This window comes from Arthrobacter sp. FW306-07-I (genome assembly GCF_021800405.1).
Classification (GTDB): Bacteria; Actinomycetota; Actinomycetes; order Actinomycetales; family Micrococcaceae; genus Arthrobacter.
This window is the reverse complement of the sequence record NZ_CP084550.1, coordinates 1302635-1416918: the sequence shown is the minus strand read 5'-3', so window position 1 is coordinate 1416918 and position 114284 is coordinate 1302635. Positions and strand designations below refer to the sequence as shown.

The window sequence follows — 114284 nt, the reverse complement described above, 5'->3', positions numbered from 1 at the left end:
TCTCGATGACTTCGCGGGTTCGGGGGGTTTCCCGTGACCAGCGGGACCGGACGATGTCGTCCAGGCTGGCAGCGCCGTCGAGCACCACTTTGTCCCGGAGGGTCCAAACTGAGTCCGACAGGACCAGGTTTCCGGAGAGCTGCTGCTCGGTGACCAGCGCCTTCAGCAGCAGGGGGTTGCCGCCCACCATTTGGTGGTAGGTGCTGACCAGGGAGGAAGCGACGCGGTGTCCCAGCAGTGACAGCAGGACTTGCCGGGTCTGCAGTTCGTTGAGGTTGCTGAGCCTCACCTCGGTCAGCTTCCGGTCCGTCAGCAGCCAGTGGAAGTCTGCGGGCAGGTCGCTGGAGTTGGCGGCCACCGCAATGATCTTGGCGGTACCGGTAAGCAGGACGTTCAGCAGTACCCCGGCACTCATGTCGTCAATGCTGGCGGAGGTGTCCAGGGTAATGATGCACGGCCTGCCGGCGGCATCGCTGCGGATCAGGGATGTGATGCCGCGCAGGATGGCGGTGGGCGAGCCCATGTAGGCCTGCGGCAGCCGGGCCAGCAGGAAGGAGAGGCAGCCGTACGGGGTGGTGGAGCCCGACGGACCGTTCCGCAGTTGCAGCGACCAGATATCCGGCCCGAGGTCTGCCACTGCCGCGCGGGCCAAGGAGGACTTCCCCACACCCCTGGCACCGGTGATGACAACGCCGAGGGAATTCTCGCTGGTGAGGGCCGTGCGGACGGCGTCGAGGTTGGCGCTGCGTGCAGGCACCGACCATTGCTGGCTCTCCGGCGGCGCGGAGGGTGGCGTGGGCAGCCTGTCACCTTGAGGTGTTGACCCACGTCCCCAGCTGAGTGGCTCGATTGACATGAACTTATCCCCTACATCCTGCAATAGCGGGATGTAGCCCCTTTGCTCCCCCGCATAGGAAGAAGAGTACCCTCTGCCACAGACAAGGAAATAGGGTCGAAGGGAACTTTTACGATTCCGGCTGGCGTGACCCGGACTTTGCGGGGTGGAACTTTTGCTGTGCGGCGGTGAGCCCGTCACGGAGCAGGGACTCCACGGCGTCGGCGGCGTCATCCAGCAGGAACGGCAGTTCCTTCTGTTCCGTGGTGCCGAAATCCCGCAAAACGTAGTCGGCTGTGTCCATCCTGCCGGGCGGCCTTCCCACTCCCACGCGGACCCGCAGGTAGTCCTTGGTGCTCAGCGCCTTGGAGATGTCCCGGAGGCCGTTATGGCCCCCTTCCCCGCCGCCGAGCTTGAGTTTGACGGTGTTAAAGGGGATGTCGATCTCGTCATGGACGGCCACAACGTGGTCGGCTGGAATGCCGTAGAAGTTGGCCAGGGCGGAGACAGGGCCGCCGGAGACATTCATGTAGCTCATCGGCTTCGCCAGGACCACGCGGGGACCGCCGATGCCCAGCCGGCCTTCCAGAACCTGGGCGCGGGCCTTGTGCGTCTTGAAGCCGGCACCAATGCGGCCGGCAAGTTCGTCGAGCACCATCTGGCCCACATTGTGCCGGTTGCCTTGGTATTGCGCGCCGGGGTTGCCGAGGCCAACGATCAGCCAGGTATCTGTCATGGGGTCAATCCTATGGGGGCGGCTTGGGCGGGAAGGAAAGCGTGCGGACAGGGCATGCTGATACGGCGGTGGCCTGACATGGCAGTGGCCGGGCCCCTGGGGGTCCGGCCACTGCTGGAAACTGCGGAGTGGTTACTCGGCTGCGGCTTCTTCGGCTGCAGGAGCTTCCCCTGCTTCGCCCTCGGGGGCAGCTTCGGTTTCTTCTTCCTCGGCGATGACGACTGCCTCGGAGATGTTCACCACGAGCGCTTCGGCGTCGGTCAGGAGGGTGGTGCCCTTCGGGAGGACCAGGTCGGAGGCGTGGATGTGCTCGCCGGCGGCGCGGCCTTCGACGCTGACCTCGATGGCGGTGGGCAGGTGGGTTGCCTCGGCCTCGAGGGACACAACCGTCAGTTCCAGGTTGTGAACGGTGCCGGGAGCGGTCTCGCCCTCAACGTGCACCGGGACGTCAACGGTAACCTTCTCGCCCTGGCGGACGGTCAGGAGGTCGATGTGCTCGATGATCTGCTTTACCGGATCGCGCTGGACGTCCTTGACCAGGGCCAGGTGGCCCTCGCCGTTGATGTCCAGGGACAGCAGGGCGTTAGGGGTGCGTACGGCCAGGGTGGTGGCCTTTGCCGGCAGGGTGACGTGGATGGGCTCTGCGCCGTGGCCGTAGATGACGGCCGGGATCTGGTGGTTCATGCGGGCGCGGCGGGCGTAGCCCTTGCCGAATTCGGTGCGCAGTTCTGCTGCAAGCTTCTGCTCAGACATGGAATCTCCTTGAAGACTAAACGGTGTTCAGCAAGGGCGGAGGTCTGGTGTGACCTTCAACGCCGGGCGGCCGGAAGGCGGCCCTTCAAGAAGGCAGTCCCCATGAAGGGACCAGCAGACCCAGTCGATAACGGAGGCTATGCCCTCCCTCGCCAAGGTATCGGAAAGAGCCTACCAGTGCCGGGCGCGTTAACTTAAATCCAACAGGCCCGGCACTGCTATGGAATCTCTTAGGCCTTGCCGTCGAAGAGGCTGGTGACCGAGCCGTCGTCGAACACTTCGCGGATGGCCCGGGCGATCAGCGGTGCGATGGAGAGCACCGTCAGCTGCGGGAACTGCTGGGACGAGTTAAGCGGGAGGGTGTTGGTGACCACCACTTCCCGTGCGCCGGACTCCGAAAGCCGGCGTGCGGCCGGATCCGAGAACACGGCGTGGGTGGCCGCGATGATGACGTCCTTGGCGCCCGCGTTCTTCAATACATTGACAGCGCCGGAGATGGTTCCGCCGGTGTCGATCATGTCATCGATCAGGACGCAGGTGCGCCCCTCGATCTGGCCCACCACGGTCTTGGAGACGGCCTGGTTGGGGACGGTAAGGTCGCGGCTCTTGTGCACGAAGGCCAGCGGCGCCCCGCCCAGGCGTTCTGCCCACTGTTCGGCCACGCGCACGCGTCCGGTGTCCGGGGAGACAACGGTGATGTTGTCCGCCTCAACGCGGGTGCGGATGTAGTCGGCCAGCAGCGGGATGGCCATCAGGTGGTCGACGGGGCCGTCGAAGAAACCCTGGATCTGCGAGGTGTGCAGGTCCACACTCATGATGCGGTCCGCGCCTGCGGTCTTGTAGAGGTCTGCCACCAGGCGGGCGGAGATGGGCTCGCGGCCCCGGCCCTTCTTGTCCTGGCGGGCGTAGGGGTAGAACGGCGACACCACGGTGATGCGCTTGGCGGAGGCCCGCTTCAGCGAATCGATCATGATCAGCTGTTCCATGAGGTGGTTGTTCAGCGGCGCGGGGTGCGCCTGGATCACGAAGGCGTCGGTGCCGCGCACGCTCTCCCCCGCACGGACGTAGATCTCGCCGTTGGCGAAGTCGTAGGCGTCAACGGGAAGGAGCTCAGTGCCCAGTTCCTTTGCGATTTCCCGGGCCAGCTCCGGATGGGCCCGCCCTGTTGCGAGCACCAGCTTCTTTTCGCCGTGCGCCGTAATTTCGCTCATTGTTACTTGCCCTCTTCTGTAGATGCCGGGGTACTTGAGGAATCATTGGTGGCCGCTTGGGCCAGTTCGGCGGAGCGGGTTCCCGGACGGTGCGCGGGAACCCAGCCTTCGGCGTTGCGCTGGGCAGCGACGCTCAGCGCAAGCGCTCCGGCCGGAACGTCTTTGCGGATCACCGCGCCGGCGCCGCTGTAGGCGCCGTCCCCCACGGTGACCGGGGCAACAAAGACGGTGTTGGAGCCTGTACGGACGCCGGAGCCGATCACCGTGCGGTGCTTCTTCTCGCCGTCGTAATTGGCTGTGATGTTGCCGCAGCCAATGTTGGTGTCCTCGCCGATTTCGGCGTCGCCCGCGTAGCCCAGGTGGGACAGCTTGGAGCCGCGCCCGATGGTGACGTTCTTGGTTTCGTAGAACGCGCCGATCTTGCCCTTCTCGCCCAGCACCGTGCCGGGGCGGAGGTAGGTGAAGGGGCCGACGGCGGCGCGCGGGCCGATCACAGAGCCGGAACCGTGGGTGCGGGCTACGGTGGCGCCCTCGCCTACGGTGACGTCGGTCAGGGTGGTATCGGGGCCCACGACGGCGTCCCTCGCCACGGTAGTGGCGCCGTGCAGCTGGGTGTTGGGCAGGAGGCGGACGTCCTCGTCGAGGGTGACGGAGGAGTCGATCCAGGTGGTGGCCGGGTCGACCACGGTGACGCCGGCCCGCATCCAGGCTTCCACGGTGCGGCGGTTCAGTTCGGCACCGAGGGCGGCGAGCTGGACGCGGTCATTCGCGCCCTCCACCTGCCAGCGGTCGGCCGTGACGACGGCGGCGACGCGGCCGCCTGCCTCCCGGGCCAGTCCCAGCACGTCGGTGAGGTATTTCTCGCCCTGTGCGTTGTCGGTGGTGACCTTGCCCAGCGCGTCGCGGAGCACAGCGGCATCGAAGGCGTAGATGCCGGAGTTGACTTCGCGGATCAGTTTTTCGGCCTCGGAGGAATCCTTGTGTTCGCGGATGCCGGTGACGGAACCATCCTCGCCGCGGAGGATGCGGCCGTAGCCGGTGGCGTCGTCGAGGACTGCCGTGAGAACCGTGACGGCATTGCCCTCGAACTCGTGGGTGGCGACGAGCTCGGTCAGCAGTTCCCCAGAAAGCAGGGGCACGTCGCCATACGTGACCACGACGGTTCCCGCCAGGGCCTGCCCGGCGTCCAGCGCCTCGAGTGCGGCTTCAACGGCACGGCCGGTGCCCGGGACGTCGTCCTGGTCCACGATGAGGGCCTGCGGGTCGAGCGCGGCCACGTGGCCCTCCACCAGGTCGCGTTCGTGGCGCACCACGATGGCAAGCCGCTGTGGATTGATGCTGCGGGCAGCACGGAGGGCGTGGCCCACCATGGAGAGGCCGCCGATCTCGTGCAGGATCTTCGGAGTACGCGATTTCATCCGGGTGCCGGCACCTGCTGCCAGAACGATTACAGCGGCCGGACCGGCATTCTCGGGGATCACGTTCGGGCTCTCCTTGCTTGGTTGTGCTGGCGCTTTGCGTGCTCCAGCGGCCCTGGCCGCCGGACACCGGGTGCCATCCTCATGATCGCTCCTTGCGCAGCAGTTCCGCCCATAGGATTCGAACCTATACTCCACGGCTCCAAAGGCCGGGGTGCTGCCGTTACACCAGAGCGGACCGTGCCAAAAGACTCAAGGCCCGGGCACAAGTCCCTATTTTGCCATGGGTTCAGGGCGCCGCGCGACACGGCGCCTTCCACCCTGCCGGTCCGGCCAAATTCGCCCGGCGGCGGTGGGGCATGATGGGACGGTGAGCAACAACCTTCCGCGGACGCGGATGACTGGCCTGCAGCGCCGGACCCAGCTGATCGACGTCGGCCGCGGCCTTTTCGCCGTCCGCGGGCTGGACGGCACCACCATCGAGGAAATCGCCGCCTGCGCAGGCGTGTCCAAACCAGTCATCTACGAGCACTTCGGTTCCAAGGAAGGGCTGTACACCGAGGTGGTGGACCGCGAGTTCCATATCCTCCTGGACGCGATCAACGCGGCCCTCACCGAGGAAGCCAAGCCCCGCGTTCTCGTCGAACGCGCCGCGCTCGCGCTGCTCACCTACATCGAGGAACGCACCGAAGGCTTCCGGATCCTCATGCGCGACGCTCCCCCGTCCCAGCCCGAAGGTGCCTTCTCCACCCTGCTCTCCCACGTCACCGCCCGCGTGGAACACATCCTCTCCGACGAATTCTCGCGCCGCGGGCTTAGCGGCGAGGACGGCGCCATGTACGCGCAAATGCTCGTCGGTATGGTGGCAATGACCGGCCAATGGTGGCAGGACAGCCGCCAGCCGGACAAGAACACCGTCGCAGCGCATCTGGTCAACCTCGCCTGGAACGGCCTGACCGGCCTCAAGAAAGACCCTGAGCTGCAGTCTGAACCTTAGCCGTGGTCGCCTTCGGGCGCGGGGCACCTGTCCTCTGCGTGCTGCTCCTTCGTCGCTTTGACGCACGCTGCCGGACAGCCGCCCCACTCCCATGTGCCGGCGTCGCCTTTGTCAGTCGCCCAGGAGTTCTGAGGACTCCAGCCACTCCATTTCCAGGGCGTCCTTTTCCTCGGCCAGGTCTTTCAGGTCGCTGTTCTGTTTGGCGAGGGCGTCGAAGTCGGACTTCTCCGTGCTCTTGACCATGTCGTCGTGGAGTTTCTTTTCCTGCTGGTCGAGCTTTTTGAGCTGGCGCTCGATCCTGTTGAGGGCCTTGCGGGCCTCGCGCTTTTCGGCTTCCGAAGGGCCGGAGGCCGTGCCAGCCTGCTGGGCCTGGCCGGCGCTGGTGACGGGGTTTCCGCCACCGGTCACGGTGGAGCCGGCCAGGGCAGCTTCACGCAACTCAAGGTACTGGTCCACGCCGCCGGGCAGGCCGCGGAGCTTGCCGTCGCCCAGCAGTGCCATCTGGTGGTCGGTGACGCGTTCGAGCAGATAGCGGTCATGGCTGACCACCACCAGGGTTCCGGGCCAGCCGTCCAGCACATCCTCGACGGCGGCAAGGGTGTCGGTGTCGAGGTCGTTGGTGGGCTCATCGAGCATCAGCACGTTGGGTTCGCCCACCAGCAGCCGGAGCAGCTGCAGGCGGCGCCGCTCACCGCCGGACAAGTCCCTGACTGGCGTCCACTGCTTCTCGTTGGTGAAGCCGAGCTGCTCCACGAGCTGGCCTGCGCTGAATTCCTTGCCGCCGACGTTGAAAGAACGCTTTTCCCGCTCGATGACTTCGATGACGCGCAGGTCCGCGACGTCGTCGAGCTCCTTGACTTCCTGGGTGAGGACCGCGGTGACTACCGTCTTTCCCCTCTTCACCTTGCCGGCGTCAGGCGTGATCTCGCCGTTGAGCAGCTTCAGGAGGGTGGTCTTGCCGGCACCGTTGACGCCCACCAGGCCCAACCGCTCCCCCGGGGCCAAGCGGAGGGTGATGTTGTCGAAAAGCTTCCGGCCGGCATCGCCGCCCCGGAAGTTCAGCGAGACATTTTCCAGGTCCAGGACATCCTTGCCCTGGCGCGCAGTGGCCATCTTGTTCAGCGCCATGGAATCGCGCGGCGCGGGAACGTCGGCGATCAGGGCGTTGGCCGCCTCGATCCGGAACTTGGGTTTGGCGGTGCGGGCCGGGGCACCGCGGCGGAGCCAGGCAAGCTCCTTCTTGACCAGCTGCTGGCGCTTGCCTTCCACCACGGACGCCATCCGGTCACGCTCCGCGCGGGCCAGGACATACGCGGCGTAGCCGCCCTCGAACGGGTCCACGATCCCGTCATGGACTTCCCACGTCTTGGTGCAGACTTCGTCGAGGAACCAGCGGTCGTGCGTGACCACCAGGAAGGCGCCCTGGTTGGCCCTCCACCGTGTCTTCAGGTGCCGGGCCAGCCAGGCAACCCCCTCGACGTCGAGGTGGTTGGTGGGCTCGTCCAGCATGATGACGTCGTGGTCCTCGATGAGCAGTTTGGCCAGCGCCACCCGCCGCTTCTGCCCACCCGAGAGGGCGTGGACGTTCGCATGCCAGTCGACGTCGGACACCAGGCCACCCATGATCTCCCGGATCCGGGGGTTGCGTGCCCATTCGTAGTCCGCTTGGTCCCCCACAATGGCGGCACCCACCGTCAGGTCGCCGTCGAGCACGTCGCTTTGGTCCAGGTAGCCCACGTTGACGTCGCCGCGCTTGGTGACCCGGCCGGAGTCAGGGGTGGAGCGCAGGGCCAGGAGCCGCATCAGGGTGGACTTGCCGTCGCCGTTGCGGCCCACCATGCCGATCCGGTCGCCTTCCTCCAGCCCCAGGGTGATGCCGTCCAGGACGGTACGGGTTGCGTAGGAAACCGTGAGGTTTTCGCCGCCAAGAAGGTGTGCCAAGGGGAACTGCTTTCTGCTGCCGGACTGGAAGTGTTAAAGGTGGGTGTCGGAGATGATGCGCGCGCCCGGGACCGGACCGTGGACGGGGATTGCAGTCAGGCCGCGGCGCCGCAGGTCCTCAGCCAGTGCCTCGGCGGCAACGGAGTCGTCTGCCAGGAGCGCCACGGTGGGGCCGGATCCGGAGACCATGCCCGCGATGGCGCCATGGGATTCACCCATCCCCAGCGTATCGCGCAGCGCAGGCGCCAGTTCAATGGACGCCCTTTGCAGGTCGTTGACCAGCACGCGGCTCAGGGATTCGGCGTCGCCGCCCCGAAGCGCCGCCAGGATCTGCGGGTCCACGCTGGTGGGTTCGCCGGCGTCGATCCCTTCGGCATCGCGCAGCCGGTCCAGCGTGCGGTACACCTCGGGGGTGGAGAGGCCGTAGTCGGCCACCACCAGCACCCAGTGGGTCTGCGCTTTGGCCAGGGCCGGGGACAGTTCGTCGCCCAGGCCGAGGCCGACGGCGGTTCCACCCAGGAGCGAGAAGGGAACGTCGGCGCCCAGTTCCGCTGCAAGGTGTGCCAGTTCCTCGCGCGACAGGCCGCTGTTCCAGAGCGCATCGCAGGCCAGGAGCGTGGCGGCGGCGTCGGCGGATCCGCCCCCCATGCCGCCGGCAACGGGCACCCGCTTGGTGATCTCCAGGTGCACGCCGGTGGCGTGTTCGGACACGTCGGCCATGATGGCGGCGGCCTTGTAGGCCAGGTTGTTGCTGTCCAGGGGGATGTCGACGGCGTCGAGGTCCAGGGTGCTTTCGGGGCTGAGGCTGATGGTGATCCCGGGCGCGGCGGTGCTGGTGGCCGCCACTTCCTCATAAAGGGACACTGCGAGGTAGACGCTGGCCACCGAGTGGTACCCGTCCGCCCGGAGCGGACCTACCGCCAGGGAAACGTTGACCTTGCCGGGCGCCTTGACCCGCACGGTCCTGGCGGCGAACCGCCCCCTGCCTGCCCTCTCAAGTCCCGCGCTCACGGCCGGTTTTCCCTGGCTTCGGCAATCCTGGCGAACGCGGCAATGTCAATGACCTCGCCGCGTGCCGTGGGATCCACGCCGGCGGCGAGCAGGCAGCGCTCCGCTTCCGGCGCTCCCCCGGCCCAGCCGGCGAGGGCGGCCCGGAGGGTCTTGCGGCGCTGCGCGAATGCGGCATCCACCACGGCAAACACCTGTTCGCGCGTGGCGGTGGTGACCGGCGGCTCGCGGCGTGTGAAGGCCACCAGCCCGGAATGGATCTTCGGTGCCGGCCAGAACACGTTCATGCCGATCACGCCCGCTTTGCGCATCTGGCTGTACCAGGCGGCCTTGACCGAGGGAACTCCGTAGGTCTTGGAGCCGGGGCCGGCTGCCAGCCGGTCGGCCACCTCGTCCTGCACCATCACCAGGCCGTGCCGCAGGCTGGGGAAATGCTGCAGGAGGTGCAGCACCACGGGAACGGCAACGTTGTACGGCAGGTTGGCCACGAGTGCTGTTGGTTCCACCGGCAGTTCGGTGACCTTCATGGCGTCGGCCTGCACCAGATGGAAGGCATTGGCGGCTTGGGGCCGCCATTCCTTCACGGTTTCGGGGAGCTTTGCGGCAAGGACAGGATCTATTTCGACGGCGACAACGGCCGCTGCCGCGTCCAGCAGTCCAAGCGTGAGCGACCCCAGCCCCGGTCCCACCTCAAGGACCGTTTCATCCGGCCCAACGCCTGCTGCGGCGACTATCCGGCGGATGGTGTTGCCGTCGATCACAAAGTTCTGGCCCAGCGTCTTGGTGGGCCTGACCCCGATCTCCTCTGCCAGCCGGCGGATGTCGGAGGCCCCGAACAATGGTGCGGGCACGGCGGGAGTCGGTTCAGTCACCTAGGTATCCTATCCCGCGCGGCATCTTGGCTTTGCCCGGTTAACGGCAGTGGCCGGCCCCGGAGTACCCGGGCCCGGCCGCTGCTTCTGCTTACCTGTTGATCAGTGGATCAGCGGCTGGCCGCCCAGCCACAGCCCCATGGCGACAGGCCGCGCTGCGCGTAAACGCGGTTGGCGATGTCGATCTGCTGTGCCTTGGTGGCCAGGCTGGCGTTGGGAGCGTAGGCACCGCCGCCGGCGCCGATCCAGGTCTGGATATCGAACTGCAGGCCACCGTAGTAGCCGTTGCCGCTATTGATGCTCCAGTTCCCGGTGGACTCGCACTGGGCGATCTTGTCCCACATGGCCTCGTTCATCATCGCCGGTGCCGCGGCGCCGGAGTTGGCGCCTGCAGCGGCGGGGGCCGGAGCGGCCTGGGGTGCGGGTTTGGCCTTGGTGCCAACGGTGACCTTCTCGGTGACCGGCTGGACCGCCACGTTCTCGGATACCAGCGTGCGGGAAGCTTCGCGTCCGTCCACGAGCACCAGCTTGAAGGTGCGCTCAAGCTTTCCGGCGGCGCCGGCCTGCGTCACTTCCTTTTCACCCTTGAGCATGTCTGCGCTTTCGGCGGTAACCGTTTCGAAGGGCACGTCTTCGCTGGTGACGGCGGTCCGGCTGGTGTCTACACGGGAGACCTTGATGACCATGTTGTTCACCACGTTGGCGTTGGCCGGCTGGGAGGTCCGGTCATTGGCGCCGAGGCTAACGCCCGAGTCCTCCAGGACCTTGCCGACGGTGGGCGCGGTGGTGGTGGCGGTGTTCACCTTGCCGTCGGCCACGATGCTGACGGTCTTGGGTGTGGAGATGGAGACGTAGGAGCCGGCCAGCGAGAGGGTGGCATCCTTGGGCGCCGAGACGGACGAGGCACTGGCCACGCCGAGCTCAGTCACCAGGTCTTCAACGTCCTGGGCCGTGGTGTTCACGGTCTTCTCGGCCCCGTCAAGGCTGACCTTGACCTCTTTGGCCTGGTTGATGTTGATGACGGTTCCGTTCTGGACGGTCGCGTCGAGGGAAGGCGACACCCGGTCGCCGGGCTTCAGGTCCAGGTTGGCGCTCTTGACCACCTGTGCCACTGTTCCGCCAAAGGACTGCACGGACGACGCTTTGCCGTCCACGTTGAGCGTAACTGTTTTGTTATTGCCCACGAAGGCTACGAGGCCTGCGACCAGGCCGCAAAGCACCAGCAGCTGGGCGCCAACCTTGATATAGCTGAACTTGCCGTCCGATGTGAAGAACTTGATCACGATTGCCCGTAACTCTAGGTCCATCCGGGCACGGGGAAACGCGCAGAAAAATGCCCGGAACAAGCCTGCGAAGGACAGTCCGGGCACCGATGCGCGGCCACACTCCAGGCAGCGGTGTGGCCGGTTTTTGGACAGGCCCGTCCGGCTGCGAAAGGAGTGAAATTACCCGTTGGCCTTCCCCGACCCCGGCTAATAGTTACCCACTGTAACCGTAGCGTTATAAAGGGGCCAACATTTGTGCATACCAGGTATGCGGCCGGAAGACGGATCCGGCGCGCCCGTCAGGCCCAGGATCCGTATGCGCTCACGGTATTTTCGCTGATTGCGGTGCAGAGGCCAGCCAGATCGGAGCCTGTCAATTCTGCCATGGCGCGTACCGTGTACGGGACCATGTAGCTGGCGTTAGGGCGCCCCCTGTGCGGGTGCGGGGTCAGGAACGGGGCGTCGGTTTCCACCATGATGAGTTGCCGGTCTGCCACGGCAAGCGCGGCACGGAGATTCGCCGCGTTCTTGAATGTCAGCGTGCCCGCAAAGGACATCCACCACCCCTGCTCGTTGCAGGTCCTGGCCAGTTCCTCGTCACCGGAGAAGCAGTGGAACACTACCCGTTCCGGGGCTCCCTCTTCCTGCAGCACCCGCACCACGTCGCTGTGCGCGTCACGGTCATGGATCTGCAGGGTGAGGTCGAGACGTTTGGCGATGTCTATGTGGCGCCGGAACGAGTATTCCTGGTGCCGAAGCCCCTCCCCCTCGGTGCGGTAGAAGTCCAGTCCCGTTTCGCCGATGGCACGGATCCGCGGATGCGCGGCCAGGCGTTCGATTTCGGCGAGGGCGTCTTCCAGCCCCACGTCGGCGGCGTAACGCGGAGCGTCGTTGGGATGCAGGGCTACAGCCCCCAGGAGCCGGACGTCCTGGTCCACTGCTTCCACGGTGAACCGCGAGGACTCCAGGTCGCAGCCCACCTGCACGGCACCCTGGACCCCCACAGCCGCTGCCGCATCGAGCGCAGCCTTGATCCCCACAGGCGCCTTTCCTTCCGGAAAGTCCAGGTGGGTGTGGTTGTCCATGACCGGCACGGGCAGTGGCTCCGGCGCCGGCGGGAAGTCCTTGCGGCGCCCAGCTTCCGTGGCCGGAGTTCCGTCCGTGGCGGGCAGCCGGTAGGCGGCAGGAATCGACGAATTGCACATCCATCCAGCCTAGCCGCGGCGGACACCCCCATATTTGCCGGAACTCTCTGTCAGCCGCGGCAGTTGTGTTAGTAGTCTGGAACGAACACACGCGTACGCCCACCGAGGGGCGAAGGCAGGCTTGCTGTCCCGTCCAGGTGAAACCCGGGCTGAAAGGTTGCCGATGGAACCGCACCGACGCACCGCCACCAGTGGAAGCGCAGCGAACCTCAACCTGGCCGGCGTGCCTGATTCCGTCAGCCACCTGAACGGGCACCGGCCGCCGGCCACGGACCCGGAGTCCTTCCACGAGGCGGCGCAGCGCATCCTGACCACCGTCAACACGGTCATTGACGGCAAGTCCGAGGCCGCCAAGCTGGCGCTTACCGTGCTCCTCGCGCAGGGCCACCTGCTGGTGGAGGATGTGCCCGGCGTCGGCAAAACGCTGCTGGCAAAGACCCTCGCCCGGACCATCGACTGCACCGTCAGCCGCATCCAGTTCACGCCCGACCTGCTGCCCTCGGACGTCACCGGGGTGTCCATCTACAACCAAGCCTCGAGGCTCTTTGAATTCCGGCCGGGCGCGGTGTTCGCAAACATCGTCATCGGCGACGAAATCAACCGCGCCTCCGCCAAGACACAGTCGGCCCTCCTTGAGTGCATGGAGGAGCACCAGGTCACGGTGGACGGCAACACCTACAAGCTCGATGAGCCGTTCATGGTGGTTGCCACCCAGAACCCCATCGAGATGGAGGGGACATATCCCCTGCCGGAAGCCCAGCGGGACCGGTTCATGGCCCGCATTTCCATGGGGTATCCGGACAAGGACGCGGAGATCGAGATGCTGGAAACCCACCAGGCAGTCTCGCCGCTGGCCCACGTCTCCCCCGTGGTCACCGCGTCGGATGTTGCAGGCATGACCGCTGCCGTCCAGCAGGTCTTCGTTTCCGAATCGCTGAAGGAATACACGGTGTCATTGGGCAGGGCCACCAGGGAAAGCCCGCTGCTGCGGCTGGGCGCCAGCCCCCGTTCCCTGCTGCAACTGCTGCGTGCCGCCAAGGCCACGGCCGCGCTGGACGGACGCGACTTCGTTCTGCCGGACGACGTGAGGGACGTGGCCGAAGCCGTCCTGGCACACCGCATCATCCTTGACCGGAAGGCCGCGGGCGCAGGCGAGACGCCGCACAGTGTCCTGCGGGGCATCCTGTCCCGGCTGCCCGTTCCGCAAGAGCAGCCCGGCCAACCGGGCAGGGATGCTGCCGCCGGCAGCAGGAACCGCTAGGAAACCAGCATGGCCCTGCTGGACAAGCTTCCGCGGCACCTGTTCACCAGGCGCGGGTGGGGCATGCTCGCCGCCGGAGCCTTCACGCTCGCCGCGGCTCAGGTCATGGGGCGCCGGGACCTCCTGACGCTGGCGTTACTCCTGCTGGTGCTTCCACTCGTCTGCCTTGCCGGCGTCCGGCTGGTCAAACCCCGGTTCCGGGTCTACCGCGAGTTCAATCCTTCCCCGGTGGAGACCTCGGCCCCGGCGGCAGTCCACCTTGCCGTCGCCCGGTCCGGCCCGGGCAGCGGCCGAGTCGCCATGGAGGAGCGGCTGCCGGCACAGTTCGGCCACGCACCGGCTTTCCGGTTCCCGTCCCGTTCCGCCACCGGCGGCACCAGCCGCTATGAGTACCACCTCACCTCACGGCACCGCGGCCAGTTTCGAATCGGGCCGGTCACCGCCGAGTTCACCGATCCCTTCGGACTCGCGCTGCACCGCCAGGCGATCGACGACGGCGACGTCCTCACCGTGACGCCTGCCGCCGTCGCCCTTCCTGCCACGCTGCTGGCCGGTGCGCGCGGCAACGATGGAGTCACCGCCACCCGTGTCCGGGCAAACCCCAGCGATGACGATGTCATGACCCGTGAGTACCGGCACGGCGACCCGATGCGGAGGGTCCATTGGGCCGCTACCGCCAGGCACGGGGCCCTGATGGTCCGGCAGGAGGAATCGGTCACCACTCCGGAGGCCACCATCATCCTTGACCACCGTTCCGGCGCGTTTGCCGGGGGTCCCGGAACGGCAATGCCTGGCCTTCCCGGCCAGGACGGGCATGCGCTGGCCACCAGCGGGACGTTCGAGTGGGCAGTCGTTGCCGCCATGTCCATCAGTGCACACCTCGCGGAGCGAAACTACAGCCTGCGGCTGCTGGACACCGGCGGAAACCCGGCATTCCTCCACTCGCCGTCTTCCCCTGACCCGGGAGCGGAAGAATTCAGCGGGACCTCAGGTCTGCAGTCCATTGCCGAAAGCCTGGCCGCAATCCACCTGTCCGGAACAACCCGCCCGCGGCGGGACGGCGTCCTTCGGGACATGACGGGCCGGAACCCGCAGGCGGAGGTGGCAACAGGGACCCGGACATCGGCAGGCAATGAGCAGGAGCCCCCGGCATTCGATGACCACCTGATGGACAAGATCTCCGCACACCGGATGCGGGGACCCCTGATCGCAGTGCTGGGACGCATCACTGCACAGGAGGCCGCAGCGCTGGCGCCTGCTGCCGCCTCCGCCACCAACGCCATGGCTTTGGTGGCAGTGGAACGGCCCGCGGAATACCAGGAAGTCCTCGAGGTGCTTCGGCAGGCCGGGTGGCGGGCAGTGGCCGTGGCGCCAAAGGCGCAGCTGGCTGCTGTGTGGGGCGGGTTCGACCAGGACCTTGCCCTGCCGACGCGTCCGGCACCGGAGGCAGGGCGCGGAGCGGGGGTGGCACGATGACCATGGCACCGGCGCGGGCAAGAGGCGCCGGGCAGCAGGCGCAGCCCGATCCACCCGCCGGCCGGACACGGCCGGGCGTTTATCCCTGGGCCATGGCGGCGGCCATCGCAGTGGCTGTCTGCGGCGCGGCCCTGTCCCTGAACGGCGTACTCCGCGGCTGGAACTGGTTCTGGCCGGCGATGACCACCGTGCTGGCGGTGGCGCTCACCCTGGCCGCGCTGCGTTCCCTCCGCGCCCAGCCCCTGCTGGTCACCGCGGGTGGATTCGTGGTACTGGCCGCTGTCCTGACGCTGACGTTCTTCCGCAGTTCCAGTTTCCTCTGGGTGGTCCCCACCGGCGCCACCCTTCCCGAGCTGGACCGGCTGGTCCGGCGGGCCAGCGAGACGGTGCTGTCGGAGACCGCGCCGGTGGCGCCCAACGCCGGGATCGTCATGGTGGTCTGTGCCGTGCTGGGCCTGGCAGTCATCCTGGTCGACGCGCTTGCGGTCCCACTGGGCATGCCGGCCGCCTCAGGCACCGGGTTGTTGGCCTTACTGGTGGTGCCGGCGATGATCAAACCCCAAAGCATAGGGGTATGGAGTTTTGCTGCCACGGCAGCGGGATACCTGCTCATCCTGGGCTGCAGCCAGTGGTTCGCCCCGGACGGACGGTTGCAGGGCGGTTCCGCGCGCAGCCCCGGCCTGGTGCGGCGCGCCGTACTGACCGGCGCCGTGGCACTGGCGGCCGCACTGGTGCTGCCCGTGGCCATTCCCGGCTTCGACAGCGGCACTTTCCCCCAGGGGTCGAGGCTCAACCCGTGGAGTTCTGCCACCGGCCTCAATCCGATGATCACGCTGGGCAACAGCCTCCGCGCCCCCGATGGCAGCGGCAGGATCACCTATGCCACGAACTCGCCTAATCCCCTCTACCTGAGGTCCGTCACAGTGGACAACTTCGACGGCGATTCGTGGGGACCGGACGACCGCACCGCATCCCGGGTACCCCTTGATGGCAGGATCGACCCCGGTTACGCAGTCCTGGCCGACGAGCAGGTACGGCTGGTCACTGCCGTCGACGCCGGGTCCTTCACCAGCCCCTACCTGCCGGTCCCCTACGCGCCCGAAACCGTGCGCGGCCTGGGCGGCCAATGGACCTGGGATCCCGCCACCCTGAGCATCAAGGGCACCGACACCACCACCCGGCGGCAGGAATACCTGGTGACCTCGGCAGTGCCCAGGCTCTCGTCGGCGCTCCTGGCGCAGTCCACAGGGCCGGCCCGCGGCATCCCGGATATCTTCTCCCGGATCCCGGGCAACGTCCCGGACATCGTCAAAACCACGGCACAAGCGGTCGCCGGCACGGCGGGAACACCCTTCCAAAAGGCCATGTCCATCCAGAAGTACCTCCGCTCGTCCGAGTTCACCTACTCTCTGCAGGCGCCGGTGCAGGGCGGGTACGACGGCAACGGCCTCTCCGTCCTGGCGGACTTCCTGCAGCAAAAGAGCGGCTACTGCATCCACTACGCCTCGGCGATGGCGGTGATGGCCAGGCTTGAAGGAATTCCCAGCCGGATCGCGGTGGGGTATGCCCCCGGAAGGTTGACCGGGGCCACGGTAACGGTGGCCGGCCAGGGTGCCCTCCCGGAATACGAGGCAGACGCCCGCGACGCCCACGCCTGGCCGGAACTGTACTTCCAGGGCCTGGGATGGGTGCCCTTCGAACCGACGCCATCCCGGGGAGTGGTCCCGGATTACGCCACTGAAGCGTCAGCACCATCGGTCCCGGACTCCCTGGGCAACAACGACGGGCTCGTCCCCGATAGCGCCCCGGTGCCAACGCCAACGCCCAGCGCCACAGCCCAGGCTGCTCCGGGCGCCGGCAACAGCACCGGTGGCGGCCCCGAATTGATGCCCTGGCTCATTGGCGCGGCCGGAGTTGCGGCACTGGTGCTTCTGGCGGCCGCCCCGCACCTGGTTCGCGCGGGCACCCGGTCCCGCAGGCTGCGGCCAAAGCGCCCCGAACAGGCTGTCCCACAGGCGTGGGATGAGTTCAGGGACCTTGGCACCGATTACGGCCTACCCGCCGCCGACAGCGAAACGCCCAGGGCCTATTCCGCACGATTCAGGGAAAAGCTGCTGGGCGAGCCGGGCGGCATGGACAAGGACGCGCACGACGCAGTTGCCTCACTCACCTCCGCGTTCGAGCACTACCGGTACGGCCGACCCGGCGGCGGCGCCCAGAGCGCCGGCAGTTCCCAAGGGACCAGCCTCCGCGTCCGTACGGCAGGTGCGGACATCGCCGGCGGGGTTGCCGCTGTGGAAGCATCACTGCGGGCCAATGCCACACTGCCCAGGCGCCTGGCCGCGACGTGGCTTCCCGCGTCGGTCACCCGGCGGCTGGGCCTGCTGCTCCGTTGGCCGTTCCGCGCGGCCGGCAGGGCCCTGCGCGCTGCCGGGCACGCGGCGGGGCGTTTCCGGTCCGGGCGCGGCACTTCTGCCGCCACCGGCGCTTCGGTCCGGCCCGTGGCCACGGGAGGGCCGGCGAACCTGGACAGGCACGACGGCGGCCGCGGGGCAGGCGGACGGTGACACGAAAGTGCCGCCCGGGAAAACTCCGGGCGGCACTTTGCGGTTTGCCTGCGGTTGCCGGCGGGCCGGGTGCTAGCCGGCGTAGGGGTCGGCGATGCCGATGTACTGGGTGTAGAGGTATTCCTCGATGCCTTCGAGGCCGCCTTCACGTCCCAGGCCCGACTGCTTGACGCCGCCGAAGGGTGCGGCCGCGTTGGAGATGACACCGGCGTTCAGGCCGAGCATGCCCGTTTCAAGCTTTTCACCCATCCGGATGCCGCGGTTGATGTCCTTGGTGAACACGTAGGCCACCAGGCCGTATTCGGTGTTGTTCGCCAGCCGCACTGCCTCGTCTTCGCTGCTGAAGGTGATGATCGGGGCAACAGGGCCAAAGATTTCCTCGGAAAGGATACGGCTCCCCTCGGCGACGCCGGACAGGATGGTGGGCTGGTAGAAGTAGCCCGGCCCCTCCACCGGTGCACCGCCCAGGACTGCCTTGGCGCCGGAGGACAGGGCATCGGACACCAGTTCGTGGACCTTGTCACGGCTCTTGGCGTCGATCAGCGGGCCTACCTTGGATTCGGGTTCGGTTCCGCGGGCGGTGGTCATTTCCTTCATCTTCGCGGCGAACTTCCCGGCGAATTCGCCGGCCACGGACTCGTGGACGATGAAGCGGTTGGCCGCCGTGCAGGCCTCGCCCATGTTCCGCAGCTTGGCTGCCATGGCACCGGTGACAGCGGCGTCCAGGTCGGCGTCCTCGAACACCAGGAACGGGGCGTTGCCGCCGAGCTCCATGGAAGTCCGCAGCACGTTTTCGGACGCATCGGCCAGCAGTCGCCGTCCCACTTCGGTGGAGCCGGTGAAGGAGAGCTTGCGCAGCCGGGAGTCCTTAATCAGGGGCCCGGTGGTGGCCCCTGCCGTGGACGTGGGGATGACGTTAAGGACACCGGCCGGGAGGCCGGCTTCCTGCATGACGGCCGCGAACAGCTGGGACGTCAGGGGCGTCAGGTTCGCAGACTTCAACACCATCGTGCAGCCCGCGGCGACGGCCGGGGCGATCTTGCGGGTGGCCATGGCCAGCGGGAAGTTCCACGGTGTGATCAGCAGGCAGGGACCCACCGGCTTCTTGGCCACCAGGAGCCGGGACTTGCCATCGGGTGAGACGGAATAGCGGCCAAAGGCGCGGACTGCTTCTTCGGAGAACCAGCGCAGGAACTCGGCGCCGTAGGTCACTTCACCGCGGGCCTCGGCCAGCGGCTTGCCCATTTCCAAAGTCATCAGGAGGGCGAAGTCTTCTGCCCGTTCGGTCACCATGTCGAAGGCACGGCGCAGGATTTCGCCGCGTTCCCGGGGCGGCACCTTCGCCCAGGATTCCTGGGCAGCGGCGGCGGCGTCCAGGGCGGCCGCACCGTCCTCGGGGCCGGCGTCGGCAATGCTCAGCAGCACCTTCCCGGTAGCGGGATCCTCGACGTCGAACGTCTTGCCCGAGGCGGCGTCGCGCCACTCACCGTTGATGAGCAGCCCGGTGGGAACGGAGGCCAAAAGCCGGGTTTCGCGCTCGGCGGTAACGGCCGGCTGTGCAGTGACAGTCACGATGACTCCCTCGTCAGTAGGGTTGTGGCAGCCCGCCCCCGCGGTACGGAGTGACCGGGATCATGGGGCTGATTAACAGCCAGACTACTGCGGGGCACCGCTAGGGTCTACGCCGTTGCGCACTGCAGAATCGCAGCTTTGCTGTGCAGCTGCACAGGAATCGGAAGGCCCCTGCGGAGGTTACCGGGCGGCGAGCACAGCCGAATACAGTTCCCGCTTGCTCACGCGCGCGTCATCGGCAACGGCGGCTACAGCCTCCTTCAACCGGACGCCCTGGTTCACCAGCTCGTTGACTGCCGCGACGTGGTCTTCCGGGGTTCCGGCTGCCTGTTCCGGCGCACCGCCGAGCACGACGGCGATCTCGCCGCGCACCTCATTCTCCTCAGCCCAAGTGAGGAGTTCGCCTACACTGCCGCGGATGACTTCCTCGTACGTCTTGGTCAGCTCCCGGCAGACGGCGATGGGACGGTCAGGGCCGAAGCGCTCCCGCAGGGCCCGCAGCATGGCTTCCAACCGGTGCGGAGCTTCGAAGAAGACCATGGTGCGCCGCTCCCCCGCGAGATCGGCGAGGCGGGAGGCCCTTTCGCCGGCTTTGCGGGGAAGGAACCCTTCGAAGCAGAACCGGTCCGTTGGGAGGCCGGACAGCGCCAGTGCCGTGAGCACGGCTGAGGGGCCGGGGACGGCGGTGACGGTAAGCCCCGCCGCAATGGCGCCCTCAACCAGCCGGAAACCGGGGTCCGAAACCGCAGGCATCCCGGCGTCGGTCACCATGAGGAGCGTGCTGCCGGCACGCACGTGGTCAAGGAGTTCGGCCGTCCGGGTGGCCTCGTTGTGTTCGTGGTAGCTGATGACGCGGCCGGCCACGGTAACGCCCAGGCTCTGGACCAGGCGGTGGAGCCGCCGGGTGTCCTCGGCGGCGACGATGTCTGCCGTGCCCAGCAGTTCCACGAGCCGGGCGGAGGCGTCGCCGGTGTTCCCGATCGGTGTGGCGGCAAGGACGATCCGCCCCGCAGTCGAAGGGGCGGGCTCGGGGAGGGGGCTGGGGTTCGGGTCCACCCACCAAGCCTACTGCTGCCGGGTCTTCCAGCCGCAAAAGGTAGCATGGGGCTCGTGACGCAGACCTCGACGCGGCCCGCCGGGGCCTGGAAACGCAGCCTGGCGGCATCCCCTTCAGCAGGCGCCACAGCGGTGGAGCCTCACGGGAAGGCTGCCCAGTCCTGGATTAGCCGGCCGGATGAGGCGTTCACCGTCGAGGCGCTGCGGGCAAGGCTGATTGGTACCGGTACCTCGTGGCGTGACTACCCGCCGTCGCTCCGTCTTTGGTTCCTCCTGGTTCCGGTCCTGACGGCAGTCATTGGCGGCCTCCTCCGGTTCATCCGCCTCGAGGTTCCGCACAAGCTGGTGTTCGACGAGACGTACTACGTCAAGGATGCCTACTCCTACCTCATCAGCGGCTACGAACGCAGCTGGCCGGACAAAGCGAATGATGCCTTCAACACCGGCAATCCCGACGTCCTGCTGGGCACCCCCGAGTATGTGGTCCACCCGCCGGTAGGCAAATGGATGATCGCCGCGGGCATGTGGCTGTTCGGGCCGGAGAACCCGTTCGGCTGGCGCTTCGCCGCAGCCCTCACCGGCACCCTCACCGTCCTGCTGGTCTCCCTGGTCGCACTGAAACTGTTCCGCTCGCTTCCGCTGGCCGGCGCCGCCGGGCTGCTCCTCGCCGTCGACGGCCATCACCTGGTGATGTCCCGGACCTCGCTGCTGGACATCTTCCTCACGTTCTGGATCCTTGCCGCCTTCGGCGCCCTGCTGATGGACCGCGACGACGGACGCCGCCGGCTTGCCGCACGGCTGGCCCGGGCCGCTGCCGCCAACGGCGGGCAGCCGCCGGAAGGTGTGCTGCTGTCCGGGCCGTGGCTGGGCGTGCGCTGGTGGCGGGTCGCCGCGGGCGTCTGCATGGGCCTGGCCGTGGGAACCAAGTGGTCCGGCCTGTTCTTCCTCGCCGGATTCGGCATCCTCACCGTGCTGTGGGACCTCAACGCGCGCCGGGTCGCCGGCATCCGCGGCTGGATCAGCGGCGGCGTGATCCGGGACGGGATCCCCGCGTTCCTCGGCATGGTTCCCGTGGCAGGGCTCATCTACGCCGCCACCTGGACGGGCTGGTTCCTGTCCGACAACGCCTACTTCCGCCATTGGGCGGAAAGCAATCCGTCAGCCGAATGGGGCTGGCTCCCCAACTCCGTCCGCTCCCTGGTCCACTATCACCTGGAAGCGTACAAGTTCCACCAGGGCCTCAGTGCCGAGCACCCTTACCAGGCCAGCGCCTGGAGCTGGCTGGTGATGGGACGGCCCACGTCGTTTTTCTATGAATCCCCGCCCCAGGGCACTCCGGGCTGTGACGTGGAGAAGTGCACATCGGCCATTCTGTCCGTCGGAAATCCGCTGATCTGGTGGTCGGCGGCCATCTCGCTGGTGGTCCTGCTCTTTTGGTGGGCCGGACGGCGGGACTGGCGCGCGGGTGCCGTGCTGGCTGGGGTCGCCGCCGGCTACCTTCCGTGGTTCATGTACCCGGAGCGGACCATGTTCTACTTCTACGCGGTGTCCTTCGAGCCGTTCCTGGTCCTGGCGCTGGTGTACTGCCTCGGGTTGGTCCTGGGCAGGGCCACGGACCCGCCCTGGCGCCGCCGCTCCGGCCTGTACCTGGTGGTCCTGTTCCTTGTGGCGGCGGTCCTGCTGTCGGCCTTTTTCTACCCGATCTGGACTGCCGAAGTCATCCCCTACGTCGACTGGAAGGTCCGGATGTGGATGCCGTCCTGGATCTAGGGCAGGATGTCAACAGAGACCTGAAGGAGCCGCTGCCGCGGCGTGGCAGCGGAAACGGAGACCTGCTGTGAGAGAAGCAAGCACCGAACTGCTGGTTGAGATGGACGCCAACAGCAACGTGACCGACCTGCTGCTGGAGCAGCACGCCGCCAACCCGGCCCGTGCCCTGTACCGCCGGAAGGGCCCCAACGGCTGGGTGGATGTTCCCGTGCAGAAATTCCTCCAGGACGTCAGCGCGCTGGCCAAGGGGCTCATTGCCGGCGGCCTGGAACCGGGTGACACCGTGGCCGTGATGTCCCGTACCTCCTATGAGTGGACCTTGGTGGACTTTGCCATCTGGTTCGCCGGCGGCGTTACGGTGCCGATCTATGAGACGTCCTCCGCGAGCCAGGTGGAGTGGATCATCCGCGACGCCGGGGTCCGGCGGGTCTTCGCCGGCGAACGCGCCATGGTGCAGCTGGTCACCGGCGTGGTGGCGGCCTCTGCCGAGCTCAGCGACCGCCTGGTCAACGTGGTGCGGATGGATTACGACGGCGAGGCCCCCGACCTTGCCAGCCTCGCCGCTGCAGGCGCCGGAGTCAGCGACGCTGAACTGGAGCGGCAGCGCACCCGTGCAGGCCTGGCGGACCTCGCCTCGCTGGTATATACGTCGGGCACCACGGGCAAACCCAAAGGGTGCGAGATCACGCACGGGAACTTCGCCCTGGTGGCCAAGAACATCGTGGCGTTCCTGCCGGAGATCCTGCAGAAGGATATGGCGCGCACTTTGATGTTCCTGCCGCTGGCCCACGTCCTGGCCCGGGCGGTCCAGGTGGTCTGTGTAGCCGCCGGCGCAACCGTGGGCCACAGCCCGGGGGCGGCGCAGCTCCTCGAAGACCTTGGCACCTTCCGGCCCACGTTCCTGCTGGTGGTGCCGCGCATCTTCGAGAAAGTCCGGGCAACGGCCGCTCACAAGGCGGCGGTGGCAGGCAAGGGACGGGTGTTCGATGCCGCGTCCGCTGCAGCCATTGCCTACTCGCGCGAACAGGACCGGCTAAACCGTGGCGAGGGTCCCGGCCCGGGACTGCTGAGCCGGGCCCGGCACGCGGTGTTTGACCGGCTGGTCTACCCGAGGCTGCGACAGGCGTTCGGCGGCGAGGTGGAGTACACCGTCTCCGGGGCCAGCCCCCTTGCTTCGGAAGACGCACACTTCTTCCGGGGGGTGGGCATTCCCGTCCTCGAAGGCTACGGGTTGACCGAAACCACGGCGCCGTGCACCGTGAACACACCCTCCCGCAACAGGGTGGGAACGGTGGGCATCCCCCTCCCCGGGACCACCATCCGCGTGGCCGAAGACGGCGAAATCCTGGTCAAGGGAATCGGTGTTTTCCGGGGGTACCACGACAACCCGGCCGCGGACGCCGAAGCGTTCGTGGACGGCTTCTTTCGCACCGGCGATCTTGGCGAGCTGGACAAGGAGGGCTTCCTCGCGGTCACGGGCCGGAAGAAGGACCTCCTGGTAACGGCCGGCGGCAAGAACGTTGCCCCCGGGCCGCTGGAAGAGATGATCCGGAGCCACCAGCTCGTGGCCCATGCAGTGGTGGTGGGTGACGGCAAGCCCTACGTATCAGCCCTCCTGACCCTGGACCCGGAAGGCGTTGCCGACTGGCGCGCCGAGCGGGGCCTGCCCCCGCTCCCCCTCAGTGAAGCGGCCAGTGACCCCCAGGTCCTGGCTGCCCTTCAGGAAGCCGTGGACCTGGCAAACAAGATGGTGTCGAAGGCGGAGTCCGTGCGCACCTTCCGGCTGCTGGACGCTGAGTTCAGCGTGGAGTCCGGGCACCTGACGCCGTCGCTGAAACTGAAGCGGTCCGCCGTCGTCAGGGAGTTCCAGGCGGAGATCGCCAAGATCTACGGCTGAGAGGCCTTTTCCTGCTCCGCCGTTTCCTGGTCAGGCTTTCCCTGCCCAGCCCTTGCCGGCTCTTCCCCGCGTCCTACGCCACGGCGGCGGCGCGTGGGCCAGGTAAGCACCAGCGTCACGATGGAGGCCAGGAGCACCATCGCCGCGATGGCGATGCCGGCATCCATCCAGAACTGGCTGGGGAACAGCCGGATCAGGGTATCGTCCAGGCTGAAGGTCCAGGACCCGTCGGCGAAGAAAATCCGGTGGAACTCGGTAAAGAACTGCTGCCAGCCCAGGGCCGCCAGCGTACCGAGGCCCAGGATCAGGACCAGCGTGATGATGGAGCCGGCGAAAAGGCCGCGCCTGATCCCGCCGGTGCTGCGCTTGCGCAGGTACAGGATGGCGATCAGGGCAAGGAGGAGCAGCAAAACGCCGGCGCCGAAGGTCGACAGGATGACAACTTTGACGTCCGCCATGTGGCTGACTTCGCCGTCCTTGAAGAGTTTTTCGCCGCTGCGGCTCACCAGGTCACCCAGGTAGCGCGGGCCCGCCCAGTTGCTGAGGTAGTCCACGGCGTAGGAACCATAAGTCATCCGGTCGTCGGTGTTGAAGCCGTAGCCGTCGCCCGGGAAGCCGGGCCGGTTGTATTCCACCCAGAGGAAGAGCGGGCTGGTCACGGCCCGGACGGCCAGGATCAGGAGGATAACCGGATAGATGACCGCGAGCAGGACCTGCATGACGCGCGGCGCCACCGGCTTGGCATTGGCCGCGCTTTCACGCTGCGCGTTGCGGCGCTCCACTTCCTCCTCCGGGGGACGCACGTGCAGTGCCGACGTCGGAAGGGGTTCCTTGAACACAGGAGAATCGGTGCCGTCCCGCTGGTCCGCAGCGGATCCGGTCGTGGAGGACCCGGTTGCGGACGAGCCGGCCGTCGACGCACCGGCTGCCGAGAGCCCCGCACCGGGACGCGCGGAGGCAGGATTCCCAAGGGCGGAAGATCCGACGGCGGCTTCCGCAGCCTTCCGGTCGGCCCGGCTTTCAGGCTGTGCGGAATTGCGCGTGTCCCGGCGTGCCTCGCGGTTGCTTTCACTGCCGGTCACTCCCGTGCCTGGTCCTCCCCCGCCGGGCATGTTTCCGTCAGACAGGTCAGCGGCGGTCCTGCCCCCAGGGGTTTTGTCCCCACTGGTCTTATCAGCACTGGTACCGTCTGCATCCGACTTGTCAGCATTCGGCTTGTCTGCATTCGGCTTGTTCCCGTCGGACGTGTCTCCGTCCGTAGGCGCCAGCCAGGAGAACGCGGGCTCGTCGGAATCCCCGGACGTATCCAGGAAAGGTTCCGGCTGCGGCGCAGCGCTTTTGGCGCGGGCCGGTGTTTCGTCATTCACAGCAGCGTCACTTCCGTTGGGTTCCGCACCGGTCCCAGTTCGCGGCGCGATTGATTCTGCAGACGAGCCTACCGTCCGGAACTTCCGCTGGGCGAGGAACCACCCCGGCAGGATTACAACGATTCAGGCAGCGATTTCCGTGTAGCCGGCGTCTTCCCGGCGGATGTCCCCGCGTTCCCCCGACAGGAACGCCCGCCTGCCCCACACCAGGACATACACCCAGTACGCGGCGAGTACGGCCGCGCCAATGCCGATCCTGGCCCAGGTGGGCAGTGGACTGGGGGTGACGAACCCTTCAACCAGCCCCGAGACGAAAAGAACGAGTACCAGCCCCAGGGCCACCGTGACCAGTGACCGGCCTTCCTCGGCCACCGCCCGGCCACGGGTGCGGGGGCCGGGTGCGACCATGGCCCAAAAGATCCGCAGGCCCGCGGCGCAGGCAATGAAGACGGCGGTGAGCTCCATCAATCCGTGGGGCAGGATGTAGCTGTAAAACACATCGGACTTGCCCGCTGAGGCGAAGATTCCGGCAGCGACGCCCACCCCCTGCGCATTGCTGAACAGGATCATCGGAACCCACACCCCGGTAATGCCCAAAGCCACTGCCTGGGCACAGATCCACGCGTTGTTTGTCCATACAGCGCCGGCGAAGGACGCTGCAGGGTTTTCCGAGTAGTAGTTGATGAAGTCCTGGTCCACGTACTGGGCCGCGGCGGTTTCGGACGCCACGGCCCGAAGGGCTTCAGGGGATGTTCCGATCCATATGGCGTAAGCAGCCGCGATGAGGACGAATGCTGCGCCGCAGGCCAGGGTAAGCCAGGCCAGCCGGTACAGCGCGGCCGGAAGGGCCACCACGAAGAACCGCGCCAGGTCGGCCACAACGTTGGACCTGGCGCCGGTGAAGCGGGTCCTTGCCAGGGCCAGCGTTGCGGACAGGGACGCCGAAAGCCCGCTTTCAGGGGCCACGGAACGGACCAGGGATAGGTGCCCGGACGTGGACTGGTAAAGCGCCAGCAATTCGTCGGCTTCGGCGCCTGTCAGCCTGCCTTTGCCCGCAAGCTCCTGCAACCGCGCCCATTTGTCCGCATTGACGGCGGCAAAGGCATCCATGTCCACGGCTACAGCCTAACGCCCGGCATTAGACTTTGAGCGTCCGCACCAACCAACATCAGCTGCGAAGGGCAGGGCCGCAGGGTGGGTCCAATCATCACCGGAGAGGCCGTAGTACTCGAGCTTCGGCCCGCCAGTTTCGCCGCGCGCGCCCTGGGCCTGGCCATCGACGTCGTGGTCCATGTTGTCCTGCTCGTGCTGGTCATGATTGGCTTGTCGGCCGCCGGCCGGGATCTTGACCCGGCGGCCGCACGCGCCCTTGGCCTTGCCGCCGTCGTGTTCTGCCTGGTGGTGGTGCCGGTGGCTGTGGAGACGCTGAGCAGGGGCCGGTCGCTGGGCAAGCTGGCCACGGGCCTGCGGGTGGTCCGGGAGGATGGCGGCGCCATCCGGTTCCGGCACGCCGTGATCCGCGGACTGACCGGTTTTTTGGAAATCTACCTGACGTTCGGCGGCCTTGCCCTTGCCGTGGCGCTCTTCAACGATAAGTCGCGGCGGCTGGGCGACCTGCTGGCCGGAACCTATGCCGTCCGAAGCCGGGTGCCGGCTGAGCAGGCCATCCGGGTCTTCGTGCCGCCGTACCTGCAGTCCTGGGCTGCCGCCGCGGACATTGGCCGCATTCCGGACGCCACGGCGCGCAGGGCAGCACAGTTCATCCGCCAGGCTGGCCGGATGGCCCCGCTGTCCAGGGCAGGCATGGCCGCCTCGATCGCCGCCGAACTGTCAGCCCACGTAGCCCCTGCCCCGCCGCCCGGAACGGGCCCCGATGACTTTCTGGCCGCCGTCGTTGCCGAACGGCGGAACCGGGAATTCACCAGGCTGTCGCAATCACGCCGCCGGTACACCGAGACGGGGCAGCGCCTGCAGCGGCTGCCGTTCGGCAACTGACCCTAGTTGTCGTATTCGCTCCACGGGATGTTCCAGTCGCCGAAGCCGTCGGTGTGCGCCGCGTAGTCACCTTCGGTATTGATGATCTGGACCACGTCCCCGGTTCCCATGTTGTCGAAAACCCAGGCCGCTCCATCCGGGAGGAAACCAATGCAGCCGTGGGACACGTTGGTGTTGCCGATGTACGGATACGCGGACTCAAGCGCCTGGTGGATATAGGCCCCGCTGAGCGTGAGGCGGATGGTATACTCGACGTCCGCCTCACCGTAATAGGCGGGGTCGTCGGGCTTGAGCCCGATGCTCGCCGCCCGGAAGTGGTCAAAGCGGTTCTTCTCCATCAGCACCGCGAATCCCTTGGCCGAGGGGAACCGCTTGTCCCCCATGCTGACGGGCAGGGTCTTCACAGGCTGGTCATTGATGCTCAGCGTAAATGTATGCGCTGTGGCGTCGGCGATGGCTACCTTCTTGTCGCCGATGGAGACATTCACCTTTTTGTTGAAGTTGGCAATCTGGCCGTTCCCGAGGTCGACGCCGAAGAGCTGCATGTCCATGGTGATGGTGGAGTTCGCAGCCCAGAAGTTCTCGGGACGATACCGGACCATGGTGTCGCTGTACCAGTGGAAAGCCCCGGCCTGCCCAGCCGTAGTGGTGATCTTGATGGCCTTTTCAACGGCGGCCCGGTTGGTCACGGGCTCGCTGAAAATGATCTGCAGTGGCTGGCCCACACCCACCTTCATGCCGTTCAGCGGGTAAATGGCAGCGTCGGCCTCGTGGGAGCTGGACACGGTATTGAAGGACTGGGTGGTGCTGGTTTCGCGTCCTGCTGAATCCTTGACCACGTAGGTGTAGCTGTACTCGGTATTGAACTCGAGGGTGCCGGTGGCGGACCACGCCGTCCCGCTGGGGTCGATGCTGCCGTCGACGGTCTTCCCCGCCGTACTGGCGAGGGTGACGCGCTGGATGATCCCATTGCCCACCTTCAGGGAAACCGGTGCAGCCGGGTTCACCTGCTTGGCGCCATTGGCGGGGACAGCGTCCAGTGCCACCGGTGGGACAACGGGGGACGCGATGCCGGGCGATGTCCGCAGTGCGGAGCCTGCTTCCGATTCCAGGGGTCCGCCGGCAAGGCCCGGGGCGACGGCGGCGAAAACCCCGCCCACAGCAGCCAGGACACACACGGCAACCACGGCAAGGATTTTCTTGGTTTTCCCCCGGCGACGGGGCTTTACATCAGGCTCCATGTTTTTGATCCTACGTGCAAAAAATAACGGCCCGGGCGCTTGTCCAGCGCCCGGGCCCTTACGTCTCAGTAACGATAGTGTTCGGGCTTGTACGGGCCCCCGACGTCGATGTCCAGGTATTCTGCCTGGTCCTTGGTCAGCTCAGTGAGCTCGACGCCCAGTGCGGCCAGGTGCAGCCGGGCCACCTTCTCATCCAGGACCTTCGGCAGGACGTAGACCTTGTTTTCGTACTCGTACTGGTCCCGCTTGGTCCACAGCTCGATCTGCGCGATGGTCTGGTTCGCGAACGAGTTGCTCATGACGAAGGACGGGTGGCCCGTGGCGTTGCCGAGGTTAAGCAGCCGGCCCTCGGACAGGACGATGATGGAGCGCTCCGCGTCGGCGCCTTCGTCGAAGACCCACTCGTGGACCTGCGGCTTGATTTCAACCTTCTTGATCCCGGGGATGCGGGCCAGACCGGCGATGTCGATCTCGTTGTCGAAGTGGCCGATGTTGCCCACGATGGCCTTGTTCTTCATGCCGGCCATGTGCTCGGCGAGGATGACGTCCTTGTTGCCGGTGGTGGTGATGAAGATGTCGCCCTGGGCCAGGACCGATTCCAGCTTGGCCACCTGGTAGCCGTCCATGGCCGCCTGGAGCGCGCAGATGGGATCGATCTCGGTGACGATGACGCGCGAGCCCTGGCCGCGCAGGGCTTCCGCCGCGCCCTTGCCGACGTCGCCGTAGCCGCAGACCACGGCCACCTTGCCGCCCATGAGCACATCCGTGGCCCGGTTGATGCCGTCCGGCAGGGAGTGGCGGATGCCGTACTTGTTGTCGAACTTGCTCTTGGTCACCGAATCGTTGACGTTGATGGCCGGGAAGAGCAGCTTGCCCTGGTCGGCCAGCTGGTACAGGCGGTGCACACCGGTGGTGGTTTCCTCGCTGACGCCCTTGATCGTGGCTGCAGTCCTGGTCCACTTCCGGGGGTCGGCGGCAAGGGAGCGGCGGAGCACGTCGAGGAAGATGCCGTATTCTTCGGAGTCCTCGGGATCGGCGGAGGGAACATTGCCCACGGCCTCGAACTCCACGCCCTTGTGGACCAGCATGGTGGCGTCACCGCCGTCGTCAAGGATCATGTTGGGTCCCAGTTCGGGGTTGGACTCAGCGCCGGGCCAGGTCAGGATCTGCTCGGCGGTCCACCAGTATTCCTCGAGGGTCTCGCCCTTCCAAGCGAACACCGGTACGCCCTGCGGGTCTTCGACGGTGCCCTTGCCTACCACCACGGCCGCCGCGGCTTCGTCCTGGGTGGAGAAGATGTTGCAGGACGCCCAGCGGACCTCGGCGCCCAGCGCAGTGAGGGTCTCGATCAGCACAGCGGTCTGCACGGTCATGTGCAGGGAACCGGCGATCCGGGCGCCCTTGAGCGGCTGGGAGGGGCCGAACTCCTCACGGAGGGACATCAGGCCGGGCATCTCGTGCTCCGCGAGGCGGATCTGGTGGCGGCCGGCTTCCGCCAGGGAGATATCGGCAACCTTGTACTCAAAAGTCATGGGTGGTCCTTTGCTTGGTCCGGGTACTGGTCCAGTCCCCGTTCTGCTGTTTCTGTGAGAGCCAGTGCAGGTGAAGCGGATGCAGGTGGATTACTGCCCTGCTGCAGCGGGATCGTGCTGGTCTGAACCTGCCGAGGCTGCTGCGGCCAGCAGTTCCGGAGGCAGCAGCAAAGGGATCCCGTCCTCGATGGCATACCGGTTCTTCACGCCGGAGTCCCCGGCGGCAGTGGCCACCAGTTCCTCCCCCTCCTGGACCAGGGGCGATCCGGTCACGGGGCAACGCAGGACGGACAACAGCTCGGGGCTGATCTTTGGCATTTGTTCATGCTCCCTGGCGGGCGCGCTCGCGCCGGTAGCGGAAAGGATGTGCAGTCTTTAGAGTACCGCCAGATACGGGTCAGGAAGGTTCGCGAAGGATCCGCAGGTGGCCCCGGCGTACCCCTTCAGTGCCTGCCGGGGCTTCCAATGCCGAATGGTGGCCCCGTTGGGCGGGCGGCTGCGCCTCCGGCGGCAGGGCCGCGGCGTCGCGGACGGCATTTGCCAGGGCCAGCAGGTCATCCGGCCCAGGCTGCTGCGGAGTGGACGGCATTGCCAGGCGGAGTACTTCCCAGCCACGGGGAACCGTCAACGAATCGGCGTGCTGCTCACAGAGGTCGTAGCAGTGTGGTTCGGCGTAGGTGGCCAACGGCCCCAGGACTGCCGTGGAGTCTGCATATACGTACGTCAGGGTGGCTACCGCCGACTGGCGGCAGGCAGACCTTGAACACTGACGGATAGCTCCCACGACATCACAGACTACCCCTTCGCCGGACAAAAACTGCGCATTGCGGGGCCTGCGCAGACCCGCGCGGCGCCGCCGGGCGGATGTATCGCGTAAATCCCCGCCCGGGTTTAGAGTCGATGTATGCAGTCATCGAACCATGAATCAGGTTTTTCGGTCCGGTTGGCTGACCCGGATGCCCCCGCAGCAACGGGTGTGGAGACCGCCGGCAGGAGTTTCTTCAGGCGCCGCCGGAACCGGCACGGGCGCGGCCTTCGCGGCGAGGTGATGTTGCCCACGCATCCGGGCTACCGGACCCGCGGCGACCGCTTTGACGACATGGTGCTGGACTCCGCCCAACGGTTGCACGACATCTGGGGCAAGACCCTCGACGGCGTCAGGTTTGGCGTGGATGAAATCCCGCCGGACCTTGAACAGCTGGCCGCCAACGCGGCCCCTGCACCCATGGGCGCCTATACCCCCGGTGCGGGAGAGGAAGGACCCACGATCACGGTGTACCGGCGGGTGGTGGAGCAGGCCTGTTCCAGCGTGGAAGAGCTCCAGGACCTGGTCCACGACGTGGTGGTGGAGCACACGGCGGAGATGCTGGGTGTCGCGCCGGAGACGCTTGACCCCGTGTACCGCCGCCGCTACTGAACACCGGGCCTAGTAGCCCAAGGTGACCGGGACTGTTTCCCGGCCGGCCGCAGCAGCGAGGAACGCCAGGGACGAGACGTCGTTGCGTCCGTCCTGCCCCACCAGAACCGCCCCGTAGGCGGCGTCGCCGGATGCGGAGACCACATAGCCCACGACGTCGGCCCCCTCGGCCTGGTCCGGGACGGTGATGGTCGCGGTGGTGCCACCAGCGATGTCGGCGGTGGCGGCTGCCCGCACCTTTCCATCGGCAGTGATGGGTGCATACGTGATGGTGGCCCTGGTGTCCAACGCCCCGAACACCAGCTGGCGGAGGCCGCCCTTGGGGATGGGAACCACGTGCTGGCTGCCAAGCCGCACGGCCGAAGGAGCCCAGGCCAGATCGGATGGCTGCCCTGCCCGGAGCCCGCGGCCCATGCGCGCCGCGGCGACAAAGGAGACGTCGGATGAGGCCGCTACGGTGTATTGGCCGGCGGGTACACCGGCCAGGGAGATCTCGGTGGTGGATCCGGCCTTCGCGGTGATGACGCCGCCGGACGGAAGGGCGCGCTGGCCGTCCCGTCCATACAGCTTGACTTCCACCACGGCATCGGAGGCGCCGGGAACCGTGAGCTCGAGGGCCGGGCCGGCATCCTTATAAGCGGCCTGGGCCGTCAGGGCAGCAATGCCTGCGGGGTCCTGGATGTCCACGCCCGTCATGATCTGGCGGACAGCAGGGGCAGTCCCGGGGCTAATGAAATCCACGCCGCCCGGAGTGAGGCCACGCAGCACGCTCTGCTGGATGGATGCGGCCACCGGGCCGCCGGCGCTGCGAACGTGCACGCTGAGGCTCGGCTCGTTGGGCGCAAGGCCGGCCAGGACCACGCTGCGGGTGGTGCCCGGGGCAACCAGCAGGCCGCGACTGCCCGGCGCCTGCACCTGCCCGCCCGAACCAAAGAGTTCAAGGCTCACCGTGGCGGGGGTGCTGGAGGCATTGGTAAGTGCCAGTACGGAGGTGCGGCCGACCGTGGTGCTGGCACCCGCCAGCCATTGGTCGTTCGAGGGTTTCCCGCACGTGGCAGCAGCACTTCCCTGCAGGTCACCGTCACTGGCCGTGTATTTCATGGCGGCGGCGGCCGACGCATTCTGGTTGGCCACGGCCTTGGCGCGCAGGACACTTACCTGGTCCATGGACCGGTCGGCTGCAACTCCCGCCAGGAGCTGTTGGGGGCCTGCGGCCGTCGGTGCCGGACCAGGATCCTTGGAGATCTCGACGGCGGCTGTTCCGTCCAGGTGCGCGAGCCGGCTGCCGGGGAGCACACCTCCGGCGCTCAGCACGGCGGCACTGACCCTGGTCGCCGCAGTAGCGGACTCGGGCCGGAACTGGGCGTCGGTACCGGTGCCGGTTCCCTCCAGCAGCCGGGCGGGGCCGGGGCAGACGCCAAGGCTGGCTCCCGCGGGGACGGCTGCTTCCGCGGGCGGCACGGTCCGGCTGGACGCGGGCGCGGCCGTCAGCGACCCTCCGGCCACCAGGGCCCCTCCGCTGGCAAGGATGAGGACGCCCGCCGCAATTCCGGCCACGGACGCTGCCCGCCCCTTGCCGCCTGCCACACGGGTAGCGCCGCGGCTGGATGGTTTGCTGTCTTCGCCGCCCGTTGGGGCCGTTTCCCCGGCCTGGGGCTGCTTCCCCGCCTCGGCGGAAGGAATGCCGGCGGGTGGGGTCTGCTCATGCATGTTGGTGTTCCTTACGCAGGGAGCCCTCGTCGCGCGAGAAACCGGTCCGCGGGCGCCGGGCCGGCATGGGGATTGCCAGGATGACAGTCAGTCCGATCACCGTGATCTGGGCAACGGCAGCCCAGAACGACCACGGGTTCTCGTAGCGGACGGTGAGCTGGCCGGCCGCCGCCGGAAGCGTAAAGGCCTGGGACCAGCCGTCGGTGGTGGAGGTCAGCTTCCGGCCATCGAGCCAGGCACTCCACCCCGGGTCGGCCCGCTCTGCCAGTACCACCAACCGGCCTTCCGGCCCCGCAGGGACGGCCGTGTTGACGTCATCGGTTCCGGAGGCGACCAAAGCGGTGGCCGCGCCACGCGGATCCACGATGCGGACGCGATGGGCCACTTCAGCAGCCTGGAGGACCGGCTGGTTCAGTGGGCTGATGCGCCAGAGCCAGCCAACGTCGGTCTGTCCTACGGCCACAAGGCCGGGAACGGCGTCCATGCGGCTGGCGGTGAGCTGGGCTGCCGTGTCCGCTGCCCGGAGCACCACGAATCCAACCCCGAGCTGTTCCAGGTCGGGCCGCGGATCCACGCCCTGCCCCGCAACTAGGGTGGCCACCACGCGGCGGACAGCCGCGGTGACGTCGTCGTCGCCACGGACCTCTTCGGCACCCGGAGCGCCGATGATGTTCCGTGCAGAGGCGATGGCGGAGAGACTGTCCAGGGTGGTGCCTGCCCCACGCATCAGCGACGCACTGAAGGTTCCGTCTTCTCCGGTGCTGAGCAGCAGTGTCCGTGTTTGTTCCGGCCCGGTCCCCCGGTCGACGGCGGTGGCGGGCAGGGAGCGCCCCGTGGAGGCTTCCACCAGGCGCGGCGTGCCCAGCTCTCCCCCGGTTCCGGAACCCGCTGCAGCGGCGGCAGGAGTGCTCCCCAGGGATGTAGTGGCGTGGGTGGCGGCAGTCCCCGCCGGACGCAAAATGTTCTGCGCTGACCAGGCAGCCATCCCGGCCAGCGGTCCGGCCAGCACCACCACAAGGCCCAGCGCCAGCCCTGCGCGCGCTGCCCTTCCAGTCCTCGTCCCGGTGCCCGACGCCCGGTCCGCCGTGGACAGGAGTTGCTCGGATCCGAGGATTGCCGCCGCAAGGAGGGCAAAGGACACGGCAGACACCACCGGTCCGGTGAACGGCGTTACCAGCACGCCGGCGTTGAAGCCGGTGGCGACGTGGCTGGCGAACCAGCCGGCGGCCAGGGCAATAACAGCCACGATCCAGAAGCACCTGGCAATCCGGGCCCGACGCCGTGCACTGAAGAGTCCCACGATGGCAAGGACCAGCACCGGCCCCGCGATGAGCAATGCGAGCAGGAGCGCCCAAGGCACGCCACCGCCGGCAAAGGCAGCCAGTCCCTGAAGCCCGGCCGCGGGGTCGAATGACAGGGGCTGGCCCAGGACCTGCTGCCACAGAGGGGCAGCGTCGAATCCCAGCGGCAATCCTGGATCCGCCAGGATGGCACGCGGCCGGTCGAGTGTGGACAGGGCAAAAGGGGTAAACAAGGCGGCAGCCGGCAACAGAGCCCACCACACGGTGCGCCCGCGCCGCCCCAATAGCAGGCCGCAGAGCACGATGACCACCGTGGCCGGGATCAGCAGCGAGGGGGCGGCCGCGGTCGTGACAGCCAGGGCCAGGCCCGCAGCTGCCGCGGCGGACCACGAGGGAAGGCCGTTGATCCCCGCCTTGGCCGGGGGCTGTTCGGTGGAGTTGCGTTCAGTTGATGCGCCGGCGTTGAACCGGCCGTGGCCCACCGCGGAGCCCGTAGCCCGCAGCAGGCCCAGGACCACCAGCGGAAGCATGATGTGCGCGATCAGGGCGCCTGCCCGCCCCTGGTTGAGTGCGGCCTGGAGTGCGGGAGCGGCTGCCCAATAGAGCGCAGCCACGAGGCGGAGCCGGCGGCGTACAGTCAGCCCGCCGGCCGCGAACCAGGCGGTGAGGCCGGACAACGGGGCACCGAGCAGGAGCAGCCAGGCCATGGCCGGATTCGCGTCCCCTCCGCCCAGGACTCCGATGATCCACAGCACGTAGTCAAAGGGGTCGCCGCGGCCGGGAAGGCCCGCGCCCAAACTGATCCACCAACTGGAGGCGTTATGCCAGATGTCCCCCAAGCTCGCGGAGACAGGAAGCAGGGCGCCTCCGGTTACCGCTCCGGCCCGGAACAAACCTGTGAGCGCCAATAGGGAGGCCACGGATGCGATGATGACGGCGGCTAAGGCGCCGTTACCCACCCAACCGCGTTTGGTGGTGGCCAGGGCTGCGAAGTCGTCCGCGGCGTCACCGGTGGGCTGGTTCGCCAGCGGATCCTGCACGAGGTGGTCAGCGCCGGACCCGTCGGATCCCAGCGCCTCCATCAGCGACCGGCGGTGGCTCCACACCTCCCGCCGGGGGGTCTGGAGTTTGCGGATGACGGACCGGCGGATGCGCCGTGACCGCTTGGCTGTCCGGCGTGCCTTGGCCACGGCGCCCGGCCTGCCCAACGCGGCGCACGTGGCGAGAAGCTGGGAAATGCCGTGGCCAGGGTCCTTGACGACGATGCTCAGGACCAGCTTGAAGAGGCTGCCAAGCATTGCACCGATGCCGTGGACCGGCACCATCCAGAGCGGGCTGTGCTTCAGGCGCAAGTGGACCTGGGCCTTGCGCGCCGCCGAGGGGTTTCCAAGGGCATGCGGACGGTGCGCCACATGGAACATCCGGGCTGCGGGAACCACCACCACGCGGTGGCCTGCAAGGCGGTTCCGCCAGCAGAAGTCGACGTCGTCTCCGCTGCCGGGCAGGGCGGGATCGAAGCCGCCCAGCTGGTCCCAGACATCCCGGCGCACCAGCATGCCGGCGGAATTGACGGCAAAGGTATCGGTACGGCCGTCGTACTGGCCCTGGTCCATTTCATCGGCATCGATCAGGGTCAGACGCTCGGCCCACCGGCTGGTGGAAAGACCTACATCGATAAGTCTTCGCGGCGAATGCCAGTCCAGCTGCTTGCAGCCGGCAACGGTGACCGAGGGCGCACGCTCCACGGCGCCCAGGAGTTCGGCAAGGGCTTCGGGCGCGGGCGCGGCATCATCGTGCAGCAGCCAGATCCACTCGGTCCTGCCACCGTCGCCGTCCCCGTGGACGGGGACCAGCTCCGCGAGCGCAGCGGAGACGGCGGCGCCCATGCCGCCTTTGCTCCGCGGGTAGCTGAGAACCTCGGTTTCCCCCAAAGCCTCCCGCAGGAGGCGGTAGGAGTCGTCGCCGGACCCCGTGTCCACACCCACGGCACGGTCAACGGGCCGGGTTTGGGACGCCAAAGCTGCAAGGGTTCTGGGCAGATAGGCACTGCCGTTGTGGGCAACCACAACGGCAGTGACGTGCACATCCTGAAGAATTAGATTGCTCGCTTCCTAAGCCGCCGGCGCTCACGCTCGGAAAGGCCTCCCCAGATGCCGAACCGTTCGTCATTGGCCAGCGCGTACTCCAGGCACTGCGACCGTACGTTGCAGGCACCGCAGACCTTCTTGGCATCGCGGGTGGAGCCGCCCTTCTCAGGGAAAAAGGCTTCCGGATCCGTCTGCGCGCACAAAGCATCCGTCTGCCAGCCCAGCTCGCCCTCGTCGTCGAACTCCTGCTGCAGCGGCAGCCCGATCCACACCGGCTGGGTGGTACCGGCCGCAGCCAGCTCCATAGGCGGATCCAGGTCATCTTCCGGCTCAGCACCGCCGTCGAGGAGGGCTTCGTGTGCCGCGAGGAACGCGGTTGCCTGGTCCTCAAGAACAGTGGTGGAGTTCCTGTTGTACCGCTCCGCAGCATCAGGATCAGCGGGGTCCACGTACCAATCGCTCGGCACCCCCCGCGCACGGTACTTTGCCGTTGCCTGACCGGCCACGACGGCATCTTCCTGGATACGCTCTGCTTGCCCCACGGCGACCCTCCTGATGGTTCAGCGACTGCCTGGATACGTGGACACTCGGTTGTGTGCCGGTATTTACGCAATTGCTTTAGTTACCTAATTACACGTGTGTAACTAGGGCGAGTCAAGCCGTTGCCGGGATAATAGACAGTCGAAGCCGGGAAATTTGCGCACGCCACGCCCGGGTTTTCCTTCCGCCCCGGCGTGGCGGAAGGGTCTGGCCCGTAATTCCCGGCAGGAAAGCCGCCAATCCCCCGTGTTAGCGGGGAAAATACCTGCTCTTCGCAGAAATAGCAAGCACACTTAGCAATGCGGGTGATTAACATCACGATCAGTTCCCCTGGCTTGGCCGCCGCGGCTGGCGCGGGCATCCAGGTAAGCCGGGCATCCAGGTAATTCGGACAGTGGCAGGATGAACGCATGACATCAATTCCCGCGCTCGAACTCACGGCCGCCCTCCGCTCCGGAAACTCCACGGCACCACGCCTGACCTGGTACGGGCCCGACTCGGAGCGGGTGGAACTGTCGGGCCGGGTCCTGGACAACTGGGTGGCCAAGACGAGCAACCTGCTGCAGGACGAACTGGATGCAGAACCGGGCATGCGGCTCCGGCTCGCACTTCCGGCCCACTGGAAAGCGCTGGTATGGGCACTGGCCGGCTGGCAGCTGGGACTGGAAACAATGCTCGACGGCGGCCAGGCGGACTTCCTTGCCACCGACAATCCCGCCGGTTCTGACGGACAGTACGACGCCGGCGTTGCCGTTGCCCTGCCGGCCCTCGCCATGCGCTGGGGCGGCGACCTTCCTGCCGGTTGGCTGGATTATGCCGCTGAGGTGCGGTCACACGGGGACGTGTTCATGCCCCACGCCGATCCTGACCCGTCGGCCCGCGCCGTGCTGACCAGCCAGGGGCGAAGTGTCCTGCATCAGGACCTGATCACCGGTTTTGCCGTGCCGCATACAGAAGGCGCCAGGCTGCATGTTCCTGCCGATGCCGGACTTGAAGCTGTACTCGCGAATGCGCTGGGAGCATGGCAGCAGGGCGGCTCCATAGTGCTGACCCATCCCGATGTGGCGATCACCGACAAACTGATGGCCGACGAACGCATCCACGGAAGCTAGCGGCCGCTGGCTAGGCCTGGGGGCCGCCGTCGGCGGGAGTCGGTGCCGGGCGTTCCGCGGCACCCGCACGCTCCTTGTGGGGGTGGGCTTCGATGATCTCGTGGTCGTGGGAGAACTCCGGTTCCTGGTCCAGTTCCTGGTTGAACACCAGGAACCGGTAGGCGAAGAAGCGCATAACCGTGGCGACCAGGATGCCAACCACGCCGGCGAGGAACAACAGGTTCTTGTTGTCGATGCCCATGCCGTACTTGGCCAGGGCCGTGAAGCCTGTAGAGATGCCAATGCCGATTCCGTTGATGATCACGAACATGATGAACTCACGGAGTACGTTGGCCTGGCGGCGGTGGCGGAAGGTCCAGAACCGGTTCGCCACCCACGAAAAGACTGTGGCCACGGTGGCTCCCACAAAGCGGGCCTTCGCCTCGCTGTCGGACATGGGGCCGTGCATCAGGTAATAGGTCAGCCCGTTATCGATGACGAACGCGACACCGCCGACCGCACCAAACTTGGCCACCTCGCGCCAGAAGAGTGAGGCGAGCCCCCGGATACGATCTGCAAGTGTGCTAAACATGACCCTCCATGGCCGTGACGAACTGTGGGCCACTCGGCCAAAGGTCCATTTTAGCCCCAAAGCCTTACAGCGCCCCCCGGATGCAGGAGCCGGGTACCCCTCCCCGCGAAAATGTCCGTCCCCCACCGGGCCGCAAAAGCGTCGATCCGGCGCGTCTTCGGTAGGCTGGCACATGTGACTTTTCCAGTGATAGGCGTGGTTGGCGGCGGCCAGCTCGCGCGAATGATGGCCCCTGCCGCTACAGCACTCGGCTTTGAACTCCGCGTCCTCGCCGAAGGTGACGACGTGTCGGCGGTATCGGCAGTACCCACTACTCCAGTGGGCGACTACAAGGATCTGCAGACGCTCCTGGACTTTGCCAAGGGCCTGGACGTGATGACGTTCGACCACGAGCACGTGCCCACGGACCACCTCCGCGCCCTGCAGGAGGCCGGAGTCAACGTCCAGCCCGGACCGGACGCCCTGGTCCACGCCCAGGACAAACTGGTCATGCGTGCGGCCATCGACCGGCTGGAACTGCCGAACCCCACCTGGGCATCCGTGGCCGACGTTGACGCGCTGGTGCGCTTCGGCGATGAAACCGGTTGGCCCGTTGTCCTGAAAACCCCGCGCGGTGGATATGACGGCAAGGGCGTCAGGATCGTCGGCTCGCCGGAGGAGGCCGCCGAGGCGGCTGACTGGTTTGCCGCCATGAGTCCCCTGCTGGCCGAGGCCAAAGTGGAATTCACCCGCGAACTCTCCGCCCTCGTGGCGCGCAGCCCCGATGGCGAAGCCCGGGCCTGGCCCGTGGTCCACACCATCCAGGTGGACGGTGTTTGCGACGAGGTGATTGCTCCGGCGCTGGACATCCCGCTGGAGGTGGCGGCAGCCGCTGAGGACGCCGCACTGCGCATCGCCGCCGAACTGGACGTGACCGGCGTCCTTGCCGTGGAACTCTTCGAAACGCCGGGCACCGGAGCCGGATTCCTGATCAACGAATTGGCCATGCGGCCGCACAACACCGGCCACTGGACCCAGGACGGCTCCATCACCAGCCAGTTTGAACAGCACCTCCGGGCCGTCCTGAACCTGCCCCTGGGCGCCACCGATGCGCTGGCGCCGGTGACGGTGATGAAGAACTTCCTGGGCGGGGAAAACCAGGACCTGTACTCCGCCTACCCCATGGCACTCGCCGCCGAACCCGCCGCGAAAGTCCACTGCTACGGCAAATCTGTACGGCCGGGACGTAAGATCGGCCACGTCAACCTGGTGGGAAGTTCCACCGCGGAGGTGGACTCGGTCCGCCGACGGGCCACGGCCGTGGCCGGCATCATCCGTGACGGGCGGGTATCCGCCGAAGAACCTGCAGCGATTTTCGAGGAGAAGGCATGAGCGCCGACAGCACCCCCGCCGCATCCGGCACCCGCCCGCTGGTGGGCCTGGTCATGGGCTCCGACTCGGACTGGCCAGTCATGGAGGCCGCTGCCGACGCCCTGGCCGAGTTCGGCATCCCGTTCGAAGCGGACGTGGTCTCAGCCCACCGGATGCCCACGGAAATGATCCGGTACGGCCAGACGGCGCACGAACGCGGCCTGCGGGTCATCATCGCCGGCGCCGGCGGTGCCGCCCACCTGCCCGGCATGCTCGCCAGCGTCACGCCGCTTCCCGTCATCGGCGTGCCGGTCCCCCTTAAGACCCTGGACGGGATGGACTCCCTCTTGTCCATCGTCCAGATGCCCGCCGGGGTGCCGGTGGCGACGGTCTCCATCGCCGGCGCGCGGAACGCCGGGCTCCTGGCCGTTCGGATGCTCGCGTCGGGTACCGACGAGCTCGCTGCCTCCCTCCGCGCTGACCTCCTCGACTTCGCCGCGGACCTCAACGCCGTTGCCGCCCGCAAGGGCGCAAACCTGCGACAGAAAGTAAGCGAAGTCTTCCCGGACGGCTCCGGCGCCCTTCGGGGCAGCCGTTAGGGCGGCGGGCATGGCCAGCAGCAGCAGCGTGCTCAACACCGGGCCCGGGGCGTCCCTGACAGACCCCGTCCGCTACCCGGTCAGCGCTTCCTCTCCGGTCCGTACCAAGCGCGCCTTCGTGCTGGTCCTGTTGACGCTCCTGGTACCGGGCAGCGCGCAGCTAGTTGCGGGCGACCGGAAGCTGGGGCGGACGGCGCTGCGCATCACGCTCTGTGTGTGGGCCATCCTGCTGCTGGCGGCAGTCCTGCTGTTACTGGACCGGAGCATGGTCATCAGCATTGTCACAAATCCGGTCACGTCGCTGGTGCTGGTGGTCCTGTTGGCCGCGCTGGCCCTCGGCTGGGCATTGCTGTTCCTCAACACCCTGAGGCTGATCCGCCCCGTCCTGCTGGCACCGAAAGCGCGCCCCGCCGTCGGCATCGCCCTGGTGGTTGCCCTGGTCCTGGGCAGCGGCTCCATGGGTTACGCCGCCTACCTGCTGAACGTGGGACGCAACGCCATCGGCAATATCTTCTCGTCCGGCCCGGCCATCAAGCCGGTGGACGGCCGCTACAACTTCCTTATGATGGGTGGCGACGCAGGTGATGACCGCACCGGCCGCCGGCCGGACAGCCTCTCGGTGCTGAGCGTGGATGCTGAGACCGGCCAGACCGCCATCATTTCCGTCCCCAGGAACTTCCAGAACGCGCAGTTCAGCGAGGGCTCCCCCATGCGCGCCCTCTACCCCGACGGCTACAACTGCGGCGACGAATGCCTCATCAACGCCATCAACACAGAGGTCACCAACGAGCACGCCAACCTTTACCCCGGCGTGGCGGACCCAGGCGCACAAGCAACCATGGAGGCCGTCTCCGGCACGCTCGGCATGCAAATCCAGTCGTACGTCCTGGTTGACATGCAGGGCTTCTCCACGCTGATCAATGCCATGGGCGGCATCCGGATCAAGGCGGGCGGGTGGGTTCCCATGAGCGGGTACTTCGACGAAACCACCAAGACCCACGGGATGCCCCTCGGCTGGATCCCGGCCGGCGACCAGACCCTCAACGGGGACCAGGCGCTCTGGTACGGACGCTCGCGCGAATACGTTGATGACTACTCCCGCATCCAGCGCCAGCAGTGCGTGCAGCAGGCCATGCTGAAGCAACTCGATCCCACTACCCTGCTGTCCAAGTTCGAGGACATTGCCAGCGCGGGAACCAAGGTGGTGGAATCCAACGTCTCCTCCGCCCAGCTGGGCAGCTTCCTGGACCTCGCCATCAAGGCACGGGGCAAGGACGTCAAACGGCTCACCATCGGGCCGCCGGACTTTGACCCGTCCTTTTCCACCAACCCGGACTTCGACCAGATCCACGAGCGGGTGGACCAATTGCTGGCGCAGGCATCCGCCAAGGGCGCACAGTCGGCAGGAATTCCCGACGACGGTACGGCAGTTCCAGGGGCAGGCGACGGACATGTCCAGGCGGCCGGGCCCCTGCCTGCCACCCTGCCCACGGGCGGCAACGCCGTGCAGCAGCCCTCGCCGTCGGACTTCACCCCGGTGACCACCACGCCCGACGGCGAGCCGATCACCGAAGAGATGCTCACCCAGCTCAAGCTCGAAGGAAACGAAGAGGCCATCCGCCAGCTCGTGGCCACCAACGGACAGTGCCGCCCGCTTTAGCGGCAATGGCGGCCGGCCAATCATCAATGCCCATCCACCAAGGAACGGAACGGTTTTGTACGAGATTGAGAACGTCCTCCGGGACTACGCCTGGGGTTCGACGACGGCCATCGCCTCGCTGCTGGGCCGTCCCGAGTCGGGTGGCCCGGAGGCCGAACTGTGGATCGGTGCGCACCCTGACTCGCCGTCGGTGGCCCACGTGCCGGAAGACGGCACCCGGAGCCCCCTCGATGCCCTGATCTCATCGGACCCGGAACACTTCCTGGGCGCGGAATCCGTCAACGCCTTCGGCCCCCGGCTGCCGTTCCTGGCGAAAATCCTTGCCGCCGCGCAGCCCCTCTCCCTCCAGGTCCACCCGAGCCTGGACCAGGCGCGGGCAGGGTTCGCGCGGGAGAACGCCGCCGGGCTGGATGCCCATGCCGCGAACCGTAACTACAAGGATGACAACCACAAGCCGGAGATGATTCTCGCACTTACGCCGTTCGAGGCGCTGTGCGGGTTCCGGCCCGCCGCCGAAACCCGGGAGATCTTCGAGTACATCACCCACGCCTTCCCCGAGGAAACCTCCTCCCCCGCGCTGGTCCAGGCCCTGATTGACGATCTCGCCGCCGCGGACGAAGGCGCAGGACTGCGCCGGGCCTTCGAGCGGTTGATCACTGGCGGCCAGGGCGTGGCTGAAGATACTGCCCTGGTGGTCGAAGCCCTGCTGTCGCGCGCTTCCCTGGAGCCGTACCAGGCCGAGCTGGGCACGGTCATCAGCCTTAACGAAAAGTACCCGGGCGACCCCGGCGTGCTGATCTCGCTGCTGTTGAACCGGATCTCGCTGACGCCCGGGGAGGCTGTCTACCTCCCCGCCGGGAACGTGCACGCATACCTGCACGGGCTGGGTGTGGAGGTCATGGCCTCCTCGGACAATGTCCTGCGCGGGGGCCTGACGCCCAAGTACGTGGACGTCCCGGAACTCCTGAACACCATCGATTTCCACCCAGTGGCAGTGCCCATGCTGGACGCCGAGAAGACGGTGATGGACCAGGAACTGTTCCGCCCCCCGTTCAAGGAGTTCCAGCTGCAGCGCATCGAGCTGGGGCCGGATTCGGGACCTGTACCCCTGGCGCAGTCCGGCGCCGCGGTGGTCATTGTGGTGGCCGGCGAGGTTTACCTTGACTCACCCAGGGGCGACCTGCAGCTGTCCAGGGGCCGGAGCGCGTTCATCGCGGCCGCGGAAGCCCCCGTCAACGTCCACTGGGTGGCCGGAAAAGCCGAGCCGGCGCTGGCCTTCGCGGTGACCACCGGACTCTAGCCCCAGGAAAGAAGGGCGACGACGGCACCCAAGCGGCGGTTTCTAGGGGTCGTTGCAACACTGCTGGTGTTATGTGGTCATTAGTAGATCACGCAGACGCTCGGCTGGGGTGTCCCAGCCGAGCGTTTTGCGTGGTCGGCTGTTGAGTTCTTGGGCGACGTGTTCGAGGTCTTCGGGGCCATAGATGGATAGGTCCGTGCCTTTTTCGAAGTATTGGCGCAGCAAGCCATTGGTGTTTTCGTTGGAGCCGCGTTGCCAGGGGCTGGCGGGGTCGCAGAAGTAGACCTGCATGTCCGTGGCCATGGTGAAGGATTTGTGGGCTGCCATTTCCGCGCCCTGGTCCCAGGTCAGGGAGCCTCGGAGGTGTTCGGGGAGTGTCTTCATCGTGGCGATGAGGCCATCACGGACGGTTTCGGCGGTGTGGTCTCCGGGCAGATGGACGAGCATGACGTATCTGGTGGTGCGTTCAACGAGGGTGGCGATGGCGGACTGGTTGCTTGCCCCGGTGATCAGGTCTCCTTCCCAGTGTCCTGGAACGGCGCGGTCTTCAACTTCGGGTGGGCGTTCGGAGATCATCACCATAGGGTCAGCGAAGCGGGGCTGCCGCTGCTGGGGGTCCTTGTGAGGCTTACGGCGCGTCCGGCCGGTGCGCAGAGCTGCCTGGACTTCACGTTTGAGTCCTCCGCGGGCCTGGAAGTAGAGGGCCTGATAGATCGTTTCTGGGCTCACGCGCATCTCCGGGTCGTTGGGAAACTTCCTGATCAGCTTGTTGCTGATCTGTTCCGGTGACCAGCGCCGAAGCAGCTTCTTCTTCACATACTTTCGTAACCGGTGGTGAGTGACCAGCTTGCTGTCCTTGGGCCGGGGCCGCCGGGCGGTCGCGGCACGTTGGGCTGCATAGGCGTAATACTTCCCATCGTTGACACTGTTCCTGGCCAGTTCCCGGCTGATGGTCGAGGCGGACCGGCCCAGCTCCCTGGCGATCTTCCGGACCGGTGTGCCGGCAGCGCGGAGGTCAGCAATCCGTTCCCGGTCCTGCAAAGTCAGGAATCTGGCATCCAGTGGTTTCTCCAAGGCCGCAAGTGCGGGAAACGCGCCAGAATCGGTGATCGCTTCGTCGGTGGTCAGTGTCATCACACCACTGGTGTAATCGACCCGGCGGCCATCACGGTAGATTCGCCCGTTCCGTGTCCTTCTGACCCCGTTGTCCCATTCCTGGGCCGTGCACCGGTTAATGCCCAGTTCTTTGGCAGCCTCCCGGCGTGTCATTCCAGCTTCGCGGAGCTTGCGGAAATCCTCACGGCTGGGGCCTTCCGTGCGTTTCCGCGCAAGCCCGGCCTTCTGGGTCCACTTGTAACAAGTTTGACGGCTCAACCCCAGTTCGGCAGCGGCAACCGTAGTGCTACCGGTACGCGCCAAAGCCTTGAAGAACGCTGCCTTCACCTCCGGGGTTACTCTCGCCCCACGGACATTCCCGCCATTTATGGTGCCGGCAGATATTCCCGCCTCACGCAGCCACCGGTAGCACGCCGACGGTTTAAGCCCGAGCTCAGCCGCGGCAAGAGCAACACTCCCCGCGCTTGCCAGTGCCCGGAAGAACCCTTCCCTTTCCCCGGAGGTATAGCTCCGTCGAGGGGTCCTGCCCTCGCTTAAAGACGACATGGTCGTTGCAACTCCCAAAACTAAGGGGTGTTGCAACGACCACTAGAACCCAAGAGCGGGTGCCGGCGTCGCCCTTCTTTCCTGGCTCAGTCAGTTGCCCGGGCGCAATTTCCGGACCAGCGGGCCGACCCGTCCGGCCGCGCCTTTCAGTAGTTGGCGACCCTTCTGGAGGCCCTTGCGCGCCAGCGGCATGGCCTTGGCGTATGCGGGGTAGAAGGGCGAGAGCGGCTTTTCCCAGGTCCCCAGCAGCATGTTTTCGTGCCTGGCGAACTGCTTCTTGAAGTCGGAGATGCCGTCGTTGAGCAGGCCGTTGAAGTCGTACCGGCTGCAGCCGTCCTCGCGCATGGACTGCAGGGCAGCCCACTTTACGCCGTAATTCACGCGCTGCTTCTGCCCCTCGGCGGAGACGCCGCCGTAAAGTTCGAAGGCGGTGGTGCCGCTGCGCGACAGCCACGTGAACGCCAGCAGCTGTTCGCCGTCGAACGCTCCGATGATGGGCGAGGCGTCACCGAGGTTGTGGAAGATGTCGCGGTAGTACTGGTCCTCATGGATGCCGAAGCCCGCCCGCTCGGCGGTCTGGTGGTAGGTGGCCAGGACCTGTTCCAGCTCGGAATCGTTCTTGACCTTGCGGAATTCCAGGTCGCTGCGCATCGCCTTGCGGATGTTGGCCCGCGTGGACTTGGACATCTCCGCCATCAGCTCGTCATCGGTCCGGGTGAGGTCCAGGATGAGCGTTCGCGGGATCAGCACCGTGTTGGTGGATTCCCGGAATCCGGCAGCGGCCACGGCGCCGGCGAAAGCGGAGTCCCGGTCCCAGTCCGGTTCGATGCTGAGGGCCACGCCCCGGTGCCGGAGGGCAGCGTGTTCGGCCAGCCGGTTGAGGACCCCCTGGGCATCTTCGACGGAGCACATGGGGCCGCGCGGAATGTAGACCAGTGCCCGGAATGGGACGGGAAGGCTGCGGACCAGCAGCTGGGCGGCACCGATGGTTTCATCCCCGGCCTTGACCAGGACCCGGTCCACGGACCAGCCGTGCGCCGCCTTGGTCTCGCCCCAGCCCCACAGCTGCTGCGGATGCCCCTGGAACCGGTCAACGTGCTCGTCCCAAAGGGCGCGGTCAGTACAGGGCACAACAGCAGGAATCATGGCTTAAACCCTATACCAAGGCATTAACGGCAAAACCCCGGATGCGCGCGCGGCGCCCCGGGGCTTTGCGAACCTGCACCGGCGGGAATCAGCTCTTGCGGGCGTAGTTCTCCCACTTGCTGGCCTGGTGCTCGCCGTCAACGAAGCGGATGGTGCCGGACTTGGAGCGCATCACGATGGACTGGGTCAGGACCTTGTCCTTGGAGTAGCGGACGCCCTTGAGCAGGTCGCCGTCGGTGATGCCGGTGGCTGCGAAGTAGCAGTTGTCGCTGGAGACGAGGTCGTTGGTGGACAGCACGCGTTCCAGGTCGTGGCCGGCGTCGATGGCCTTCTGCTTCTCTTCGTCGCTGGTGGGCCACAGGCGGCCCTGGATGACGCCGCCCAGGGACTTGATGGCGCAGGCGGCCACGATGCCCTCGGGGGTTCCGCCGATGCCCATCAGCGCGTCCACGCCGGTTCCGGAGCGGGCTGCGGCGATGGCGCCGGCAACGTCGCCGTCCATGATGAACTTGGTGCGTGCACCGGCTTCGCGGATTTCCTCCACCAGCGGGCGGTGGCGGTCGCGGTCAAGGATCATGACGTTCAGCTGGTTGACCTTGACGCCCTTGGCCTTGGCAATCAGGTGCAGGTTCTGCTTGACCGGCAGGCGCAGGTCCACCATGTCCGCGGCTTCGGGGCCGGTGACCAGCTTCTCCATGTAGAACACGGCCGAGGGATCGAACATGGAGCCGCGTTCGGCAACGGCCAGGACGGCCAGCGCGTTGTTGATGCCCAGGGCGGTCAGGCGTGTTCCGTCGATCGGGTCAACAGCCACATCCACTTCGGGGCCGGTGCCGTCGCCCACGCGCTCTCCGTTGAACAGCATGGGGGCTTCGTCCTTTTCGCCCTCGCCAATCACCACGACGCCGTTGAAGTGGACGGTTTGCAGGAAGGAACGCATGGCATCGACGGCTGCGCCGTCAGCGGTGTTTTTGTCGCCGAAGCCAACCCAGTGGCCGCCGGCGATGGCGGCCGCCTCGGTGACGCGGACGAGTTCAAGGGCAAGGTTGCGGTCCGGCTCGTCGTGGCCCACCGCAAGGGACGGTGAAATCGTGGAGTACTTCTGGGTCATGGACGCTGGTGACACGTGAACCTCTTCTTCGAGTGGCGATCATTGAACCCGTCCGCCGGTGCAGCAGAACGGTGATTCCTCTGCTATCGATCATAGTCGCGGCGCCTCGCCATGGGCGGCCCATGACGCGGTCCCGCAATGTACCCCTGGAGGTGGTGCCGGGCCGCGGCCGGGCCCGAATGGAAGTCCGGCTCAGGGATGGGCGACTATAGAGGGGTGAACGACATGCAGGAAGCCACCAGTCCCAGCTCCGGCGAGGCACAGCCCGAAGGCCGCCCCGCCGCTTCCGGCAGCAGTGCGGAAACTCCCGTCAAGCCCGTCATTCCGGCGGCGGCCGCCAAGCGGGCCAACGCCTCGGTGATCGGCATGATCATCGCCCTGGTGCTCAGCATTGCGGCGTTCCTGCCCGTGGTCCTGATGAATCCCCAGCCCAAGGGCGAGGGCTTCCGGCCGGACGTCGATGTTGCATCGGTGGCGCGGAATGCGGCAGATGTGGCTGGATTCACACCCGTTGCGCCGGACACGGGCAACGCGTTCCGTGCGAACTACGCCCGGTGGGAGGGCGGAACGGCCAGTGGCGTGCCCACGTGGGAGGTTGGCTACCTGACCCCCAAGGCATCCTTTATCGGATTGGTGCAGACCACCAAGGCCAACCCCACCTGGCTCCTACAGCAGACCAAGAATGCACCCGTCACCGGCTCGCGGAACGCCGGCGGCAAGGAGTGGGAACTGCGGGATACCGGCAAGGGCGAAAAGTCGATGATCCTGAACTACAAGGGCAGCACCGTCGTCCTCTCCGGGGCCGCCCAACTGGACGAGTTCGCAACACTGGCGGCCGCCGTCGTGACCTCCCTTGACGCCAACCCTGCCGTCACAGTTTCACCGTCCGCCACTGCCGCGCCTTAATGTAGTAAGCATGGCTACTAACCTCACCCCTGCACTGGCATGGCGCCGCCTGCGCGAAGGCAACGAACGTTTCGTAAACGGCGAGTCCTCCCATCCGAACCAGAACGCCTCACGGCGCTCCTCACTGGTGGAGACCCAGAACCCCTTCGCGGTGATCTTCGGCTGCTCCGACTCCCGCCTTGCGGCTGAAATCATTTTCGACGTCGGCTTGGGCGACGTCTTCGTGGTCCGCACGGCCGGGCAAGTAATTGACGACGCCGTCCTGGGCTCCCTGGAATACAGCGTCGCCGTGCTGGGGGTGCCGCTGATCGTGGTGCTTGGGCACGACAACTGCGGTGCCGTCACGGCCACCAAGGACGCCGTTGAGACCGGCGAGATGCCGGCGGGATTCATCCGCGACCTCGTGGAACGCATCACCCCCTCCGTCCTCACCTCCCTGCGGAACAACCAGCCCGAGGTCAACGACATGGTGGTGGAGAACGTCAAGCAGATGTCGCAGCGCCTCGCGGACAGCTCGCGTGTGATTTCCACCGCAATCGAGGAGGGCCGGACCGCAGTCATCGGTCTCTCCTACCGCCTGGCAGAGGGCCGCGCCGACCTTGTTTCCGGAATCGGCGAGCTCTAAAAGCAACTTGCCGGCGGTCCAACTGGCCGCCGGCAATGCACCCTTAACGGTTTTCGATGGGGCACCCGATCGCCATAAGCTAGCCCCATGACTTCCACTGAAGAGTTCCGCATTGAACATGACACGATGGGCGAAGTCCGCGTCCCCGTGAACGCACTGTACCGCGCGCAGACGCAGCGGGCAGTGGAGAACTTCCCTATTTCCGGCAAGACCCTGGAGCGCACCCACATCGAGGCGCTGGCCCGGGTCAAGAAGGCAGCTGCCCAGGCCAACGCAGAACTGGGCGTGCTCGACGGCGAGCTGGCCAAGGCGATTGCAGACGCTGCCGATGAGGTGGCCGCCGGCAAGTACGACGGCGACTTCCCCATCGACGTCTTCCAGACCGGCTCCGGCACCTCCTCGAACATGAACACCAACGAGGTCATCGCCGAGCTGGCCACGCGTGCACTGAAGGCGGCCGGCAGCGACAAGGTTGTCCACCCGAACGACCACGTCAACGCCTCGCAGTCCTCCAACGACGTGTTCCCCACCTCGGTCCACGTTGCGGCCACCTCCGCGCTGATCAACGACCTCATCCCCGCCCTCGGCTACCTGGCCGAGTCGCTGGAGCGCAAGGCCGCCGAGTTCAAGGACGTCGTCAAGTCCGGCCGCACCCACCTCATGGACGCCACCCCGGTGACCCTGGGCCAGGAGTTCGGCGGCTACGCGGCCCAGGTCCGATACGGCATCGAGCGCATTAACGCCTCACTCCCCCGCGTTGCCGAGGTTCCGCTGGGCGGCACCGCCGTAGGCACCGGCATCAACACCCCCGCCGACTTCCCGGAGCGCGTCATCGAACTGCTCGCTACGGACACCGGCCTGCCGCTGACCGAGGCCCGCGACCACTTCGAGGCCCAGGCCAACCGCGACGGCCTGATCGAGGCATCCAGCCAGCTGCGCAACATCGCCATCTCCTTCATGAAGATCAACAACGACCTTCGCTGGATGGGTTCGGGCCCCAACACGGGCCTTGGCGAAATCGCCCTCCCGGACCTGCAGCCCGGTTCGTCCATCATGCCCGGAAAGGTCAACCCGGTCATCTGCGAGGCCTCCATCATGGTGGCCGCCCAGGTCATCGGCAACGACACCACCATCGCCTGGTCCGGCACCAACGGCGCCTTCGAACTCAACGTCGGCATCCCGGTGATGGCCGCCAACCTGCTGGAGTCCATCCGCCTGCTGGCCAACACCAGCCGGGTCATGGCGGACAAGATGATCGATGGCATCACGGCCAACGTGGAGCGCGCCCGCTTCCTGGCCGAGGCATCGCCGTCCATCGTCACGCCGCTGAACAAGTACATCGGCTACGAGAACGCCGCCAAGATCGCCAAGACCGCCGTCAAGGAAGGCCTGACCATCCGCCAGGCCACCGAGAAGCTGGGCTTCGTCGGCGACGGCGAAGGCAAGGTCTCCGAAGCCGACCTGGACAAGGCGCTGGACGTCACCACCATGACGTCCCCGGCCCACAAGGCCTGACGTCCCCCGGCACAACCGGCTAACGCTCGACGGCGGCCGGTCACCTTCCGAACGGAAGGTGACCGGCCGCCGTCGCACTTTAACTCAGAAGCAGCAAAGTTGCACTGGCCCAGGCGTCGAGCTGGTTTCCCAGGGCCGCTGACCGCCGTCGGACACTTGTCCTGGCCGCTGCCGGGCTGGCTGCCGGCACTTGCTACTCACCGGCGGCAGCCAAGAAGACCAACAGGGTGGCCGCAATTTTTTTTGGGGGGGGTGCGGCGCCCCTGTTTCATTTGCGCCCGGGAGTCCCTACGGTTCGAAGTGGACGGCCCCGGAAGGTGCCAGGGCCTGGCGGATGCTGGTGAGGTGTCCGGGCATGAGTTCGGGAAGCTCGTCCGGGCCGAACCAGCCGACGGCCAGGGATTCGTCGTCGTTGACCCTGGCCTCGCCGGTGACGTAGCGGCACAGGAACACCACGTCCAGGAACTCGCAGACATCGCCGTTGGGATAGGTGAACGGACCCACCGCGCCGACGGACACCACGCGTTCGGCTTCGGCCACGACGGCCGTTTCCTCAAAGATCTCCCGGACCAGGCCCCGGGCAGGCTGCTCTCCCGGGTCCAGCATGCCGCTGATGAGTGCCCACTGCCGGTTGTCCGCCCGCTGGGCCAGCAGGATCCTGCCCGCATCATCCACCACTACCCCGCGGACCCCGGGAACCCAAAGGGGGTCGTTGCCGATCTTCTTGCGCAGCTTCAGGACATATTCGGGTGCAGGCATAACCACAGCCTATCCAACAGGTCCTTGCCGCATCGCAAAGCGCTCAGGCGGGCAGCAGCATGGCGGCGGCGGCCCCGGCGAGCATGAACGGGCCGAACGGGATGGCGGACTTCAGGGTTCCCCGCCGGGCCGCCAGCAGGGCCACGGACCACAGCCCGCCCAGCAGGAAAGCCAGGAAAGTTCCCGCGAACAGGTGCCCCCAGCTGAGGTAGCCAAGGTACATGCCCAGTACTCCTGCGAGCTTGACGTCGCCAAAGCCCATGCCCGGCGGATAGATAAACCGGAGCACGAAATAGAACAGCCACAGGATGCCTGCTCCGGCCACCACGCGAAGGGCGGGAGTGGCCAGGATCGCTCCTGTGTCTCCTGCGTCCGGGCTGGCCCACGCTACTGCGCCCGCCGCGAGCAGGAGCGCGCCCGCCACCGCGTAGGACGGGAAAACGATCCTGTTGGGCAGGAGGTGGTGCCGGACATCGATGATGGTAAGCCGGACGGCCATCACCGCAAAGTACAGGCAGGCCGCCAGGACCAGCCAGAAGGCCAGCGGGGTGTGCTGCCAGAGGTCGCCGAGTCGTCCGATCACTCCTCGGATGCTACTGGATGCACCCATTCCGGCCGTAGCGCCCCCGCGTAAAATGTGGATATGTCCACCTGGGACTCCCGCCGCCGCCCCGCTTCGGACCCTGCTGCGCCCGGCCCTCCTGCCGCCCCACCCGACCTGGCCGGCACGTTCCGGAACCTCTGCCGGTCATCCCCTTGGAAGTGGCAGTCGCTGAGGTTTGAGTACTGGGACCAGCCCTTTGAATCCGCCCCGGCTCCCGGCGCACCTTTTGTGCGTGCCTGGTTGCGCCGGCCCGGGGCGCTTCGGCTGGAAAGCCCGGAAGGGCTGGTTTTGCACAGCACCACGGGCATCAACGATTCCAAAGCCGACTTCTATGTGAGCGCCACCCGAAAGTCCTGGCTCCTGCCTCCCCACCTGGTCACGCCCGTGTACGACGACGGCGGGCTGGTGCGGCGCCGGCCTGAAGCGGCCTACGGCGAGCCAGGGTTCGGCAACGGCCGCTTTGCGGCTGCGCTGGACCCCGTGGAACTCGCCGGCAGCGCTCCTGTACCCATCGAGTTTCCGGGCAGCAACGCCCTGGATATCCGGGAGGTCCGGCAGGGTGACCACGAGGGCCGGCCCGTCCTTGAGGCGGTTGTGGCGCCCAGCGCCGCCTACCGGCCCGCTGATCCGGCCGCCCCGCTGTGCCTTCCGGGCACTTCCCGGCTTCGCGTGGACGCCGGCACCGGCGTGTGCGTTTCCAGCAGATCGCTGGAGGCCGGCACGGTAGGATATGGCCATTGGATCCGGATCCTTGCCGTGGATGAGTACATGCTCGACGACCTGTTCCTGGCTCAGTCCATGAACCTCACCGACGTCCGCAGGCACATCAGCTGGGACGTTCCTGCCTGACGTGACAGGTCCTTCCGGCGCGGATGGACTACGCTTCGCGAATGACGACAATGAGCTCCATCTGGCCCCTGTTCGACCTCACCCTGGCCACGCCGCGACTGGAACTCCGTCCCATCACCGACCAGGACATCCCCGCAGCCGTCGAAGCGGCCCGCAGCGGCATCCACGAGCCCGGCAGCAACCCCTTCAGCAATCCCTGGACAGAGCTGCCCGACGACGAACTCGGCCCCAACATGGCCCGCTGGTACTGGCGCTGCAGGGCCGAGTGCACGCCGGAAAACTGGACGCTGCTCCTGGGCATCTGGCACGAGGGCCAGTTCATCGGCTGCCAGGACGTCGGGGCCAAGGACTTCCCGGCCCTCAAGACAATGTCCACCGGCTCGTGGCTCAAGCAGTCCGCCCAGGGCCGGGGCCTTGGCAAAGAGATGCGCGCCGCCGTCGTCCTCTGGGCCTTCGACTGGCTCGGCGCGGAAGTCGCCGAATCTGAGGCCGCCGCCTGGAACGAAGCCTCCCTGGGCGTATCCCGCTCCCTCGGCTACGAACCCAACGGCACCACCCGCAAAGCCTGGGGGAGCCAAGTCCAAACAGTCCAACTGGTCCGGGTCACCCCGGAAACGTTCAAGCGACCCGACTGGGAGCTGCGGGTCGAGGGCCACGAAGCAGCAGCGCGGTTCCTCGGCATCGCCTAAAGAGAGGGCCGTGGCCCGGCGAACCAGGCCACGGTCCCTGCGTTGGTGGCTTAGCCCTCGAGGAGTTCCGTCACGAGCGCTGCGATGGGCGAGCGCTCGGAGCGGGTGAGGGTGACGTGGCCGAAGAGCGGGTGTCCTTTGAGGGTTTCGACGACGGCGGCGATTCCGTCGTGGCGGCCCACGCGGAGGTTGTCCCGCTGGGCGACGTCGTGGGTGAGGACGATCTTCGAGTTTTGGCCGATGCGGCTCATGACCGTGAGGAGGACGTTCTTTTCGAGGGACTGGGCCTCATCGACGATCACGAAGGCGTCGTGGAGGGAGCGTCCGCGGATGTGGGTGAGCGGCATGACTTCGAGCATGCCGCGGTCCATGACCTCCTCCACCACTTCCTGGCTGACCAATGCGCCCAGGGTGTCGAAGACTGCCTGCGCCCAGGGGTTCATCTTCTCCGACTCGGAGCCCGGCAGGTAGCCGAGTTCCTGGCCGCCCACGGCGTAGAGGGGCCTGAAGACGATCACTTTGCGGTGTTCGCGGCGTTCCAGCACCGCCTCGAGGCCTGCACAGAGGGCCAGTGCGGACTTGCCGGTACCGGCGCGGCCGCCGATGGAGACGATGCCGACGGCGGGATCCATCAGCATGTCGATGGCCAGCCGTTGCTCGGCGGACCGGCCGTGGAGTCCGAACACGTCCCGGTCGCCCTTGACCAGGCGGACCTGCTTGTCGGCACCCACCCGGCCGAGCGCCGAGCCGCGGTTGGAGAGTAGCACCAGCCCGGTGTTGACGGGCAGTTCGGCGGCGGCGGGGATGAAGACAGGCTCGTGGCCGTACAGGGTAGCGATCTCCTGCTCGTCGGCTTCCACTTCGGCGACGCCGGTCCAGCCGGAGTCCTTGACCAGTTCGTTGCGGTATTCGTCAGCGGTGAGGCCCATGGCGGAGGCTTTGACCCTCATGGGCAGGTCCTTGGAGACTACGGTGACGTTGCGTCCCTCGTTGGCCAGGTTCTTGGCCACGGCGAGGATCCGGCTGTCGTTGTCGCCGCTGCGGAAGCCCAGGGGCAGGACTTCGGAGGAGATGTGGTTGAGCTCCACCATCAGGGTGCCGCCCTCGTCGCCAATGGGGAGGGGCTGGTTCAGGCCGCCATGCTTGACCCGGAGGTCATCCAGGAGCCGCAGGGCCTTCCGGGCGAAGTAGCCCAGCTCCGGGTCGTGCCGCTTGGCTTCGAGTTCGGTGATGACGACGACGGGGACAACCACCTCGTGTTCGGCGAACCGCAGGAGTGCGCGGGGATCGGAGAGCAGGACGGAGGTGTCGATGACGAAAGTGTGGATGTCGGCTTCCCTTCCGGAGACAGCAAAACCGGCCGCAGCATCAGTTGCCGCGCCGGTTTCAGAGGTGTTTCGCTCAATGCGAGAGGTAGCTTTCCTGCCCTGTCCAACCAGGACCTCGGGCAGTTGTTCAGAAGTAGCCACATCGACTCCAGCCCCGGGCGCAAGCCCGGAATTGTTAGTGGTGAGGCGGCTCGGCCACGAGGCCGGGTCCGGCCTCCCATACAACCGGTGCGATGTTTCGCTCCATGTACTGGCCTCCCCGATCAGCCGGCGGTTTTGCCTGCTGATGGATATAACGTAAATCCACAGCAGGCCATTTCCGCAACCATTTGGCGGCGATTTCTCCGGCGGATGTATGAACTCGTGGTGAACCGGGGGTTTCAGGCCCCAAAGCGCCGTTGCCGGCCCGCGTAGTCGCGCAGGGCGCGGAGGAAATCCACCTTGCGGAAGGCCGGCCACAGTGCCTCGCAAAAGTAGAACTCGCTGTAGGCGCTCTGCCACATGAGGAAGCCTGAAAGCCGCTGCTCCCCTGACGTCCTGATCACAAGGTCCGGGTCCGGCTGGCCGCGGGTGTAGAGGAAGCGTGAGATGTCATCGACGCACAGGTCATCGGCAAGCTTTGAGATGTCCATGCCCTTGGCGACGGCGTCATGGAGCAGTTCCCGGACGGCGTCCACGATCTCCCGGCGGCCGCCGTATCCCACGGCGACGTTGACGTGGATCTTCTCCCGGACGGGGGTCCTGGCGGTGAGCTTGTTGAGCCGTTCGGCCAGGTAGTCGGGAAGCAGTTCAGGAGCACCCATGGCATGGACCGAAATGTTGGCGTCCTCGTCCAGCCGGTCCAGCGTGTTGGCGATGATGCCCATCAGGAGATCAAGTTCCTCGCTGGAGCGGTTCATGTTGTCCGTGGACAGCATGTAGAGCGTCACCACCTTGACGCCGAGTTCCTGGCACCAGCCGAGGAATTCGTGGATCTTGTCAGCGCCGGCCTGGTGGCCCTGACTGGTGGGTGCATTGAACTGTTTGGCCCAGCGGCGGTTGCCGTCCACCATGACACCAATGTGCCGGGGAATCCGGTCCCTCGGGAGGTCCTTGAGCAGCCGGCGCTCGTAATAGCCATAGAGGAACCCGGGCAACTCCACGCGTCCACTCACCTGACTTTCCTGCCGTACGTACATCCACATCCTAGGCTACCGCCGGCGGGACCCCGGGACCGGCGGCATGGAACAACAACAGCGCAGCATTGTTACCGACGGGTAACTTACCGCCCCGTAAGTTATTCTGGGGGCATGGACAGCAACTCCCCCACGGACTCCCCGTCACCCCGGCGAGAGGACCGGAACGCCGACTCGAAACCGGAATCCAACGCCGTGGATGACGCCGCCGTCCGCCTGGCGGAACTGCTGATGATCAAGCCGAGGTGGCGGGGCTGGATCCACACGGTCACCGCGCCGCTGGCTCTGGCCGCGGGCACCATCCTGGTGGCCCTTGCGCCCACCCCGGACCGCAGGATCACCTCTGCCGTCTACGCTGCCACCGGCGTCCTGCTGTTCGGAGTCAGTGCGGTTTACCACCGCGGCAACTGGTCCCCGCGCGTGAAACTCGTCCTGAAGCGGCTGGACCACACCAACATCATGTTGGTGATCGCCGGCACCTACACACCGCTGGCATGGACACTCCTGGAACGCCAGCAGGCAGTGGTGCTCCTATGGGTGATCTGGTCAGGGGCCATCCTTGGCGTGCTCTTCCGGCTGCTGTGGACTGATGCGCCCCGCTGGCTCTACGTGCCCATCTACATCGCACTGGGCTGCGGCGCCCTCTTCTACCTGCCACAGTTCTTCCAGGCGAGTGTCCCCTCGGCCGTGCTGATCTGCGTGGGCGGGGTCCTCTACATCACTGGCGCTGTTTTCTACGCCCTGAAGAAACCCAACTTCAGCTACCACCACTTCGGCTTCCACGAACTGTTCCACGCCCTCACGGTGCTCGCCTTCGCCGCCCACTTCGTGGCGATCGCACTGGCCGTCCTCGCCTAAAGCCGGCAGTCCTCTTCGAGGGACCGGACGCCCCCGGGAACATGCCTACTCGCGCGGCTGCGAAAGCCCGTTCGCCGGGCCGTTGCCCTTGAAGTCCGGCGCAGAAGGGTCCGCAGAAGGGTGCGTGCCGTCGTCGAGCCCGTCCTGGACGTCCGCCGCGTCCACGTCTGCCGCAGCTGCCGCCGCCATGCGCTCTTCCTCCACCTGGGCGCGGTAGCGCACCCTTCGGATCCGCCGCACCATGTCAACGATGAGCAGGGCGGTTGCCACCACAAAGAAAGCCGTCATGATGAACCCCAGCAGGCCCGGCGTCACCTGGTCCTCGGAGATGCCGTCCCGCAGCGTGGGGGTGGGCATCGGGGTCGGCGTGGTGGCGAGGGTGAGGAGCAGAGAATGCACGGTGGATACCTTCTGGTGGAACGGATGCAGCAGGCAGCGGACGGATGGGGCCGTCACGGGCCCATCTTCTACGCGGGATAGAAATAGCCTGCCTTGTCTATCTTAGCCCCGCGAACAGGTCCTTCTCGGGGAGTTCCGAGTGCACCCGGGAGTGGATCAGCGAATAGTCCTCCCACGGCCAGACGCGGCGCTGCATGTCCGGCGAAACGGCGAAGAAGAACCCGAGGGGGTCCACCTGGGTGCGGTGGGAGCGCAGCGCATCGTCGCGCATTTCGAAAAAGTCGCCGCAGTCAATCTGCGTGGTGGTGGGGTGCGCGGCCGGCGGCGGGGTGTGCCCCTCGGCGTCGGACTCCAGCCAGGCCGCCAGCCGCTCGGCGTAGGGCGACTGCAGCCCGGCCTCTTCCAGCGCAAAGTGCAGCGCGCGGAACCGCTCGGGGCTGAAGGCGCGGTCGTAATAGAGCTTGCTGGGTTCCCAGGCCTCCCCCGCGTCCGGATAGCGGCTGGGATCGCCGGCGGCTTCAAAGGCTTCCACCGCAACGCGGTGGGCCATGATGTGGTCCGGGTGCGGGTATCCGCCGTTCTCGTCATAGCTGAGGATGACGTGCGGTTTGAAGGAACGGACCAGCCGCACCAGGGGCGCTGCCGCTTGGTGCAGCGGCAGCGTGGCGAAGGAACCGGCGGGCAGCGGCGGGAGCGGGTCGCCTTCGGGAAGGCCTGAATCGACAAAGCCGAGCCACCGCTGGCGGATGCCCAGGATGGCGGCGGCCCGCTGCATCTCGAGCCGGCGGGCGCCCGCCATGTCCCGCTTGGGATGCGGTTCACCTTCGACGGCAGGGTTTTGGATGTCGCCCCGGGACCCGTCCGTGCAGGTTGCCACCAGTACGTCCACTCCGGCTGCCGCGTACATTGCCATCGTCGCAGCGCCCTTGCTGGACTCGTCATCCGGGTGGGCGTGGACCGCGAGCAGCCGGAGCGGCACCTGGGAGTTGCTGGACGCTGTCATGGAAGGGACGGCTCCTTATTTTTCTTTTGCGGCTAGTGGCAGCTTACGGATGATGGTCGCGGGAACATTGCCTCACCGGCAGTTGCAGCCACCGCAAGGCGGCGGCGGAAAGGGAACTAAACTGGTCTGGTGACTTCCCCGGACCAGCCGGCCCAACCCGCGCCCGCAGACACTAGCCTAGCCAATCGCTATGGTGCTAAAAAGCGCCGGCTCTCCCCCAAGGCCGCGCGGGCTGCGATCGCCGTCGCGATGGCCGCCGGCATCGGGTTCCTGGCCTGGGTCACCACCTCCAATTCCCTTTCCGGCGTGACGTACAAGGACGTGGGGTACAGCACCACCGATGCCACGCTCGCCGAGGTGGACTTCCAGGTCACCCGCGAACCGGGCAATCCGGTCAAATGCGCCGTGAAGGCGCTGGATTCCAAATTCGCGGTGGTGGGCTGGAAGGTGGTGGACATTCCGCCATCGGCGGCTGATGGAACGGCCGACGGCGGCAGGACAGTGGCCCAGCGCGTCACCTTGCGCACGGAGTCGGCGTCCGTGTCCGGCGTGGTGGACAGCTGCTGGATCCCCCGTGGAGAGTCATAGGGCATGTGATCTGCAACGCTTCCCTGTTGGGTTATCTCCAGAGGATTGACTACAATAGAGAGATACCTTTACCCCGCTGAGCTGGTTACTGTTCCACAAGTGGCCACCGTGGCGGGGTCTTTTGCATGTAGGACCACTAGAGGAGAAGTCCGTGTCTACCACCAACAGCGCATCTGCAGCCTGGCTGACCCAGGAAGCTTTTGACCGCCTGAAGGCAGAGCTGGACCACCTTTCCGGCGCAGGCCGGGCGGAGATCGTCCAGAAGATTGAAGCAGCGCGGCAAGAGGGGGACCTCAAGGAAAACGGGGGCTACCACGCGGCCAAGGAGGAGCAGGGCAAGATCGAAGCCCGCATCCGCCAACTGACGGCCCTGCTCCGCGATGCCCATGTGGGTGAAGCACCTGCCGATGACGGCATCGTGGAACCCGGCATGATCGTAGTGGCCAGGATCGCCGGTGACGAGGAGACCTTCCTGCTCGGATCACGCGAAATCGCGGGCGACTCGGACCTGGACGTCTTCAGCGAGAAGTCGCCCCTCGGTTCTGCCATCCTGGGCCACAAAGAGGGCGAGAGCCTCAGCTACGTCGCGCCCAACGGCAAGGAGATCAAGGTGGAGATCCTTTCCGCCAAGCCGTACACCGGCTAGCCCTGGCCCTGCACGGCACAAGCTGTGTGATGAGGCAGGAAGCCATGCCGGCTGAAGAGCGGCGGCCGTCCCCACAGGGACGGCCGCCGCTCTTCTTTTAGTTCATGGTGGGGCAGGCCGCGTTGAGGGCCTGCCCTTAGAGTCCCCGCCCAATGGCTGGGGTGCGCGGACGCAGCAGCAGGGCGGCCACCACCCCGCCGGCCGCACCGCCAAGGTGCGCCTGCCAGCTGACATAGCCGGCTACGAAGGGCAATGCGCCGAGCAGGATGCTCCCATAGCCCAGGAAGAGAACCACGGCGAGCAGGATCTGCCGCCAGCTGTGGTTGAAGAACCCTCGGACCAGGAGGAACGCGAAAAGCCCGAACACCAGGCCGGAAGCACCCACCGTGACACCGTTCCCGATGAACCAGACGGTCAGGCCGCTGCCCAGCCAGCTGAAAGCCAGGGCGGTGAGGAAGACGCGCAGCCCGGAGAGGAACACCAGGAAGCCGAAGATCACCAGGGGCAGGCTGTTGGACAGGAGATGGTTCAGGTTTGCGTGCAGGAGCGGGAAGGTGAAGATGTCCAGCAGTCCGTCGGGGCTCCTGGGCCGCAGGCCGAAGGTCCGGGTGAGGGCGCCCATCATCAGGGTATTGACCACTTCAATGGCGAACAGCAGGGCCAGGAAACCGCCCAGCACCACCAGTCCGCCCTTTGCGCGGGCCGCGATGGTCTGCCGCTCGGGGCTTCGCCCGTTACCGGTGAAGCCGTTACCCAATCCGGCCATGGCCGCTCCTAATGCACCACGATCGGCTGGAAACCCTCGGCACGCAGTGCGCTGAGGACCTGCTCCCCGTGCTGGTGGCCCTTGGTCTCCAGGTTCACGGTGATGGAGACGTCGCCCATGCTGATGGAGCCCCCCACCCTGGTGTGGTCAAGGCCGGTAACGTTGGCATCGTTTTCGGCAATGATGCGGGCGATGGTTGCCAGTGAACCGGGCCGGTCATCAAGCATCATGCGGACCGTCATGTACCGGCCTGCGGCGGAAAGGCCGCGCTGGATGACCTTGAGCATCAGCATGGGGTCGATATTGCCGCCGGACAGCACGGCCACCGTGGTGCCCGGGTTCTCGATCTTGCCGTCCATGAGGGCGGCCACGCCCACTGCGCCCGCGGGTTCCACCACCATCTTGGCCCGTTCCAGCAGGAAGATCAGGGCACGGGCCAGGGAGTCCTCGCTGACCGTGACAACGTCGTCCACCAGTTCCCGGATGATGCTGAAGGGCAGCTGCCCCGGCCGCCCCACAGCGATGCCGTCCGCCATGGTGGAGACCTTCTTGAGCGGCACCAGCGCATCTGCGGCGAGCGACGGCGGGTAGGCTGCAGCGTTCTCCGCCTGGACGCCGATGATGCGGATCTCCCGGCCAAGTTCGCGGGCGCGGGCCTTGATGGCCACGGCGACTCCCGCCAGGAGGCCACCGCCGCCCACACCCATGAGGACGGTGTCCACGTGGGGCACCTGTTCCAGGATCTCCAGGCCCACAGTCCCCTGCCCCGCCACTACGTCCACATTGTCGAACGGGTGCACGAAGACCATGCCGGTTTCATTGCTGTAGCGCTGGGCTTCGGCGAGCGCCTCGTCCACGTTGTGCCCGTGCAGGATGACTTCGGCCCCATGGCTCCGCGTGGCGGCAAGCTTGGGCAGTGCTACGCCCAGGGGCATGTAGATCCGGGCCTTGATGCCAAGACTTTTGGCAGCGACTGCAACGCCTTGGGCATGGTTGCCGGCGGAGGCCGCCACCACGCCGCGCTTCTTCTCGTCAGGAGAGAGCCGCGCCATCCGGACATAGGCTCCGCGGACCTTGAACGAGCCCGCACGCTGCAGGTTCTCGCATTTGAAGTAGACGTCCCCGTCCACCATGCCGCCCAGCGCCCGGGACGACTCCACGGGTGTGCGCGCGATAATCCCATCAAGCAGCTTCTGCGCCTCAAGGACATCGTCCAGCGTGACGGGAAGGGTTTCAAGGATCTTCACGGACTACTCTCCTCTGGGTTCTGCCCCTGGGCCCTCCACGGAGGAGGAGGTGCGGGCATCACGGTGTTCGGCTGCAGTGCCGGCCGCCGTGTCCCTTCCTGCGTCGGATGCAGAGGGTGGTTCAACGTCCTGGATGGTGTTGTCCCCGCCCGCTCCGGCTGTAATGGGCTTCCCGGCGACAACCGGCACCTGTTCATGTTCCCACGTTCTGGCCGCGATGTAGCGAATGGCCGAGTTTGCTACGGCCAGGATGGGCACTGAGAACAGCGCGCCGGGGATGCCGGCAAGGTAGGAGCCGGCGGCGACGCTGAGGATCACAGCCACCGGGTGGAGCGATACTGCCTTGCCCATGACCAGCGGCTGCAGGATGTGGCCCTCAAGCTGCTGGACCGCGAGGACGATTGCCAGCATGATCAGGGCGTTGACGGGTCCATTGGCCACCAACGCCAGCAGGACGGCGACGGCGCCGGTCACCAGGGCGCCCACCACGGGGATGAACGAGCCAAGGAACACCAGCACTGCGAGGGGAAGCGCCAACGGGACGCCCAGGATGGCGGCGCCTACGCCGATGCCAAGGGCGTCGACGGCGGCGACGAACATCTGGATGCGCGCATAGCTGACCATGGAGGCCCACCCCTTGCGGCCTGCGCCGAACGTGGCGGCCCTGGCCTTGCGCGGAAGCATCCGGACCAGGAACGCCCAGATCCGGTCACCTTCCAGGAGGAAGAAGATGAGGATGAAGAGGGAGAGGAGCATTCCGGCTGCGAAGTGGCCGGCGGTGCTGCCGACGGACAGGGCCCCGCTGACGATGCTGCTGCTGTTGTTCTGCACCGCATCGGTGGCTTCCTTGATGTACTGGTCGATCTGGTCTGCGGTGAGATGCAGCGGACCTGCTGACAGCCAGTCCTGGACCTGCCGAACGCCTTCCAGCGCCTGCGAGTAGAGTTCGCTGAAGCCGACGGCCAGCTGCCTGCCCACCAGGGCGAGCGCACCGACAATGACTCCGATGAAGCCCAGGATGGTGACCGCGACGGCGAGCCCAGCCGGAAGTCCGCGCCGCTTCAGCCAGGCTGTCACCGGGCTGAGCAGCCCGGCGAGGAGGGCGGCCACCATGATGGGGATGATCAGGAGGGTGATGTGGCTGAGCAGCCACACCAGCGTCCCTGCCATCAGGAGGATCAGGCCCAGGCGCCATGACCAGGACGCCGCTATGCGGATTCCGTAGGGTATGTCCCTGTCCAGCTCACGGTCAGTCAGGACGCGCAGGGGCGCAGCCGCGGCCGCCGGTGCTGGAGCGGTACGGGCGGGCGCTGTATGGGCAAGGGTAACGTCGTCCTCTTTAGGCGTCATATCCCCATACTTCCCCAGCAGCGCCCCAATGCAAACTAGAGGCAGGGCAAACTACCGGCCCGCCCCGCCTGGCGTGTAGTCGATGCCCCATTCCATGCTGAAGGACTCTCCCGGGGGCAGCCATCGAAGGCCGTCACCGGAGTTGAACGCGTTGGCTGGTCCCGTCATGGGCTCCACGGCCACAGCGCGGGTCCGGCCCGGGTACAGCGTGCTCACATAGACGTGGACGTAGCGGCAGGCTTCATCCTGCCAGAGCGACACCGCGCTGCCGTCGGCCGCGGCCAGGGTGTGCCGGGCCTTTCCGTCCTCGTACTGCAGGTCGGTCAAGGCCACGTCCACGGCTATGTCCGCAACGTGCCGGCCGGAGCGGAAGTCGGTGTCCCCGTCCACGGGGGCAGAACTACGCGGGATCAGGCGCTCATCGGTCACCAGCCGGGTATCGGCGGCAACGGTCAGCTGCAGTTCCTCCACGGGGGCGTCGCCAACGCGCAGGTAAGGGTGCGCGCCGAGGACGAAAGGTGCAGCTGAAGCGGAATCATTGGTGAGGGTTTGCCGGACGTGCAGCCCCAGGTCTCCCGAGAGCTGGTACTCCACGCGGTGCCGCACCAGGAACGGGTAGCCGTGCTGCGGGAAGACTGCCGCCTCCAGTGCGACGGCGTGCCGGGACTCCCCCACCAGCGCGTAGCCGGTGTTGCGGAGCAGGCCGTGGCTGGCGTTGTTGCGGGACACCTCGGTGATGTCCAGTTGCTGCTTCCTGCCGTCCAGGATCCACTGCCCGTCCTCCACCCTGTTGACCCAGGGCGCCAGCGTGATGCCGGCACCGCCGGGGGCGATCTCATCATCGCCATAGGTCTCGGTCAGCAGGACCTCTCCCCGCGTGAAGGAGCGGAGTCCGGCGGCAAGTTCGGTGACCACGGCAACGGCATCGCCGCGCCGCAGCTCGTATTGCCGGCCGGTAGCGCATGGCCGGGCTGCGGAGGGTGCGTTAGTTCCCTGTTCGGAAGAGGCTGTCATGGCCAATACCGTACAACGCGCGGCCCGGGTCTTCGCATACGCCGCACTGTTACTTTTTGTTGTTAACTATTCATTCTTGAGCGTTTATGCGAGACTTTTTGCATGACAGGGATTACCAGCACCACACTCTCCGACGGCCGGGAGCTGATCTACTTCGACGACGCCGGCACCACGACCTCGCGCGCGGAACACCTCACCACAGACCACCGCGGGCTGCCGCCGCGGGGTGAACCGGGCGAGGTCCGCTTCGATGCGCTGACGGACGAATGGGTGGCCATCGCCGCACATCGCCAGGCCCGTACCCACCTCCCCCCGGCAGACCAGTGCCCCATTTGTCCCACCACGCCGGGCAACGCTTCCGAAATTCCTGCCGCCGATTACGACGTTGTGGTCTTCGAAAACCGGTTCCCCTCCTTGGGGCCGGCCCTGGGACCAGTGCCGGACGGTGCCGCATGGGGAACGAAAGGACCTGCCTACGGCCGTTGCGAAGTAGTGTCTTTCACCCCCGAACACACGGGGTCCTTCAGCGGCCTGACCCCGGAGCGCTCCCGCACGGTGATCGAGGCGTGGTCGGAGCGCACCGCTGCCCTCAGCGCCATGGAAGGCATCAAGCAGGTCTTCCCGTTCGAGAACCGCGGGGCCGATATCGGTGTGACGCTGCACCACCCCCATGGCCAGATCTACGCCTACCCATATGTCACACCGCGCGCAGGAGTCCTGGGTGCCGCCGCCAGGAAGTACTACGACGCAAAAGACGGCAGGGACACCCTGACCGGCTCGCTGCTGCGTGCCGAACGGGAAGACGGCAGCAGGATGATCCTTGAAGGCAGTCACTTCAGCGCCTACGTGCCTTTCGCAGCCCGCTGGCCGCTGGAAATCCACCTCGTTCCGCACCGCCATGTCCCCGACCTGGCCGCGCTGGGCGGGGAGGAGAAGGATGAGCTGGCCCAGGTCTACCTGGACCTGCTCAAACGTGTGGATGCGCTGTACCCCACGCCAACGCCCTACATTTCCGCTTGGCACCAGGCGCCGCTGGACGACGTCCTCCGGCCGGCCGGCTACCTCCACCTCCAGCTGACTTCCCCCCGCCGGGCCGCCGATAAACTGAAGTACCTGGCCGGGTCGGAGGCAGCCATGGGCGCCTTCATTAACGACACGACGCCGGAAATTGTGGCGGAGCGGCTGCGCGCAGTGGTGGTCCCGCCGTCGTCCACGCCTGCTGCCGCCATGGCGGCCACCCCGGAAGGAGCCTCAGCATGAACATTCAGGAACAGGACCAGGCCGGCACGGCACCTGCCGCCCGTGTAGACCTTGACGCCCGCTTCGAGCAGGAGTTCGGCAGCGCGCCCGACGGCGTATGGCAGGCTCCGGGGCGGGTGAACCTCATTGGCGAACACACCGACTACAACGAGGGCTTCGTCCTTCCCTTCGCCATCGACCGCACCGCCCGCGTGGCCGTTGCCGTCCGCCGGGACGACACCGTACGGCTGCTGTCCACCTACGGGGACCAAGGCGTGGTCAGCACCACCATCGGCTCGCTGCAGCCCGGCACAGCGAAGGGCTGGACCAAGTACCCCCTGGGCGTCGTGTGGGCCCTTCGGGAGAAGGGCATCGAGGTCCCCGGACTGGACCTGCTCCTGGACTCAAACGTGCCGCTCGGAGCCGGCCTCTCGTCGTCGCACGCCATCGAATGCGCGGTCATCACGGCCCTCAACGACCTCACGGGCGCCGGCCTGGCTGCCCAGGACATGGTGCTCGCCACCCAGCGGGCGGAAAACGACTTTGTCGGAGCGCCCACGGGCATCATGGACCAGTCCGCGTCGCTGCGCGGCTCAGAGGGCCACGCAGTCTTCCTGGACTGCCGGGACCAGACGGCAAGCCTGGTGCCCTTCGAGACGGGGCCCGCGGGCCTGGTGCTCCTGGTGATCGACACCAAGGTGTCGCACTCGCACTCTGACGGGGGCTACGCCTCACGGCGCGCATCCTGCGAGCTGGGCGCCGAAGTACTGGGAGTGAAGGCCCTGCGGGACGTCCAGGTGGGCGATCTTGAGGAGGCCAGCGGCCTGCTGGACGAGGTGACATTCCGGCGGGTGCGGCACGTGGTCACGGAGAATGACCGGGTGCTCCAGACCGTTGAGCTGCTGGGCGGCCCCGGCCCCAGCGCCATCGGTCCCCTGCTGGACGCGAGCCACGCCTCCATGCGCGACGATTTCGAGATTTCCTGCCCCGAGTTGGACCTGGCTGTGGACACCTCGCGGGCCAACGGGGCCATCGGCGCCCGCATGACGGGCGGCGGGTTCGGCGGAGCAGCCATCGCGCTGACCCCGGTGGACGCCGAACAAAAGGTGCGTGACGCCGTCGTGAAGGCTTTCGCCGACGCCGGCTTCACCGCGCCGGAGATCTTTACCGTCACCCCTGCCGCCGGGGCCATGCGGATTGCCTAGCCGGGAGGCGGCAGCATGATGCCTTAAACGGCCGTGGGCCCCACCGGTTTGGTGGGGCCCACGGTATTTAACCTACGACGACGGAAGCTGCCTGGGTGCCTAGTCGTCGCCGCGAAGAATGGCCAGCAGGCGGATGATCTCCACGTACAGCCACACCAGGGTGACAGTCAGGCCAAAGGCCGCCGTCCAGGAGAAGCGCTGCGGGGCGCCGCTGCGGACACCTTCCTCAATGCTGGTGAAGTCCATGATCAGCGAGAAGGCAGCAAGCCCGATGGCCAGCAGGCCGATGAAGACGCCCAGCATTCCGCTGCGCAGGCCGAAGGGTTCGTTCGTCACGCCGGTCAGCATCATGACGAGGTTGACGATAGAGAAGAGGGCGTAGCCGCCAAGTGCGATCATGAAGAACCGCATGGCCTTGGGTGTTGCGCGCACCTTGCCGCTCTTGAAGAGAAGCAGGGTCACGGCGAACACCGAGAGCGTGCCCACAACCGCCTGCAGCCCTACACCGGGGTATTGCGTGTCCAAGATCCGGGTCAGGCCACCGAGGAAGAGTCCTTCCAAGGCCGCGTAGGCGAGGATCAGTGCCGGCGACGGCTGCTTCTTGAAGGTGTTCACGAGGGCCAGGACGAAGCCGCCCAGTGCGCCGACGATCATCAGCAAGGAGGCCAGCGGCAGGCCGACGGTGAGCGTGATGGCTGCGCCCACCAATACTGCACCGAGGCAGGCCGCGGTCTTCATGATGACGTCGTCAAAGGTCATGCGGCCGGTGTCTGCGGGACCGGCGGACGGCTGGGCGTACATCTGCCGCAGCTGTTCGTCGGTCATGTTCTGCGGCTGCGTGCCCCAGCCCTGCTGGCCGTAGGGTGCCTGGCCGTATGACGGCTGGCCGTACGGCGACTGGCCGTATGACTGCTGGCCGTAGGGAGCGCCATAAGGAGCCTGCGGGACAGGCGGTGCCTGGGTGGCTCCACGGAAACTCTTTCCGTTGAAGATCGGGTTGCCGCCAAGTGCCATTGCGGTGTTCCTCCATGTGGGTGTGGGTGATGGTTTTGTTACGCTACCAATTCCCACGTGGCGGCGGCCGGGAAAGTTCCCCAGGGGCCCGGTTGCAACCGAACCGTGACCGTTGCGTTGCTATGCGCACCGGGCCCCGTGAGCCGAACTATCCCACGCCCAGGTAGGCCTCCTTGACCGAGGGATCCTCCAGCAGTTCCTTTCCTGTGCCGCTGCGGGTGATCTCCCCCGTTTCCAGCACGAAGGCGCGGTGGGCGCCCGCCAGTGCCTGGTTGGCGTTCTGCTCCACCATCAGCACGGTGGTGCCCTGGTTGTTGATTTCCTTGATGATCCTGAAGATTTGGCGGATGAACTGCGGTGCCAGGCCCATGGAGGGCTCGTCCAGCAGCAGGAGCTTCGGGTTGGACATCAGGGCCCGCCCGATCGCCAGCATCTGCTGCTCACCGCCGGACATCGTGCCGCCGAACTGCTTCTCCCGCTCCTTCAGCCGGGGAAACAGGTCGAAGACGCGGTCCAGGTCCTTCGCCACGCCGCTCCTGTCCTTACGGCCAAAGGTTCCCATATCCAGGTTTTCCATGACGGTCATGCCGGGGAAAATGCCGCGCCCCTCGGGGGCCTGCGAAATCCCGTGCACCACCCGGATGTGGGCCTTCATCTTGGTGATGTCCTGGCCGGCAAAGGTGATCTTGCCTTCGGAACAGTTCAAGAGGCCGGAGATGGTGCGCATTGTGGTGGTCTTGCCGGCGCCGTTGGCACCGATCAGCGCCACCACTTCACCTTCGTCCACCGTGAAGGAAATGTCGCGCAGGGCCTGGATCCGGCCGTAGTGGACAGATACGCCCTCAAGCTCAAGCAACGTCATCTTCGGGCTCTCCTAGGTAGGCGGCAATAACGCGCGGATCCTCGCGGATCTCCCGCGGCAGTCCGTCCGCAATCTTCTTCCCAAACTCCAGCACGACAATCCGGTCTGTCACGCCCATCACCAGCTTCATGTCGTGCTCAATCAGCAGCACCGTGTAGCCCTCGTCCCTGATGGTGCGGATCAGCGCCATCAACTCCTCTTTTTCGGCCGGGTTGAAGCCGGCTGCAGGCTCGTCAAGGCACAGCACCTTTGGGTCCGTGGCCAACGCCCGTGCGATTTCGAGCCGGCGCTGGTAGCCGTACGGGAGTTGCCGGGACAGGACGTGCGCATGGCTGCCGATGCCCACGAAGTCAAGCAGGGCCATGCCGCGCTCGATGGCCGACTTTTCCTCCCTAATGTGCGTGGGCAGGCGCAGCAGCGCTCCGCCGACGCTGGTCCGGTGCCGTGCGTCCAGGCCCACCACCACGTTCTCCAGGGCAGTCATTTCGCCGAACAGGCGGATGTTCTGGAATGTTCGTGACAGGCCCAGGCGCGTGATCTTGTGCTGCTTGATGCCGTTCAGGACCTGGCCTTCCAGCACCACCTTCCCACTGGATGGTTTGTAGACGCCGGTCATCGCGTTGAAGCAGGTGGTCTTCCCGGCGCCGTTGGGGCCGATCAGCCCCAGGATCTCACCCCGCTTGATGTTGAAGCTGACGTTGTCCAGCGCCACCAGGCCGCCGAACTTAATGGTCAGGTTCTGCACCTCAACAATGTTGTCGCCCACCTTGACCGCAATATCGCGGTCCGGAGCCACCTTTTCTGCCAGTTCCTGGTCCACTCCGGCCTCGGCCAAAGCTTCCATGTCCAGTTCCGGCGCCACCGGAGCCGCGGTGCCCTCCGGGGTTGCGGCCTCGTGTGCCGGCTGCTCTTCCACGCTGCTGGAGCCTGCGTGCCTTTCCTCGGAGCTCATGCCTCCGCTCCTCTCTGCCCGGCGGCGCGGGTATCAGGACCGGGCGCCGGCGTGTCGGTGTCTTTGGGTTCGGTGGCATCGCGGCTGGCGACCTTGTTCAAAGCCGTCCTGCCGTACGCGAGCAGCCGCTGCCGGGCCGGAAGCAGCCCCTGGGAACGGAAGATCATGATCAGCACCAACGCAACGCCGAAGATCAGGTATTTGTACTCGGCGATGGCCGTGAACCTGAGCGGGATGTAGCTGACCAGGGCTCCGCCAAGAATGGCCCCTACCTTGTTGCCGGCGCCGCCCAGGACGACGGCGGCGAGGAACAGGATGGATGTGGTGACGTCGAACTTCTGGTTGTTCACGAACCCCACCTGGCCGGCGAACAAGGCACCGGACAGGCCGCCGACGGCAGCACCGATGGCGAAGGCCCACACCTTGTATTTGAAGGTGGGAACACCCATGATTTCCGCGGCGTCCTCATCTTCGCGGATGGCGATCCAGGCCCGGCCGACACGGCTGCGTTCCAGGTTGCCCACCAGGAGGGTGACGATGATGATGATGGTCAGCGTCAGCCAGTACCAGGGCACACCGTTTGAGTTGGAGAAAATGGGCGTGCCGTCAGCCGCGGTACCCGGCGGGTGTCCGACGTTCTGGAAGCCCACCTGGCCCTTCATGGCCGGGATGATCGTGGCCAGGATGCGGATGATCTCCCCGAAGCCGAGCGTCACGATGGCAAGGTAGTCACCCCTGAGACGGAGCGTGGGCACGCCCAGCATGACGCCGAAGAACATGGTGACCGCCATGGCCACCGGAAGCGTCCATAGATAGGGGATGTGCAAGTACGGCGAATCCGGGCTGGTCAGCATCGCCGCAACGTAGGAACCCACCGCGAAGAAGGCGACGTATCCCAGGTCCAGCAATCCGGCGTAGCCCACCACGATGTTGAGCCCAACTGCGATCAGTGCAAACCGGGCCATGTCGAAGCAGGCCAGGGCGAAGTTGTTGCCCGGTTCAGTAGTGAAGATCGGCGGGTTGATCAGCGGCAGCAGGTAGGCCAGCACCACCACAACCACCAGGAATGCCCATTGCTGTTGGCGGGACAGGGCCTGCCACCGGTCGGAGAAGTAGCCGGGCTTGCGTCTCCCCCGCTGAAGGTCGCTCCGCCCTGCGGCTTTGGCGGAGGCTTCGCGGTCCTCTGCCGCCTGCTCGGCCGCTGCTGTCTGCAGAGGCGTGGGGCCGTCCGTCATACTCATGCTTTGCTCCTTCCAAGGGAGGTGCCCAGGATGCCTTCGGGCCGCAGCAGCAGCACCAGCACCAGCACCACGAACGCCACGACGTCGGTCCACTGCGAGTTGCCCAGCAGGATCTGGCCGTAGTTGCCGATCAGGCCGAGCAGCAGGCCGCCCAGCAGGGCACCGCGGACGTTGCCGATGCCGCCCAGTACCGCGGCCGCGAACGCCTTGATGCCAAGGACGAACCCACCGCTGTACTGGACACCGGACGGGATCTTCATGACATAGAACAAGGCGGCGGCTCCTGCAAGCAGGCCTCCGATGACGAAGGTGGTAATAATGATGCGCTCTTTGTTGACGCCCATCAACGTGGCGGTGTCGGGGTCCTGGGCGACTGCGCGGATGCCGCGGCCGGTGCGCGACTTGCTGATGAACCTGTCGATGCCCACCATCATGATTACCGCGGCAATGATGATCACCAGCTGTTGGGAGTCGATGATGGTGCCGAAGACATCGAAGATGGGTGTGGGCCGGAACATCGTGAGGGCAAGCTCAGGGCTGGGACCACGCCACAGGTAGATCAGGTACTGGATGGTGAAGGAAGCGCCGATGGCGGTGATCAGGAAGACCAGGCGCGGGGCGTTCCGCCGGCGGAGGGGCTTGTAGGCGATGCGTTCCAGCAGGAAGGCCGTCACCGCGGAGGCAAGCATGGCCAGAACCAGCGCCAGCAGCAGGTTGAGGATGATGGCCCAGATATCGAGCCGGGGTGCGGAAGGGCCAAAGCCAAGGCTGCTGAGGGTGAAAAAGACTGCGTAGCAACCGACGATGAACACTTCCGAGTGGGCGAAGTTGATCAGGTTGAGCACGCCGTAAACCAGGGTGTAACCCAACGCTACGAGCGCGTAGATGGCTCCGAAGGTGAGGCCGTCAAAGGTGGCGCTCCAGAAGTTTTCGGCCAGGGACGGTATGTCGAAGGTAATCCAGTCGTTTTCCGTCGGGAGTAGTGGGACAAGAGTGGAAAGCATGGGAACGTCCTGATCCAGTTGCACGCGGCTTTGTGGGCCCGGCCGTGGGACTTGTGTCTAGTGACCTGGGTTGGTCGTGAAATGCTGCCAAGCGAAGAAAAGGCTGTGGGGGCCGCATCTGCTGGCCCCCACAGCCGATTCCTGCTTGACTGCTACTCCCCGATGGGGCCGACGGGGACGATCTTGCCGTTCTCCACCTTGTAGCCGTAGACGGTCGGGGCCTGGAGCTCACCCTTGGCGTCCCACTTGTAGTGCTTGCTCAGGCCGTCCTTGTCGTAGGCCTTGACCCAGGCCAGCAGGTCCGCGCGGCTTTGCTTGCCCGCATCGATGCCGGACAGGAGGACAGTAGCGGCGTCGTAGCCTTCGATCGAGTACGTTCCGGGTTCTGCGCCCTTGGAGACATCCTTGTATGCGGAAGCGAAGTCGGTGATCAGTTCACCGGGGATGCAGGGGCAGGTGAAGTAGGCGTTGTTTGAGGCGTCGCCTGCCTGCTTGATGAACTGGTCATCCTTGACGCCATCCGGCGCCACGAAGGTTCCGGTGAAGCCCTTGCCAACCAACTGCTGGTCGAACGGTGCACCCTCGGCGTAGTAGCCGGCGTAGAACACGGCGTCGGCCTTTGCGTTCATGATCTTGGAGATGACTGCCGAGAAGTCCTTCTGCCCGGTGGTCACCTTTTCCGTTCCGGCCAGTGCGCTGCCAAGTCCGGCGGAGGTGGAGGTGCCAAGGCCAATGCCGTAGTCGGAGTCGTCCTGGACCAGGTAGACCTTCTTGGCGCCAAGCTTGCCGGTGAGGAACTTCGCTGCTGCCGGGCCCTGGACGGCGTCATTGCCGAGGCCCCGGAAGAAGGTGGTCCAGCCGTTTTCGGTCAGCGTGGGGTTGGTGGCCGACGGCGTGATGTGGACCAGGCCCTTCTGCTCGAAGATGTTGCCCGTGGCCTTGGATTCGCCCGAGAACGGCAGGCCGACTACACCAACGATGTCCGGCTCGCTCACCATCTGGGTGACGGGGCCGGTGGCCTTGTTGGGGTCACCTTCGGTATCGAACTTCTTGAACTGGACCTGGCAGCCGGGGTTGGCCTTGTTGTGCTGGTCGATGGCCAGCTGGATGCCGTTGAAGATGTTGACGCCCAGCTGCGCGTTGGGACCGGTCTGCGCGCCTGCGTAGGCCAGCGTGGTGGTCGCGGGGCAGGTGGCCTTGCCGTCACCGGCCGGCTTGACGGCACCGGCGGGGACATCCACTTTCGAAATGGCGGGGATGTTCACCTTGCCGGACGAACCCGAGCTTTCGGTGGTGCCGGGGCCCGCCTGGTTGGCACAGGCCGACAGCAGCATGCTGAATGTGGCTGCTGCTGCCAACGAGGTGAGGACTTTCTTTCGGTACATTTGTCTGCCTTCCGAAACAGGGCCATGCGATGCGCGAACGGATCAATGGGGTGCCGAGGCACTCCGAATTGGACCAGGTATTCCTGATTTAGGTTCAAGCTAATGCATAGACAGCAGCGAAACTAAGTGACTGAGGTCACAGCCTTATAACAGTCGTTGCCTATGCGGAATTAAACGCAGGAAGCCGCCTGCAATCGCAGGCGGCTTCCTGATGGCCGGCACTGGTCGTGGCGGCATGGACAGTTGTACCCCAGGTGGGACTCGAACCCACAACACGCGGATTTTAAGTCCGCTGCCTCTGCCAATTGGGCTACTGGGGCGCCGGGTCAATGGTACCTGCCAAGGCGGCCCTGGCTGGAAACGCCGACGGCGGCCGGCCCCGCGAAGGGGACGGCCGCCGTCGTACGCTGTGGAGCGTGGTGGAACAGACGCTCTACTTGGCGTTGGCCGCCACGGTCTCCTTGGGAGCTGCGGCAGCGGTGGAACCGGAGCCGCCGGCCGGCACGGCTGCGGGAGCAGCTGCAGGCTTCGGGGCCGGGGTTGCTGCCGAGACAAAGGCGCCCCGGGGGTTGTCCAGGTCCAGCAGCTGGGTGGTGTCGCGGCCGGCGAAGAAGCCGATGATCCAGTTCAGGATGACGCGGAACTTGCGCTCAAACGTGGGCATGGCCATGCCATGGTAGCCGCGGTGGGCCAGCCAGGCCGGTGCTCCCTTGAGGCCGATGCGGCCCAGGAGGTTGATGTTGGCAACGCCCTTCCACTCGCCGAAGCCGGCCACGGCACCAAGGTTCTTGTGCTTGTAGTCAGTCAGCGGCTTGTCCCAGCGGGAGGCCCAAAGGTTCCTGGCGAGGCGCTTGGCCTGGCGCAGGGCGTGCTGGGCGTTGGGCACGCAGGTGCCGTCCGGCAGGCCCTTGCCGGTGAGGTCCGGTACAGCGGCGATATCGCCGGCTGCCCAGGCGTTCTCCACGATGCCTTCGTCGCCGGAGATGCGCAGGTCCGGCAGGACGCGGACGCGGCCGCGGGGCTCCAGCGGGAAGTCCGTGGAGCGGACCATGGGGTTGGCCTGCACGCCGGCGGTCCACACCAGGGTGTCTGCCTCGAATTCCTGGGCGGGGGTCTTGTCCGGAAGGTTGATGAGCTTGAGGGTGCCTTCGGCGCTGTCCAGCGAGGTGTTCAGGAGAACCTCGATGCCGCGGCTGCGCAGGTGCTCCACCACCCAGTCAGCCTGCTGCGCGGTGACCTCGGGCATGATGCGGCCCATGGCCTCGACCAGGACGAAGCGCACTTCCTCCTGCTTGACGCGGGGGTTGTTGCGCACCGCGGCGCGGGCGAGGTCTTCCATCTCGGTGATGCATTCGATGCCGGCGAAGCCGCCGCCGACCACCACGAAAGTCAGGGCCCGGGCGCGTGCGGCGGGGTCTGTCATGGTGGAGGCAACCTCGATGCGCTCGAGCAGCTTGTTGCGCAGCGCAACGGCTTCCTCGATGGTCTTCAGGCCAATGCCCTTGTCCGCCAGGCCCTTGATGGGGAACGTGCGGGTGATGGCGCCGGCTGCGAGCACGACGTCGAAGTAGGGAACCTCAAAGTTTTCGCCGCCGTCGGCGGGAGCCACCACAGCCTTGCGGTTGACGTGGTCGATCGAGGTGACGCGGCCCTGGATCAGTTCCGTCTGCTTGAGGTGCTGGCGGTGGGAAACCACCGCGTGGCGGGCTTCGATGTTGCCGCCGGCCACCTCGGGAAGGAAGGGCTGGTAGGTCATGTAGGGCAGGGGATCAACGACGGTGACGATGCCACCGGCATTCGCGATCTTCTTCTGCAGTTTCAGTGCTACGTACAGGCCGACGTACCCGCCGCCGACGACGAGTACCCTGGGACGGTCCTGGAGCTGTGGGGTGGTTGCCATACTTTAAAGGATAGCGCAGTTTGTGAAAATCTTCACTAACTTGGACGACGGTCCGTAACGTGGGAATTCCGGGGCGTATGCACCTTTTCCAGCACCCCTGTGTCGGATTCTTCGGTGGCAAGCGCAGGGTTGCGGGCGGCCCTGCGAAGCTGGATGCCGGCTGCCGCGATGATCGCGATGAAGAGGACACCAAACCCGATCACGACGGCGGCGCCGATGGCACTGTCCCGCTGGGACGGAGCCTTGGCAGCGGGAACGGTTGCTTCGGGCAGGGTGGGTTCGGCACTGGGCACCGGTGCGGCGGTTGGCGCCGGGGTTGCGGGAGCAGCGTTTCCCCGCCTGTGGACGCGGATCCATTCGGCGATGGTGCCCAGCGGGTTGACCGACACCTGCGGGACATCGGCCTTGAGGGCAGCCTCGGCGTTGAGGATACCGTAGCCGTACAGCGGGTCCTTGCCCGGGGCTCCCGCGTCCTTGGCCGTGGTGATGATCCGGTTGATGACCTGTTCAGCGGTCATGTCCGGCCACTTGGAGCGGATCAGTGCTGCCACGCCGGCAACGATGGGGGTAGAGCCCGAGGTTCCAGCCCACTCCGCGTAGCCTCCACCGGGGAGGCCGCCAAGGAGGTTCTCGGCAGGTGCCGCCACGCCGATGCTGATCCCTTGTGAGGAGGCGTCCACGCTGGCTTGGTTCTTGCGGTCCAGGCCGGCGACGGTGAGGACGCCGGGGATGGTGGCAGGGGCGCCAACCTGGGTGTTGCCGCCCACCCGGTTGCCCGCCGCAGCAACAATGACCACGTCCTTCTGTTCCGCGTAAAGGAAGGCCGCGTCCCAGCTTTGCGGCCACTGCGGGCTTGTGCTGCCCAACGAAATATTGATCACCTTGGCGCCGTTGTCCACGGCCCAGCGGACTGCCTCGGGAATCTGGTCCTGGTCGCTCTTGCCCGAAGGGTTGGGTGAGCCAAGCCAGGTGGAAACCGAAAGGAGCTGTGCTTCCGGCGCCACTCCCATGATGCCGTCGGGCGGTGTACCCGCCGGTCCCGGGCTGGGGCTTGGGCTTGGGCTTGCCGGCTGGTGGCCGCGGCCGGCAAGCATCGTGGCTACCAGGGTCCCGTGTTCGGGCTTCGAGCCCACGCTCTTCTGGCCGTCGGGCCGGCCGGAGCCGGAGGCGTCGTACCCACCGACGACGGCGCCTTTGAGGTCCGGGTGCTGCGCGTCAATGCCGCTGTCGATGACGGCTACTTTGACGCCTGCGCCCTTTGACACTTCCCAGGCCTTGGTGATGCCGGAATCTGCCAGCCAGTATTCTTTGTCGCGCCACTCATCGGCCCGTGCGGAGGGTGCCGTGAAGAGGCCCGCGCAGAAGCAGCACGCAGCCAGGAGGACGGCCATCAGGGCCGCCGCCGCCCGCGGCAAGAAGCGGGTGGAAGCTGTTGTGGAATGCATGGGCCTACCCGATGCTCAGGGCGATGCCGTCGAGGATGTCGTGCTCGCTGGCCGTGGCTGCGGTAATCCTCCCGCCGGTCAGCTCCCCCATCCGTTCCAGGATCCGGCGCCACACCAGTCCCCCGGCCCCGATGACGTCCACGCGTCCGGGGTGCATGTACGGCAGGGCCGCGCGCTTGTCCCGGGTCATGGTGAGCAGGTCGGTGGCGGCGGCGCGAACCTCCGCAATCGGCAGTTCCGTGCCGTGGATGGCGTCAGGCGAGTATTCCGGCAGGCGCAGGGCATGGGCGGTGATGGTGGTGACGGACCCCGCAACACCGACGACGGCGGTGGCGCGTTCCAGCGGTACATCGCGTCCGGCGCGGGCTATGGCGGCGTCCACGTCGGCTTCCGCTGCCGCGATCTCTTCAGCGGTGGGCGGGTCGTCCCGAAGGTGCCGTTCAGTGAGGCGGACGCAGCCAATGTCCACCGACTTCGCTGCCGTCACGCCGTCGGCGGTGCCGAGGACGAACTCGGTGCTTCCCCCGCCGAGGTCCACTACCAGCACCTGGTGGCCGTCCAGGATGGGCAGGACGCTGCTGGCACCGGCAAAGGACAGTGCCGCTTCCTCGTCCCCGGAGATGACTTCCGGCTCCACGCCCAGGAGCTCCCGGATACCGTCCACGAAGATGTCCCGGTTGCGTGCATCGCGGCTGGCGGAAGTGGCGACGAACCGGATCCGCTCAGCACCGTGTTCCTTGATCAGCCGCGCATAGTCAGCGGCTGCGGCGAAGGTCCGTTCAAGTGCCTCGGGCGCCAGTTCGCCAGTGGCGTCCACGCCCTGGCCCAGCCGGACCACGCGCATCTCGCGGACAACGTCGGTCAGGTCCGTGCTGCCGTTGGCGCGGTGGATGTCCGCGATCAGGAGCCGGATGGAGTTGGTGCCGCAGTCGATGGCGGCCACGCGCGTCATTCGGCGGCTCCTGCAGTGCCGGCGGCTTTCCGCACGGGCGCTGGCCGCCCCACGATATCGGGCAGGCCCTGGGGCCCGTGGCGGCTGAGGTCCCGGGATGGTGCCTCGCCGGTGGTGTCCCAGGCGCCGTCGCAATAGCACTTGTCCGCCGTCCACCACTCGCTGATCATTCCGATCGCCTGATCGCCGAGGGGGTTGACGCCGCTGCCCGCTGCCAGGGAGTGGCCCACCAGGACATGCAGGCACTTGACGCGGGTGGGCATCCCGCCGGCGGAGACGCCGGCGATTTCGGGCACCGGGCCGATGCCCGAACGTTCCCCAATGGCTTCGCGGGCCGCCAGGTACTCCTCGTGGGCTGCCCGGTAGGCAGCGGCGAGTCCTTCGTCTGAGGCCAGCTGCTCGTTCATGCTGTTCATGACCCCTGCCGCCTCAAGCCTGGAAACGGCGGACGTGATCACCGGGTGCGTCAGGTAGAAAGTGGTGGGGAACGGAGTGCCGTTGCTGAGGCGCGGTGCGGTGGCCGCCACCAGTGGGTTGCCGCAGATGCAGCGGGCGGGAATCTCCACGACGTCGCGGACGGGCCGTCCCAGCTGCCTGCTCAGTACTTCAAGGTCGTGTGCTGTCGGTTGGCGGGATTCGTCCCGGGCGGCTGCCGTGTTGTGTTCCACTGTCGCGGGCCGTCCTTCCTTGTGGGGTTCAGTCTGTGGCCGCGCGCCTGATGGACTCCCACAGGGAATCCACCCACGGCAGATCGGCGGGGTCTTGTGCTGCTGCTGCGCCGGCGGGGCTACTGCTTTCTCCGGCCGGCTCATCGCTGCCAAAAACCCAGTAGCCGGTTTCGCCCGGCATAACCATGTTAATGCGGTCGCGGGCCTGCTGTTTGACGTAGTTGGGGTCCTGCCAGCGCGAAACCTGCTGGCGGAGGGCATCGCCTTCGGCCTGGCGTGCCGCAATGTCGGCGTGCAACGCGTCGATTTCGGCCTTCTTGTCGAAGAAGATCTTCACTGTGGGCGCCAGCATGATGGTGATGGCAATCATCACCACCGCCAGCGCGAGCATCCGTCCGGAGAAGGCCTTCGCGGGCACGGGGTGCTGGTCATCTTCCTCGCCCCGCACATCCTTGCCGTCAATCGAGCTGCTGCCTTTGCGGCCGGCGGACAGCTTGGGCTTCGCGGTCTCCCCCATCTTTCCTGCGGCCGGCTTTCCTGCAGCGCCGCGCCCGCTGTTGCCCTTCGAAGCCGCACTTTCCGCCTGGGCCGTTCCCTTGGCCGGGCGGAAATCCGCCCGGATGACCTCGGCACCGCTGGAGGTACCGTCGTCGGCCGTTTCCTTGCCTGGACGGTTGGGGGCGACCTTGGGAACTTTGGGACGGCGGGTAGCCATGACACTCCTGAAACGCAGCCTGCCGGGGCCGCCACTATCTGTGCTGGACAGTCCTGCAGAACGAACACTGCTGGGACAGATGCTGCTGGAAACAACAACAGCGGTGGCTATGGTCTTTCAACCATAGCCACCGCGGAAGGGTTTAGGCGGTTACTAGCCCTTGAAACGCGGGAATGCGCTGCGTCCGGCGTAGCGTGCGGCGTCGTCCAGTTCCTCTTCAATGCGGAGCAGCTGGTTGTACTTGGCCACGCGCTCGGAGCGGGCAGGTGCGCCGGTCTTGATCTGGCCGGCGTTGGTGGCCACCGCGATATCGGCGATGGTGGTGTCCTCGGTTTCGCCGGAGCGGTGCGAGGTGATGGTGGTGTAGCCGGCGCGCTGGGCCAGGCTGACGGCGTCCAGGGTCTCGGTCAGGGAACCGATCTGGTTGACCTTGACCAGCAGGGAATTGGCGGTCCTTGTGTCGATGCCGCGCTGCAGGATGGCCGGGTTGGTGACGAAGAGGTCGTCACCAACCAGCTGGACCTTGTCACCGATGGTGTCGGTGAGGGTCTTCCAGCCTTCCCAGTCGTTCTCGTCCAGCGGGTCCTCGATGGAGACCAGCGGGTACGCGTCCACGAGCTCGGCGTAGTAGGCGCTCATCTCGGTGGCGGACAGGGCCTTGCCTTCGAACTGGTAGGCACCGTCCTTGTAGAACTCGGAGGAGGCCACGTCCAGGGCCAGGGCAATGTCCTTGCCCGGGGTGTAGCCGGCGTTCTTGATGGCTTCCTGGATCAGGTCCAGCGCCGCGCGGTTGGACGGCAGGTTGGGGGCGAAGCCGCCTTCGTCGCCGAGGCCGGTGGACAGGCCCTTTTCCTTCAGGACGGACTTGAGGTTGTGGTAGACCTCGACGCCCCAGCGCAGGCCTTCGGAGAAGGTCTCGGCACCGATGGGGGCGATCATGAATTCCTGGATGTCGACGTCGGAGTCGGCGTGCGACCCACCGTTGAGGATGTTCATGAGCGGCACGGGCAGGACGTGCGCGTTGGGACCGCCCAGGTACTTGTAGAGCGGCAGGTCAGCGGAGGCTGCGGCTGCGTTGGCGACGGCCAGGGAGACGCCCAGGATGGCGTTGGCGCCCAGCTTGCCCTTGTTGGGGGTGCCGTCCAGGTCCAGCATGGCCTGGTCGATGCTGCGCTGGTCCGTGGCGTCGAAGCCGGTCAGGGCGGGGGCAATCTGGTCGATGACGGCGTCGACGGCCTTCTGCACGCCTTTGCCCAGGTAGCGGCCCTTGTCGCCGTCGCGCAGTTCGACGGCCTCGTGCTCACCGGTGGAGGCGCCGGAGGGCACCGCCGCGCGGCCGATCTGGCCGTCGGACAGCAGGACTTCAACTTCTACGGTGGGGTTGCCGCGGGAATCGAGGATCTCGCGGGCGTGGATGGCATCGATAAGCGCCATGAATTTGCTCCTTATGGGCGATTAACGGGGGGAATCAGGCAGAAAACTCGACGTACTCGTCACCGACTAGCGTAGTCGAGAGTGCTCCGGGTTACTCAAACCGGTCAAGGGCCGGACGTCATGATGGCGCCGGGTCGCTCCGGTCGCCGTGCCCGCCCTCATCGCCCTGGCCGTCCTGGTAGCGGCGGAGGGCGCCACGCAGCGCGCGCTCGGCGTCCATGCCGTTCTCCCGCGCGGAACGGACGACGGCGAGCAGCAGGGTTCCGAGCCCGTCCTCGCTTTCGGGGACGGGCACTCCTGCGGGGAGCTCCAGGCCGGCACGGGCAGCGCGGTCCAGCGACTTTTGCGCCTTGGCCAGTGCAGGGAGGGCCTCCGGGATTCCTTCGAAGGCGCCACGCCGCTCCGGGCGTTCGGCCCGCTTGACCGCATCCCACTTCTGCTCGATCTCCGCCACTGTGGCGGGGAAGCTGTCCTGCAGGGAACCGTCCGGCCTGAAGACATGGGGGTTGCGCCGGACCATCTTGGCAGCCAAACCGCGCGCCACGTCGTCGAACGTGAACGCACCCCGCTCCTCTGCCAGGCGGGCATGGAGCACCACCTGGAGCAGGACGTCGCCAAGCTCGCCCTGGAGTTCGGCGTCCGGGTGGCCCTCCTCGATGGTTTCGGCCACCTCGTAGGCCTCCTCGAGGAGGTACTCCACCAGCGATGCGTGGGTCAGGGCGCCCATCCACGGGCAGTGCTCCCGCAGCTGCCCGATCACCTGGACGAGGCGTTCAACGGGTGTTTCAGCCAAGGTTGGCGTAGGCGTCGTTGATGTACTCCACCAGCGCTTCCTTTTCCTCCAGGGGCAGGAAGGACGCCTCGGCGGCGTTCAGGGTCAGTTCCAGCAGGTCGTCGAGGTCGTAGTCGAAGGTTTCCACCAGCAGGTTGAACTCGTCCGTGAGCGTGACGCCGCTCATCAGGCGGTTGTCCGTGTTGATGGTGACGTTGAAGCCCAGCTGGTAGAGCATGTCCAGCGGGTGGCTTTCGATCCCCTCACCAAATTGGGCGATCGCGCCGGTCTGGAGGTTGGAGGACGGGCAGATTTCGAGGGCGATGCCGCGGTCGCGGACCCAGCTGGAGAGGTCGCCGAGGGTGACCAGGCCAACGGTGTCGCCGGCTTCCTCGTCGTCGTCGAACTCCACCATGATGTCCTCGGCGATGCGGACGCCGTGTCCCAGCCGCAGCGCGCGGCCGTCCACCAGCGCGGACTGGATGCTTTCCAGCCCGGCTGCTTCACCGGCGTGCACCGTGGCGGGGAAATTGTGCTGGGCAAGGTAGGTGAAGGCGTCCTTGAAGCGGCTGGGCAGGAACCCGTCCTCGGCGCCGGCGATGTCAAAGCCCACGGCACCCTTGTTGCGGTGGCGGACGGCAAGTTCTGCGATCTCCTGGCCGCGGTCGGCGTGGCGCATGGCAGTGATCAGCTGTCCCACCTGGATCTCGCGTCCCGTCTCGGACACAGCCTCCACGCCGGCCTCAAGGCCTTCCTGCACTGCTTCCACCACTTCATCCAGGCTGAGCCCCTTCTGGAGGTGCTGCTCGGGCGCCCACCGGACTTCGCCGTACACCACGCCGTCGTCAGCGAGGTCCTCGACGAACTCCTTGGCCACGCGGAACAGGCCGTCGTAGGTCTGCATGACGGCTACCGTGTGGTCAAAGGTCTCCAGGTAGCGGACCAGTGATCCGGAGTCGGCTGATTCGCGGAACCACTGCCCCAGGGCCACCGGATCCGTTGAGGGGAGCGTGTGGCCAACGGCCTCCGCCAGCTCGATGATGGTGGCCGGACGGAGTCCTCCGTCCAGGTGGTCGTGAAGGGAGACCTTGGGCAGGCTCTTCAGGTCAAAATCGATGGCAGGGGCGGCGTCAACAATGGGCTCAGTCACGTTCCCACCTTAGGGTGGGGCGGAGTTCAAAGCCAGCGGGTCAAAGCCAGCCGTCCGAGGGCGGCCGGGGCCGCCTGCTACTTCGCGACGGGACCGGCCTCTGCCGACGGCACCACGAAGGCCTGGGTGCCGGGGCGCCCCTCGTGGCCGGAGTCGGAGGATCCTTCGGTCCAGCCGTCCGGATCCGGCGTATCATCGCGGCCCAGCCGTTTGTGCCACCAGCGCAGCAGGTGGTCGATGACAACGCCCAGGACGATGGCGAACACCACCGCGATGCCCGCGCTGAGCAACGGGTTGTGGTGCAGCCACGGGAAGGAGCTGGCCAGCAGGCCGATGCCAAGGGAGTAACCCACCCAGGTCACGCAGGCGAAGGCGTCGAATACGAAGAACCTGCGGTGCGAGAAACCCGTGCTGCCGGCAACGTAGTTGACGGCCACCCGGCCCCAGGGGATGTAGCGGGCGGTGAAGATCAGTACGGCCCCGCGCTTCTCCAGTTCATAGCGTGCCCAGGCAAAGACTTTCCGGACCTTGGGCCGGCGCATCCATCCCCACCGCTCCAGGCCGATCTTGCGGCCGAGCATGTAGGCCATGTTGTCACCGGCAATAGCGCCTACCAGCGCCGTGACGCCAAGGATCCAGAGATTGGGTTCGCCGCTGTGCCGCGAGAAAGCGGCAAGCGCCACAATGAGGGTCTCGCTGGGGACCACCATGGCGAACCCGTCCACAAAGAAGAACACCAGCAGGACGGGGTAGATCCACCACTGGCCCGCTGCATGGAGCACGGCCTCATTAATAAACTCCACGCGGTGTTGCTCCTGTATGAAAAATGACACGGCCAGTGTGCCGCAGCCAAATGCGGAAATCGTTCCTAAGTGTCCCACGCGCCGGGGGTTTCCGCTACGCCCTGATGCCCGGAATTACCCACTAAACGCGCCGGTCAGGCCCCGGGTTCCCGGATCCGTTCCACCACGTTGGGCTTGCCCCGGAATTTGTTGATCACCAGGTCCACCACGATGCCCAGCGCCACGGCGCAGACGATGGCGATTGCTGCACCCAGGAGGTGGTTGTCCTCAAACCACTGGCCAAAGAAAAGCCCGATCGCCACCGAGTAGCCGGCCCACAGGCTGGCGGACAGGACGGTCAGGCCCACGAACCGCAGGTGGGGATATCTGGTGACCCCGGCGGTCAGGTTGACGGCCACCCTGCCGATCGGCACAAAGCGTGCCACGAGGATCAGTGACGCCGGCCGCTTCCGCAGCTCACGGCCTGCCCAGCGGAACGCGCTTTGCATCCGCGGCCCGCGCATCCACCCCCATCGCGTGGTACCCACGCGGCGGCCCAGGAGGTAGGCGATATTGTCGCCGGAGAAGGCCCCGGCTGCAGCCACCAGGGCCAGGAGCCACGGATTGGGAACATCGGCGGTGGCCGCCACCGCCGCGAGGCCCACCACCACCGACTCGCTGGGGACCGGCGGAAAGAAGCCGTCGATGATGCAGCAGGCCAGCACCAGGACCAGCACCCACGGCTGTCCGGCGGCGGCGAGGATGAAGTCATTGATGGCCTGCATTGGTCACTATGCTATGCGGTCGATGATGAGCTGCTGGGCAGGCCGTGAACCTTCCGGAGCAATAACCACGGCGTGCTCCAGGGCTTCGCGGGCACGGGCGAACCGCTCCGGGGTATCGGTGAGCAGCGTCATCAGCGGCTCCCCGGCCCGGACTGTGGCGCCGGGCTTGGCGTGCATGCGCACCCCCGCCCCGGCCTGGACGGGGTCCTCCTTCCGCGCACGGCCGGCACCCAGGCGCCACGCGGCCACGCCAACGGCGAGCGCGTCCAGTTCCACCAGCACCCCGTCGGCGGGGGCGTATACGACGTCGGATTCCCTGGCCTTTGGCAGGGCTGCCTGTGGGTCGCCGCCCTGGGCGGAGATCATCCGGTTCCAGACGTCCATGGCTCGGCCGTCCTTCAGCGCGGCAGCGGGATCGGCGTCGCGCACTCCTGCCGCGGCGAGCATTTCTTCGGCGAGCCGCACAGTCAGCTCCACCACGTCATCAGGACCGCCGCCCGCCAGGACCTCCAGCGATTCCTCGACCTCGATGGCATTGCCGGCGGTAAGGCCCAGCGGGGTGTCCATGTTGGTCAGCAGCGCAACAGTGTTAACTCCTGCGTCCTTGCCCAGCGCCACCATGGTTTCGGCGAGTTCGCGGGCTGTCGCTTCGTCTTTCATGAACGCCCCGCTGCCCACCTTGACGTCCAGGACCAGCGAGCCGGTGCCCTCTGCGATCTTCTTGCTCATGATCGATGACGCGATCAGCGGGATGGCCTCCACCGTGCCGGTGACGTCCCGGAGCGCGTACAGCTTCTTGTCGGCGGGGGCAAGCCCGGCGCCGGCGGCGCAGATCACTGCGCCAACGTCCTGGAGTTGGGCCAGGATCTCGTCGTTGCTGAGGTTGGCCCGCCAGCCGGGGATTGACTCCAGCTTGTCCAGGGTGCCTCCGGTGTGCCCCAGGCCGCGGCCGGACAGCTGGGGCACGGCGACCCCGAATACCGCCACCAGCGGGGCCAGCGGCAGGGTGATCTTGTCCCCCACCCCGCCCGTGGAATGCTTGTCCGTGGTGTACTTCAGGCCGCCGTCGGGACGCCGGAGGCTGGAGAAATCCATTCGCTCACCGGAGGCGATCATGGCCGCCGTCCAGCGGGCAATTTCGGTCCGGTCCATTCCGTTGAGCAGGATGGCCATGTTCAGGGCTGCCATCTGCTCGTCGGCGATGGCCCCGCGGGTGTACGCGTCGATGGTCCAGTCGATCTGTTCGGGGCTCAGCGTCCCTTTGTCCCGCTTGGTGCGGATGATGTCGACGGCGTCGAACGCTTCGGCGGTACTGTTCGGTGTTTGGTTCTCGGTCACCGGGTCTCCTCCAGATGTTCAGGACCAAAGGCGTCGGGCAGCACCTGGTCCATGGTCTTGATGCCCTGGGTAGTCATGAGCTGCATGTCCGGGGCACGGAATTCGTACAGCAACTGGCGGCAGCGGCCACAGGGCATCAGGATGTTTCCCGCCCCGTCGACACAGTAGAACGCCCGCAGCAGCCCACCACCGGTCATCTGCAGGTTTCCCACCAGGGCACATTCGGCGCAAAGCGTCAGCCCATAGCTGGCATTCTCCACATTGCAGCCGCTGACGATCCTGCCGTCCCCGGTGAGCGCCGCGGCGCCTACGGGAAACTTTGAGTATGGGGCGTACGCATTCTTCATGGCTGCGACGGCCGCGGTTTCGAGGGCTGCCCAGTCCACGGCCTGTGCGTTGTCCAACTGTGCATTTTCCATGGCGGTCATCCCTTGACGTAGGGGATGCCGTCGGCCGCGGGCGGCCTGGAACGACCCACCAGGCCGGCGACGGCGAGCACGGTTACCAGGTAGGGCAGCATGGCCATGAACTGGCTGGGCACGGGCGTACCGATGATGGTGACAATGCTCTGGAGGTTATCGGCGAATCCGAACAGGAGTGCCGCGAAGAAGGCACCCACAGGGTTCCAGCGTCCGAAGATCAGGGCGGCCAGGGCAATGAATCCGCGGCCTCCGGAGATTTCCTTGGTGAAGCTGTCGATGGCAACAAGGGTGAAGAACGAGCCGCCGATGCCGGCTACAGCACCGCCCAGTGTGACGTTCCAGAACCGGGTGGCGTTGACGTTGATGCCCAAGGTGTCCGCCGCCTGCGGGTGCTCACCCACTGCGCGGACACGCAGGCCCCACCTGGTCTTGAACAGGCCCACCCAGACCACCGCGACAGCGACGTACATGAGGTATCCCACCAGCGACTGCCGGAACAGGATGGGCCCGATGATCGGGATGCTGGAGAGCACGGGGATGTCGATGACGTCCAGGCCGGGCGGCGAGTTGAACTGGGCCTTGTTGGCCTGCATCACGGTGCTGAAGAGGAAGCCGGTCACGCCGGAGACCAGCACATTCAGGACGACTCCGACAATGATCTGGTTAACCAGGTACTTGATGCTGAACAGCGCCAGGACCATGGACACCACCGCGCCCGCTATAGCGGCCGCCAGCAGCCCGACCAAAGCGCTCCTGGTCATGCTGGCAACAATGGCCGCGGTGAAGGCCCCGCCAAGGAGCTGCCCTTCGATGGCGATGTTCACCACTCCAGCGCGCTCGCACAGGACACCGGAAAGTGAACCGAACACGAGCGGGACGGCAAGCGTGACCGACCCGGCGATGAGACCCGCTAATGAGATGGCGGGAGTGCGGGCGCCGCCCACTACCCAGATAAGGAACGCGGCCACGAAGACCACGATGAACGTGACGGGGAGCCAGCCGGGAACCGCCTGGTTCCTTGTCTTCAAATAGACGGCGTAACCGGCCAGTGCAACAAGGAGTACCGACAGCGTGATGCCGCCGGCAAAGGCGTTGATTTCCAGTGCCGGGAGCTGGAAGAAATCACCCTCGGTGGAGATGCCGAAGCTTGCCGTCTGGTGGGGGGCCAGGAGGCCGAAAAACACCAGGGAGATCAACGCGAACACGGCGAGCAGGACCGGGGTTTTCCAGGTGGCCGGTTTGCCCGAAGGCGCCGCGGAGCGGGTGTCGGCCGCGGAGCCGCCGGGCTGGGGGTTGCCGGACCTGGACGATGAAAGTGTTGTGCTCATGCGGCACCTCCGGTTGTGGCTGCCTGCCCGGACTTGGCTGTGCGCGCGGGCTTCCTGCGCCTGGGGTTCAGGCCGAAGACGGCCCGGACCAGCGGCGGTGCGGCGATGAAAAGGACAATCAGGGACTGGACCACCAGGACGATGTCGATGGGGGTGCCGGTCTGGATCTGCATCTGGACCGCTCCGGCGCGGAAAGCGCCGAACAGCAGGCCGGCTGCGAAGGTGCCCCACGGCGTCGAACGTCCCAGCAGGGCAACCGTGATGGCGTCAAACCCGTACGTAGCGGCCACGCCGTCGGTGAGCACCTTTTCGGTGCCGGCAACCTGCGCCACGCCGGACATGCCGGCGAGGCCGCCTGCGATGGCCATGACCAGGATGGTGGAGCGGGAGACGTTGATGCCGGCGGTCTGCGCAGCCTTGGGGTTGGCGCCCACGGCCCGGAACTCGAAGCCCACCGTGGACCGGTTCAGGAGCCACCACACCACAAAGGTGGCGGCGATCGCCAGGAGGAAGCCCAGGTGCAGCCGGTACTGGCTGCCCAGGATCTGCGGGTATACAGCACTGGGGTCCAGGATGGGTGAAATGGGGTTGGACTCCCCCGGACGCTGGAACGCCGGGGTGTTCAGCAGGTAGCGCAGGAAGTAGAGCGCAATGTAGTTGAACATGATGGTCAGGATGACTTCATGGGCTCCGGTCCGGGCCTTGAGCAGGCCCACCAGTCCGGCCCAGAGGGCACCGCCGACGATGCCGGCCACGAGCACCAGCAGCAGATGCAGGCCAACCGGCAGGTGCAGTGCGAAGCCCACCCAGGCCGCCAGGATGCCTGCCACGATGATCTGGCCCTGCGCACCGATGTTGAACAGGCCAGCCCGGAATGCCAGCGCCACGCCCAGGCCGGCAGTGATCAGCGGCGTGGCGATGGTGAGGGTTTCCATGAAGGGGGCGAACTGCGCGGCCAGGCCGTTGCCCCGGGGGTTGAACACCGATCCTTGGAACAGTGCGATGTAGGACCGGGTGGCGGCATTCCATACCGCCGTCAGCATGTCCGTGGGCCTGGCAAAGAAGTAGCTGGAGGTGGCGGCCACCTGCTTGTCCGTGCTTGCGATGAGCAGGCCGCCGATGATCAGCGCCAGCAGCACCGCCAGGACCGAGACCACGCCGCTCCCGGTAAAGATCCGGCGCAGCACGGTATCGGGGCCACCCGGCAACTGTCCGCTTTGGGCCGTGGCCGGAACCGCGGAAGGCTGCATGGCTCCGCCGGCAGTGTCGACGGCTACCACCGCTGCGGTTTCCTCGGCGGCCGGGCTGTCCACGCCCGCATGGGCGGTCGTTTTGTGTGGATCAGCGGCGTGCTGTTCGCCCGCTGCATGTTTGGGGGAAGGCTGGTCAGGCATGGTCGGCTCCCTCGGCGTTGGAGGTGGGGGCCGGGGTCCCGGCCTGCGGGGTGTGTGCGTGCTGCGGTGCGTGCTCTTCCGGCGGTATGCCCGCCATCATGAGACCCAGGACGTCCCGGCTGGTCCCGCCCGGAACGGTGCCCACCAGCCTGCCCTTGTAGAGCACTGCGATCCGGTCGGCCAGCTCCATGACTTCGTCCAGTTCGGTGGAAATAATCATCACCGGGGTTCCCTGGTCGCGCTCTGCCACAATCCGCCGGTGCAGGAACTCGATGGAACCCACGTCCACGCCGCGGGTGGGCTGGGAGGCGATGAACAGGCGCAGGGGGCGGGAGAGTTCGCGGGCCATCACGAGCTTTTGCTGATTGCCGCCGGAAAGTGTTCCGGCGGCAGCTGCAGCCGAGGGCGTCCGCACATCGAATTCACCGATGCGTGCCTTGGCGTTTTCCATGATCTTCGCCGGGCTCATGCTGATCCCCTTGGCGAACGGCGGCTTGTCATAAAGGTCCAGGATCAGGTTCTCGGCCACGGAGAAGGTGCCCACCAGCCCGTCCACTTTGCGGTCTTCCGGAACAAAGCCGACGCCCGCGTCGAGGACTTCCTTGACGGACCGGCCCACCAGTTCCTTGCCGTCCAGGACGATGGAGCCGGTGACCCGGTCCTGCAGGCCCAGGATCGCTTCGGTGAGTTCGGTCTGCCCGTTGCCCTGCACCCCGGCGATGGCCAGGATCTCCCCGCGCTTGATGTGGAAGCTGAGGTGGTCCACCACGTGCTGGCCGTTGGGCGCGACGACGGTGAGGTCGGTGACTTCGAACGTGGTTTCCTTGGGCTGGGCGGGGGCCTTGTCCAAATTCAAGCTGACCGCCCGGCCCACCATCATCGAGGCAAGCTCGGTGGTGGAAGCGGCAGGATCGGCGGTGCCCACCACCTTGCCGCGCCGGATAACAGTGATGGTGTCCGAAACTTCCTTGACCTCGCGCAGCTTGTGCGAAATGAACACGATGGAAGTGCCGCGCGACTTGAGCTGGCGCATGATGTCCAGGAGTTCGTCGGTCTCCTGCGGCGTCAGGACGGCCGTGGGTTCGTCGAGGATGAGGACCTTGGCGTTGCGGACCAGGGCTTTGATGATTTCGACCCTTTGCTGCACGCCCACCGGCAGGTCCTCCACCAGGGCGTCCGGGTCAACGTCAAAGCCGTACTGGTCCGAGATTTCCTTGATGCGCTGCCTGGTCTGGTCCAGGTTGAGGAAGCCGGCGGCTTTGGTGGGCTCGGCGCCCAGCGCCACGTTTTCCGCCACGGTGAACACCGGCACCAGCATGAAGTGCTGGTGCACCATGCCGATTCCCGCGGCCATGGCATCGCCTGGGCCGCGGAAGGCAACCGGCTTGTCATCGATGAGGATGTCGCCCTCGGTGGGCTCGTACAGCCCGTAAAGCACGTTCATCAGGGTGGACTTGCCGGCCCCGTTTTCGCCGAGGAGGCAGTGGATCTGTCCCGGCTCAACCACCACATCGATGTGGTCGTTGGCCAGCAGCGCGCCAAAGCGTTTAGTGATCCCTCGAAGCTCAAGTTTCAAAACTCTGACCAATCTCGAAGCGTCCGGTGATCAGACCGGACGGGATATCTGGCTGCAGCACCAGCCTAGTGGCTGCAGTCCCGGGAGGAGCCGGCCGTGCGGGGTAAACGTTCGGCCAGCAAAAAGCGCCACCGCCCGGCCAGTGGGTGACGGGCCGGCGGCGGCGCTTCCTGTGGTGGATCAGGCCTTGGGGCTTGCTGCGGACTGAACCTTCAGCTTGCCGGCCACGATGTCCTTCTTGATCGCCTCGAGATCGGACTTCAGTTCCGCGGGGACCTGGGAATCGAGGTCGTGGAAGGGTGCCAGCTGCACGCCGTCGTTGGCAAGGGTGCCGACGTACGGGGTGTTGTTGAACTTGCCGTCCTTGTCCTCGGTGACCACGGTTTCCACGGCCTCGCCCATCTGCTTCATGACGGAGGAGAGCATGATGCCCTTGTAGTCCGGGGCGGTGAGGTAGCCGTCGGAGTCAACCCAGATGAGCTTGACGTCCTTGCCGGCGGCCTTGGCCTCGTTCAGCGCGGCGCCCGCGCCCTTGCCCACCGGGCCCGCCACGGGCATGACGATGTCCGCGCCCTGGTCCAGGAAGTTCTTGGTCAGCTGCTTGCCGACGTCCTGCTTTTCGAAGTCGCCGGTGAAGCTGCCGTCCTGGGCGTCCTTGTTCCAGCCGAGCAGCTTGACGTTCTTGCCCTTCTGCTGGTTGTAGTACTTCACGCCGTCGGCGTAACCGTCCATGAAGATGGTCACGGTGGGGATCTTGATTCCGCCGAAGGTGGCCACGGTGCCGGTCTTGGTGGTTCCTGCTGCCAGGTAGCCGGCCAGGAATGCGGCCTGTGCGGTGTCATAGATGATCGGCTTGACGTTGCTGATGGGCTGGTCGTAGCCGAAGTCGATGATGGCGAAGTGCTTGTCCGGGTTAGCGGTTGCCTGGGCCTTGGTGGCGTCACCGAGCAGGAAGCCCACGGTGATGGTGAGGTTGCAGCCGGCCGTGACCATGGCGCGCAGGTTGGGTTCGAAGTCGTTGTTGGTCTTGGACTCGATCTGGTTGACCTTGATGCCGAGGTCCTTCTCCGCTTTCTTCAGGCCCTCGTAGGAGGACTGGTTGAAGGACTGGTCGTCGAATCCGCCGGAGTCCGACACGATGCAGCCGACGTAGTCGCTGGCCCCTGCTGACGGGGTGCTTCCGGCTTCGGGGGCGGCACCGCAGGCAGTGAGCACAAGCGCGGACGCACCAAGGGTGGCCACGCCTGCCATTGAACCGCGCTTGAAGACGGCACGCAGTGATTTGTTCAATTTTCCTCCAGGGATGATGCGAGTGGCGCTACGGGCTGTAGTTCAATGAGTGTCCGTTACGGCGCTGAAATTCTGTTTTCACTGAAGGCACGCAGCACTGCGCCGGAGCGCACTGATGGCACCCACTTTAGTGGCCTGCGCCACGTCCCCATAGCATGCCGGGAGCCCATCCGGAGGATTGTTTACAAGTTGTTACCAAGCAGTAGGGGCACCGCTGGATGCGGTGCCCCTACTGCTGATGGATAGCCCGGTGGCGCCTAGAGCCGGACGAGCATTTTTCCGGTGTTTGCGCCGTCCAGGAGGTCCATGAAGGCCTGCGGCGCGTTCTCGAGGCCATCGACGATCGTCTCGTCGTAGCGCACGGTGCCGTCGGCCAGCCAGCCGGCCATTTTCTCCGCGAACTCGGCGGCGTGCTGGCGCTGCCCGCCTACCAGGAATCCGCGCAAGGTGAGCTGCTTGCCGATTGCCTGCATCAGGTTGTGCGGTGCCGGGGTGGGCTCGGTGGAGTTGTACTGTGCGATGGCGCCGCACATGGCCACCCGGCCGCCCACGTTGAGGACCGCCAGGGCGGCCTCAAGGTGTTCGCCGCCCACGTTGTCGAAGTAGACGTCGATGCCGGCCGGGCCGGCAGCCTTCTCCAGCTGCTCCAGCACAGGACCGTCGTGGTAATCGAAGGCGGCGTCGAAGCCGAGTTCGAGGAGGCGCGCCACCTTGGCCGGGGACCCGGCAGAGCCGATGACCCGGGAGGCGCCCATGGCTTTGGCGATCTGGCCCACCAGGGAGCCGACCGCGCCGGCCGCCCCCGAGACGAAGACGACGTCCCCGGGCTTGAACTCCGCAACCTTCAACAGTCCGGTGTAGGCCGTGAGCCCGGTCATGCCCAGGGCGCCGAGGAAGGCGGAAGCAGGTGCCAGGTCGGTGCGGGCCGGGGTGGCAGCGCTGCCGTCCACCACGGCGTACTCGCGCCAGCCCAGGGAATGGACGACGACGTCGCCCTCCTTATGTGCCGACGAACGGGATGCGACCACCTCACCCACCGCGCCGCCGTCGAGCACCTTGCCGACGGCGAAGGGTGCGGAGTAGGACTTGACGTCGTTCATCCGGCCGCGCATGTACGGGTCTACCGACATGAAGAGGTTGCGTACCAGGACCTGGCCGTCTTCAAGTGCGGGCAGCGGTGACTCTGCCAGTTCGAAATTGTCGCCGGTGGGACGCCCGACAGGGCGCGAGGCGAGCCGGATTTCACGGGTGGTGGTTGCCAGGGCTGTGCTCATGCTGCGTACTCCAGGATCTTGAGGTCGACGTTGATGTTGCCGCGGGTGGCGTTCGAATAGGGGCAGACCTGGTGCGCCTTGGCCACCAGGTCCTCCGCGGTGGCGAGGTCGAGGGCGGGGAGGGCGATTTCCAGTTCGGCGGCCAGCCCGAAGCCGGCTCCGCCGTCCAGTTGTCCCAGGTGGATCTTCGCTGCCACTGCCGAGTCCGTCAGGTCGGCACCCGCCTTGCGGCCCACCAGGCGCAGGGCTGAGTGGAAGCAGGCGGCGTATCCGGCGGCGAATAGCTGTTCGGGATTGGTGCCCTGGCCGTTGCCGCCCAGTTCGACGGGGCTGGCCAGGTCCACTGCCAACCGGCCGTCGTTGCTGCGCGCGGTGCCGTCGCGCCCTTCGCCGGAGGCAAGTGCCTCGGCGGTGTAGAGAGTCTTCACGAAAGATGTCCGTCCTGTTGGTGGGATGGTGCAGGATTGGGCGCTCAGAGCGACTGATGCAGCGCGGCCGTGAGCTTGCCCAGGGTGGCCCGCAGTTGTTCAAGTTCGTCCAGGGACAGCCCTGCGGCGTCGGCCAGCCGCTGCGGGATGGCGCTGGCCGGCCCGCTGAGGCTTCGCCCGGCGGGCGTCAGGTGGATGGCGACGCGGCGCTCATCCTCGCCGGACCGCCGGCGCTCCACGAGCCCGAGCGCTTCCAGGCGCTTGAGCAGCGGGGACAGCGTGCCTGAGTCCAGGCCGAGTTCCCCGCCGAGTTCCTTCACGCCCCGTGGTTCGCTTTCCCACAGCACCAGCATCACCAGGTACTGCGGGTAGGTAAGTCCCAGTTGGTCGAGGACCGGCCGGTAGACCGCGGTGGCGGCCCGGGATGCTGAGTACAACGCAAAACATACTTGCCGGTCCAGGCGGGGCGCTTCGGTCATACCACCACGGTAGCGCACAACTTAGTTGTGCACAACTTACCCGGGGTCGGGCGGCCGGGCGTGGACCGCCGTCGTGCTTTCCCGACGGCGGTCCGCACCTTCTTGTGGCAGGCCGGCGCAGGGCGGGTGGTGCTAGGGGATGGCGGGCTGCTCGAGGTCCCGGATGGTCCGCAGGGCCGCCGCGGTCAGCACCCGGATGCCCAGGCCCAGGGAACGTTCGTCCAGGATGTAGTCGCCACGGTGCAGGTCGTAGTCCTCGCCGCCGGGCGTCTTGGTGCCAAGGCGCATCATCGCCCCGGGAAGCTCGGCCAGGAACCAGGCAAAGTCCTCGCCGCCCATGGACTGCGGGGTGAGCACCACGGCGCTTTCGCCGATCTCGGCGCGGGCAGCGGCCTCGATCAAGGCCGTCTCGTGTTCGGAGTTCACCACCGGCGGCACTCCCCTGGTGTGCTCCAGGTGCACGTCCACCCCGTAGGGTGCCGCCACCTGGTGGACTACCTCGTCAAGGAGCTCGCCGGCGGCGTGCCAGGCTTCCCGGTCCAGGCAGCGCATGGTGCCGGCCATGTAGCCCGCACCCGGGATGGCGTTCGGCGCCGAGCCCGCGGTGATCTGCCCCCACACCACGGACACGCCGCTGCGCACGTCCACGCGGCGGGACAGCACGGCCGGGACATTGACCGCGATCTGGGCCAGTGCGAACACCAGGTCCTCGGTGAGGTGGGGGCGCGACGTGTGGCCCCCGCGTCCGGAAAGTTCAATACGGATCGTGTCGGAGGCAGACGTGATGGCACCGATCCGGGTTCCCACCTTGCCCACTTCGATCCGGGGGTCGCAGTGCAGCGCCAGAATCCGGGGCACGCCTTCCAGGACGCCCTGCTCAATGCAGGAGTGCGCGCCGCCGGGCATGGTCTCTTCCGCGGGCTGGAAGATGATCCGGACGGTGGCGCCGAGGGGTGTTTCCTGGTGCATCCGGTTCAGGACCAGGGCTATGCCCAGCATGGTGGTGGTGTGGACGTCGTGGCCGCAGGCGTGGGTGACGCCGTGGTTCTTCGACGCGAACGGCAGGCCCGTTTCCTCGATGATGGGCAGGGCATCGATATCGCCGCGCAGGGCGGTGGCGATGGGGCCTTCGCCCACGTCCACCGTCAGTCCGGTGCCTTCCAGGCGGCGAGGGCTCAGCCCGGCGGCTTCGAGCCGCTCGGCAAGCTTGTCGGTGGTACGGAACTCCTTGAAGGACAGTTCCGGGTGCGCATGGAGGTCCCGGCGGAATTCGATCAGTTCCGGCAGGAGCGGTTCGAGCCACGGAGCCACCAGGGCGGTGGGCTCGGCTTCAGTCGTGTAATTGCGCACTGCTTCACTCTAGCGACGGTAGAGGCTTAAGCACCCATTCACTGACGCCGCATTACATCCGGAACCTGCCGGCACCCGAAGGTGCCGGCAGGTTCCCAGGTCAGAGAACGTCCGTGTCCCCGCTTGCCTTGAGGGCATCCACGGCTGCTTTTACGCGCTGCGAGTTGGCCATGGTGGTCACCAGCAGGGCGTCGGGGGTATCGACGATGACGACGTCCTGGATCCCGATCAGGGCGATGACGCGCTTGGTGTCGGTGACCACGACGCCGCTTGAGTTCTCGGTGAACACGCGGGCACCTTCGCCCAGGACGGTGACGTCGTCCACTTCCTTGGCACTGTTAAGCCGGCCCACGGAGGCGAAGTCGCCAACGTCGTCCCAGCGGAAGGTACCAGGCACGACGGCGACGTCCCCGGCTTCGGCGGCGGGCTCGGCCACTGCGTAGTCAATGGCGATTTTCGGCAGGGTTGGCCAGACGCGCGCGGTGACCTCGTCGCGCTGCGGGGTGTCCCACGCCCGGGCGATTTCCTGCAGGCCCTGGAACAGCTCCGGCTGGTTGGCCTCGAGGTGCTTGAGCATCAGGGACACGGGCGCCACGAACATTCCGGCGTTCCATACGTAGTCACCGCTGTCCACGTACTGCTGGGCCACCATTTCGTCCGGCTTCTCGACGAACTCCACCACGTCATGGGCGCTGGGAGCGCCTTCGATGTTCAGCGCCTTGCCGGAACGGATGTAGCCGAAGCCGGTGGACGGGTGGGTGGGCTTGATGCCGATGGTCACGATCTTGCCCGCGGCAGCCGTGTGGATTGCCTCGCGGACGGCCTGCTGGAACAGGTGGTCCGGGCTGATCACCTGGTCGGCGGCGAAGGAACCCATGATGGTGTCGGGATCGCGTTCATGCAGGATTGCCGCCGCGAGGCCGATGGCCGCACCCGAGTCCTTGGGCTCCGATTCAAGGACGAGGTCGCCGTCGTTGACTTCCGGGAGCTGCCGGCACACGGCTTCACGGTGGGCCTTGCCAGTGACCACCAGCATCCGGTTGCCTGCCAGTGGCTGCAGCCGGTCATAGGTGGCGCGCAGCAAGGTGCTGCCCGATCCGGTGAGATCGTGAAGGAACTTGGGAGCTGCTGCTCGTGACAGTGGCCAGAGGCGGGTCCCCACTCCGCCTGCCGGAATCACCGCAATGAAGCGGTCAAGGGGTGAAACCGGGCTTGTCACTTTGTCTGTACTCATCACGGCTACTTTAGCCGAAGGGCCGCTCAGGGCTCCTGCGGCAACGCAATCGTCCCGCATTTTGCCGCACTCCCCCGCCAACCACTTCCCAAAAAGCCCGAGAGCATGTGGCGTTGGTCTCATTTCGCCCGAAAATCCGCACCAGCACTGGGCACCAATAAACGCCTAAATTGAATAAGCTGTTAGCGGAGCCTAGATTTAGGCCTGAGCTACGAGTGCTCTCGCAGCAGGCGTTCCCCCCGCATGGATCTCATGCCAGCGCCGCTGTGTTGCAGGGAGGTTTATCAGTGCCGACAAAACCAGCTGGCACCTTGTACCGCGGCCGTGAAGGCATGTGGTCCTGGGTAGGACACCGCATTACCGGTGTAGTGATCTTTTTCTTCTTGTTGGTCCACGTCCTGGACACCTCCTTGGTGCGTGTGTCACCGGAGGCCTACACCGCCGTGATCGGCGCCTACAAGAACCCCCTGATGGCGCTGGGCGAGACCGGCCTCGTTGCCGCCATCGTTTTCCACGCCTTCAACGGCCTGCGGATCATTGCCGTCGACTTCTGGAAGAAGGGCGCCAAGTACCAGCGGCAGATGCTGTGGGCAGTCCTGGCCCTGTGGGTCGTGACCATGGTTGCCTTCTCCATCCGCCATCTGTCCCTCGCCCTCGGAGGTCACTAAGCCATGACTGCAACCATCGAGAGCCCCCGCAGCGGGCGGATCGCCCCCCAGTACCGCCGCAGCGGCGGCTCCAAGGGCAACTTCGAGATGATCGCCTGGCTGTTCATGCGCCTTTCCGGCGTGGTGCTGGTGGTCCTCATCTTCGGCCACCTGTTCGTGAACCTCATGGTCGGCGAAGGCATCCACGCCATCGACTTCGGCTTCGTGGCCGGCAAGTGGGCGGACCCGTTCTGGCAGTTCTGGGACCTGGCCATGCTGTGGCTGGCCATGCTGCACGGCACCAACGGCGTGCGGACCATCATCAACGACTACGCCGAGAAGACCTTCACCCGCCGCTGGCTGAAGACCGTGCTCTACGCAGCGGCCGTGGTCATCATCCTCCTGGGCACCCTGGTGATCTTCACGTTCAACCCGTGCCCCGTGGTGAACGGCGTTGCCCTTCCGGGCGGTTTCTGCCCTGCCTAGCACTGGCACAACCCCGGGGCCCGCGGGCTTTCCCGCGGGCCCCGTTTTGCGGAGCAGGCAAAGCCGCCCCGTTGTTTCATAGCGAATTTTGAGAGAAAGAGCATCTGGTATGCAGGTCCATAAGTACGACGTCGTCATCGTCGGTGCCGGTGGCGCTGGCATGCGCGCCGCGATCGAATCCGGTCAGCGCGCGCGCACAGCAGTACTGACCAAGCTCTACCCCACCCGCTCGCACACGGGTGCGGCACAGGGTGGCATGTGTGCCGCCCTTGCCAACGTCGAGGAAGACAACTGGGAATGGCACACCTTCGACACCGTCAAGGGCGGCGACTACCTGGTTGACCAGGACGCAGCCGAGGTCATGGCCAAGGAAGCCATTGACGCCGTGCTGGACCTGGAAAAGATGGGCTTGCCCTTCAACCGCACGCCTGAAGGCCGGATCGACCAGCGCCGCTTTGGCGGCCACACCCGGGACCACGGCAAGGCACCGGTCCGCCGCGCATGCTACGCCGCGGACCGCACCGGCCACATGATCCTGCAGACCCTGTACCAAAACTGCGTCAAGCACAACGTTGAGTTCTACAACGAGTACTACGTCCTGGACCTGCTGACGGTTGAAGAGGACGCCGTGCGCGCAGACGGCACCCCCTACAAGCAGAAGCGCGTTGCCGGCGTCGTCTCCTACGACCTGGCATCCGGTGAACTGCACGTCTTCCAGGCCAAGTCCGTGGTGTTCGCCTCCGGCGGCGCCGGCAAGGTCTTCAAGACCACCTCGAATGCACACACCCTCACCGGTGATGGCATGGGCATCGCGTTCCGCCGCGGCATCCCGCTGGAGGACATGGAGTTCTTCCAGTTCCACCCGACAGGCCTCGCGGGCCTGGGCATCCTCCTCTCCGAGGCCGCCCGCGGTGAAGGTGCCATCCTCCGCAACTCCGAGGGTGAGCGCTTCATGGAGCGCTACGCCCCCACCATCAAGGACCTCGCGCCGCGTGACATCGTGGCCCGTTCCATGGCCAACGAGGTGCGCGAAGGCCGCGGCTGCGGCCCGAACAAGGACTACGTCCTCCTGGACCTGACCCACCTGGAGCCTGCGCACATCGATGCCAAGCTTCCGGACATCACTGAGTTCGCCCGCACCTACCTGGGCGTGGAACCGTACACGGAGCCGGTACCGGTGTTCCCCACCGCGCACTACGCCATGGGCGGCATCCCCACGAACATCCAGACCGAGGTCCTGCAGGACAACGACACCGTGGTCCCCGGCCTCTACGCCGCCGGTGAAGTGGCCTGCGTGTCCGTCCACGGTTCCAACCGCCTGGGCACCAACTCGCTGCTGGACATCAACGTGTTCGGCAAGCGCGCCGGCATCGCCGCTGCCGAGTACGCCAAGACCGCGCAGTTCGTGGAACTGCCGGAGAACCCGCTGGCCTACACTACCGATCTGCTGGACATCGCCCGCAACGGCACCGGCGACGAGAAGGTGGCGCAGATCCGCAAGGAACTGCAGGACACGATGGACGCCAACATGCAGGTGTTCCGCACCGCGGACACCCTGAACCAGGTGCTGCGCGACATTGCTTCCTTCGAGGAGCGGTACAAGCGCATCAACGTCCAGGACAAGGGCAAGCGTTTCAACCTGGACCTGCTCGAGGCCGTTGAGCTCGGCTTCCTGCTGGAACTGGCCAAGGTCATGACCGTGGCCGCCCTGCACCGCGAGGAATCCCGCGGCGGACACTTCCGCGAGGACTTCCCCGAGCGTGACGACGAGAAATTCATGAAGCACTCCATGGCGTACAAGGACGACCACGCGCCGGCTGACGGATCGGCGGAGTCAATCGCCGGCATCCGCCTCGCCACCAAGCCGGTTGTCTTTACCCGCTACGAGCCGATGGTGAGGAAGTACTAAGATGACCGCTGAAATCGCTGAGCCAGCCTCAAAGGTTGAACTTCCTGCCGGCGTTGGCGGAGGCGGGGAAATCCCCACGTTCGACGTCCACATGCGCGTCCGCCGGTACAACCCGGAGGTTTCCGAGGAAGCCACCTGGGACGACTTCCACCTGACCATGTACGGCACGGACCGTGTCCTGGACGCCCTGCACAAGGTGAAGTGGGAGATGGACGGCACGTTGTCCTTCCGCCGCTCCTGCGCCCACGGCGTATGCGGCTCCGACGCCATGCGCATCAACGGCCGCAACCGCCTTGCCTGCAAGACGCTGCTCAAGGACCTGGACACGTCCAAGCCCATCACGGTTGAGCCCATCAAGGGCCTGCCGGTGGAGAAGGACCTCATCGTGGACATGGAACCCTTCTTCCAGTCGTACCGCGAAGTCATGCCCTTCCTGATCAACAAGGGCCACGAGCCCACCCGGGAACGCCTGCAGTCCGCTGAGGACCGTGAGCGCTTTGATGACACCACCAAGTGCATCCTGTGTGCCGCGTGCACGTCCTCCTGCCCGGTGTTCTGGACCGATGGCCAGTACTTCGGCCCGGCAGCGATCGTCAACGCGCACCGCTTCATCTTCGACTCCCGAGACGATGCCGGCGACATGCGCCTTGAGATCCTCAACGACAAGGAAGGCGTGTGGCGCTGCCGCACCACCTTCAACTGCTCGGAGGCCTGCCCCCGAGGCATCCAGGTCACCCAGGCCATCGCGGAAGTGAAGCAGGCCATCCTGGCCCGCAGGATCTAACCGCGTTCAACAACCTGGATAACGGCCGACGGCGTCGCTCACCACGTGTGGTGGCGGCGCCGTCGTCGTTCCAGCACCTAAGCACCCGGATGCTCTATCAGCTTTGGTCGCTAAACCTGGGGTTTGGGGACCAAGACTGATAGAGCAAGCTGTCCGCCCACAGAAAGGGTCCCCCTTGTCCCGCTCCGAAAAAGTCACCTTCGCCGGTTCCACAGGCGAGCTGCTGTCCGGCATCATCGACGTCCCGGAAGGTCCCGTCAAGGGCTGGGGCGTCTTCTCGCACGGGTTCACCCTGGGCAAGGACAGCCCCTCCGCAGCGCGCATGTGCAAGGCGCTGGCGGACAGCGGCATCGGGATGCTGCGCTTCGACAACCTGGGCCTGGGCGGCTCCGCCGGTGAATGGTCCGCAGGTTCCTTCAGCCACAAGGTAGCCGACACGGTGAAGGCGGCAGAGTTCATGCGCAGCGAGGGGAAGGAGATTTCCCTGCTGGTGGGACACTCGTTTGGCGGTGCAGCAGTGCTTGCTGCGGCGCGGGACATTCCGGAACTCGACGCCGTTGCCACAGTGGGTGCCCCCTTCTCCCCCAAGCACGTGGCACACGTCTTCGATGCTGCATTGGACAGGATCCTCAGCGAGGGCAGCGCCGAGGTGGACCTCGGCGGCAAGCGGGTGGAGATCCGACGGCACTTCGTGGAGGATCTGGAAAATGCGGACCTGACGGACTGCATCAAGCAGCTGCACAAGCCACTGATGGTGCTGCACTCCCCCACCGACAACACGGTGGGGATCGAGAACGCCAGCACCATCTTCCAGACCGCCAGGCACCCGCGGAATTTCGTGTCCCTTGAGGGCAGCGACCACCTGCTGACGGGGAAGGGCCAGGCTGCCCGTGCTGCGCGCATCATCGCAGCATGGGCCGACCAGTACCTCGACGCCGCATCAGCCTGACGCCCTGCCCGGTGCCCCGCGGGTAACTACTTGCCGATCGCTGCCTTGCTCTCGCTGAGCCACTGCTCGGCGGCCTTCTCCGGCGTGAGCCGCTTGAACAGGACCTCGGTGTTGATCCGGGCGGTGATTTCGGAAACCGCGGTGGAACCGGTGGGGCCGATGTACGTGGGGGCGAAGTCCATCTTGCCGATTTGGTTGATGTACTCCGCTTCCACCTTGCCTTGCGGTGTGAGCAGGTCCTGGATGGCGGCGCGCATCTCGGAGTTGCCGGGGATGCCCCTGTCGCTCTTGATAATCTTGGCCGCGGCCTGGTTATTGACCAGGAAGTTCACAAGCTTTGCGGCGGCGTCCGTGTGCTTGCTGCGGGCCGAGATGGTGTAGAACTGCGAGGACTGGAGCCAGATTCCCGGGGTGGGTTTTTCGCCGGGGAGCTTGAGCAGTTTCAGCTCCGCGCCGGAGGCCTTGCTGAGGGCGGTCAGTGAATTGCTCCACGTGAGCATCATCCCCGCCTTGCCCATGCCCATCAGGGTCTGCTCCGTGCTGACGTTGAGCTTCTCCACCGTTTCCGACGCACTTGGAGCGGCTCCGGATTCGCTGAGCTTCAGCGAATAATCGAAGTAGTCCTGCACCGTCTGCTTGTCCAGCCCCAACTGGCCGTCCTGGGTGTAGAGGGATTTGCCGCGCTGGCGGGCGAAGGCATCCAACGAGTCATGGGTGAGGACCGTGGCCGTCCCGTACGTCCCCTTGGGGCTCTTGGCCGTGATGTCGCCGGCGATCCTGGCGAAGTCATCCCAGCTCCAGCTGCTGTCATCCGGCAAAGGCACACCTGCCGCCGAGAAGACAGCGGGATTGACCACGATGGCCAGGGCGTTGGCACCTGTGGAGACACCGTACTGCTTGCCTTTGACCTGTCCGTTTTCCAGCGCACCCTGATCGATCCTGGACAGGTCCAGGGAGCCCTGCACCTTGGTCAGGTCCAGCAGCGCCCCGCGGTTGGCGTACTCGGCGGGGTAGGCGCCGCCCATGGTGATGACGTCCGGAGCGTCATTGGCGGCCACCTGGGTTGCCAGCTTGTCGAAGTAGCCGCCGATGTCGCCGTATTCCGGCTTGACCTTGATGTTGGGGTTGGCGGCTTCAAACTCCGCAATCGCCTTGTTGGTCAGCTCGGCGCGGCCGGCATTGCCCCACCAGGAGAACCGGATTTCCACCGGCCCCTCCTCAGCCTTGTTGGAGGATGGGCTGGAACAGCCGGCGGTCACGGCCAGAAGGGCTGCGGCCGATAGGACGGCAAGGGATTGGCGGATTCTCCGGGCAGCGTGACGCGTCATTGGGCAGGCTTCTTCCGTAAGTGCGGGTGACGAGAAAGCGGTTTCGTGAAACGTATCAATTGGTATGGCGGTCGTCAATAGGCCGACGATTACCCATTCAGGCCTTCCCGCGCGCCGATAGTTTCGAACGCAGTGCCTCGCGCCAAGCGCCTTGACAGCATCCTCGAACCAGCAAAAGATAGAACCGCCGGAAACCGCTTTCTTCATCCTCCGCCGCTCTTCAGTCGCAGAGGCCAGCTATCCGTGCGTCCGGAAAATTCGCGGCGCCGGCAACAGATTACCGTCAGGAGGGCGTCCACCATGCACAGCCGCAGCAGCACCGCAGGGCAGCAGGCCATGACCCAGGCACAACGGCCATCCGGCGCTATCGACCGGAAGGCGCTGGTGCAGCGCCATAACGTCCGGCAGTGCAGGCTTGATACCCGAAGCCCCGTATCCGTAGGCAACGGCGAGTTCGCTTTCACCATTGACCTCACCGGGCTGCAGACCCTGCCGGCAGAGTATCCGGTGGGGCCGCGCGAGGAAAAACTCCCGCCCGGAACCCTGCTGGGGACGCAGTCGAATTGGGGCTGGCACTCCACGCCCGGCGGCGACCGGTACACCCTGGCAGGGTCCACCGTCCTCTATGAATCACCACGGGGACCCGTCCCTTACGTGGACATGATGGGAGACATTGTCAATGACCGCGAGACGGGCACCTCCGCCGCGGAAACCTGGCTGCGGGCAAATCCGCACCGCCTTGACCTGGGACGCGTCGGTTTTCAGCTGCTGCAGGACGGAGCCAGCCGGCCGATCAATTCCGCGGAACTCTCCGACAGCGGCCAGACACTGGATCTGTGGACGGGTGTTGTCGCCAGCTCCTTCACCGTTGCCGGCCATCCAGTGCAGGTCACCACGGCCTGCCACCCCCACCGCGATGAGCTCGGGATCCGTGTGGAGTCCCGGGCGCTCCGGGAGGGCCTGGTGATTGCCATCGACTTCCCGTACGGGTCAGAGGCCTGGCACGATGCTGCCGAGTGGGGCCAGTCCGCTGCCCATGCCACCAGTCTTCACGGACCCCACCCCGCCGAGCTCCACCCGGGGGCGCCCAGCTGGACTGTGGACCGCGCGCTGGACAACTCGCGGTACCAGGTGGTGGTCAGCGGGCACGGCCTTGATGTGGAGCAGGCTGGAGCGCACTCGGTACGCATCTGCCTGGACACGCATTCCGGGCCGGACGTCCTGGACCTGTCCGTTGCCTTCGTGTCCGGGGGCGATGGTGACTGCATCCCCAGGGGCGGCGCCGGCCTTTCCCAGGTGGCAGGCAAGGCGTGCGCAGGCAGCGAGCCTCGTTCCGCCGTCGGGCCTTCCCCTGACGCCCCTCAGCCTCCTGGCGGAAGCCAGCCCGGCAGCAACGTTGCGGCTGCCTCAATGGAGCACTGGCCCAGGTTCTGGCGCTCCGGAGGTGCCATCGAACTGGCCGCCACTCCGGACGCGAGGGCGAAGGAGCTGGAACGACGCATCGTCCTCTCCCAGTACCTGACCGCCGTCAACTGCTCCGGATCGCTGCCGCCGCAGGAAACGGGCCTGGTGTGCAACTCGTGGCGGGGACGTTTCCACCTGGAGATGCACTGGTGGCACGCCGCCCATTTTGCGCACTGGAACCGCGCGGAACTGCTCCTCCCCTCCCTGCGCTGGTATACAACGGTGCTGGAGTCGTCCCGGCAGACGGCACGGGCGCAGGGGTTCGACGGCGCCCGCTGGCCAAAGCAGGTAGGTCCGGATGGAAGGGAGAGCCCCAGCCCGATCGGGACGTTCCTGATTTGGCAGCAACCACATCCCCTCCACCTGGCGGAACTGGCGTATCGGGCCAACCCCGGCCGCGAGGTGCTGGAGGAGTTCGCGGACATCGTGTTCGAGTCCGCGGAGTTCATGGCCAGCTTCGCCCACCCCACGCCGCGCGGTTTCGAACTTGGTCCGCCGCTCATCCCCGCGCAGGAGAGCTATGGGTCCATGCGGGCCAAGGTCATGAATCCCACCTTCGAACTTGCCTACTGGCAGTGGGGCCTCCGGACCGCCGCCGCGTGGCGGGAACGGCTGGGCCTGGAACCTGTTCATGCCTGGCAGGCGGTGGCCGACGGGCTGGTGCGCCCGCGGGTGGTCAACGGTGTCTACGCAGCCATGGACGTGGAACCATTCACCGTCAGGACGGACCATCCCTCCATGCTCTGCGCCCTCGGCGTCCTGCCGCTGACGGGACTGATTGATGAAGCAACCATGCGGGCAACGCTGGATGACGTCCTGGCCGACTGGGACTGGGGCAGCACGTGGGGCTGGGACTACCCGGTGATGGCCATGACGGCCGCGCGGCTGGGTGACCCGGAGGCCGCCGTGGACGCGCTCCTGCAGGACGCCGGCAAGAACACGGTCCTGCCGAACGGGCACAACCGCCAAACGGACTCCCTGCCCTTGTACCTTCCGGGCAACGGCGGTCTGCTTGCCGCGGCCGCGCTGATGGCCGCTGGCTGGGACCACGGCCCGGAGGGGCATGCACCCGGTTTTCCACCGGGCTGGACAGTGGCCTGGGAGGGGCTGGTGCCGGCTCCCTGACTGTGAAAGTTGGCGTGGCGTGCAGCCTGCCGGGCAGTATCAGGTCTGGGGTGTGGCGCGCTTTGCCCCGAGGATGGTCTTGCGGGGAGTGCCGCCGGACTCCAGGTCCGCCTCGCGTACGGCGGCCCACCCCGCCGAGACGAGGTAGACCTGGCTGACCAGGTTAAACCAGATCAAAAGCCCGATGATGACGGCAAACGAGGCCAGGAGGGGGTTGCGGCCGGCACCGCCCAACAGCTCAGTGCTGAAGATCTGCAGGATGGTGGTGCCCAGGGCCGCGAGGATGGTGCTTTCAAGCAAAGCCCGCCGGGACAGCTTCAGGCCTGCGGCCAGCCGGAACATGATCAGCGCCGTGACCCAGTTGAGGACCAGCGGCACAATGATCTTCACGGACGTGGTGAGGGGCCCGGCCAAGGCGTCAGTGAGGTGCAGGAAGTTGGAAACCCACCCGGCTGCCGTGCCGAAGACCAGCGAAGCGGCCGCGCTGATCACCAGGGACAGGCCCAGCAGCAGCAGGATTCCGGCGTCGCGCAGCTTCAGCAGGATGGGATTGACCATCAGCGGCGGCAGCTGCAGTACGCCCCGGAGGCCGTCGCGCATACCGTTGATCCAGCCGAGCGAAGTGACCACGGTGACCACGGCGCTGATTACTGCAGTCCAACCCAGGCCGCTGGGATCCAGCAGGTCCTTGGGGTCCACAAGGCCCTGGCCGCCGTTGATTTTGAGGAGGCCGGGGGCGCTGGCGGCCACGCTGCTGACGATGGTGTCGAGCAGGGCCGGTTGGCCGCTCAGCACCAGGCCGGCAATGGAAAAGCCGGTGGCCAGCAGGCCGGTGATGGAGAAAAACATGTTGAAGCCTATGCCGGCACTCATCAACGGCCCGTAGTGGAGGGTGTAATGGCGGAAGGCCCTCATGGGCCGCAGGACGTTCAGGCGGGCGGTGAACCACTGCCCCAGGACCATCAGCGCTGCGAACTTCCCTCCGGACTTGCGGGCCCGGTTCCACTCAATCCGTTTTTCGATGACCGCCAGCTTCAACCGGTCAAGCTCGGTAGGCAGCGGCTGCTGGTTATTCTGCTTCGGTGGGGGCGTCCGCGGCAGCATCCGGAAGGCCGGTGCTGCCGTGGTTGTCAGTTTCGGTCCCAAAGTCCAGCTCTTCCCGTAGCTGCCAGATGCCGTCGGCATCATGCTCATAGAGTCCCATGCTAACCACGGGGAAGGTGGCCCTGTAGTTCTTTAGCACCGTTTCGGCCTCATCCAGGCTTTCCGGGGCGACGTCGTGGGCGATGGTGACGTGGGGATGGTAGGCAAAAGGCAGTTCGCGATGGAGCGGGCCCTGCTGAAGCTTGCGGTGCAGGTCCACGCAGTCATCGAACCCGTCCTCAACGTTGATGAAGACGACGGGCGAAACGGGCCGGAAGGTCCCCGTCCCGGCGATGGTGACCTTGAACGGACTCTGGCGCCGGGCAACCTCACGGACATGCCGGCGCGTGGCTTCCCAGTCCCGCGTGGGGGTGGTGGTGACCAGGGTGATGTGCGCCGGCACCACATCGGCCATGGGGTCACCGAAGGACGCGCGCCAGCGCTGCAGTTCCCCTGCTATCTCAGCCGGGAACCCCAGGATGACGCCCACGCTGATTTCTTCACTCCGTGCTTCATGCTCCGCAGCCGCATTCCTGCTGGATTGGTCTCCGAACCGGTCGGCCAGGGACTGCTCCACCTGTCCGGCGGCGCAGGCACCTCCCCTGGCGGTGACGTTTCTCGAAGACATGGTGCTAGCGGACTCCTGCGAGGCTGAGGGACGGCAGGAAGCCCATGCGCTGATACACCTGGCCCAGCGTGACCGAGGCGATCTCCCTGGCCCGTTCCGCACCAAGGGCCAGCAGCCGGTCGAGTTCCGCGGGGTCGGCCATCAGCTCGTTGGTCCGGTTGCGGAGCGGGGTGATGAAGTCCACCACCACCTCGGCGAGGTCCACTTTGAGGTGGCCGTACATCTTCCCCTGGTACTCGGCTTCGAGGTCCGCCACGGACTTGCCCGTCAGGGACGAGTAGATGGTCAGCAGGTTGGACACCCCGGGCTTCTCCTCAGGATCGAAGCGGATGTCCGTTCCGGCGTCGGTCACGGCCGACTTGATGCGCTTGGCCGCGATCTTGGGATCCTCCAACAGCTGGATGGCACCGTTGGGGGACTCCCCCGTCTTGGACATCTTGGCGCTGGGATTCTGGAGGTCGTAGATCTTGGCGCTTTCCTTGACGATCGTGGCCTCGGGGACGGTGAACGTGTGCCCGAACCGGGTGTTGAACCGCTGCGCCAGGTTCCGGGTCAGTTCAAGGTGCTGGCGCTGGTCCTCGCCCACCGGTACCAGGTCGCTCTGGTACAGCAGGATGTCCGCGGCCATAAGTGTGGGGTAGGCGAACAGGCCCAGGGTTGCCGAATCTGCACCGGACTTCTGGGTTTTGTCCTTGAACTGCGTCATCCGGGAGGCCTCGCCGAAACCGGTGATGCAGTTCAGCGCCCAGGCAAGCTGTGCGTGCTCGGGAACGTGGGACTGGACGAAGAAAATGCTCTTGTCCGGGTCAATTCCGGCGGCGATGTACTGGGCCGCGACGATGCGGGTGCGCTTTGCCAGTTCGGCGGGGTCGAAGTCGACCGTGATGGCATGCAGGTCAGGGATGAAGAAGACGGCGTCGTACTCCGCCTGCATGTCCACCCAGTTGCGCACAGCGCCAATGTAGTTGCCCAGGTGCAGGGAATCAGCCGTGGGCTTGGCGCCGGAAAGAATGCGCTTCTTGTCAGTGGAGGAAGTCTGGGTGGTCATGGAAAAACTTTCGGGCTTAGAGCTGGTAGTCCACTACCAGCGGGGCGTGGTCGGAGAAGCGGGTGTCCCAGGTGGCTGCACGGTCCACAACAGCCGAAATGGCGGACGCGGCAAGTTCGGGGGTGGCCATGTGGTAGTCGATGCGCCAGCCGGTGTCATTGTCGAACGCCTTGCCGCGCCAGGACCACCAGGTGTACGGCCCGTCGACGTCGCCGGCCAGGTTCCGGTGGACGTCATGCCAGCCAACCTCCTCGCCGAAGAAGCGGTCGAAGTACGCGCGTTCCTCCGGCAGGTGCCCGGCCTTCTTGAGGTTGCCCTTGGAGTTCCGGATGTCCCGGGGCGTGTGGGCGACGTTCAGGTCTCCCACCACCAGCGCATGGTCGCTATGCTTGGTCAGCTCCGGAAGCCGGGTGTGCATGGCGTCCAGGAAGCGGTACTTGTCATCCTGCTTGGGAGTTCCCACTTCACCTGAATGCACGTAGGCGCTGGCGACGGTGAGCTGGACGGGGTTTCCTGCAGCGTCAGGGACGCGGAAATCCGCTTCCACCCAGCGTCCGGCGGTGGCGAAGTAATCGTCGCCGATGCCGTTCCTGGTTTCCAGCGGTTCCAGCCGGGATGCGATGGCGACGCCGGCGCGGCCTTTCGCCTCAGCCTCGGCGTGCAGGATATGCCAGCCATCCCCCAGCAGCTCCCGGACGATGGCGTCAGGGGCGCGCACTTCCTGCAGGCAAAGGATGTCCACTTCGCGCGGCTCCAGCCATGCCGCCATACCGTTTTTGTAGGCAGCCCGGAGGCCGTTGACGTTCACGGATGCGATGCGAAGGTGGTCCTTGTTCAATGCCGAGCTCACCCGCTCCACTCTAGTCGATGATGGTTCCGGTCACCGGCTCCCCGTTGCCCCCGGAGGACTTGATCATGTCCCGGGCATTGGCGGCTGTGATCTGGATGGTCTCGAGGGCGCGGTTGATGGTGTCGTGGTTCGCGGCGTCGCCCTTGGCACGCTCCTCCTCCACCACGCGGATTTGTACCTGGACGATCTTGAACGAATGGTCCAGCTTCAGGTCGCGCACCTCGTCAGCCTCGGTGCGTTCGTAGATCACCTGCGTCCCCCCGTGGTCGGCCGATACGCGGGCCGGACCACGTCCGGCTGCCGTCTGGAACGCGCTCTGGGCCTCTGACAGCTTCGCCCCGGCCTTCTTGGCGGCCCGCTGGATGCTGAAGACCACGAACGCAGCCAGCGCAAGCCAGAAGCCGGCGATGATGGCCACAACCCAGCCCACGACGTCGTTCTGGTTCGCTGCGAAAATAACCGCCACAACGAAAGCCGTCACCAGGACCATCAGCCCCGGTCCGCTGATCCGGAACATCGAAAAACCGCCCCGGGCGGGTTTGGAGGATGACGAGGAGCTGCCCAAAGTTCGCATGCAGCCATTGTCTCAAACGGAACACTGTGCTTCCGCCGCCTTCCACCCCCGGCGAACAAACCCCCGCTCCCCCAACTGACTCGCAGTAGTTGTCGTTCTGACGGCTCAAAACGACAAGTAATGCGACCTAGTTGGACGCGGGCATCACTTCAGGAACAGGCTCCGCAGGCGCAGGGTGGTCAGCAGCATGCCGACTGCGGTCATCACCAGGTAGTAGCCCACGTGCAGGAGTGTGGCGGACGTGAAGCTTCCCACGCTGATCTGCCGCAGCAGCTCCACCCCGTGCCACAGCGGCATGGCCTGGATGAACCACTGGATGGGCTGCGGATACACGCTCAAGGGGTAGAAGGTGGCACTGAACAGGAACATGGGCAGCAGGATGAAGTTGATCCAGTCCATCTGCTGGAAGGTCTTGAGGAAACTGGTGATGCCCATGCCGAGGCTGGCGAACCCGAAGGCAATCAGCACGGACGCTGGAATCATGAGCAGCGCCCAAGGCGAAGTGATCAGCCCCATGACCCCCATGACCGCCGTGAATCCGGTGGCGTAGAGCATGCCCCGCAGCAAGGCCAGGAAGATCTCTCCCAGCGCGACATCCAGCGGGCCCAGCGACGTGTAGAGCATGCCCTGGTAGAGCTTGGCGAAGTTCATCTTGAAGAAGACGTTCCACGTGGAGTCATACACCGCACCGTTCATGGCCGAGACAGCCAGCAGGGCAGGGGCAATGTAGGCGGCGTAGCTGATGTGTGTACCGTCAGGCCCCTGGACCTCGCCCACGATGGCCCCGAGGCCCACGCCCATGGAGATGAGGAATAGGACCGGCTCGAAGAATCCGGACACCATCACTAGCCAGTTGGTGCTCCGCGTGGCCATAAGCCCGCGGGCAATTACTGCCCTGGCGTTGCGGGAGTACAGCGGCCCGAACGTCCGGCTGCGCGCCTGCGCGGGGGCGCTCACTGGCCCAGCCTCAGGGCGAAGCGGCGCCGCGTCAGCACCCATCCCAGGACAGCCAGCCCCGCCAGCACGGCGGCGTGGACAACCGTGAGGAGCAGCGGTTCACGGTAACCGAAACTGAACACCCGGCCCAGTTCCGTGCCGTGCCAGATGGGTGAGATCCACCCGATCCAGCGGACGGCCAGTGGCAGGTTCTCCAGCGGGAAGAACGTGCCGGAGAACAGGAACAGCGGCATCACAATGAACCTCATCACCAGCGCGAACTGGCCCTTGTCCTCAGTGATGGAGGCCGAGTAGGCCATCAGCGGCAACCCAAAGGCGAGCCCCGTCAGGGTGGCCACCAGGATGCCCACCCAACCCCAACCCGACGGGGAAGCGCCGAACAGTGCCACGGCGGCAAAGTAGATGGCTGACTGCAGCAGCAGGCGCAGCGTCACGGCAATGATCTGGCCGGCGGCAATCTGCTGCGGTGTCAGCGGCGAGGCATGGGGGCCAAAGTAGATCCGCCGCCACTTGAACCCGTCCATGATGGGAAACGTGAACTCGTTGGCAGCAGTCATCACGGCGGCGGACACCAGCAGCGCCGGGGCGATGAAGGCCAGGTAGGAGACGCCGCCGAAGGCCTCGTTGCCGGTATCCACCAGGGTGGCCAGGCCCACACCCATGGCGAACAGGTACGCCACTGGCTGGCCGACGCTGTACATCACGATGGACCAGGTGTACCCCTTCATGACGCGGAGCACCTGCTCCGCATAGTAGAAGGCACCCCAACGCCGCGCCTTGGCCGCCGAGACCTCCGGCGCGTGCGCCCGCAGCGCGGGGCGCGGGCCAACCCCCGACACTGATTCAGCCAACCCGCCTGATTCAGTCAATCCCCCGGATTCAGTCAACGAGGCTCCGCCCGGTGAGCCGGAGGAACACGTCCTCCAGCGAGGACCTGCGGACCAGCGACGTCAGCGGCCTCAGGCCGCGGGCCGATACCTGCTCAAGCGCGGACTCGCCGTCGTGCGCGTACATCAGCACCCGGTCAGGCAGCACCTCAAGCCTTTCCCCGATGCCCTCCAGCTGCGACCCGATGGTGGCGTTGCGTTCCGAACCGAACCGCAGCTCCACCACTTCCCGGGTGGAGTGCTCACGGATCAGCTCCGCGGGCGAGCCCTCGGCCATGATCCGGCCCTTGTCCACCACGATCAGCCGGTCGCAGAGCTGCTCAGCCTCGCCCATGTAGTGCGTGGTGAGGATCAGGGTGACGCCCTGCTCCTTCAGCCGGAACAGCCGGTCCCAGAGGATGTGGCGGGCCTGCGGGTCGAGTCCCGTGGTGGGCTCGTCCAGCAGCAGGATCCGCGGTTCGTTGATCAGGGACCGCGCGATTGTGAGGCGGCGCTTCATGCCGCCGGAGAGGGCGTCCACCCGGGATTTGGCCTTGTCCGTCAGCTGGGCGAATTCCAACAGTTCATCGGCCTTGGGCTTGAGGTAGCTCATGGGCAGGCCGAAATAGCGACCGTAGACCAGGAGGTTGTCGCGTACGCGCAGTTCCTCGTCCAGGTTGTCCTGCTGCGGCACCACGCCCAGGTGCGCGCGCACCTCAGGGCCGTGGGTGTCCGGGTCCAGCCCCATAATGCTGAGCTGCCCCGCGGAGCGGCGCGTGACACCGCCGATCATCTTCATGGTGGTGGACTTGCCCGCGCCGTTGGGCCCGAGCAGCCCGAAGGACTCCCCCGCGGGCACGGCAAAGGAGATGCCGTCGACGGCGGCAACATCACCGTAGGTCTTGGTCAGGTTTTCGGCGGAGATGACGGTGCCGGACGGCGGGCCCGTGGTCAGGGTGCCGGCAGGCGTCAGGGCGTGGTTGTGCACCTGTGCAGACTAGTGGAGGCGGGGCGGATGTGGAAGGACGCTTGCAGTTTCGTTATTAAACGTCCGACGGCGGCACGGCGCCTTTCCTGGGAAAGGTGCCGTGCCGCCGTCGTACTTCTTCCTGCCGGAACTAGTCTGCAGTGCCTACTGGCTGATGCCTGCCGCGCGTTCCGCGGCCTCCACCACGTTGGTCATCAGCAGAGCCACTGTCATGGGGCCCACGCCGCCAGGATTCGGCGAAATCCAGCCGGCCACCTCGGCGGCGGCGGGATCGATGTCGCCGTAGACGCGGCTCTTGCCCGTCTCCGGATCGGTCTCGCGGGTGACGCCGACGTCCAGCAAAGCGGCACCCGGCTTCACGTCCGCTGCCTTGACGATGTGCTTCACGCCGGCCGCACCCACGATCACGTCCGCCTGCTTCAGCAGTTCGGAGAGGTTGGTGGTGCCGGTGTGGGTCAGGGTCACGGTGGCGTTGACGTCCCGCCGCGTGAGCAGCAGGCCGATGGAGCGGCCGATGGTGACGCCGCGGCCCACCACCACAACGTGCTTGCCGGCCAGGCTGTAGCCGTTGCGCTCCAGGAGCTCGATGACACCGCGGGGGGTGCACGGCAGCGGCGTGGTGATCTTGTTGTTGACGTTCAGCACCAGCCGGCCGAGGTTCGTGGGGTGCAGCCCGTCGGCGTCCTTGGCGGGGTCGATCCGTTCCAGGATGGCATCCGTGTCCAGGTGCTTGGGCAGCGGCAGCTGCACAATGTACCCGTGGCAGGCGGGGTCCGCATTGAGTTCGTCAATGAGGGCCTCCACCTGTTCCTGGGTGGCGTCGGCCGGAAGCTCGCGCTGGATGGAGTTCATCCCAATCTGCACGGACTGCTTGTGCTTCATGGAGACGTACAGCTGCGAGGCCGGGTCCGCGCCCACCAGCACAGTTGCGATGCCGGGAGTGACGCCCTTGGCCTTGAGTGCGGCCACGCGTTCGGTCAGCTCGGCCTTGATGGCAGCGGCGGTGGCCTTGCCGTCGAGGATCTGCGCGGTTGTGGTTTCAGTCATTGGTTACCACTGCTCGTGCTGCGGGTAGAGCGGGAAGTCGGCTGCCAGCTTGTCAACGCGTGCCTGCAGGGCCTCGACGTCGGCGCTGTTGCCTGCCTTGAGGGCGGTGGCGATGATCTCGGCGACCTCGGTGAACTCGGTGGCGCCGAAGCCGCGGGTGGCCAGGGCGGGGGTGCCGATGCGCAGGCCGGAGGTGACCATCGGCGGGCGGGGGTCGAACGGGACGGCGTTGCGGTTGACGGTGATGCCCACCGAGTGCAGGAGGTCCTCGGCCTGCTGGCCGTCCAGCTGGGAGTTGCGCAGGTCAACGAGCACCAGGTGGACGTCGGTGCCGCCGGTGAGAACGGAGACTCCGGCCTGGGCCACGTCGGCCTGGTTCAGGCGGTCGGCGATGATCTTGGCACCTTCCAAGACGCGCTCCTGGCGCTCCTTGAATTCCTGGGTGCCGGCGATCTTGAAGGCCACGGCCTTGGCGGCGATGACGTGCATCAGCGGGCCGCCCTGCTGGCCGGGGAAGACGTTGGAGTTCAGCTTTTTGCCCCACTGTTCCTTGGCCAGGATCACACCGGAGCGGGGACCGGCCAGGGTCTTGTGCACGGTGGAGGTGACGACGTCGGAGTGCGGCACCGGGCTGGGGTGCAGGCCTGCAGCCACGAGGCCGGCGAAGTGTGCCATGTCGGTCCAGAGCAGTGCGCCCACTTCATCGGCGATGGAGCGGAAGGCGGCGAAGTCCAGGTGGCGCGGGTAGGCGGACCAGCCGGCGATGATCACCTGGGGCTTTTCCTTGATGGCCTGCTCGCGGAGCTTGTCCATGTCCACCCGGAAGGTGTCTTCCTCCACCTGGTAGGCGGCAACTTCGTAAAGCTTGCCGGAGAAGTTCAGCTTCATGCCGTGGGTCAGGTGGCCGCCGTGGGCCAGGGACAGGCCCAGGATCTTGTCGCCGGGGGTGATCATGGCGGAGAGGGCCGCGGCGTTGGCCTGTGCACCGGAGTGCGGCTGGACGTTGGCGAACTCGGCGCCAAACAGTGCCTTGACCCGGTCGATGGCCAACTGCTCTGCAACGTCAACATATTCGCAGCCGCCGTAGTAGCGGCGGCCCGGGTAGCCCTCGGCGTACTTGTTGGTGAGGACGGAGCCCTGGGCCTCCATCACGGCGCGGGGCGCGAAGTTCTCGGAGGCAATCATTTCCAGGGTGCCGCGCTGGCGGCCCAGCTCCTGCTCAAGGACTTTGGCGATTTCGGGGTCGAGCTCAGCCAGCGGCTGGTTGCTGACGGCTGTGGTTGAGGTGGCTGTAGTAGTCACGAAGAACTCCTGGCTAGGGATACGGGCACTGCTTAGGTCAGGCTACCGGCTGGCGCGCTTCCGCACCGTGTTGATGACAGGGCGTGAAAGCTCGGCATGGCGCTGCTGCGCTGGCGCGGGCGCAACCCCACTTTCCGGCAAAACATGACCCTCGGCCCAGGCGTACGATCCGTGGTCTTCGTGATTGCCGCTCCCTGGTGGTTAGCCACCCAACGCCAGTTGCGACCGTCCCAGCCTACCAAAACCGGCGCCCGCGGCGCGGGTAGGCTATTACGCGTGAATGAACAGCTGCTGAACCAAGCGTATGTAGTAACCCTGTCCTGCCCGGACCGTCCCGGAATCGTCCACGCGGTGGCCGGAGCACTCCTGGTGGCGGGGTGCAACATTATGGATTCACAGCAGTACGGCAGCCCCACCACCGGCAACTTTTTCATGCGGGTGGAGGTGACCACGGCCGCCCCCAAGTCAGAGCTGCGCGCCGCGCTGGAGCCGGTGGCAGAGGCCTTCTCGATGCAGTGGAGCCTCGATACTGTGGGCGACAAAGTGCGCACCCTGGTGATGTGCAGCACCTCCGCCCACTGCCTCAACGACCTGCTCTTCCAGCAGCGTTCCGGCACGCTTCCCATCGAAATCCCGGCCATCGTGTCGAACCACCAGGACCTGGCCGGGCTGGCCGAGTTCTACGGCATCCCGTTCCACTACATCCCCG

Annotated in this window: 103 protein-coding genes, 2 tRNA genes and 1 riboswitch (2 of these 106 running past the window's edge); of the genes, 30 read left to right on the top strand and 75 right to left on the bottom strand. The window is 66.2% G+C overall.

What is annotated here, in order from left to right:
* The 6 genes from LFT46_RS06580 to LFT46_RS06555 all read right to left on the bottom strand — a co-directional run.
* Positions 1–856: the beginning of a helix-turn-helix transcriptional regulator gene (locus tag LFT46_RS06580; protein ID WP_236821634.1), read on the bottom strand. It extends 1880 nt beyond the left edge of the window; 856 of the gene's 2736 nt are visible here — the first part of the coding sequence; it begins with the start codon at positions 854–856; the stop codon falls past the left edge of the window.
* Between the two features lie 109 nt (positions 857–965).
* Positions 966–1571 (bottom strand): aminoacyl-tRNA hydrolase, encoded by a 606-nt coding sequence (gene pth / locus LFT46_RS06575; RefSeq protein WP_236801742.1) that lies wholly within the window; start codon positions 1569–1571, stop codon positions 966–968.
* Positions 1572–1703: 132 nt separating this feature from the next.
* The gene (locus tag LFT46_RS06570) at positions 1704–2324 is read right to left on the bottom strand and encodes a 50S ribosomal protein L25/general stress protein Ctc (protein ID WP_236821633.1); all 621 of its coding nucleotides are present in this window, start codon (positions 2322–2324) and stop codon (positions 1704–1706) included.
* Between the two features lie 230 nt (positions 2325–2554).
* Positions 2555–3535, bottom strand: coding sequence for a ribose-phosphate diphosphokinase (locus tag LFT46_RS06565; protein ID WP_236821632.1), 981 nt, complete (start codon positions 3533–3535; stop codon positions 2555–2557).
* 2 nt (positions 3536–3537) lie between these two features.
* Complete coding sequence (glmU, locus tag LFT46_RS06560; RefSeq protein ID WP_236801739.1) at positions 3538–5016, bottom strand: bifunctional UDP-N-acetylglucosamine diphosphorylase/glucosamine-1-phosphate N-acetyltransferase GlmU; 1479 nt, start codon at positions 5014–5016, stop codon at positions 3538–3540.
* Between the two features lie 103 nt (positions 5017–5119).
* Positions 5120–5191: transfer RNA gene (locus LFT46_RS06555), tRNA-Gln, on the bottom strand.
* Positions 5192–5323: 132 nt separating this feature from the next.
* Between LFT46_RS06555 and LFT46_RS06550 the strand changes: the two genes are divergently transcribed.
* Complete coding sequence (locus tag LFT46_RS06550) at positions 5324–5950, top strand: TetR/AcrR family transcriptional regulator (protein WP_236801738.1); 627 nt, start codon at positions 5324–5326, stop codon at positions 5948–5950.
* Positions 5951–6061: 111 nt separating this feature from the next.
* Here the strand turns inward: LFT46_RS06550 and LFT46_RS06545 are convergent, their stop codons facing one another.
* The 5 genes from LFT46_RS06545 to LFT46_RS06525 form a co-directional block, all read right to left on the bottom strand.
* Positions 6062–7891 (bottom strand): ABC-F family ATP-binding cassette domain-containing protein, encoded by a 1830-nt coding sequence (locus tag LFT46_RS06545; RefSeq protein ID WP_236801737.1) that lies wholly within the window; start codon positions 7889–7891, stop codon positions 6062–6064.
* A gap of 33 nt (positions 7892–7924) precedes the next feature.
* A complete protein-coding gene (locus LFT46_RS06540) occupies positions 7925–8902 on the bottom strand; it encodes a 4-(cytidine 5'-diphospho)-2-C-methyl-D-erythritol kinase (RefSeq protein ID WP_236821631.1) in 978 nt (325 codons plus the stop codon).
* Positions 8899–9771 carry a 16S rRNA (adenine(1518)-N(6)/adenine(1519)-N(6))-dimethyltransferase RsmA gene (gene rsmA, locus LFT46_RS06535; protein ID WP_236801735.1) on the bottom strand — a complete coding sequence of 291 codons (873 nt, stop codon included), beginning with the start codon at positions 9769–9771 and terminating at the stop codon, positions 8899–8901. The genes LFT46_RS06540 and rsmA overlap by 4 nt, the downstream gene beginning before the upstream one ends.
* Before the next feature lie 110 nt (positions 9772–9881).
* Positions 9882–11078, bottom strand: a complete 1197-nt coding sequence (locus LFT46_RS06530; protein WP_236801734.1) for a resuscitation-promoting factor — start codon at positions 11076–11078, stop codon at positions 9882–9884.
* Positions 11079–11335: 257 nt separating this feature from the next.
* Positions 11336–12241, bottom strand: coding sequence for a TatD family hydrolase (locus LFT46_RS06525; protein WP_236821630.1), 906 nt, complete (start codon positions 12239–12241; stop codon positions 11336–11338).
* Between the two features lie 163 nt (positions 12242–12404).
* Between LFT46_RS06525 and LFT46_RS06520 the strand changes: the two genes are divergently transcribed.
* From LFT46_RS06520 to LFT46_RS06510, 3 genes are read left to right on the top strand one after another with little or no spacing between them, the layout of a single operon-like run.
* Entirely contained in the window at positions 12405–13502 is a 1098-nt protein-coding gene (locus LFT46_RS06520) for an AAA family ATPase (protein WP_236801732.1), read from the top strand.
* Between the two features lie 9 nt (positions 13503–13511).
* Positions 13512–14978, top strand: a complete 1467-nt coding sequence (locus LFT46_RS06515; protein ID WP_236821629.1) for a DUF58 domain-containing protein — start codon at positions 13512–13514, stop codon at positions 14976–14978.
* Positions 14975–17545: a transglutaminase family protein gene (locus LFT46_RS06510; protein WP_236821628.1), complete on the top strand. Its 2571-nt coding sequence runs from the start codon at positions 14975–14977 to the stop codon at positions 17543–17545. Before LFT46_RS06515 ends, LFT46_RS06510 begins: the two co-directional genes overlap by 4 nt.
* Before the next feature lie 72 nt (positions 17546–17617).
* On the opposite strand, the gene LFT46_RS06505 is transcribed toward LFT46_RS06510, so the two are convergent.
* Positions 17618–19117: an NAD-dependent succinate-semialdehyde dehydrogenase gene (locus LFT46_RS06505; protein ID WP_236821627.1), complete on the bottom strand. Its 1500-nt coding sequence runs from the start codon at positions 19115–19117 to the stop codon at positions 17618–17620.
* Positions 19118–19297: 180 nt separating this feature from the next.
* Positions 19298–20173 carry a 16S rRNA (cytidine(1402)-2'-O)-methyltransferase gene (gene rsmI / locus LFT46_RS06500; RefSeq protein WP_236821626.1) on the bottom strand — a complete coding sequence of 292 codons (876 nt, stop codon included), beginning with the start codon at positions 20171–20173 and terminating at the stop codon, positions 19298–19300.
* A 45-nt stretch (positions 20174–20218) separates the two neighbouring features.
* Between rsmI and LFT46_RS06495 the strand changes: the two genes are divergently transcribed.
* Positions 20219–21943, top strand: a complete 1725-nt coding sequence (locus tag LFT46_RS06495; protein WP_236821625.1) for a dolichyl-phosphate-mannose--protein mannosyltransferase — start codon at positions 20219–20221, stop codon at positions 21941–21943.
* Positions 21944–22010: 67 nt separating this feature from the next.
* Positions 22011–23840, top strand: coding sequence for an AMP-dependent synthetase/ligase (locus tag LFT46_RS06490; protein WP_236821624.1), 1830 nt, complete (start codon positions 22011–22013; stop codon positions 23838–23840).
* On the opposite strand, the gene LFT46_RS06485 is transcribed toward LFT46_RS06490, so the two are convergent.
* Together LFT46_RS06485 and LFT46_RS06480 are read right to left on the bottom strand one after the other, a co-directional pair.
* The gene (locus LFT46_RS06485; protein WP_236801700.1) at positions 23831–25207 is read right to left on the bottom strand and encodes a TIGR01906 family membrane protein; all 1377 of its coding nucleotides are present in this window, start codon (positions 25205–25207) and stop codon (positions 23831–23833) included. The genes LFT46_RS06490 and LFT46_RS06485 overlap by 10 nt on opposite strands.
* 123 nt (positions 25208–25330) lie before the next feature.
* Complete coding sequence (locus LFT46_RS06480) at positions 25331–26323, bottom strand: stage II sporulation protein M (RefSeq protein ID WP_236821623.1); 993 nt, start codon at positions 26321–26323, stop codon at positions 25331–25333.
* A gap of 78 nt (positions 26324–26401) precedes the next feature.
* On the opposite strand from LFT46_RS06480, the gene LFT46_RS06475 reads away from it, so the two are divergent.
* The gene (locus LFT46_RS06475; RefSeq protein WP_236821622.1) at positions 26402–27202 is read left to right on the top strand and encodes an RDD family protein; all 801 of its coding nucleotides are present in this window, start codon (positions 26402–26404) and stop codon (positions 27200–27202) included.
* Between the two features lie 2 nt (positions 27203–27204).
* Here the strand turns inward: LFT46_RS06475 and LFT46_RS06470 are convergent, their stop codons facing one another.
* The 4 genes from LFT46_RS06470 to LFT46_RS06455 form a co-directional block, all read right to left on the bottom strand.
* Positions 27205–28443 (bottom strand): L,D-transpeptidase, encoded by a 1239-nt coding sequence (locus LFT46_RS06470; protein WP_236821621.1) that lies wholly within the window; start codon positions 28441–28443, stop codon positions 27205–27207.
* Positions 28444–28508: 65 nt separating this feature from the next.
* Complete coding sequence (gene ahcY, locus LFT46_RS06465; protein WP_236821620.1) at positions 28509–29975, bottom strand: adenosylhomocysteinase; 1467 nt, start codon at positions 29973–29975, stop codon at positions 28509–28511.
* A gap of 90 nt (positions 29976–30065) precedes the next feature.
* Complete coding sequence (locus LFT46_RS06460; RefSeq protein ID WP_236821619.1) at positions 30066–30293, bottom strand: Trm112 family protein; 228 nt, start codon at positions 30291–30293, stop codon at positions 30066–30068.
* Positions 30294–30372: 79 nt separating this feature from the next.
* A complete protein-coding gene (locus LFT46_RS06455; protein ID WP_236801659.1) occupies positions 30373–30759 on the bottom strand; it encodes a DUF3499 domain-containing protein in 387 nt (128 codons plus the stop codon).
* Positions 30760–30879: 120 nt separating this feature from the next.
* Here LFT46_RS06455 and LFT46_RS06450 point away from each other — a divergent pair, with 120 nt between their 5' ends.
* Positions 30880–31392 carry a metallopeptidase family protein gene (locus tag LFT46_RS06450; protein ID WP_236821618.1) on the top strand — a complete coding sequence of 171 codons (513 nt, stop codon included), beginning with the start codon at positions 30880–30882 and terminating at the stop codon, positions 31390–31392.
* A 9-nt stretch (positions 31393–31401) separates the two neighbouring features.
* On the opposite strand, the gene LFT46_RS06445 is transcribed toward LFT46_RS06450, so the two are convergent.
* The 3 genes from LFT46_RS06445 to LFT46_RS06435 are packed head-to-tail and all read right to left on the bottom strand — an operon-like array spanning position 31402 to position 37032.
* Complete coding sequence (locus tag LFT46_RS06445) at positions 31402–33102, bottom strand: DUF5719 family protein (RefSeq protein WP_236821617.1); 1701 nt, start codon at positions 33100–33102, stop codon at positions 31402–31404.
* Positions 33095–36469 carry a glycosyltransferase family 2 protein gene (locus LFT46_RS06440; RefSeq protein WP_236822000.1) on the bottom strand — a complete coding sequence of 1125 codons (3375 nt, stop codon included), beginning with the start codon at positions 36467–36469 and terminating at the stop codon, positions 33095–33097. The genes LFT46_RS06445 and LFT46_RS06440 overlap by 8 nt, the downstream gene beginning before the upstream one ends.
* A 29-nt stretch (positions 36470–36498) precedes the next feature.
* The gene (locus LFT46_RS06435; protein ID WP_236821616.1) at positions 36499–37032 is read right to left on the bottom strand and encodes a WhiB family transcriptional regulator; all 534 of its coding nucleotides are present in this window, start codon (positions 37030–37032) and stop codon (positions 36499–36501) included.
* Between the two features lie 408 nt (positions 37033–37440).
* Here LFT46_RS06435 and LFT46_RS06430 point away from each other — a divergent pair, with 408 nt between their 5' ends.
* Positions 37441–38142 carry a TIGR03089 family protein gene (locus LFT46_RS06430; RefSeq protein ID WP_236821615.1) on the top strand — a complete coding sequence of 234 codons (702 nt, stop codon included), beginning with the start codon at positions 37441–37443 and terminating at the stop codon, positions 38140–38142.
* A 10-nt stretch (positions 38143–38152) separates the two neighbouring features.
* Here the strand turns inward: LFT46_RS06430 and LFT46_RS06425 are convergent, their stop codons facing one another.
* Positions 38153–38713 carry a GtrA family protein gene (locus tag LFT46_RS06425; RefSeq protein WP_236801628.1) on the bottom strand — a complete coding sequence of 187 codons (561 nt, stop codon included), beginning with the start codon at positions 38711–38713 and terminating at the stop codon, positions 38153–38155.
* A gap of 222 nt (positions 38714–38935) precedes the next feature.
* Here LFT46_RS06425 and LFT46_RS06420 point away from each other — a divergent pair, with 222 nt between their 5' ends.
* From LFT46_RS06420 to manA, 4 genes are read left to right on the top strand one after another with little or no spacing between them, the layout of a single operon-like run.
* The gene (locus LFT46_RS06420) at positions 38936–40084 is read left to right on the top strand and encodes a 5-(carboxyamino)imidazole ribonucleotide synthase (RefSeq protein ID WP_236821999.1); all 1149 of its coding nucleotides are present in this window, start codon (positions 38936–38938) and stop codon (positions 40082–40084) included.
* Positions 40081–40662 carry a 5-(carboxyamino)imidazole ribonucleotide mutase gene (gene purE / locus LFT46_RS06415; protein ID WP_236821614.1) on the top strand — a complete coding sequence of 194 codons (582 nt, stop codon included), beginning with the start codon at positions 40081–40083 and terminating at the stop codon, positions 40660–40662. Before LFT46_RS06420 ends, purE begins: the two co-directional genes overlap by 4 nt.
* A gap of 10 nt (positions 40663–40672) precedes the next feature.
* Positions 40673–42322, top strand: a complete 1650-nt coding sequence (locus LFT46_RS06410; protein ID WP_236801624.1) for an LCP family protein — start codon at positions 40673–40675, stop codon at positions 42320–42322.
* A gap of 55 nt (positions 42323–42377) precedes the next feature.
* A complete protein-coding gene (gene manA / locus LFT46_RS06405; protein WP_236821613.1) occupies positions 42378–43622 on the top strand; it encodes a mannose-6-phosphate isomerase, class I in 1245 nt (414 codons plus the stop codon).
* A gap of 69 nt (positions 43623–43691) precedes the next feature.
* Here the strand turns inward: manA and LFT46_RS06400 are convergent, their stop codons facing one another.
* The 3 genes from LFT46_RS06400 to glpX all read right to left on the bottom strand — a co-directional run bounded on the left by LFT46_RS06400 (position 43692) and on the right by glpX (position 47541).
* Positions 43692–44891 (bottom strand): IS30 family transposase, encoded by a 1200-nt coding sequence (locus tag LFT46_RS06400; protein ID WP_442863690.1) that lies wholly within the window; start codon positions 44889–44891, stop codon positions 43692–43694.
* Positions 44892–45374: 483 nt separating this feature from the next.
* On the bottom strand, positions 45375–46430 hold the full coding sequence (locus LFT46_RS06395; RefSeq protein ID WP_236821612.1) for a lipid II:glycine glycyltransferase FemX: 1056 nt from the start codon (positions 46428–46430) through the stop codon (positions 45375–45377).
* Positions 46431–46518: 88 nt separating this feature from the next.
* A complete protein-coding gene (gene glpX / locus LFT46_RS06390) occupies positions 46519–47541 on the bottom strand; it encodes a class II fructose-bisphosphatase (RefSeq protein ID WP_236802806.1) in 1023 nt (340 codons plus the stop codon).
* A gap of 225 nt (positions 47542–47766) precedes the next feature.
* Here glpX and LFT46_RS06385 point away from each other — a divergent pair, with 225 nt between their 5' ends.
* The 3 genes from LFT46_RS06385 (at position 47767) to LFT46_RS06375 (ending at position 50587) form a co-directional block, all read left to right on the top strand.
* Positions 47767–48447 carry a DUF4245 domain-containing protein gene (locus LFT46_RS06385; protein WP_236821998.1) on the top strand — a complete coding sequence of 227 codons (681 nt, stop codon included), beginning with the start codon at positions 47767–47769 and terminating at the stop codon, positions 48445–48447.
* Between the two features lie 10 nt (positions 48448–48457).
* Complete coding sequence (locus LFT46_RS06380) at positions 48458–49072, top strand: carbonic anhydrase (RefSeq protein ID WP_236801597.1); 615 nt, start codon at positions 48458–48460, stop codon at positions 49070–49072.
* Between the two features lie 87 nt (positions 49073–49159).
* Positions 49160–50587 carry a class II fumarate hydratase gene (locus tag LFT46_RS06375; RefSeq protein WP_236801592.1) on the top strand — a complete coding sequence of 476 codons (1428 nt, stop codon included), beginning with the start codon at positions 49160–49162 and terminating at the stop codon, positions 50585–50587.
* Between the two features lie 288 nt (positions 50588–50875).
* Here the strand turns inward: LFT46_RS06375 and LFT46_RS06370 are convergent, their stop codons facing one another.
* Both LFT46_RS06370 and LFT46_RS06365 read right to left on the bottom strand, forming a co-directional pair.
* Entirely contained in the window at positions 50876–51346 is a 471-nt protein-coding gene (locus tag LFT46_RS06370; protein ID WP_236801589.1) for an NUDIX hydrolase, read from the bottom strand.
* A gap of 43 nt (positions 51347–51389) precedes the next feature.
* Positions 51390–51929 carry a prepilin peptidase gene (locus tag LFT46_RS06365; RefSeq protein ID WP_236801587.1) on the bottom strand — a complete coding sequence of 180 codons (540 nt, stop codon included), beginning with the start codon at positions 51927–51929 and terminating at the stop codon, positions 51390–51392.
* 60 nt (positions 51930–51989) lie between these two features.
* Between LFT46_RS06365 and LFT46_RS06360 the strand changes: the two genes are divergently transcribed.
* Positions 51990–52799 (top strand): hypothetical protein, encoded by an 810-nt coding sequence (locus tag LFT46_RS06360; RefSeq protein ID WP_236801585.1) that lies wholly within the window; start codon positions 51990–51992, stop codon positions 52797–52799.
* 41 nt (positions 52800–52840) lie between these two features.
* Positions 52841–53488 (top strand): GNAT family N-acetyltransferase, encoded by a 648-nt coding sequence (locus LFT46_RS06355; RefSeq protein WP_236821611.1) that lies wholly within the window; start codon positions 52841–52843, stop codon positions 53486–53488.
* Between the two features lie 50 nt (positions 53489–53538).
* On the opposite strand, the gene LFT46_RS06350 is transcribed toward LFT46_RS06355, so the two are convergent.
* Positions 53539–54957 (bottom strand): PhoH family protein, encoded by a 1419-nt coding sequence (locus LFT46_RS06350; protein ID WP_236801582.1) that lies wholly within the window; start codon positions 54955–54957, stop codon positions 53539–53541.
* 239 nt (positions 54958–55196) lie between these two features.
* Entirely contained in the window at positions 55197–55958 is a 762-nt protein-coding gene (locus tag LFT46_RS06345; protein WP_272910836.1) for an isoprenyl transferase, read from the bottom strand.
* A gap of 249 nt (positions 55959–56207) precedes the next feature.
* On the opposite strand from LFT46_RS06345, the gene trhA reads away from it, so the two are divergent.
* Positions 56208–56849 (top strand): PAQR family membrane homeostasis protein TrhA, encoded by a 642-nt coding sequence (gene trhA, locus LFT46_RS06340; RefSeq protein WP_236802804.1) that lies wholly within the window; start codon positions 56208–56210, stop codon positions 56847–56849.
* Between the two features lie 45 nt (positions 56850–56894).
* On the opposite strand, the gene LFT46_RS06335 is transcribed toward trhA, so the two are convergent.
* Positions 56895–57248 carry a hypothetical protein gene (locus tag LFT46_RS06335; RefSeq protein WP_236802803.1) on the bottom strand — a complete coding sequence of 118 codons (354 nt, stop codon included), beginning with the start codon at positions 57246–57248 and terminating at the stop codon, positions 56895–56897.
* Positions 57249–57345: 97 nt separating this feature from the next.
* Positions 57346–58251: a mycothiol conjugate amidase Mca gene (gene mca / locus LFT46_RS06330; RefSeq protein WP_236801577.1), complete on the bottom strand. Its 906-nt coding sequence runs from the start codon at positions 58249–58251 to the stop codon at positions 57346–57348.
* 129 nt (positions 58252–58380) lie between these two features.
* Between mca and LFT46_RS06325 the strand changes: the two genes are divergently transcribed.
* Both LFT46_RS06325 and greA read left to right on the top strand, forming a co-directional pair.
* On the top strand, positions 58381–58839 hold the full coding sequence (locus LFT46_RS06325) for a DUF4307 domain-containing protein (protein ID WP_236801576.1): 459 nt from the start codon (positions 58381–58383) through the stop codon (positions 58837–58839).
* A 151-nt stretch (positions 58840–58990) separates the two neighbouring features.
* Positions 58991–59485, top strand: a complete 495-nt coding sequence (gene greA, locus LFT46_RS06320; RefSeq protein WP_236801575.1) for a transcription elongation factor GreA — start codon at positions 58991–58993, stop codon at positions 59483–59485.
* Between the two features lie 136 nt (positions 59486–59621).
* Here greA and LFT46_RS06315 read toward each other — a convergent pair whose 3' ends face one another.
* The 4 genes from LFT46_RS06315 to LFT46_RS06300 are packed head-to-tail and all read right to left on the bottom strand — an operon-like array spanning position 59622 to position 63862.
* Positions 59622–60251 carry a rhomboid family intramembrane serine protease gene (locus LFT46_RS06315; protein WP_236801573.1) on the bottom strand — a complete coding sequence of 210 codons (630 nt, stop codon included), beginning with the start codon at positions 60249–60251 and terminating at the stop codon, positions 59622–59624.
* An 8-nt stretch (positions 60252–60259) separates the two neighbouring features.
* A complete protein-coding gene (gene ilvA / locus LFT46_RS06310; RefSeq protein WP_236801571.1) occupies positions 60260–61498 on the bottom strand; it encodes a threonine ammonia-lyase in 1239 nt (412 codons plus the stop codon).
* Positions 61499–61501: 3 nt separating this feature from the next.
* Entirely contained in the window at positions 61502–62848 is a 1347-nt protein-coding gene (locus LFT46_RS06305) for an AI-2E family transporter (protein ID WP_236801569.1), read from the bottom strand.
* A 51-nt stretch (positions 62849–62899) separates the two neighbouring features.
* Entirely contained in the window at positions 62900–63862 is a 963-nt protein-coding gene (locus LFT46_RS06300; RefSeq protein ID WP_236821610.1) for an aldose 1-epimerase family protein, read from the bottom strand.
* Positions 63863–63964: 102 nt separating this feature from the next.
* Here LFT46_RS06300 and galT point away from each other — a divergent pair, with 102 nt between their 5' ends.
* Together galT and galK are read left to right on the top strand one after the other, a co-directional pair.
* A complete protein-coding gene (gene galT / locus LFT46_RS06295) occupies positions 63965–65122 on the top strand; it encodes a galactose-1-phosphate uridylyltransferase (protein ID WP_236821609.1) in 1158 nt (385 codons plus the stop codon).
* Positions 65119–66306 carry a galactokinase gene (gene galK, locus LFT46_RS06290; protein WP_236821608.1) on the top strand — a complete coding sequence of 396 codons (1188 nt, stop codon included), beginning with the start codon at positions 65119–65121 and terminating at the stop codon, positions 66304–66306. Before galT ends, galK begins: the two co-directional genes overlap by 4 nt.
* Before the next feature lie 99 nt (positions 66307–66405).
* On the opposite strand, the gene LFT46_RS06285 is transcribed toward galK, so the two are convergent.
* From LFT46_RS06285 to LFT46_RS06150, 28 genes are all read right to left on the bottom strand, one after another.
* Positions 66406–67320: a Bax inhibitor-1/YccA family protein gene (locus tag LFT46_RS06285; protein WP_236821607.1), complete on the bottom strand. Its 915-nt coding sequence runs from the start codon at positions 67318–67320 to the stop codon at positions 66406–66408.
* Positions 67321–67468: 148 nt separating this feature from the next.
* Complete coding sequence (locus LFT46_RS06280) at positions 67469–68182, bottom strand: ABC transporter ATP-binding protein (RefSeq protein ID WP_236801561.1); 714 nt, start codon at positions 68180–68182, stop codon at positions 67469–67471.
* The gene (locus tag LFT46_RS06275) at positions 68169–69134 is read right to left on the bottom strand and encodes an ABC transporter ATP-binding protein (protein WP_236801559.1); all 966 of its coding nucleotides are present in this window, start codon (positions 69132–69134) and stop codon (positions 68169–68171) included. The genes LFT46_RS06280 and LFT46_RS06275 overlap by 14 nt, the downstream gene beginning before the upstream one ends.
* Entirely contained in the window at positions 69131–70375 is a 1245-nt protein-coding gene (locus tag LFT46_RS06270) for a branched-chain amino acid ABC transporter permease (RefSeq protein ID WP_236821606.1), read from the bottom strand. Before LFT46_RS06270 ends, LFT46_RS06275 begins: the two co-directional genes overlap by 4 nt.
* Positions 70372–71379: a branched-chain amino acid ABC transporter permease gene (locus LFT46_RS06265; protein ID WP_236801556.1), complete on the bottom strand. Its 1008-nt coding sequence runs from the start codon at positions 71377–71379 to the stop codon at positions 70372–70374. The genes LFT46_RS06270 and LFT46_RS06265 overlap by 4 nt, the downstream gene beginning before the upstream one ends.
* 152 nt (positions 71380–71531) lie before the next feature.
* The gene (locus LFT46_RS06260; protein ID WP_236801555.1) at positions 71532–72764 is read right to left on the bottom strand and encodes a branched-chain amino acid ABC transporter substrate-binding protein; all 1233 of its coding nucleotides are present in this window, start codon (positions 72762–72764) and stop codon (positions 71532–71534) included.
* Between the two features lie 246 nt (positions 72765–73010).
* Positions 73011–73084 (bottom strand) — tRNA-Leu (locus LFT46_RS06255).
* Positions 73085–73197: 113 nt separating this feature from the next.
* Positions 73198–74664 (bottom strand): NAD(P)/FAD-dependent oxidoreductase, encoded by a 1467-nt coding sequence (locus tag LFT46_RS06250; protein WP_236821605.1) that lies wholly within the window; start codon positions 74662–74664, stop codon positions 73198–73200.
* 35 nt (positions 74665–74699) lie between these two features.
* Entirely contained in the window at positions 74700–76109 is a 1410-nt protein-coding gene (locus LFT46_RS06245; RefSeq protein WP_236821604.1) for a S8 family serine peptidase, read from the bottom strand.
* A 4-nt stretch (positions 76110–76113) separates the two neighbouring features.
* Entirely contained in the window at positions 76114–77061 is a 948-nt protein-coding gene (locus LFT46_RS06240) for a Ppx/GppA phosphatase family protein (protein ID WP_236801550.1), read from the bottom strand.
* Complete coding sequence (locus LFT46_RS06235) at positions 77058–77729, bottom strand: DUF501 domain-containing protein (RefSeq protein ID WP_236821603.1); 672 nt, start codon at positions 77727–77729, stop codon at positions 77058–77060. Before LFT46_RS06235 ends, LFT46_RS06240 begins: the two co-directional genes overlap by 4 nt.
* 28 nt (positions 77730–77757) lie before the next feature.
* A complete protein-coding gene (locus LFT46_RS06230; RefSeq protein WP_236821602.1) occupies positions 77758–78444 on the bottom strand; it encodes an FtsB family cell division protein in 687 nt (228 codons plus the stop codon).
* A gap of 153 nt (positions 78445–78597) precedes the next feature.
* Positions 78598–79878 carry a phosphopyruvate hydratase gene (gene eno / locus LFT46_RS06225; RefSeq protein WP_236801544.1) on the bottom strand — a complete coding sequence of 427 codons (1281 nt, stop codon included), beginning with the start codon at positions 79876–79878 and terminating at the stop codon, positions 78598–78600.
* Between the two features lie 118 nt (positions 79879–79996).
* Positions 79997–80605 carry a MazG nucleotide pyrophosphohydrolase domain-containing protein gene (locus tag LFT46_RS06220; RefSeq protein ID WP_236821997.1) on the bottom strand — a complete coding sequence of 203 codons (609 nt, stop codon included), beginning with the start codon at positions 80603–80605 and terminating at the stop codon, positions 79997–79999.
* Between the two features lie 58 nt (positions 80606–80663).
* Complete coding sequence (locus LFT46_RS06215; RefSeq protein ID WP_236801543.1) at positions 80664–81800, bottom strand: adenosine deaminase; 1137 nt, start codon at positions 81798–81800, stop codon at positions 80664–80666.
* A gap of 77 nt (positions 81801–81877) precedes the next feature.
* Entirely contained in the window at positions 81878–82603 is a 726-nt protein-coding gene (locus LFT46_RS06210) for a DedA family protein (RefSeq protein WP_236821601.1), read from the bottom strand.
* 134 nt (positions 82604–82737) lie between these two features.
* Positions 82738–83367, bottom strand: coding sequence for a DedA family protein (locus LFT46_RS06205; RefSeq protein ID WP_236821600.1), 630 nt, complete (start codon positions 83365–83367; stop codon positions 82738–82740).
* Positions 83368–83373: 6 nt separating this feature from the next.
* Positions 83374–84705: a thymidine phosphorylase gene (locus tag LFT46_RS06200; protein ID WP_236821599.1), complete on the bottom strand. Its 1332-nt coding sequence runs from the start codon at positions 84703–84705 to the stop codon at positions 83374–83376.
* Positions 84702–85124 carry a cytidine deaminase gene (locus tag LFT46_RS06195; RefSeq protein ID WP_373462167.1) on the bottom strand — a complete coding sequence of 141 codons (423 nt, stop codon included), beginning with the start codon at positions 85122–85124 and terminating at the stop codon, positions 84702–84704. Before LFT46_RS06195 ends, LFT46_RS06200 begins: the two co-directional genes overlap by 4 nt.
* 5 nt (positions 85125–85129) lie before the next feature.
* Positions 85130–86455: an ABC transporter permease gene (locus LFT46_RS06190; RefSeq protein WP_236821597.1), complete on the bottom strand. Its 1326-nt coding sequence runs from the start codon at positions 86453–86455 to the stop codon at positions 85130–85132.
* Positions 86452–87849 carry an ABC transporter permease gene (locus tag LFT46_RS06185; protein WP_236821596.1) on the bottom strand — a complete coding sequence of 466 codons (1398 nt, stop codon included), beginning with the start codon at positions 87847–87849 and terminating at the stop codon, positions 86452–86454. The genes LFT46_RS06190 and LFT46_RS06185 overlap by 4 nt, the downstream gene beginning before the upstream one ends.
* Positions 87842–89425 (bottom strand): ABC transporter ATP-binding protein, encoded by a 1584-nt coding sequence (locus LFT46_RS06180; protein ID WP_236821595.1) that lies wholly within the window; start codon positions 89423–89425, stop codon positions 87842–87844. Before LFT46_RS06180 ends, LFT46_RS06185 begins: the two co-directional genes overlap by 8 nt.
* A 180-nt stretch (positions 89426–89605) precedes the next feature.
* Entirely contained in the window at positions 89606–90715 is a 1110-nt protein-coding gene (locus LFT46_RS06175) for a BMP family lipoprotein (RefSeq protein ID WP_442863677.1), read from the bottom strand.
* A gap of 257 nt (positions 90716–90972) precedes the next feature.
* The gene (locus tag LFT46_RS06170) at positions 90973–91989 is read right to left on the bottom strand and encodes an NADP-dependent oxidoreductase (protein ID WP_236821594.1); all 1017 of its coding nucleotides are present in this window, start codon (positions 91987–91989) and stop codon (positions 90973–90975) included.
* On the bottom strand, positions 91986–92417 hold the full coding sequence (locus LFT46_RS06165; RefSeq protein ID WP_142130706.1) for an organic hydroperoxide resistance protein: 432 nt from the start codon (positions 92415–92417) through the stop codon (positions 91986–91988). The genes LFT46_RS06170 and LFT46_RS06165 overlap by 4 nt, the downstream gene beginning before the upstream one ends.
* A gap of 44 nt (positions 92418–92461) precedes the next feature.
* Positions 92462–92896, bottom strand: coding sequence for a MarR family winged helix-turn-helix transcriptional regulator (locus LFT46_RS06160; RefSeq protein WP_236821593.1), 435 nt, complete (start codon positions 92894–92896; stop codon positions 92462–92464).
* Between the two features lie 132 nt (positions 92897–93028).
* Entirely contained in the window at positions 93029–94246 is a 1218-nt protein-coding gene (locus tag LFT46_RS06155) for an amidohydrolase (protein ID WP_236821592.1), read from the bottom strand.
* Between the two features lie 100 nt (positions 94247–94346).
* Positions 94347–95480: a mannose-1-phosphate guanylyltransferase gene (locus LFT46_RS06150; protein ID WP_236801531.1), complete on the bottom strand. Its 1134-nt coding sequence runs from the start codon at positions 95478–95480 to the stop codon at positions 94347–94349.
* Positions 95481–95812: 332 nt separating this feature from the next.
* On the opposite strand from LFT46_RS06150, the gene sdhC reads away from it, so the two are divergent.
* From sdhC to LFT46_RS06125, 5 genes are all read left to right on the top strand, one after another.
* On the top strand, positions 95813–96148 hold the full coding sequence (sdhC, locus tag LFT46_RS06145) for a succinate dehydrogenase, cytochrome b556 subunit (RefSeq protein WP_026265921.1): 336 nt from the start codon (positions 95813–95815) through the stop codon (positions 96146–96148).
* Between the two features lie 3 nt (positions 96149–96151).
* Positions 96152–96613 (top strand): succinate dehydrogenase hydrophobic membrane anchor subunit, encoded by a 462-nt coding sequence (locus LFT46_RS06140; RefSeq protein WP_236821591.1) that lies wholly within the window; start codon positions 96152–96154, stop codon positions 96611–96613.
* Positions 96614–96722: 109 nt separating this feature from the next.
* On the top strand, positions 96723–98522 hold the full coding sequence (sdhA, locus tag LFT46_RS06135) for a succinate dehydrogenase flavoprotein subunit (RefSeq protein WP_236801530.1): 1800 nt from the start codon (positions 96723–96725) through the stop codon (positions 98520–98522).
* Between the two features lies 1 nt (position 98523).
* Entirely contained in the window at positions 98524–99306 is a 783-nt protein-coding gene (locus tag LFT46_RS06130; protein ID WP_142130712.1) for a succinate dehydrogenase iron-sulfur subunit, read from the top strand.
* A gap of 175 nt (positions 99307–99481) precedes the next feature.
* A complete protein-coding gene (locus LFT46_RS06125; protein WP_236801529.1) occupies positions 99482–100255 on the top strand; it encodes an alpha/beta hydrolase in 774 nt (257 codons plus the stop codon).
* A gap of 26 nt (positions 100256–100281) precedes the next feature.
* Here the strand turns inward: LFT46_RS06125 and LFT46_RS06120 are convergent, their stop codons facing one another.
* Positions 100282–101583 carry an ABC transporter substrate-binding protein gene (locus tag LFT46_RS06120; protein ID WP_236821590.1) on the bottom strand — a complete coding sequence of 434 codons (1302 nt, stop codon included), beginning with the start codon at positions 101581–101583 and terminating at the stop codon, positions 100282–100284.
* A gap of 300 nt (positions 101584–101883) precedes the next feature.
* Between LFT46_RS06120 and LFT46_RS06115 the strand changes: the two genes are divergently transcribed.
* The gene (locus tag LFT46_RS06115; protein WP_236821589.1) at positions 101884–104172 is read left to right on the top strand and encodes a hypothetical protein; all 2289 of its coding nucleotides are present in this window, start codon (positions 101884–101886) and stop codon (positions 104170–104172) included.
* A 39-nt stretch (positions 104173–104211) separates the two neighbouring features.
* Here the strand turns inward: LFT46_RS06115 and LFT46_RS06110 are convergent, their stop codons facing one another.
* From LFT46_RS06110 to glyA, 10 genes are all read right to left on the bottom strand, one after another.
* Positions 104212–105183, bottom strand: coding sequence for a YihY/virulence factor BrkB family protein (locus LFT46_RS06110; RefSeq protein ID WP_236821995.1), 972 nt, complete (start codon positions 105181–105183; stop codon positions 104212–104214).
* A 58-nt stretch (positions 105184–105241) separates the two neighbouring features.
* Positions 105242–105943 (bottom strand): 2'-5' RNA ligase family protein, encoded by a 702-nt coding sequence (locus LFT46_RS06105; RefSeq protein ID WP_236821588.1) that lies wholly within the window; start codon positions 105941–105943, stop codon positions 105242–105244.
* A gap of 4 nt (positions 105944–105947) precedes the next feature.
* Positions 105948–106991 (bottom strand): tryptophan--tRNA ligase, encoded by a 1044-nt coding sequence (trpS, locus tag LFT46_RS06100; protein WP_236821587.1) that lies wholly within the window; start codon positions 106989–106991, stop codon positions 105948–105950.
* Between the two features lie 16 nt (positions 106992–107007).
* On the bottom strand, positions 107008–107841 hold the full coding sequence (locus LFT46_RS06095) for an exodeoxyribonuclease III (protein WP_236821586.1): 834 nt from the start codon (positions 107839–107841) through the stop codon (positions 107008–107010).
* Between the two features lie 10 nt (positions 107842–107851).
* Positions 107852–108415 carry a hypothetical protein gene (locus tag LFT46_RS06090; protein ID WP_236801521.1) on the bottom strand — a complete coding sequence of 188 codons (564 nt, stop codon included), beginning with the start codon at positions 108413–108415 and terminating at the stop codon, positions 107852–107854.
* A 144-nt stretch (positions 108416–108559) separates the two neighbouring features.
* A complete protein-coding gene (locus LFT46_RS06085; RefSeq protein ID WP_373462166.1) occupies positions 108560–109414 on the bottom strand; it encodes an ABC transporter permease in 855 nt (284 codons plus the stop codon).
* Complete coding sequence (locus tag LFT46_RS06080) at positions 109369–110223, bottom strand: ABC transporter permease (RefSeq protein ID WP_236801519.1); 855 nt, start codon at positions 110221–110223, stop codon at positions 109369–109371. The genes LFT46_RS06085 and LFT46_RS06080 overlap by 46 nt, the downstream gene beginning before the upstream one ends.
* Positions 110224–110251: 28 nt before the next feature.
* Complete coding sequence (locus LFT46_RS06075; protein WP_236821584.1) at positions 110252–111226, bottom strand: ABC transporter ATP-binding protein; 975 nt, start codon at positions 111224–111226, stop codon at positions 110252–110254.
* A gap of 144 nt (positions 111227–111370) precedes the next feature.
* Positions 111371–112273, bottom strand: coding sequence for a bifunctional methylenetetrahydrofolate dehydrogenase/methenyltetrahydrofolate cyclohydrolase (locus LFT46_RS06070; protein ID WP_236821583.1), 903 nt, complete (start codon positions 112271–112273; stop codon positions 111371–111373).
* Positions 112274–112276: 3 nt separating this feature from the next.
* A complete protein-coding gene (gene glyA / locus LFT46_RS06065) occupies positions 112277–113575 on the bottom strand; it encodes a serine hydroxymethyltransferase (protein ID WP_236801516.1) in 1299 nt (432 codons plus the stop codon).
* A gap of 147 nt (positions 113576–113722) precedes the next feature.
* Positions 113723–113808, bottom strand: a riboswitch (ZMP/ZTP riboswitch).
* A 43-nt stretch (positions 113809–113851) separates the two neighbouring features.
* Here glyA and purU point away from each other — a divergent pair.
* Positions 113852–114284, top strand: partial view of a formyltetrahydrofolate deformylase gene (gene purU / locus LFT46_RS06060; RefSeq protein ID WP_236801514.1) — the 5' portion only. Its footprint extends 428 nt past the window's final position; only the first 433 of its 861 coding nucleotides appear in the window; its start codon is at positions 113852–113854; its stop codon lies off the right edge, out of view.

Excerpts from the sequence above, each read along its gene's own strand:
- pth (WP_236801742.1), bottom strand. The coding sequence starts at position 1,571 with ATGACAGATACCTGGCTGATCGTTGGCCTCGGCAACCCCGGCGCGCAA.
- LFT46_RS06570 (WP_236821633.1), bottom strand. The coding sequence starts at position 2,324 with ATGTCTGAGCAGAAGCTTGCAGCAGAACTGCGCACCGAATTCGGCAAG.
- LFT46_RS06565 (WP_236821632.1), bottom strand. The coding sequence starts at position 3,535 with ATGAGCGAAATTACGGCGCACGGCGAAAAGAAGCTGGTGCTCGCAACA.
- LFT46_RS06530 (WP_236801734.1), bottom strand. The coding sequence starts at position 11,078 with ATGGACCTAGAGTTACGGGCAATCGTGATCAAGTTCTTCACATCGGAC.
- LFT46_RS06525 (WP_236821630.1), bottom strand. The coding sequence starts at position 12,241 with ATGTGCAATTCGTCGATTCCTGCCGCCTACCGGCTGCCCGCCACGGAC.
- LFT46_RS06520 (WP_236801732.1), top strand. The coding sequence starts at position 12,405 with ATGGAACCGCACCGACGCACCGCCACCAGTGGAAGCGCAGCGAACCTC.
- LFT46_RS06515 (WP_236821629.1), top strand. The coding sequence starts at position 13,512 with ATGGCCCTGCTGGACAAGCTTCCGCGGCACCTGTTCACCAGGCGCGGG.
- LFT46_RS06510 (WP_236821628.1), top strand. The coding sequence starts at position 14,975 with ATGACCATGGCACCGGCGCGGGCAAGAGGCGCCGGGCAGCAGGCGCAG.
- LFT46_RS06495 (WP_236821625.1), top strand. The coding sequence starts at position 20,219 with ATGGGGCTCGTGACGCAGACCTCGACGCGGCCCGCCGGGGCCTGGAAA.
- LFT46_RS06470 (WP_236821621.1), bottom strand. The coding sequence starts at position 28,443 with ATGGAGCCTGATGTAAAGCCCCGTCGCCGGGGGAAAACCAAGAAAATC.
- ahcY (WP_236821620.1), bottom strand. The coding sequence starts at position 29,975 with ATGACTTTTGAGTACAAGGTTGCCGATATCTCCCTGGCGGAAGCCGGC.
- LFT46_RS06460 (WP_236821619.1), bottom strand. The coding sequence starts at position 30,293 with ATGCCAAAGATCAGCCCCGAGCTGTTGTCCGTCCTGCGTTGCCCCGTG.
- LFT46_RS06450 (WP_236821618.1), top strand. The coding sequence starts at position 30,880 with ATGCAGTCATCGAACCATGAATCAGGTTTTTCGGTCCGGTTGGCTGAC.
- LFT46_RS06445 (WP_236821617.1), bottom strand. The coding sequence starts at position 33,102 with ATGCATGAGCAGACCCCACCCGCCGGCATTCCTTCCGCCGAGGCGGGG.
- LFT46_RS06430 (WP_236821615.1), top strand. The coding sequence starts at position 37,441 with ATGACATCAATTCCCGCGCTCGAACTCACGGCCGCCCTCCGCTCCGGA.
- LFT46_RS06425 (WP_236801628.1), bottom strand. The coding sequence starts at position 38,713 with ATGTTTAGCACACTTGCAGATCGTATCCGGGGGCTCGCCTCACTCTTC.
- LFT46_RS06420 (WP_236821999.1), top strand. The coding sequence starts at position 38,936 with ATGATGGCCCCTGCCGCTACAGCACTCGGCTTTGAACTCCGCGTCCTC.
- purE (WP_236821614.1), top strand. The coding sequence starts at position 40,081 with ATGAGCGCCGACAGCACCCCCGCCGCATCCGGCACCCGCCCGCTGGTG.
- LFT46_RS06410 (WP_236801624.1), top strand. The coding sequence starts at position 40,673 with ATGGCCAGCAGCAGCAGCGTGCTCAACACCGGGCCCGGGGCGTCCCTG.
- LFT46_RS06400 (WP_442863690.1), bottom strand. The coding sequence starts at position 44,891 with ATGACACGCCGGGAGGCTGCCAAAGAACTGGGCATTAACCGGTGCACG.
- LFT46_RS06395 (WP_236821612.1), bottom strand. The coding sequence starts at position 46,430 with ATGATTCCTGCTGTTGTGCCCTGTACTGACCGCGCCCTTTGGGACGAG.
- glpX (WP_236802806.1), bottom strand. The coding sequence starts at position 47,541 with ATGACCCAGAAGTACTCCACGATTTCACCGTCCCTTGCGGTGGGCCAC.
- LFT46_RS06385 (WP_236821998.1), top strand. The coding sequence starts at position 47,767 with ATGCAGGAAGCCACCAGTCCCAGCTCCGGCGAGGCACAGCCCGAAGGC.
- LFT46_RS06380 (WP_236801597.1), top strand. The coding sequence starts at position 48,458 with ATGGCTACTAACCTCACCCCTGCACTGGCATGGCGCCGCCTGCGCGAA.
- LFT46_RS06375 (WP_236801592.1), top strand. The coding sequence starts at position 49,160 with ATGACTTCCACTGAAGAGTTCCGCATTGAACATGACACGATGGGCGAA.
- LFT46_RS06370 (WP_236801589.1), bottom strand. The coding sequence starts at position 51,346 with ATGCCTGCACCCGAATATGTCCTGAAGCTGCGCAAGAAGATCGGCAAC.
- LFT46_RS06360 (WP_236801585.1), top strand. The coding sequence starts at position 51,990 with ATGTCCACCTGGGACTCCCGCCGCCGCCCCGCTTCGGACCCTGCTGCG.
- LFT46_RS06355 (WP_236821611.1), top strand. The coding sequence starts at position 52,841 with ATGACGACAATGAGCTCCATCTGGCCCCTGTTCGACCTCACCCTGGCC.
- mca (WP_236801577.1), bottom strand. The coding sequence starts at position 58,251 with ATGACAGCGTCCAGCAACTCCCAGGTGCCGCTCCGGCTGCTCGCGGTC.
- LFT46_RS06315 (WP_236801573.1), bottom strand. The coding sequence starts at position 60,251 with ATGGCCGGATTGGGTAACGGCTTCACCGGTAACGGGCGAAGCCCCGAG.
- LFT46_RS06305 (WP_236801569.1), bottom strand. The coding sequence starts at position 62,848 with ATGACGCCTAAAGAGGACGACGTTACCCTTGCCCATACAGCGCCCGCC.
- LFT46_RS06300 (WP_236821610.1), bottom strand. The coding sequence starts at position 63,862 with ATGACAGCCTCTTCCGAACAGGGAACTAACGCACCCTCCGCAGCCCGG.
- galT (WP_236821609.1), top strand. The coding sequence starts at position 63,965 with ATGACAGGGATTACCAGCACCACACTCTCCGACGGCCGGGAGCTGATC.
- galK (WP_236821608.1), top strand. The coding sequence starts at position 65,119 with ATGAACATTCAGGAACAGGACCAGGCCGGCACGGCACCTGCCGCCCGT.
- LFT46_RS06285 (WP_236821607.1), bottom strand. The coding sequence starts at position 67,320 with ATGGCACTTGGCGGCAACCCGATCTTCAACGGAAAGAGTTTCCGTGGA.
- LFT46_RS06280 (WP_236801561.1), bottom strand. The coding sequence starts at position 68,182 with ATGACGTTGCTTGAGCTTGAGGGCGTATCTGTCCACTACGGCCGGATC.
- LFT46_RS06275 (WP_236801559.1), bottom strand. The coding sequence starts at position 69,134 with ATGAGCTCCGAGGAAAGGCACGCAGGCTCCAGCAGCGTGGAAGAGCAG.
- LFT46_RS06270 (WP_236821606.1), bottom strand. The coding sequence starts at position 70,375 with ATGAGTATGACGGACGGCCCCACGCCTCTGCAGACAGCAGCGGCCGAG.
- LFT46_RS06265 (WP_236801556.1), bottom strand. The coding sequence starts at position 71,379 with ATGCTTTCCACTCTTGTCCCACTACTCCCGACGGAAAACGACTGGATT.
- LFT46_RS06260 (WP_236801555.1), bottom strand. The coding sequence starts at position 72,764 with ATGTACCGAAAGAAAGTCCTCACCTCGTTGGCAGCAGCAGCCACATTC.
- LFT46_RS06250 (WP_236821605.1), bottom strand. The coding sequence starts at position 74,664 with ATGGCAACCACCCCACAGCTCCAGGACCGTCCCAGGGTACTCGTCGTC.
- LFT46_RS06245 (WP_236821604.1), bottom strand. The coding sequence starts at position 76,109 with ATGCATTCCACAACAGCTTCCACCCGCTTCTTGCCGCGGGCGGCGGCG.
- LFT46_RS06240 (WP_236801550.1), bottom strand. The coding sequence starts at position 77,061 with ATGACGCGCGTGGCCGCCATCGACTGCGGCACCAACTCCATCCGGCTC.
- LFT46_RS06230 (WP_236821602.1), bottom strand. The coding sequence starts at position 78,444 with ATGGCTACCCGCCGTCCCAAAGTTCCCAAGGTCGCCCCCAACCGTCCA.
- eno (WP_236801544.1), bottom strand. The coding sequence starts at position 79,878 with ATGGCGCTTATCGATGCCATCCACGCCCGCGAGATCCTCGATTCCCGC.
- LFT46_RS06220 (WP_236821997.1), bottom strand. The coding sequence starts at position 80,605 with ATGGGCGCCCTGACCCACGCATCGCTGGTGGAGTACCTCCTCGAGGAG.
- LFT46_RS06205 (WP_236821600.1), bottom strand. The coding sequence starts at position 83,367 with ATGCAGGCCATCAATGACTTCATCCTCGCCGCCGCCGGACAGCCGTGG.
- LFT46_RS06195 (WP_373462167.1), bottom strand. The coding sequence starts at position 85,124 with ATGGAAAATGCACAGTTGGACAACGCACAGGCCGTGGACTGGGCAGCC.
- LFT46_RS06190 (WP_236821597.1), bottom strand. The coding sequence starts at position 86,455 with ATGAGCACAACACTTTCATCGTCCAGGTCCGGCAACCCCCAGCCCGGC.
- LFT46_RS06185 (WP_236821596.1), bottom strand. The coding sequence starts at position 87,849 with ATGCCTGACCAGCCTTCCCCCAAACATGCAGCGGGCGAACAGCACGCC.
- LFT46_RS06170 (WP_236821594.1), bottom strand. The coding sequence starts at position 91,989 with ATGAGCACAGCCCTGGCAACCACCACCCGTGAAATCCGGCTCGCCTCG.
- LFT46_RS06160 (WP_236821593.1), bottom strand. The coding sequence starts at position 92,896 with ATGACCGAAGCGCCCCGCCTGGACCGGCAAGTATGTTTTGCGTTGTAC.
- LFT46_RS06150 (WP_236801531.1), bottom strand. The coding sequence starts at position 95,480 with ATGAGTACAGACAAAGTGACAAGCCCGGTTTCACCCCTTGACCGCTTC.
- sdhC (WP_026265921.1), top strand. The coding sequence starts at position 95,813 with ATGTGGTCCTGGGTAGGACACCGCATTACCGGTGTAGTGATCTTTTTC.
- LFT46_RS06140 (WP_236821591.1), top strand. The coding sequence starts at position 96,152 with ATGACTGCAACCATCGAGAGCCCCCGCAGCGGGCGGATCGCCCCCCAG.
- sdhA (WP_236801530.1), top strand. The coding sequence starts at position 96,723 with ATGCAGGTCCATAAGTACGACGTCGTCATCGTCGGTGCCGGTGGCGCT.
- LFT46_RS06130 (WP_142130712.1), top strand. The coding sequence starts at position 98,524 with ATGACCGCTGAAATCGCTGAGCCAGCCTCAAAGGTTGAACTTCCTGCC.
- LFT46_RS06120 (WP_236821590.1), bottom strand. The coding sequence starts at position 101,583 with ATGACGCGTCACGCTGCCCGGAGAATCCGCCAATCCCTTGCCGTCCTA.
- LFT46_RS06115 (WP_236821589.1), top strand. The coding sequence starts at position 101,884 with ATGCACAGCCGCAGCAGCACCGCAGGGCAGCAGGCCATGACCCAGGCA.
- LFT46_RS06105 (WP_236821588.1), bottom strand. The coding sequence starts at position 105,943 with ATGTCTTCGAGAAACGTCACCGCCAGGGGAGGTGCCTGCGCCGCCGGA.
- trpS (WP_236821587.1), bottom strand. The coding sequence starts at position 106,991 with ATGACCACCCAGACTTCCTCCACTGACAAGAAGCGCATTCTTTCCGGC.
- LFT46_RS06090 (WP_236801521.1), bottom strand. The coding sequence starts at position 108,415 with ATGCGAACTTTGGGCAGCTCCTCGTCATCCTCCAAACCCGCCCGGGGC.
- LFT46_RS06085 (WP_373462166.1), bottom strand. The coding sequence starts at position 109,414 with ATGGGTGCTGACGCGGCGCCGCTTCGCCCTGAGGCTGGGCCAGTGAGC.
- LFT46_RS06070 (WP_236821583.1), bottom strand. The coding sequence starts at position 112,273 with ATGACTGAAACCACAACCGCGCAGATCCTCGACGGCAAGGCCACCGCC.